The following is a 115,343-nucleotide window of genomic DNA, read 5'->3' as shown; positions in this document are numbered from 1 at the left end:
TAAGGGCGCAGAGTTTTCTATGTGAGTCGAGTGCTAAAAAGATAGATATGTTAAGAACCGTGACTAAAGTCGCTAAGAAGATTCAAAAAATTTATGATAACGGTATAATTTATTTAAGGCTACTTCATAGCTTTGCATGTTATTACCCAGTTTCTTTAAAAAGCTTTATATAAAGTCATGCGATATAAAGGTATAAGTATTTTACAAGGATATTACTCATGCCATTTAAGCCTATCCAAGCAGCAATTGCCATCTTAGTTGGTTTGATTATCTGGTTTGTGATTCCTGTACCAAATGGGGTAACACCAGAAGCATGGCATATGCTGGCCTTATTCATCGCCACCATTGTGGCCATCATCGGTAAAGTCTTGCCCATCGGGGCGATTGCCATTATCGCCGTTATGTTGGTGGCGCTGACTGGGGTGACTAATGACAGTCCAAAAGACGCCATCGCTGATGCCTTATCGAGCTATTCAAGCCCGCTGATTTGGCTCATCGGTATTGCGGTAATGATATCGCGAGGACTTATAAAAACGGGTTTGGGGCGGCGTATTGCTTATTACTTCATCTCGATATTTGGAAAAAAGACCATTGGCGTTGCTTATTCGTTAAGCGCAGCGGAGCTGATGATAGCGCCGATTACCCCTTCTAATACCGCTCGTGGTGGCGGTATTATTCACCCCATTATGCGGTCAATTGCGCAAAGCTTTCATTCAACGCCAGAAGAGGGCACGCAAAATAAAATTGGCCGTTATCTAGCGATGGTTAATTATCACGCTAATCCGATTACTTCTGGTATGTTTATTACCGCCACCGCGCCAAACCCACTGGTGGTAGATTTGGTCAATAAAGCCACAGGGAGTGAGATTCAGCTGTCATGGACGACGTGGGCAGTGGCCATGTTTATACCGGGGATGCTCTGTTTATTATTGATGCCGTTGGTTATTTATCTGATTTATCCGCCCGATGTCAAAGTCACCCCAGATGCCAAACAGTTTGCTAAAGACAATCTAAGCGAGATGGGGCAGGTGAGCACGCAGGAAAAAATCATGTTGGGCGTCTTCGCTTTAATGCTGATATTGTGGGCCAATATTCCAGCACTAATCTTTGGTGAACAATTAAGTGTCGATGCGACAACCACTGCTTTTATCGGTTTGACGGCGCTTATACTGACAGGCGTATTAACTTGGGATGACGTGCTTAAAGAAAAATCAGCATGGGATACCATTGTATGGTTTGGGGCACTGATTATGATGGCGTCTTACCTCAATAAATTAGGCTTGGTTGGCTGGTTCTCAAGCAACATCGAATCAATGATTGGCGTGATAGGCGTCGGCTGGATCGGCGCTGTGGTGATTTTGACGTTGGTTTATTTGTATATTCATTACTTTTTTGCCAGTACCACCGCCCATATTACCGCCTTGTTTGCTGCTTTTTATGCAGTAGGGTTAAGCCTAGGCGCGCCGCCGATGTTATATGCGCTTATTTTAGCAGCGGCAGGCAATATTATGATGACGCTGACCCATTATGCAACAGGTACGGCGCCGGTTATTTTTAACTCGGGCTATGTGACCCTAGGAGAGTGGTGGATTATCGGCGCCATCATGAGTGTGGTCAATCTTGTGGTATGGATAGGCGCAGGTTTGATTTGGTGGAAACTGCTTGGTTATTATTGATAAATAGACTGATAATATTATGAATCATCGATGATTTTGCTCAAATTGGTTAGAAGCGCTCATCTAAGGTATCTAACGTATAATTTAACGCCTCAAAGCAGATATCGGTATTGAAGCCACGATATTGCAAAAATCGTAGCTGGCGAGCCTTGTCTTTTTGCTCAGTTGGGATGTTATCGCCATATTTTTTGGTACGGGCGGTGACGGCAAGTTTTAGCCAATCGACGCCTTCGACCAAGTTATCGGTATCTTCCTCGATAAATTCACTAAACTCTTCAGATTCGACATTAGCCATGTCTATCAGCTCATCAATATTGCCGGGCATGGCTATCTTTTTATGATAGAACTCTTGCTTAATACGAGCGCGTCCGCGTCCTTTACGGATATTTTCTCGTATCAACATCAGCGTGGTACGATAATCGCTTTGATAGCCTTTTTCTGCAAACTCATCAAGTAGGGCATCAATTTTATCGGGGTCTTGTTCTTTGTCTAGCAGCTTTTGTTTGAGTTCAGCTTTACCGTATTCACGGCGCGATAGATAATAAAATGCCAACCAGCGCAAACGGCTTTCGGCTTTGATGGCGTCGATATCCGCTTGGCGTTGCTCAGGCGTACGCAAATAGGCTTTAAGCGCCGCAGGTAGGTTGTCTGTTTGATTATTAGCTTGATGGTTTAATTCACTATGACCTTTAGCAGTGTTACTGTCTGTATGGTCATTATCTTCGCTACTATGAACATCGTGTTTGACCTCGGCAAGTAGCTGTTTAATACTTTGCGCTTCTGGTGGCTGATAGGCAGGTACGTTATTAGGCTCAGGAATGAAATTTGCCGCTGGATGAAAGTTTTTTTTGCGCTTTTTGTTTTTAGAAGGTTTTTTATTATAAGAGGAAGATGAGACAAGCGAGTCTATATCCGCTATAGCATCGTCCTGTAAAGGTGTTGCTTCTTTTTTTGTATAAGTCGTATGTTTAGCCCTTTTCCTGGACTTTTCTTGATAGGGCTGCTGAGAATTTTTAGCAGACTCAGAGGATTTGGTAGACTTTTTGGATTTGGTAGACTTTTTGGATTTGGCAGGAGTAGCACTCGCTGAATCGGCTTCCGACTCAGCGAGTATTTCAGCTAAGGTTTTAATTTTCATAATCAATCATGATAGACAATCATATTCTACAAAAAATCTATTATTGCACAGGCTCAGGAGCAAAGTCTTGTTCAGGCTCTTCCTTGTCTGGAGCTTTATTAGGGTCGACTACGCCAAGTTTTTCAGCCCGAATTTTCGCTTCGATCTCTTCAGCAATTGCAGGGTTTTCTTTTAAAAACAGTACCGAATTGGCTTTACCTTGGCCGATTTTTTCATCGCCATAGCTATACCACGAGCCTGCTTTACCAACTGCGCCAATCTCAACGCCCAAATCAATCACTTCTGCTAGATGGTTGGTACCTTCACCGTAAGTGATTTCAAATTCAGCTTGACGGAATGGCGGCGCCATCTTATTTTTGATAACTTTGACGCGGGTTTGGTTACCGATGATATCATCGCCATTTTTTACCGCCCCGATACGGCGGATATCCATACGTACGGACGCATAGAATTTTAGTGCATTACCACCGGTTGTGGTTTCAGGGCTACCAAACATAACGCCGATTTTCATACGAATCTGGTTGATAAAGACCACCATACAGTTCGAGCGTTTGGCATTACCGGTGATTTTACGCAGCGCTTGGCTCATCAAACGTGCCTGCAGACCCATGTGCGAATCGCCCATTTCACCCTCGATTTCTGCTCGCGGGGTTAGCGCCGCGACGGAGTCGATGACAATCATATCAACTGCCCCTGAGCGCACTAACATATCGGTAATCTCAAGCGCTTGCTCGCCATTGTCTGGCTGTGACACGAGTAAATCGTCGGTATTTACCCCAAGTTTACGGGCGTAAACTGGGTCAAGAGCGTGCTCGGCATCGATAAAGGCACAAACGCCGCCTTGCTTTTGACATTCGGCAATCGCTTGCAAGGTCATGGTGGTTTTACCAGAGCTTTCAGGACCGTAAATCTCAACGATACGACCTTTTGGTAGACCGCCAATACCAAGCGCGATATCTAGACCCAATGAGCCGGTAGAGACCACATCGGCGTCAAGCGTGGCTGAGTCGTCACCAAGATGCATAATGGTGTTTTTACCAAATTGCTTTTCAATTTGACCTAATGCCGCTTTGAGGGCTTTGGCTTTATTTTCGTCCATGTAGGACTCCTTGTGAAAAATAATAAATATAAGATGGTCTGGTTATGTCAAACGTGGCATTTAAAACGATAGGTTTAAAGCGTTTGTTAAATAACGACTTGCTCAGTGAAATCACTCACGACTTTCATCATCAGTAAACGACACGTTTGGCAAGTTTGAGGTAGAGGGTTATAGTGGGTTTAAGACAGTGATATCGGCTATATCACCTTACTATACAGTAAAAACGAATCATGATAAAAGCAAAAAAAAGTTCATAGATGCGAATGCTCATTTGCCATAATAATGGCTGTAGGTTTATCTTTGCGATACTGGTCGCGCTATTCTGTGTTATATCGCTGTTGTTTAGATAAGGCTATTATAACAAAAGCCAAGCCCAATATTTAGCGTAGCAAGCGGCTAAACGACAGTGAATGTCGCCTATTATTCTACTGATATTATGACGAAGTAGTTATGCTTTGCCCTATATTTTGAACTTAATAACAGGGCGGTTTGTCAATAGTTTTGTAAGTTGTCCACAATAAAAAAAGTATTTTTATTTGTAGGTTGTGAAACATTGATAAGCTTTAAATTAATTTGAAAAAAATTAAAAATATATTATTTATCTTTTAAATATGTCGTAAGTAATTGATTTATAATGCTTTTAAAATTGTACAAAAAATGAACGATTTTACCTAACCCTTTAAGCTATCTAAGGAAATGCTTGTCAAGTAGCGACTTATACACAGGGTTATCCACAGCTTATGGGGAGAACTCAGCAAACCCTTATGTTACCGATGTTTGCGCAGACATAAAAACTTAGAGACAGGCGAAATATTGATGATTTCTATTTTTGCAACTTTAAATTTAATAAAGAAATTGTTCTGTTACGCCTATGTTTCACATAATGCCTGCGCCTACAGGGCGTTCAATAACAGCCTTGAATGGCTCAATATCTTAAAAACGACATGCAAAGCCTTATATGTCAAGGGCTATGCTAAAAGTAGCAAAATTCAGCTAAAAGCGGAAAAATGAATTGGCATAAAAAAACGGCTAAGTACGTTATTAGTATCTTAGCCGCTATCGTGCAGGAATGCTAGGGTTACGCTACCAAGCCTAATCCTTGATATAGATCAAATCCCAAACGCCGTGTCCGCGCTCTAAACCGCGGCGCTCAAACTTAGTCATTGGACGAAAGTCAGGACGGACGGTGAAATTACCTGCGCCTGCTTGATTGGTCAGTCCAGCAAAAGCATCTAAAACCTCAACCATCCAAAAGGCATAATGTTCCCAGTCGGTCGCCGTATGGAACCAGCCGCCTTGTTTTAAGCTGCGCGTAACAATTGTCATGCGCTCAGGACTGACAAAACGGCGTTTATAGTGGCGCTTTTTTTGCCACGGATCAGGGAAGTAAAGCTGAATGCGGTCGATATGATTTTCTGGTAGCTGCTTGAGCAATTGGATGGCATCACCGTTGATGATTTTAACGTTGGTTAACCCTTGCGTCCCTGCCATATAGGCGCATTTACCGATGCCTGGCTCATGGACTTCAACACCAACAAAATTGCGCGTCGGCTCTGCGGCGGCCATCTCGATAAACGAATCGCCTAGACCAAAACCAATCTCTAAAGTCAGCGGCGCATCACTGCCATTCGGGCTATCTGCAAATAACGCGCGTAAATCGTTAATGCCCTCAAGATTGCCATCACCGAAACTGTTATTGACCAAGTAATGCGCAAACTCTGGCGCAGTCAATGCCAGTTCGGCATTTTTATTCATGTGCGTCCGCCGTTTCATAAAGGTATTAACGATACGAATGTGCTTGTCCGTTGACTCTTCAGTCTGACTGCTGGCATCAGTATCCACATCCACGTTATCAGTATTAACGCTATCAGTGTTAATGTTAGAAGCGGTTTGCATTTCTGTGTTCATGGTATCAGCGGTATTGGGGTTTTGCGCATCAGTCGTATCGTTACCACTACTATTGATGTCATTGTGCTTAGGATGTTGACTCATAGGATTAACAAAGCTTAATTAAGTAGATAAAGTTGCCTCATTATAAGTGAAATCGTCACCACTGTGAACGCACAATACAGTTTTAGCGCACCCGCTATAACGCTTATAACTTTATAGGCTGTTTGTATATATAGGTTTCATATATATGGGTTTTCTACGCAGGGCTTTTGGCGTTATCATATAGCCAGCATGTTTTAAAAATAAGGGTTTAAAAATAACCACTTAATCAGAAACGTTGGATAAAAAAACGATATACAAATCCGCGCGTTAATATTTATGCTTAATAATCAGTAAGGCCTATCACCATGTTATTTATCGAGACGGATTCGCCGCCACCGTTTTATCAAGAACAGCTGAGCGCTGCTAAACGCGAACAACTGGATAAATGGTTTATCAGTCAGCGTAGCCAGTCGTATTATCTTAAACGCTTTAAGGAGTTTGATGAGCAAGGCTACCTGTCGCCTAAATGGCACTGGGCGGCGTTCTTTGTCACCTTTCCTTGGCTGTTGTATCGCAAGCGCTATATGGATGCGATTGTATATAGCGTCGCAGGTTGGTCATTTATTCAACTGAATGTGGCGCTGATATTGGTAGCGTTTGAGTTTGTGGCGATGCCTTTTATTGCCGATGCGTATCAGATGGGCATACGTATCGCTATCGCGGCGCTGATTTGGCTGTTTTGGTCGTTTATGGTGGCACGCTGGACAGATGCTTATTATTACCGTATGGCACGGCGCGAGATTGCAGATGCTATCAATGATTATCCGCGCGATGAAGCGGCGCAAAAAGCGCATTTAAAAAAGGAAGGCGGGGTCAGTTTATTTGGCTTAGGCTTAGGCTTTGGATTTTTTGCTTTTGCATTAATGGTAATCAAGCTACAGTTTTTGCCCATTGTCGCCAAGCCTAAAGAAAATGAAATATTATTTGATGCGTATGATACTGCTAAAACGGCACAAAATCGTGTGGCGCTTAGCTATCGGCAAACAGGACAGTGTCCGCTTAATCTGCCTTTAGATATGGGCACGCAGCAAGTCAATATCGCGGTTGATACCCAAGCTGCTGGCGTGACAAACACCGATTGCGCAGTTATCGCTACCATTCAAAACGTCAAATTTCCATTACGTTATTTAAATGAGCAGACGCTGGTTTTTTATCATCTGCCCGATAGTGATAATTGGCGCTGTACGACCTCGCTAAATAAAAGGCAAGCGCCTAAAGGCTGTAGCGAGGATTAATAAACGATAAAACTATAATAGCCGTTAGTTTTTAGAGTCAGCGGTCAGATCGTCTTTTTCATCGGCGGGTATGGATTGGTTTTTTAGCGCGTCATAAAAGTCCGTCAAATCCATTTTACGGGCTTTATCGATATCTTCATCAAATAAGCTCTCAAGCTCCGCTATGGCTGATTGTGCCGATTCAATCATACTGGCTTCGTCGTCATAGATCGCTTGCTGGCGTTCAATCAAATCATCATCATAATCGCGGAAAGTTTGGACGGTTTCGCGTGCTTTTTCTGCTGAGATACCAAGTAGTTGTAGCGACTCACGTGACATATCTAAAGACGATAAATAGGTCTCACGCCAAATATGACGGACGCCGACTTCACGCAAACGGTAATAATGCTGGCGGTCACGGGCGCGTGCTAAGACAATCATATCAGGATAGTTTTTACGCAAATATTGAGCGGTGGTAATAGAGCGCTCTACATCGTCGATGGCAAGGATAAAAACGCGTGCTTTTTTGATACCGGCAGCGCGTAGTATCTCGGGGTTTTTTGGATCGCCATAATAGACTTGGTTACCAAATTTACGCACGAAATCGACGCGATTTGCCGAGCGCTCAATCGCTGTAAATTCGATGTTGTGCATACGCAGCACCCGACCGATAATCTGCCCCACACGCCCAAAACCGGCAATAATCACCTGATGCTCATCGTCAGGAATGGTATCGTACTCGCGGCTGGGTTTTCTTTTGGCAAAGAGCGGCTCACCGATTTTTTCTAAGAGTAAAAATGCCAGTGGCGTCAGTGCCATAGAGATGGTGACGATAAGGTTTAAAGTGTTGGCAAGCTCAGGACGCAATACATTTTGCACGCTCGCCACACTGAATAATACAAAGGCAAATTCACCACCTTGAGCGAGGGTAACCCCCAAACGAATACTGGTCGGCCAGCGATTGCCCGATACTTTTGCAATCGCAGTAATCACCGCAAATTTAATCACCATCAACGCCATAGCGCAGCCGATGATAAAGATAGGCTTTGCTAAGATGAGTTTGACATCGGTGAGCATGCCGACCGACATAAAAAACAGCCCTAACAGCAAGCCTTTAAACGGCTCGATACTGGCTTCTAGCTCATGACGATATTCAGAATCCGCCAGCAATACGCCAGTCAAGAATGCACCTAATGCCATCGATAGGCCAATTTGTCCCATTAAAATAGACACGCCCATGACGATAAATAAAGCGACGGCGGTTAAAAGTTCTGAAGCACCGCTAGATGCCACAAATTTAAAGAAAGGTCGAATGATATAACGGCTGGCAAAGATAAGTCCGGCAAAAACGGCAAATACTTTACCAAAATAAATCAAATCGTAGCTTTGCTCGCGCACCCCTGATAAAAACGGAATGACGGCTAATAAAGGGATAACGGCGATATCTTGGAATAATAAAATGGTAAAGGCTTCACGGCCATGGGTACTAGAAAGCTGCTGTTTCTCTGTTAATATTTGCAGGACAAAAGCAGTGGATGACAGCGCCAAACCAAAGCCGACGATAAAAGCAGTATCGAGCGGCAAGGTAAAAAACTGGTGTAACAGCCACATCAATAGCGTGCCTGTCAGACCGACTTGTAATCCCCCGAGGACAAATATCGAACGCCGTAGCGCCCATAATCGTGAAGGCTGCAACTCAAGACCGATAATAAACAACAGCATGACCACGCCAAACTCGGAAAAGTGCAATAAGCTCTCGGCGTCGCCTGCAACGTCTAAACCACTGGGGCCCAATATTAAACCAGTAATCAGATATCCTAACACCGTCGCAATACCGAAACGCTTGCCAAGTGGTACAAACAGCAGCGCTGCCCCCAAGAAAATTGTAGCTTGTAACATCAAGTTTGGTGAGCCGGCGGCGGCAGCGAGCATCTGGAATCCTTAGCGGTAACGATAAAATAAGCAGTAAAACGGGGTAGATCAATAGTCAAAAATTTTGAACATCGTTTATTTTTTACGATAAATCTTCCATACGCCATTGTCTGCCAGCGGATTGCTATAAGCATCGTTACGGCGTTTCCGCGGGGTCTGACGACTGTCGACGATTTTAAAATCAGGTAGGGCATGAACGATAAGCCCCGTGCGGTAAAAGCGTACGCGCTCAGGCTCTAGCATCTCGCCCTTGGTATCGCGGCAAAATACATATGCGCGCAAATCAATAAATTCACGATGCGCCACCAAACGTGCCTCATCATCATTGTCAAATACGGCACTCATACGGGCGATTTCATCGGCACTATAATCGCCACATTTATCGGTCAGCGCTCCGACCGAGCCAAAACTTTTGGATTCTTTGGCGCGGGTCTTGGTCAGATGTAACCTTTGCACATGATAAATAAACTGCGGTATCTCAAGGCTGGCGGGCAAAGGCAAATAGTCGGGTGGCAGATTGGCCGCCGGATAAAATGCCATCGCGCGCTCAAGCAGACTGTGCCAACGCTGCTGATAAGCTTGGACTTCGGCTAAATTGCCTTCATAAATCGGCATATCACGAATTTGCCGCAAAATATCAGGCGGAAACTGCTCATCTCGAAAGCTGGCAATATCTTCTTGCAGCGTCGATAGCAATGCTTTGGCATGCTTTTTACCCTCGCTTGAGATAGGGTCATCAATGTAGCTTGGAGCAACGAAAGGAGCTGAGCGTCTTGACATGGCAGAAAATAATCCAGTAGTGGCAAATTGGGCGTTTCAGCTTTAAGTATACAGAATTTAGATAAAAAATATGGCGACGCGGCCAAATTTCCCATGATTTTTAACATCCTATTACAATGAAAAAAGTCACCTGATATAAGCTTGTTTAAAATTAACTCTCTTTCTTAGGCGCTTTTTTTTATGGATAATGGCTCTAAATACTTCCTAAATCATCATAATCGGCGGAGCTTCTTAAGAATTTTTAGTAGAGTGATTTTAAAAATTACCGGTGCAGGATTGGCGCTAGTATTTGGATTTTGGTTGCTACTGGCGTCAAATATGGGACCGGTTTATCTGCCACAGTTTATGGACGGCGCGCTAGATTTTTGGATTCGCATGACGCTGTTGGGGCTGGGGCTAAGTATTTGGCTCATAACAGCAGTTTGGTTCATTTGGTTTGTGCTGCGTTATAGCCATTACTTGATAAAGTACTATTTGACAAAACGTCGCTTATAAATGAAACATAAATAGACGACGTTTTAATGGATAGTTGGTTTTAATGGATGGTTAGTTTTAATTGATTGTTATAAGAAGGGCACTGTTTTTGATATGTCGTATCTGGCTTATTAATGGCTAATGTTTAAAGTTTAGTGTCTTAGAAATCTTACCTAAAATCATGCCTAATGGTTGTGACCAATATGACTATTGCTATTAGTCGCCTGCTGGGAGATATCGCAGACTAAGGCGTCGCTATGGGTTTTGGTTTGCGGATGCGCTAAGCTTTCAACCTGTATCGTTGCGTGATGAATATCAAGCTCAAGAAGGCTCTGCTCTAAACTGGCAATCAAGATACTCGATTCATAAATACTCATTTCACCATCGACGACCACGTGACAAGATAGGGCGTTGAGACCGCTGGTGATACTCCAAACATGTAGGTCATGGACTTTTTGGACTTGTGGATGGGTAAGTAGTTTATCTTCGACCTCTACCAGTGAGATGCCTTCTGGCGTGCCTTCCATCAAGATATGTACCGAATCACGTACCACGCGATAACCACTAAATAAAATCAATATGGCCACAATGACCGACGCTGCCGCATCTGCCCAAACCCAGCCAAAGCTCATCATCAAAAGCGCGGCAACGATAGCGGCAACCGAACCCATTAAGTCACTTAATACGTGCAAATAAGCACTTTGCATATTTAAATTAACTGGTGCTTTAGCTTCAGTTTGTCCATCTTGCTGTGCATGGTTGTCGCCATGGTTATGATTATGTGCATGCCCATGCGTATCAGTGCCGCGACTGCCGCGATGCATCAGCCAAGCGACCACAATATTGACCAGCATACCAATGGTCGCAACGATAAGCATCCCTTGGGTCGCAATCTCAGGCGGCGAGTTAAAACGTTTAATCGCCTCATAAAAAATCATGATGGCAATAATAACCAGCGTTGCACCATTGACCGTCGCCACCAAAATCTCAAAGCGTTTATAGCCAAAGGTTTTTTGATGGGTGGCCGCTTTTTCACCAATTTTAAAGGCCATTAACGTCGCGCCAAGCGCTACCGCGTCACTGAGCATATGACCAGCATCAGACAGCAGCGCCAAACTACCCGTGAGCCAGCCGCCAATGGCTTCGACAAACATATAGCCTGTAATGATGATAAAGCTAAACAGCAAAGTGCGCTGATAACCCTTGGTATCGCGCGGTGCAACCGTCTCTTCTAGATGCTCATCGTGGTCATGATGGTGTTGATTATCCTTGGTATACCTGTCTTGAATATTACTATTATCTGCATGATTTTGAGCATGTTTATGGGTATCAATCGCCGCATTCTGATGAGAATGGTCATGTTGTTTAGATTTCGGGCGCTCTTGATTCATAACAATACTCGGGATAATAAAAGGTGAAATAGAGGATTTATAAAGCTTTGATTGCTTATAAAGTTGGGCTTGCGATGCATAACCAGACAGTTATAGAGAATTTAGCACATTTACTAAAGGCTTGCTGTATCTAGGCAGTAAACGATATAAGGCGAATTTTGGCTAGCGTTCTTTATTGACGCTAATGTATAGAATGACGATTAAAACTGGCGCGGTGTATTCTAAGATTGAACGTTTACCAGCCGACAGGGTCGATATCTAAGGTCAGTTTTAGATATTTGGCGCTTGGCAAAGCAAGTACAGGTTGCCACCAGTGATTGAGTACCCTATGTAATTGCTGTCGGTCTTTGCCTAATAGCAGTAATTGCGCGTGGTAGCGGCTGTTCTTTTTACTCATCGGCGCATCGATAGGGCCGAGAACAGCAAGATTATGAGCGTTTGGAAGAATACCAACGGCATCTTTTAGCGCTTGCGTGGTGGCAGCTAACGTTTTACCTTCGCAGCGTATTAGGGCAGCATAACTATGCGGTGGCAAGCCCATCATTTTACGCTCTTGCAATAGCTCACGTGCGAATGATAAGTAACCGTCTTTTACCAATTTTAATAACAGCGCATTATCAGGTTGCAGCGTTTGAATAAGCACGCGCCCCGATTTGTCCCCGCGACCAGCACGGCCTGCCACTTGAATCATGAGCTGGGCGGTATGCTCCGGCGAGCGAAAGTCGGCGGACAAAAAACCGCGATCGGCATTAGGCAAGCAGACAAGCGTGACGTTGGGAAAATGATGACCTTTGGCGACCATTTGCGTACCGACTAAGATGGCAGGCTTGCCTTCATTGATACGCTGATAAATATTCTCCCAGCTGTCTTTACGTCTGGTGGTATCGCGATCGATTTGGATAATAGGATACAGCGCTTTACTGGTTTGCGGATTGGCAAAAATTGCATGCAAATTTTCACTTAGCCTCGTCGTTCCGATACCTTTGGCGTCCAAATTTTGACTACCACAATCAGGGCAAACCGTCGGAATATAGGCCTGCCAGTCGCAGTGATGACACTTTAAATAAGAGCTGTTTGAATAGGAATTGGATTGCGATTGGCTATTATAATGCACGGTTAAATGCGCATCACAGCGCGGGCAATCGGCTTGCCAACCGCACGCTTCGCAGAGCAAAACTGGCGCATAGCCGCGGCGATTTAAAAATATCAATACTTGGTCGCCCGCTTCTAGCGTTTGCCGTATCGCGCCGATAAGCGCGTCGGTCAATCCGGTATCATAACGTGCACCGTCGTCTGTCGTCTGTTGATGGGTGCTTTGCTGGCGCGCGTCAATCAGCTGCATGGTTGCAGGTTTGGCGTTACCAGGGCGAGTTTGCAGTTGGTATTCGATAAGCTTGCCATCATCGACCAGTTTTAGATGTTCAAGCGAAGGCGTCGCAGTACCAAGTACGACGGGAATATTGGCTTGGAGTCCGCGATACAGCGCGACGTCAGCGGCATGATAGCGCAGCGTGTCTTGCTGTTTATAAGAACCATCATGCGCTTCATCGACGACAATTAAGCCCAAATTCGCAAACGGATACAGCACCGCCGAGCGTGTACCGATGATAATTTGCGCGTGACCAGTACGGCAATCTTGCCAACCTTGCAGGCGGTGGGTATTGTTCATACCCGAATGTAATAAGACTATATGAGCGGCAAAGCGACTGGCAAAGCGCGCGCGCGTCTGCGGCGTCAATCCAATCTCTGGCACTAGTATCAAAACTTGTTTGCCCGCTTCCAAGACCGCTTGCATCGCTTGCAAGTAGACTTCAGTCTTACCACTACCGGTAATGCCATTTAATAAAAACCCCGTATATTGCTTATTTTCATGCGCAGCAATAATGCCATCGACGGCAAGCCGTTGCTCCTCATTTAGGTCAAGCGGCATTTTTGCTAAAGTAACGGGCGCGGGCGCAGATTTCGCTTCAATATAGCGCTCGATAAGCCCTTTTTCTTCTAGCATCTTTAAGAAGGGTCGCTGCATACCTTCTAATAATAGGACGTCTTCACTAGCGCCGTGCTCACCGTGTAGCTTAAGCATCTCAAACTGCTGCTTTTGTTTTTTGGCATTGCTATGAAAGTCAGCATCAGTGACGTGCGGTAAAATCCGCCAATGGGTAGTGAGTAAATCCAGCGGCTTACCTTGGCGTACGAGGGTTGGCAACATCACCGCTAACACGTCACCGAGCGGATAGTGGTAATAACGCGCCAGCCAATGCGCGAGCTTTAGCATATTGCTGTCTAAAATGGGCTCAGCATCTAAGCATTTATTAATAGGTTTGAGCTTATTCGTCGGTACGTCGCTAGCCGCTTCCTCAATATGAGCAATGACAATACCGATTAAGGTTTGACGACCAAAAGGTACCTCAACACGGCTACCAATCGCTGGTAGCGCCATGGCAGCGCCATTTGCTAATGTCGGCGTGTTTGCCGGCAAGCGGTAGTCAAATACCCGATAAAGGGGCACGGGCAGGGCAACTTGTAGCAACATAACTGGGCTTCGCAGTCTTTTATCGAATGAATAGAGGATAGAAACAACAACGCAAATCTAAACAGGCACAGACAAATAAGCTTAGCATGAAGCTAAGCTTATTATCATTTACTATAAACCAGTAATGCTCAGTAATGCTCAGTAATGCTCAGTAATGCTCAATAATCGTCTTATTCAATATACATGATAGATTCGATTTCAACCACACCGCCTTTAGGTAGCGCCGCCACTTGTACGGCAGCGCGGGCAGGATATGGCTCGCTTAAGTTGGCGATAAATACGTCGTTTAGCGCGGCAAAGTCATTTAAATCGGTTAAAGAGACGTTGAATTTAACCACATCATTTAAACTGCCACCGGCTGCCTCACAGATGGCTTTGATGTTTGCAAATACTTGCTTAGCTTGTGCTTCAAAGCCTTCTTTTAGCTCCATGGTATCAGGGTCAAAGCCCAGTTGACCGGAAATATAAACAGTATTGCCTACTTTTACCGCTTGTGAATAGGTGCCAACGGCGGCTGGCGCTTTATCGGTTTGAATGGTTTGACGGGTCATATGATTTCCTTATGATGTTTTTGATGTTTTTGATGTTTTTTGGTTAAAAAATTGGCCAAAAAATTTCAGGCGATATTAAATGCTCAATATTGAATGGATTTAAAAGGGATAGATTTTAACATGTATTTTAACGGCTTTTATAATTGATAAAGCCTAATAATATTAGGGAAGCCAAGTAGCGAACGCAACTCGCGAATGCCTTGCGCTAAATGATTGCGACTACGCACGACGATATGAATAATGGTGTCGCTGCTACGCACGTCGACCTTTTCGACCCCGATATTTAACTGGCGCAGATGATAAATCACTTCACTAATTTGCTCGTCGCTTAGAGCAATAGATAGTTTTAAGTAAGCAGGGAAGCGGATTTTGCTGTTATGTTCCCCGGATGAGTCGCCTTGCTTAATGGCTTTATCATTGCGCCAGCGCAGTTGGATAACTTGATAAGGATTGTCTTTACGGATATCGTCTAACGAAAAGCACTTATGGCGATGCACAACCAGACCATGACGTGATAAATGGCCAACGATAGGGTCGCCATAAATCGGATGACAACAATTGGCAAAATCAAGCTCAACGCCTGAAGCGTTGACAATCAATTGTTGCGGTTGGGTCATATCATCAACGCTTTCTTGCGATTGCATATCACTGACTTCATCGCTAAACAAACGGGTGACCACCAGTTGCGGCAGCAGCGTGCCCGAGCTGATTTGCTCAAACAGCGCATTTTTTTCTGTTAGACCCCGCCATTCGGTCAGGTTTTTCCAATCGCTTTCGGTCAAATCATCGAGGCTTTTCTGATAGGTTTTTAGCGCGCGGTCTAAAGCCTCTCTGCCATGATGCTGTTTATCTGCAGGCGATAAGTCTTTAAACCAACGTAAAATCTCCACGCGGGCTTTATTGGTCACCACAAAGCCGAGCCATTCCGCTTTTGGTTCAGAATGACTGCTGACTTCAATCTCGACCAACTGCCCGTTTTTCAGCACCGTCCCGAGTTTTGCATGCTTGTTATCGACATTGGCACCGACCGCGACATTGCCCACCATAGGGCCGACGGCGTAAGCAAAGTCTAGGGCTGTGGCGCCTTGTGGCAGCTCATAAGCGCGGCCTTGCGGGCTGTAGCAGATGATTTTACTCGAGTGTAGATAATCCATCAGCTCATTAATAGTAGAAACGGCCGCGGAAAAATCAGGACTGTCGGCATCTAACGTGTCTTCGTCAACCAAGTCTTTCATATTACGCAGTGATGCTTGAATAACCGACTGGCTGACATCGGAGGCGTGTTCGGCACCAATAACGCCAAGCCTTGCCGCGTTTTGCATTTGCTTGGTTAAGATGGTGACTTTAACAAAATCATTGTCACGCTCATAAATAAGGGTGAGCGACTGATTGCCACCGGGCAGCGGACGCCGAATGTTATCGGCGATATGACTGTCATCAATCTGATATTTTTTAATGAGATAATAAGCGAGCTTGTCACAAGCTTCGATGTTATCAAGCACAATCTCAAACGCATAATGGCGCAGTAGCGCATTGATTTCACCGCGATTACGGAAAAACTGCCGGAAGATAACCACGCGATTGTCTAAAACTTTGACCATGCCATTCAGATCAAGGTTGTTTAGCACAATGCTCAAGTAGCGATGAATGGCTTCTCTTTGAAAATTACGCCCAAGTCCATGTTGCAGCAGCTTATCAGACAGCTTGTTATACATATCAGAATCAAGATTACGATAACAAAGCACTTCGATATAATCGGCAATGTCATTGAGGCCCATCAAGCGCGCAAAAGGTACATAAAAATCTAACGTTTCTTGTGCAGTAGTTCGCTGTTTTTCGGGGCGTACCGCATCGAGCGTCGACATATTGTGCAAGCGGTCAGCCAGTTTAATAATCAAGACGCGCGGGTCAGCAAGGGTAGCGGTCAAGATTTTATGAAAGGTGGCGGCTTTGTTTTCTTGCTTGTTATGGGTTGATGATTTTAATTTGGTCACGCCATCGACCAGTCTGGATACTATTTTACCGTAACGCTGCTCAATATCTTCAGCGGTAACCTCGGTATCTTCTACCGTATCATGAAGGATTGCTGCAATAATGGTATCGCGATCCAAGCGAAAGCCTGCCAATATTTCGGCGACGGCAATCGGATGCGTGATATAAGGCTCCCCTGATTTACGCTTATCTTTGATATGCGCTATATCACCGAACTCACAGGCATCAATAATATCACTACGTTCAGCCGCAGTGAGATAACCTACTGAGCGCAGCAGGTTGTATTGAGCATCATCAACTAAAGGATGACTGAGTTTGGGCAAGGTTTGAGTCATAAGGTGGTAATCCTATTTTCCAATACCTATTTATCAGTTCAGGACGGTTCGTCGGCTACGGACTTTTAATGGGTTCAGGACTGTTGGGTAAATGATAGCTGGATGAATAAGCGGCGGTTATGCAAAAGAGTAAGCTATTAGGTCAAAGCATACTAACTTAAAACGCACAAAGCGAAAAGAGGGCAGACCACCCTCTAATTAATCGTAAATCGTTCTCAATGTCAACTCTTATGCGCGTAAGTCAGGCAGAAAATAAAAAATTCTACCTGAGTGATATGATTTTCGCTATAAATGGTCGCAAAAATTGGCAAGCGTTTGGTGTTATCAGTCGTTTCATAACCAAAAAACCACAGCCGATGCTGTGGTTCTTATCTTTTAGTAATGTCAGCACGGAATAAAGTGGTCGTGCTTATTGCTAAAAGTTAGGCTTTACTAAAAACAGCTCTGTATTAAAAGCTATGATCGCCCGACAAAGCCAAATCTAATGAGCTTGTCGCAAAGTTATGCTCTGGCTGATTTAAAATATCACGGGTGATTTTGCCGGCAGCAATTTCACGTAATGCCAAGACCGTAGGCTTGTCGTTATCGACGTCAACCATCGGCTCAGCGATACCTTTGGCCAATTGACGGGCGCGCTTACTGGCGACCAAAATCAGCTCAAAGCGATTATCAACATTATCCAAACAATCTTCAATCGTCACTCGTGCCATAAATAGCTACCTCGGTTGTTTTTATCAGTCACAGCATATGGCTGCCACTCAATAAAAATAATATCAAAAATATAAAAGGGGGATAGCTGGACATTATAGCATTTTTTGCTTAGACGCGTAGTTGCTTTTTATATCTGCTGTTAGTTATACGAAAATCGAGATTTTTCACTTTTAAGCTTTCTTTTCCCTAAGTGTTTTTTGCTTATTCGTCGACTTGGCTATTTAGCAAATTGGCAATAGTGCGATGATAGCGCTGCTGTTGGCGTTTAAGGGTTTGTCTATCGGCGACGATAATGGCTTTTAGCTCGGTTAACGCCACTTCAAAATTGTCATTAATCACCACAAAATCAAAATGTACATATTGCGCCATCTCAGTGACCGCGCCCGCTAAGCGCTGCTCGATGACTTCCATGCTGTCCTGCGCACGCGTCGATAAGCGCTGACGTAAAGTTGCTAAACTTGGCGGCAAAATAAAAATCATCGTTGCATCGGTAAATATTTTTTTGACTTGTAGCGCCCCTTGCCAATCAATCTCAAGGATAACATCGACGCCTGCCTCTAGCTGCGCGCGCACGCTTTGCTCTGATGTGCCATAATAATTGCCAAACACTTCGGCATGCTCTAAAAACTTGCCTTCGCCGATAGCCGTGACAAATTTATCAACGTCGGTAAAATGGTAATGCTGACCATCAATCTCACCGGGACGCGGTGCGCGCGTGGTGTGCGACACGCTAACGGTCAAGTCGTTGGTGGTGGCCAGTAGCTGTTTGACCAGTGAGGTTTTGCCCGTCCCTGAGGCGGCGGTAATAATAAATAATGAACCTGTCATACGGTTTTTCCTAATGGATAGTTTGCTAATGTAAGGTGCCACAATGGAATAGGTACTAGTAAAGTATGCGCTAATAAAAAGCTAAAAACGGCGCAAATAAGTGTTGAGCTGGTAAAAACAAAAAACGCCATCAAGTATGGCGCTATAAAGTTGTATTGATTTCTCATTGATACGTCATTATAAACTGCTTGGCGCGCTTTTATTTAATTCGCGCAAGCTTTTTAGCACTTAATCTTATTTATTGTCTGTTTTTGCATTAAAAGGCTCTGTGTCAATGAACGTTAATGCTCAGTTCATTTGAAACAGGGCTATTTTCAAAGGCAATAAAAGCAAATTATGCTAAAGTAGAGCATGGATGTTATCCCAAGTTTTGAGGTTAAGCAGTTTGACGTTAAGCTTTAACCATAAATTATCTAATGATAGGCCCTCTTATGCAAATTTATCTTGCCAATCCACGTGGATTTTGTGCTGGTGTGGATCGCGCGATTGCGATAGTGAACGAAGCATTGACACGTTTTGAGCCACCCATTTATGTGCGTCATGAAGTCGTGCATAACAAATTTGTGGTCTCAGATTTGGCCAATCGCGGCGCGGTTTTTGTCGAAGAGCTGCACGAAGTGCCGGATGGTTCAATCGTGATTTTCTCAGCGCATGGTGTCTCAAAGGCGGTCGAAGATGAAGCAGAGCGCCGTGATTTGACCGTATTTGACGCCACTTGTCCATTGGTTACCAAAGTACATATCGAGGTGGCACGATTTGCCCAAGACGGGATGGATGCGGTATTGATTGGTCACGCAGGACACCCTGAGGTTGAAGGCACTATGGGGCGTTTTAATCGTCGCCACGGCGGGCAAATTCATTTGGTCGAAAATGAAAGCGATGTTGAGGCTTTAAATGTGCAAAACGCTGAGCATTTGGCTTTTGTAACCCAAACGACTCTTTCGATGGATGATACCGCGCGCGTTATTGATGCGCTGCGTGAAAAATTCCCCAGTATTCAAGGCCCACGCAAAGACGATATTTGCTATGCCACCCAAAACCGCCAAGATGCGGTCAAAGATTTAGCCGGTCGTTGTGAAGTGGTGTTGGTGGTTGGTTCGCCAAACTCGTCAAACTCTAATCGCTTGCGTGAGTTGGCTGAGCGTATGGATTGCCGCGCCTATCTGATTGATAATGCCACTGAGATGGATAGAAACTGGTTTGATGGCATTCAAAGTGTTGGCGTTACTGCTGGCGCGTCTGCGCCTGAGATATTAATCCAAGAAGTGCTACAACAATTGCAAGATTGGGGCGGAGATTTACCAAGTGAGCTGTCAGGTATCGAAGAAAACGTGACCTTTAGCTTGCCAAAAGCGCTGCGAATTCCGGTCACGCAAGTAGGTAAATAGCATGAATAAGCAGAAAAAAGGCTTTGTGTTAGCAGAAGCGACGCTTGATGAGATTAATAAACAATTAAAAATTAATCTGTTTACCATCGTTGTGCTGATTGTCATGCTAGTGCTGAACACTGCGCAATTTATGAAAGATTATAGTGTCTTATATGGCGCGCTTATCGCTGTCATGGCGTTTTTTCTATTTATAATGGCCAAAAGTCGCACCATGCTTATGATGAGAAAACAACAGCTTACCAAGTAAATGCTAAAGGTAAATTAAATATAACCGTTATTATGAAAGACCAACCTATTAAAGTGGTCGAGAATACAGCATTAATAAAGAAGATTAGATTAAGGATGTTCATGCAAGCTTATTATCAGTTTATCAAACGCGAGCAGCTAGAAGGTGGCGTTAGCGTTGCCCATTATCAGCCAACCAAACATGCACAAGGCGCTTGGAATGAACACGAGCAGCATATGGCACCAGCGACTGGCCTGCTGACCGCTGAGCTTGAAAGTTATGCGCCGCAAGCAAATATGCGTATCGCTCGTATCAGTCTGGATATTTTAGGCTTGATACCGCTTGATGAGTTTACCGTTACCACGCGTTGTATCCGTCCGGGTAGAACGATTGAGCTAATTGAGGCGGTCATGAGCAGTCGTGGCCGTGATGCCATTATCGCCCGTGCTTGGCGACTGCTGACCCAAGATACTAGTGAGATTGCCGGACTTGAAGATCAAAAAGCGCTGTATCAGCCTGAGGATTTGCCTGTTTGGGATGGTATGAAAGGCTGGCCGGGCGGTTTTATCGAAAGCGTCCACTTGGTTGCCGAGCCCGACCGCCGTGCTGGTCGTGGTATGGTATGGATTACCAATGATGTTGAGATGGTAGAAGGCGAAACGACTGACGATTTGGTACATCTAATGGGGATGGTCGATACCGCCAATGGCGTCGTGCCACGCTTGGGACTCGGCTTATCAAAATTGCAATGGATGTTCCCCAATACGGATTTGCAAATCCATATGCATCGCGCGCCAAAAGGGCGCTGGCTTGGCATCGAAGCGGTGCAACAATACGGCGATGACGGTATTGGACTGACCAGTGCCGTGCTGCATGATGTGCACGGGCCGTTTGGTCGTAGTGAGCAAATCTTGACTATCCGCCCTATGCCGCGTTAATTTTAGTTATTGAACAACTATGCGTTAAATAAGTATGGGTTAAACATTAAACAACGAGCAACCAAACGTAACGTTATCAAAGTTGCAACTTGCCCTGTCAAATGGCATTTAGTTCATAACGTTAGGCTATAAAAATTTTGTTATCTAATTATATAAAATAAATCAAAAGTATGTGATTAATTTATTATACAAATAATTGAAAATCGGTTGTAATGGAATACCACAACGAGGCAAGGTGATTCAAAACTGCTATGATGGGTTTTGATAGTGAAGGTTACCTTTCACTTTATCCTTGCAACAACGATAACTAAAGGAATATGACCATGAACGATATGAACGATAAAAAATGCCCTTACGATATGACGCCGTTGACCATGAGTAATGGCGCGCCAGTGGTTGATAATGAAAATAGTAAAACCGCGGGCAAACGCGGTCCTCTACTCGCAGAGGACTTATGGCTTAACGAGAAGCTTGCTGATCTAAACCGAGAGGTTATTCCTGAACGCCGTATGCACGCCAAAGGTTCGGGCGCGTTTGGTACTTTCACTGTCACCAATGACATTACTCAATATACGCGTGCTGATATTTTTAGCGAAGTGGGTAAGCAAACGGAGATGTTTGCGCGCTTTAGTACGGTGGCAGGTGAGCGCGGCGCTGCTGATGCTGAGCGTGATATTCGCGGTTTTGCCCTAAAATTCTATACCGAGCAAGGCATTTGGGATTTGGTCGGTAATAATACGCCGGTATTTTTCGTTCGTGACCCGCGCAAATTTCCAGATTTAAACAAAGCGGTCAAGCGTGACCCACGTACCAATATGCGTTCGGCAACCAATAACTGGGACTTTTGGACGTTATTGCCAGAATCTTTGCACCAAGTCACCATTACCATGAGCGACCGAGGTATCCCAGCCTCTTATAGACATATGCATGGCTTTGGCTCGCATACGTATAGCTTTATCAATAGCGACAATGAGCGTTTTTGGGTCAAATTTCATTTCCGTACTCAGCAAGGTATCAAAAACTTAACCGATGCCGAAGCCGCTGAAATCATCGCCTCGAATCGTGAAAGCCATCAAGAAGATTTGCTCAGTGCCATCGACAATGGCGATTTTCCAAAGTGGAAAATGTACGTGCAAATCATGCCAGAAACCGATGCCGATAAAGTGCCTTATCATCCGTTTGATTTGACCAAGGTATGGCCAAAAGGGGATTGTCCGCTGATTGAAGTTGGCGAGATTGAGCTTAATAAAAACTCAGACAATTATTTCTTAGACGTCGAGCAAGCGGCTTTTGCGCCGAACAATCTCGTGACTGGCATCAGTGCCTCACCAGACCGTATGCTACAAGCGCGTCTCTTTAGCTACGCCGATGCTCAGCGTTATCGCGTTGGCGTCAATCACAAGCAGATCCCAGTCAATAAACCACGTTGTCCGGTGACCAGTAACCACCGCGACGGTCAAATGCGTGTCGATGATAACTACGGTGGTCGTCCACACTATACGCCAAACAGCTTTGAGCAGTGGCAAGATCAGCCGCAGTACGCTGAGCCAGCTTTAAAGATTGATGGCTACGCAGCGCATTACGATTTCCGTGAAGACGATAGTGATTATTTTAGCCAGCCGCGCGCACTGTTTAACCTAATGAACGATGAGCAAAAGCAAGTGTTGTTTGATAATACCGCCCGCGCGATGGGTGATGCGCTTGATTTTATTAAATATCGTCATATTCGCAACTGTAACTGGTGCGACCCTGCTTATGGCGTAGGCGTTGCCAAAGCCCTTGGCATGAGCGTTGAAGACGCTATGGCAGCACGTGAGAATGATCCTGCTCGTCATTTACCTAGCTGTTTATAATCTCTGTAGAAAATAAAAACGATAGAATTTAGCTGTTCTATATTTATCTAAAAACACCGCCTTAGGAAACTGGGGCGGTTTTTTTTATGCTTAATTATTTTTTTAGCTTAGTTTAGCCTATTTGATCTTGAAATTTTTACCCGTGCCCCTATCTGATTAGGCAGCCTAGCAGTATTTACAGCGCCTTCTTGCTAATCAAATTTAGTAATTAGATTGGGTAATCAAATTGGCTAAACTGCTAGTATTTGAAAATTTGTGATTTATGCGTGCTGGTAACAGCATTTTTGGTATCAATAATAGGAGTTTTTATGAGTGAACAGACCCAAGCGGATAATAAAAACGCTAATGACATCAATATTAATAAAGACAGCCCAGAATTAAAAAAACACAGTTTTGAAGCAGAAGTGGCGCAGCTGCTGCATTTGGTGACGCATTCGCTTTATTCTAATGCCGATATTTTTGTGCGTGAATTGGTTTCGAACGCATCGGACGCTTGCGACAAATTGCGCTTTGAAGCGACCAATGACGACAGTCTTTATGAAGATGACGGCGAGTTAAAGATTCGTATCGCTGTCGATGAAGATGCCAAAACCATTACCTTTATCGATAACGGCATCGGTATGAATGAAGCCGACGCCATCGAAAACTTAGGAACGATTGCCAAATCTGGTACTAAGGCTTTCCTCGACAAATTGTCTGAATCGCAAAAGCAAGATGGACAATTAATTGGTCAATTTGGGGTTGGTTTTTACTCTGGATTTATCGTGGCTGATACCATTAGCGTTGAGTCACGAAAAGCGGGCGAGCCTGCCGATAAAGGTGTACGCTGGGTTTCAGACGGCACCGGTAGCTTTACCGTTGAGCCAATTACCAAAGAGACGCGCGGTACCAGCATTACTTTGCATCTAAAAGAAGAGTACAGCGAAGGCGAAGATAATTATCTAGACCGCGGCAAAATCAAGCGTTTGGTCAATAAGTACTCAGACCATATTAGCTTGCCGATTCAGATGCGTAAAGAAGTCTGGCAAGAAGATGTGAAAGAAGAGGGCGACGACAGTGACGCGCCAGCAGGCGGTCAGATGGTCTTGACCGACGAGTGGGAAACCATTAACAAAGCCAGTGCGCTTTGGACCCGCTCAGCATCTGAGGTTGAAGATGATGAGTATGTCGATTTTTATAAAAACATCACTTATGACATGGATGCGCCGCTAACATGGACACACAACCGCGTTGAAGGTCGCGTTCAGTATACCCAGCTTTTATATATTCCGAAAAAAGCGCCGATGGATTTATACACGCGTGAGCAGCAGCACGGCTTAAAGCTTTATGTGAAGCGCGTCTTTATTATGGACGATGCTGAGCAATTGCTGCCGATGTATTTGCGTTTTGTGAAAGGGGTCATTGATTCAGCGGATCTGCCGCTTAACGTCAGCCGCGAAATCTTGCAAGAATCGCGCGATGTTAAATCTATCCGAGATGGTAACGCGCGCCGTATTTTGACCTTGCTAGCGAGCCTTGCTAACAGCGAAGATAGCGATAAACAAGAAAAATTTGCCCAATTCTATAGCGAATTTGGCGATGTGATTAAAGAAGGCCTTGGCGAGGATATGGGCAATCAAGAGCGTATTGCCAAATTGCTGCGTTATGCCACTAGCACCAACGACAAGGTTGAGATCAGCTTTGAAGATTATAAAGGTCGTATGATTGACGGACAAAAAGCCATCTATTATCTGACGGCGGATAATTTAGCAGCTGCTAAAAACAGTCCGCAGCTTGAGCTGTTTAAGAAAAAAGGCATCGAAGTTATCTTGATGACCAGCCGTGTTGATGAATGGGCGATGAACTTCTTGACCCAATTTGATGGCACGCCGCTGCAAAATATCGCTAAGGGTGCGGTTGATTTAGGCGACTTGCAGGACGAAGCCGAAAAAGCTGAAGCTGAAAAAGCGCAAGAGACCATGAAGCCTGTCGTTGATAAGCTAAAAACAGCACTTGGCGCGCGCGCAAAAGACGTTAAAGTCTCAACGCGTTTGGTTGATAGTCCAGCGTGTCTAGTCATTGGTGAAGGTGAGCTGTCACCGCAAATGATTCAGATGCTGAAGCAAATGGGTCAAGATGTACCAGAAAGCAAACCAACGCTTGAGGTCAATCCTGACCATCCACTGATTAAAAAGTTAGAGAGTAGCGAGCAGTCTGACGACAATTTTGACAAGCTGGCGCAGGTCATTTTTGACCAAGCGTTACTTGCCGATGGCGGTCAACTAGAAGATCCAGCCGCTTATCTAAAACGCGTCAATGAGCTATTGATGCGATAATAATTGCTGCTTAATAAAAGGAGGTCTTGATTTTAAGGCCTCCTTTTTTAATGGATTGTCAATCAACGTTTAGAGTAATTTTTCGGCAGTTTTTACAAATCAGCCTTATCCTCTTGAGCGACAATCCGTTACAATCGCGATAGATTAGCGAGCTAAAATATTAAGTTAGATTTCTCGCTTTTCAATCCTATTTTATCGTCAAATAATAATAAATTGGCGTTATTTCTCTCGACTGGCTAGAGGTCTAAGTCTTTGTCACTTGCGTCATTAAAAACCGTATCGCTTCAGCGCTTCTCGCTCAATTTCGCGGCCAATATTATTGCCACCTTGTGGATGCTGGTCGGGTCGACGCGGGCGTTCTCTTGGGTAAAACCCACCTTTATCCAGTTTGCGGTATTCGCCATATTGGCACTGGGTAGTAATGTCCTATTCTCGTGGTTAGCCGCCGCAAATGGTAGCGTCTTTAATGAGCAAGGATTGGTCAGCTATTTAATTTGGCCAATGATTATTTTGCTCGGCGGTATTATTTTAGCTCGCCGCGCTGGTAACCAAGCGCTGGTTTTTGTGCCTGTCATTTTATGGCTGGTTGCTGATACGCTATCAGCGTTACTGCAAAGCCTGGTACAGTTTTTTGGCAGCTATGGGTGGTTGCCAAGTTGGAGTTATTCTTTTTTACCTATTTTATTTTTAGTGCTGTTTTTATGGCAGACACTCGCTTTATTATGGATATTTTTCCGTCGCCTGCGCATTTCTTGGTGGGAGAGAATCATCGTCTTAGTAGGGGCAGTGGCATTATTGACCATTTGGCAGCGCAACGTCGCCGACCAGCCGATATTTAAGCAAATTCCTGTTGAGCCAGTACTAGAAGAAGCGGCTTTGTACGAGCAGCCGCGATTATTGCAGCAAGCTTTAGACCGTATCGACCCGAGTATACCCGGTAAAAGCGACTGGTATTTTATGGGCGTGGCAGGATTCTCAGAACAAAACGTCTTTCGTTCTGAGATTAATAAAGTGCGTGAATTGTTTGACGTGCGCTTTGGTACCAGTGGCCATTCGCTGGCATTGATTAATAATAACTATACGTGGCTAGATGAGCCAATTGCGACAAAAACCAGTATTTTGCGCGGGTTAAAAACCATCGGTCAGCAAATGAATGCTGATGAAGATGTATTATTTCTTACCCTATCGTCACATGGTGATGAGAATGTTATTCAACTGGCAAATCCACCATTAGCGATGGATAATTTAGATGCCACGTGGCTGCGTGAAGCGTTAGATGCGTCCGGTATCCGCTGGCGAGTGATTGTGGTGTCGGCGTGCTATTCAGGCTCATTTATCGATGAATTGGCATCACCAACAACGGTAATTATTACCGCCTCCGCCGCTGATAAAATGTCATTTGGCTGCACCAATAGTGCTGAGATGACTTACTTTGGACAGGCTTTCTTTGCGGAGAGTTTGCGCGAAAACACCAGTTTTTCTGATGCGTTTAAAGATGCCGCTTACCGCGTGCAAGAACGTGAGCTCTATATGGGTTTTGAGCCATCAGAGCCGCAGATGGTCATTGGTAGCTTAATGGAAACCGCGCTGCCAGCATTTGAGCAAGTACTGTTTGCTAAAACCCGCCCAGCACTCGCCAATATGACTAATCAGCCGAATTCTGTTAAGGTTACTCAAGCTCCTGATACGGCAAACATAATCGATAATCTGCCTGAAAATGACTAAGGCCTGCTGATAAATTAGATTTATGTCGCTACTAAGGCGCGCTTTTTGAACTTTTAAAATACTACTCGAGTGACCGACTGTCTTTAATTGACTTTACTGAATTACTTGTCTTTAACAGTTTGCTTGCTAATAGTAAGGATGGGCAGTTGTCACTCAGCGCTTATTTCGTCTTGGATAAAAAGGATGTCACTTATGAATAATTCTTATAAACACAGTTTGTCTACCAACTCAAAGATTGAGCAAATCAGCGTCAATCGCTGCTTCGATGGCGAGCAGCATTATTATCGTCATGAGTCCACCGCGACCAAAACGCCGATGACCTTTAGTATTTATCTGCCAGATGAAGCGCTGGCTGGGCGCCGTTGTCCGGCTGTTTTATATCTCTCGGGTTTGACCTGCAATGCCGATAACGTCACCCATAAAGCGCATTTTCAACAAAAATGCAGCGAGCTTGGCATGATATTTATTGCGCCGGATACTTCTCCTAGAAGTCATGACGCACACGAGGTCGCAAACGATGAGCGTTATTTTGTCGGGCAGGGCGCAAGCTATTATGTCGATGCGACGCAAGCACCGTGGGCAGAACATTTTAATATGCAAAGCTATATCGTTGATGAATTATACGATTTACTGCGCTCAGAGTTTCCGATTGATAGTATCGGCATCACAGGCCACTCGATGGGCGGTCATGGGGCGTTACTATTGGGCTTTAAGTTCCCAAGTAAGTTTGTCAGTGTCTCCGCCTTATCGCCTGTTTGTGCTGCCAGTGAGTCGGCATGGGGGCAGGCCGCTTATGCAGAGTACTTCGGCGATGATAAGTCGCTATGGGCGCAAGCGGACGCCTCACAGATGATTGTAGAAGTCGGCCAGCAGTATGCCAGTATTTTGGTCGACCAAGGCGCGGCTGATAATTTTTTAGCAGAAGGTCAGCTGCAAACGCCTAAGCTACAAGCAGCGTGTGACAAGGCCAAGCAGCCATTGACGTTACGCTATCAAGCCGGTCATGACCACAGCTATTACTTTATCCAAACAGTGATTAATGACCACATCGAACACCACTGGCGTATGGCGCAAATGGGCTAAGCCTGTCCAATAATATCTGTCTACAAATAATAGCCGTCTAATAGCTGAGCGTATCGTCTGTCATATAACTTGACAGAGCGTTACGCTGATTATTTAATCAAGCGCCTTTACTGTTATAAAATAGATCGGTACAAAACAGATTGGTGCAAAATAGAGCGAGCTTGCCAATAGGCAAAACTTTTTTAAAGGTAAGTTTTATGATGAATAATCTGATAGCGCCATCGAAGACAAATCTGACTAATCGACAGCAGGCGGCTCAATTATCGCTGGCCGCGATGCAAGCGGATATGGCTGATATGAGGGCGGCTTTAAAAAATAAGCAGCAAGCTAATATGGTTCAAAAAGATAATGTCAAATCAGAAACTCGCAAAGTAAAGTCAGCTAATGCAGCTAATATTAACGCGCTTGATGCCGTGCAATTATCGCGGGTGATAGAGATGGCGTGGGAAGACCGAACACCGTTTGAAGCGATAGCGCACAGCTACGCACTAAACGAGACCGCAGTCATTAAGCTGATGCGCCAAGAGTTAAAGCCGTCGTCTTTTCGCCTATGGCGACGGCGTGTCACCAGCCGTGTGACCAAGCATCAAGCAAAGCGTCCGTTTGATGTCGGTCGCGCGTATTGTAAGAGCCAATATAAACCGCGCTAACGTTTTTTTAAAACGGCTCATTTAAAACCAATCGTTTAATAAGTGTAGTATCTAAATACCAATTCCAGTGATTAAAAGCTTTTTTATTAAATGTTTATACCAACCCAAATAGGTAGCTCAACTATGACTAGCCCAGCCAAACCTTATCTTATCGCGCCTTCTATTTTATCAGCTGACTTTGCCAGACTTGGTGAGGAGGTCGAAAAGGTATTGGAGGCGGGCGCTGATGTCATCCATTTTGATGTGATGGACAATCACTATGTGCCTAACCTAACCTTTGGTAGCATGATATGTCAGGCGCTGCGTGACTATGGTATCGAGGCGCCGATTGATGTCCATCTTATGGTATCGCCAGTCGATAGCATGATCGAGCAGTTTTTAGAGGCGGGTGCGAGTATTATCACCTTCCACCCAGAAGCCAGCGCCCATATTGACCGCTCTTTGCAGCTGATTAAAGATAGCGGTGCTGAATGTGGCTTGGTCTTAAATCCAGCAACACCGCTGCATTATTTAGATTATGTGATGGACAAGGTTGACCAAATCTTACTGATGAGCGTCAATCCAGGCTATGGTGGGCAGTCATTTATTGATGGTACCTTAGATAAAGTGCGCCAAGTCCGTCAGCGTATCATTACCAGTGGTCGCGATATTAGACTAGAAGTAGATGGCGGCATTAAAGCGAGTAACATCCGCGCGATTGCCGAAGCGGGGGCTGATATGTTCGTCGCTGGTTCCGCTATTTTTAATCAAGAAGATTATAAATCTGCCATCGACGCTATGCGCGCCGAATTAGCCTTGGCAAATGGTTATTAATCCCCATTTATAACTATTAGTATGAGTGTTAAGGTTATAACGATGGACTCGATAAGCCATATAAAGGTGAAATATGAACACGCAAAAGCCCATTAACTCGTCAGTATCGCCTGAGCCTATAAAAGAAAAACAGTCGCAAGCCCCAAGCTTAGTACCTAAGGGTATCACTATTGGCATGGCAGCTTTTGCCTTGGTGCTTAGTCTCTCTGGTTATGGTTTTCGCCTGCTGATTGGCGATGATGTCGGAGAAGTGCTGCGTCATGCAGCAGTGATAGTGCCAGCCTTTATGATTGGTATTCCGCTATTTTTTTGGCTCGGTTCGCGCATTTTAAATAAGCTCAAAGGTTTGCATATCGCAAGCTGGAACGCTATTAGCTTGGGCTATTTAACCTCTTGTATAGCCATGCTTTGGTTAATGGGCACTTATAGCTAATAATTGGCTGATGTTAGCGCTTTAACATGGTTATCTTTTAAAACTTTGTCTTTATGGCATTCATCGATTTCTACTTTTTAATAAGTCGCGCTTTATGATGCGACTGGACACTTGCTAGTATGGCTACTTCCTCTAAGAAAATCACCGATATTATTTTCCCAAAAGACCTTCCAAACAGTTTGTTTATTTTGCTGATAATCGCCTGTTTGCTCTTAGGCTTATCCTACCTGCGCCATGGTACCGGACTGCAAGGCTGGCTACACGTCTTTGAAAATTGGCTACTCATGTTGCTTATTATTCCAACTGCCACCGCTACCGTAGCTTTACCGTTTAAATATCGCGACCCGTCGCTTGAGCTCAAGCAAATGTATTATCTGGGGATGTTTGTTGCTTTCTTATTTACCTTAGCGAAATTACGCTATTGGCGTTAATAGCGATTTAGCTCGTTCATAAGGTTGATAAGTAGTATTAAATAGCATTTAGGCAAAACACTTACGCGTCAGGCCTTGAATTGTCGGTGCAAAGCGTCCATTGTATAAGTAAGATAGTTTTGCCCGAATATCTGTAAAACTAAGATTTTATAAACGAAGTCAGCGCCTTTTTACAGACATAAAGCGGGATAATAAGGAAAAAATAGATGCCATACGATATTGATAATGAAATAGAAGTAGATAACGATAGTCGCGATCAGTTCGCTGGATTTGCTAAAGAAACCACGCTTGAGTTGGTTGAAGCAGCGGATGGCAAATTGCTGTTACGTGATGCCGAGGAAGAAGAAGCACCGCTGATGACCATCGATTTTTCTGATAAGCTGAAAGAAATACTAGGCAGCGATACCCAAGCGATTGGTCAGCACATGATTCATGCCGCGATTCAGGTCATTATGCAAAAACAGATGAGCCAGTGGCATGCCCATGTCTATGACAAAGAACCCACTCACTATAGCTAAGGCTAAACAGGCTGATGTCTTCTAAATTTATAGCTTCTAAATCTGTAAGAACGAAATATAGTAGCTGGTTAAAATAGTGTATGGTTGAAATGGTTGGTGGGTCAAAAACTGGCAATAAAAAAAGGGTTTATCTATTGATAAACCCTTTTTTTGTTCAAATAATTTAGTGATAAATTATTTGATTTTTGCTTCTTTAAAGATGACGTGCTGGCGTACTTTTGGATCAAACTTTTTGATTTCCATTTTACCAGGCATAGTGCGCTTGTTTTTGGTAGTGGTGTAGTAATACCCAGTACCAGCAGTTGATACTAATTTAATTTTATCTCTCATGATAGCTTTCCTGTAAATGAGGGGTCTTCAAACGATAGGTACGAGTGCAAAAAGGTCAGTTGCTACGAAGAACGTAGCCAAAAAGCAGCTTGGAAGGTGAAAATTATCGACCACTCAAGCTGCTTATCTTAACTTATACTTTTTGACCTTGTGCGCGTAGATCCGCTAACACTTTGTCGATACCAAGTTTGTCAATGATGCGCATACCTTTGGTAGACACACGTAGACGTACAAAACGATTTTCAGACTCTACCCAAAAACGATGGTTATGAAGGTTTGGTAGAAAGCGACGACGGGTTTTGTTGTTTGCGTGCGAAACATTATTACCCACCATAGGGCGCTTTCCAGTCACTTGGCAAACTCTAGACATGGCGAACTCCTAATCTATGAGGTATGAGGGATTCTCATACCAGTCTGGGCAAGTTGCACGTTTTTGCGGCATGGACACAGCAAGCGGCAGCTTTGCACCAAACAAAACTATTATGAAGGTTGAGCTGATATTACTGTCATCTAAAGGCAAATAACAGGCAAACCAATTCAGAAAATTTTAAAGCCGACATTTATACCATAAAACTAATGAATATTCAAATATTTTTATAATAATCGCCGCTTTAAACGATAGCTATTATACCCTGAATTGCGTGTGCTATGTGATTGATTATTTAATACTAAAGTTCGATTTTTTAGTTGTAAGTTATAACAAAAGTCAGTAAAGTTGCGGTTATATATTTAATACAATCTGTTAATACAAATGCTTTTAATGTAAGTCTACGTATCATTAGTATTCTATTATAAAGCCATGTAATGATTGTGTAAATTTCCTCAGATAAATTGCGTCTGCCGCGGAATTCAAAAATGTCATATAGCTCACTACCACCGACTTCTAAGTTATTTCAACTCACTTCTTTGACTTGTGCTTTAGCATTGGCAGGCTGTGGTGGTGGAGACGGTACCGATGTCGTTGCGCCTACACCTGATTTAGGAGTGAAGCCTGGCACTGGCGGCGGTAATAATAATGGCAGTGGTAATGGCGGTGTACAAACCCCTGTAGAGGATTTTAGTTTACAGAAACTCTATACTGATCCAGCTAATATTGAGCTGAGTGATGAGCCTGTTACATTTAATGTTACTGTTAAAGCAGTGGCAGCATCAGGCGGAGCGGCAATTAATAGGTCTGTGAGCTTGAGTGTTGATGACTCTATTAATACTGGTGTGACCATTCAAGGTGCGAGTGTTCAGAGTACCAATGAGAAAGGTGAAGCCACTTATGAGCTTCGGCTTAACCCACTAGTACTTAATGACGAACAGAAAGTAAACTTACTCGCTCATGGGTTTGGACTAAAAGCAACGGCTAAACAGCCGTCAAATGGCGCAACCATCACTCAAGTGTTGACCGTCCGCATCAGTAAAGAAGGCAGCGGTGATGGCACTCAAACAGTAGTCAGTACTCTTGATATCGACAATCGACTTCAAACAAGTTCAGTATCTAATAATAAGCTAAATCCTTACGGTGATACGGCTCAATTTAGCGTTATTCTCAAAAATGCGGATGGCGCACGCGCTGCAGACGTACAGGTTGGTATGGGAATTGATGATATCAAAGGGGTTGCTATTGCCGGAAGTAACAAAACCACTGATAGCAATGGCATGGCTACCTTTGACATTATTGTTGATAAAGGGGTGGTGTATCAGAAAGTATGCTGAGGAAATAAAAGGAGGAGTGACAGCCAGAGCAAGATGATATATTTGAGGTTATGAAGACACAAATAGATATCAGTTGCCCCGACTGTCACAGTAATAGTCTAAAGAAAAATGGCAAAAAAAGCTATGGCAAGCAGAATTATCAATGTAAGGACTGCAAACGTCAGTTTATTGGCGACCATGCCTTAACTTATCATGGCTGTCACTCTAAAGTGGAAGAGCTTATACGGCTCATGACAGTTAGAGGCTGCGGCGTTAGAGACATAGCTGTTATAGCCTCAGTCAGTATCGGTAAAGTATTGAGCACCATAGGCTCATCCATTTACAAGATTGTACCTAAGAAGCGCTACTATGAACGCTTAGAGGTTGATGAATTCTGGACTTACGTGTATTGCAAAAAGCGTAAAGTTTGGCTTATTTATGCTTATGATCGCGTTACTAATGAGATTGTTGCTTATGTTTGGGGCAAACGTGACCTGAAAACAGCTAAGAAGCTAAGAGCTCGTCTCAAGCAGCTGAAAGTCAGCTATGGCTCTATCAGTATGGATAACTGGGACAGTTTTATAACCGCCTTTAAATTTGACCACAAACGAGTTGGCAAATCTCATACGGTAGGCATTGAAGGTAATAACTGCCGTCTTAGACACCGATTGCGACGAGCCGTTCGAAAGACCTGTTGTTTCTCTAAGAAGCTCGATAATCACTTCAAAGTGTTTGATATGGTGTTCTTTTACATCAATTATGATTACGTCTGATGCCGGCATACTTTTTAGAACACCACCAATAAAGTAATTAAAGTCGAGTAGTAAGTTACTTGCTTTGGAGATAATTTCTTAAAAACCCCCAACCTCGCGTTGGGGGTTTTTGTATTCATAATCTCAATAACCAAATACAAGCAACTCAATCAGCAAAGTTTTGTAAAAGCGATTAGAATAGTCGGTTTCCTATGTTGCTAACATATTCAAAGTAAGCAGCATGTTTCATTTTTGATTGGGCGCACTATGTCAGACAATACCACGACTGCTACAGCAAGCATAAAGTCGAGCAAAAATCCTAAAAATTCACCAGTTGCGGCTGCTATTGATACCGCGACGTTATTGATCAAATGCCGCGATCAAGCGGGTATCGTACAGGCTGTATCTGAGTTTATACACCGTTATGGCGGCAATATTATCACTCTCGATCAGTATTCAACCGCTCATGAAGGCGGGCAGTACTTTATGCGTTTGGAGTTTGCGTTAGCAGGCTTGAGCGAAATTATGGATAACTTTGAAGCCAGCTTTGGGCATACGGTGGCTAAGCGCCATAATATGGCGTGGCGCTTGCATAATAATGCGATTAAAACCAAGGTTGGCATCTTAGTGTCAAAGTTTGACCATGCCTTGTTAGATTTACTGTGGCGGCATCAGCGCGGGTTACTCGATTGCGAGATTACCTGTGTCGTTAGTAATCACGAAGACTTGCGCCAAGCGGTAGAAAACTTTGGCATCACTTTTCATTATGTGCCAGTCACCAAGGATAACAAAGCCGAGGCAGAAGAGCAGATTCATACCTTGATGGCAGGCAATGATTTGCTGGTATTGGCGCGTTATATGCAGATTTTATCATCTGATTTTGTTAAGCGTTGGCCGATGCAAGTCATTAATATTCACCATTCATTTTTGCCCGCCTTTGTCGGTGCTGATCCTTATCGTCAGGCTTATGAAAAAGGCGTCAAGCTTATCGGAGCAACCGCGCACTATGTGACAGCTGAACTTGATCAAGGGCCTATCATTGAGCAAGATGTGCATCGGGTCACTCACCGTCAAGGAGTGGCAGAATTACGCGCTATTGGCCGTGATATCGAGCGTAATGTCTTAGCGCGCGCAGTAAATTGGCATGTACAAAATCGCGTGATTGTGGCAGGTAATAAAACCGTGGTTTTTAATTAGCTTTTTTTAAGACGGTGTTAAACCAAAATAAGAGCGTAAAAAAGGCCGCCAGTATTGGTATTTAATACTGGCGGCTTTTTTTAATCACACTACCACTATTACAGCACTGGATTTACAACAGCATCTCTAGCACAAACTTACTACCGACAAAGCCGATTGCTAATAAGATAAACGCATAAATGGTCATATTGGCAGCACGTTTACCACGCCATCCTGCGCGCCAATTACCCAATAATAATGCGCCAAACAACAGCCATGAGAGCACGCTAAAGACCGTTTTATGAGCAAGGTGCTGTGCCAACAAATCTTCTACATAAACAAAACCAATGCCTAGCGCGATACTCAATAAGACAAAGCCGACCAATAGCATATCGAACAATAAACTTTCCATGCTCTGCAAGGACGGCAGTTTATTGACCCAAAAGCGATGAATCGACTGGTGTTTCAGCTCGCGTATTTGTAAGCGCAAAAATAGCGCTTGCAGCGCTGCCATCAGCAGCACACAATAGGCGGCAAGTGATAGTAAGATATGCGCCTCTAACCCGACGCTGATGTCTGTAATCGGACGATAGGGCGCGCGGCCGATATAACCGACAATCATCCCGATTAATGCCGTCGGTGCTGCTAAAATACCGAGGCTGACGATAGGGCGGTATAAGCTAAAAATAACGTAGAAAAATAAGAAAAATAAACTGATCAGGCTAATGGTATTAAACAAGTTGAAATTTAGCCCATAAAGCGTGACCACATGCGGATAGAGTAGTGCGGCATGTGCGAGCATGCCGACGACCAATAAACCTAAGCTTACGCCCTTGTGGATAGGTTTATCGTGAATCAGCGCCCAACCAATGTAGATGCTGACCAAAATATAAACCATGCCAGCCATTAAAAATGCAAGTTGCAAGATAAAAAACCTCATCTCATGATGAGCGCAAAAACGCCGCTCAATTGAATGCTAAAATGGTATTATCAGAATGATTAGAATAATCATCCAATTTATCATAAAATGGCAAGCAATTGAGCGCCATCTTACGGATTGATTATAGCGCTTGTAGCACAGCAGCGCTTATTAGAAAAATGCCATTTGCAAAACGACTATAAGCTTTGTGGTCTCTTAATGCTATAGTGTTGATAATATGCTACTTTTTATCATTAATTTTATAAAATACTGCTTGATCGTTTGTAGCATCGCCAAACCATATAAATCAGCAAGCAACGCTGAACCAAATTTGACGACGTATTGTTGTCATAGTGTTTTTATCAAGAACCGCTTTTACCAAGAATTGCTTTTATCAAAGATTGTTTTCACTAAGAATTATTTTAATTGAGAGTTATTTATGTTTGATACCTTAACCGAACGCTTATCATCGAGCCTGCGTAATATCGCCGGTACTGGGCAGTTGACCGAAGATAATATCAAAGACACGCTGCGCGAAGTGCGCATGGCGCTGTTAGAAGCCGACGTCGCGCTGCCAGTGACGCGTGATTTTGTCAAACGTGTCAAAGAGCAAGCGCTTGGCGCAGAAGTGCTCAAAGAGTTGGCGCCAGGACAAGCCTTTGTCAAAATCGTCCATGACGAGCTGACCGAAATGATGGGCAGTGCCAATCAGCAGCTTGAGATGACGGGTAAACCGCCGGTTGTTTATCTGCTAGCAGGCTTGCAAGGGGCGGGTAAAACCACCACCGCTGGTAAATTGGCGAAATTCTTACAAGAGCGTCATAAGAAAAAGGTGATGCTGGTTTCTGCCGACGTCTACCGTCCAGCGGCAATTGCTCAGCTTGAGCAAGTAGCAGGACAAGTCAATGCCAAGTTTGTCAATTCAACAGTTGATGAAAATCCGATTGATATCGCCCGCCGCGCTATCGAAGAAGCTAAAATCCAATATCAAGATATTTTGATTATCGATACGGCTGGTCGTCTGGCTATCGATGAGACCATGATGGCTGAAATCAAGGCGTTAACCGCGGCGGTCAACCCGTCTGAAACCTTGTTTGTCGTCGATGCCATGACCGGGCAAGATGCGGCCAATACCGCCAAAGCCTTTAACGATGCGCTGCCATTGACTGGCGTTATCTTAACCAAGACCGACGGTGATGCGCGCGGCGGTGCAGCATTGTCTGTACGCGCCATTACGGGTAAACCGATTAAGTTTTTAGGTCGCGGTGAGAAACTTGACGCGCTCGAGCTATTCCACCCTGAGCGTATCGCTCAGCGTATTCTTGGCATGGGTGACGTCTTAAGCTTAGTTGAAGAAGTCGAGCAAAAAATCGACCGTGATAAAGCCGAAAAAATGGCGAAAAAGATGCAAAAGGGCGGCGACTTCGACCTTGAGGATTTATTGACCCAGTTTCAGCAAATGAAAAGCATGGGCGGCATGGCAGGTTTCTTAGATAAAATGCCTGGTATGGGCGGCTCTGACATGCAAAAAGCCGTGCAAGACGCTAAGCCTGAAGAAAAAGTACGTGAAATGGAAGCCTTGATTAATTCAATGACGCCGTTTGAGCGTAAGAATCCAGATAAGATTAATCCAAGCCGCAAGCGCCGTATTGCCGCAGGTTCGGGTCGTGAAATTCAAGACGTCAATCGTTTGCTCAAGCAGCACAAGCAAATGGCAAAAATGATGAAAATGATTTCTAAACCTGAAGGTATCAGTAAAATGATGAAATCGATGCAAGGCTTGATGGGCGGCGGCGGTGCTGGCGGCGGCGGTCCGTTATTTGGCGGCGGTCAGCAAGGCGGTGCCAAAGATGTGAATCCCGCGCAGATGGCAAAGCAGATGGGACTGGATCCAAACAATATGCCGAGCACTGAAGAGATGCAAAAACAGATGCAAGAGCTACAAAACCAAGCGCCAAAGAAGTTTAAAACGCGCTTTTAAGCAATAACCGTTTGGATTAGCACAGTTGTTACGTCTTAATATCTTTACGTTTTCATGAAAACCCCAAGCTAACATCGCTGTGGGGTTTTTTATGTCTGGCGTATTTGCATAAATATTGATGGATGCACTAGGAAAATTTAGAAATTAATAAAATTTTTTTATCCTAAATGCTATGATAGGCGCTGATTGATGAGCGCATGTTTTGTGGTATTAAGAAAATAAGCCGAGGTAATGATGTTTTTAGCAATGGATACCGTATTTGAGCAGTGTTCGATCGCGATTTTAGATGCCAATGGTCAGGTGCTATCGAGTCATACCGAACAAGGTAAACGTGAGCAAACTCAGCACATTTTGCCAATGATTGATGCGGCCTTATCTGAGGCTAATCTGCGTCTTACTGATATAAAAGCATTGATATTCAACCGTGGTCCTGGTGCTTTTAGCGGTATCAGAATCAATACAGCGGTGGTGCAAGCCTTATCTGTCGCCCACGATATTCCTTGTGTCGGTGTTTCTAGCTTACAAGCCATTGCCCAGTGTGCGTATCAAAGGTATGGTTTGACCCAAGTTTATAGCGCGCTTGATGCGCGTATGCAGCAAGTATATTTTGGGCAATATGCGCTAATAGACCATATTATGCAACCCGTTGTGCAAGAAAATGGCGAAGATACCGAGCGCTTACTTGATTATGACAGCCAAACCGCTGCTAATCTTCCTATCGCCGGTAATGGTGCGCCGCTACTAAAAATGCATGACGAACAAATTCTCCATGAAGAGGTTTGGCCAGATGCGGTAGTGATTGGACAATTGGGTATCGCTCAATTCATACAGACAGGCGGTAGCGATGCCGCTAATGCCTTACCAAAGTACTTGCGCAATCAAGCATGGAAAACGCTAAAAGAGCAAGGTAAGGCATAGTGCTTACATGATGATTCGTAAGCAATGCACTTTGTACTTCTACGTATAAACGATTATAAAAGCAACAACAATATAAAACAGCGGCTAGCGCTGTTTTTTTAGGGAAGCAACTGTGGATATACTGTTATTAATCCAAGCGCTCATTATGGGTATCGTTGAAGGTATCACGGAGTTTTTACCCATTTCTAGTACGGGGTATTTGATTTTATCAGCCGATTTGATGAGCTTTTGGACTAAGGAAAAAGTTGATTTGTTTGTGGTGGTAGTCCAGCTTGGTGCTATCTTAGCGGTCATTTATGATTACTGGGGCAGGCTGTGGCAAGCGCTGATGGGGCTACTGACCGGTAAAGCAGAAGGTATGAGTAATCCAAGGCAGCTTGGTTTAAGCTTAATTGTGGCGACCATTCCGGTAATGATTGTAGGTTTTACCTTTGCAGACGAGATTAAGGCGTATTTGTTTAACCCTATCGTGGTAGCGATTATGCTGATTGTCGGCGGTCTGCTGATATTTTATGTCGAAAATCGACCTAAAACGATTATTGCCCAAGAAGCAGAAGACGTCAGTCTAAAAACAGCGTTAATGATTGGTTTGATGCAGTGTCTGGCTTTGATACCCGGAACCTCACGCTCAGGTGCGACGATCATTGGCGCCCTCTGGCTTGGCGTGTCGCGCAAAGCTTCGGCGGAATTTTCTTTCTTTTTAGGCATACCTGTCATTGTTGGCGCGGCATTGTTGGATTTACTAAAGCACCATGATGTATTGACCAGTAGCGAAGACTGGCTGGTATTGGGTATAGGCACCGTGGTGTCATTTGTCGTGGCGTTACTTTGTATTCGCCTATTGGTCGCTTGGGTTAGCCGTCGCGATTTCAAAATTTTTGCATGGCTACGCATTATTACCGGCATCATCGTATTGGTCGCCGCTTGGGGTTTTGGCTATCAGATGGCAGGCTAAGTTTTAACGATGTGGCGTTATCATTTTCAACTGGGTTAACGGTAACGTTTTAAACCGTAAAGTATTAAAAGGGAGGGCAATCATGAGCAGTTTGCAACAAACATCAAGCGATTTTATGCATTGCCAGCTTTTTTATGTTAATGAAGCCCAACAAGCGCAAATCGCCAGCCTAAAAGCGCTGGTAGTGAAACATCAATTGCCTATTGTTCTAAACATTGAGTTGTTTAGCGAAAAGCTCAATCAAAAACGTCGCCAGCAATTAAGCCAGCATTCTATCCAGCCTATCTTAGTATTAGATGAAAAAGATAAGCTATCATGGCTGAGCGATGGGCTGAGCGTGGCGCCCGAATGGGATAAGCTACAACGCCGAGTGGTGAGTGCCGGGCGTAAGTCTGAGTTACTGCTACAAGCTGCTAAAATTACAGCGGATAGCACGGTCATTGATGCGACCGCAGGCTTTGGGCATGACAGCCTCATATTAGCCAGTACTGGCGCTCAAGTCATTATGCTTGAGGAGCAGCCCTTGATGGCGCTGTTTTTGCTAGCTGAACAGCAGCGGATGAGTACGCTACCAAATTGGCAAAAGCTGATGAGCCGACTACAGATTATTAATGTCGATGCGCTTAGTTATTTTGAAAGTATTGATTTTGCAGATTCTAGTAATGGTTCGACCGCTGATAGCTATCAAACTATTGATGTGGTATATCTCGATCCTATGTTTCCAGAGGATAGCTATCAAGATAGCAAAACGGGTAAAGGCGCGAAAGTGGGTAAGCATATGCAAGCCTTGCACCAATTGGCACGTCCGCCAACGCTAGAAGAAGAGTCGCAATTGCTCCAAAGTGCACAAGCGGTTGTCAGTCAAGGTGCAGGACAAGGCCGCGTCGTCGTCAAGCGTCCGCAGCTTGCACCATTACTGGCGCATCAACAACCGAGTGAAAGCTGGCATAATGAAGCGGTACGCTTTGATGGTTATTTCGTTTAAAAGACCTTTCGTTATCATGCATGGACTCAGTTAATCAGTTTGAGTGTTTAGAATACAAATATTTAGAAGTGGTGGATTTAATAGTAATGGATTCAGGAGAAAAGGATGTCAACGATTATAATTTGGGTCATTGGTGCAGGCTTATTACTGATGAATATTGCGTTGCGAACAGAAGTTTTACAGCTCAAAGCCCACCTAAAAGCGCTTAGGAATCCAAAAGAACAAATGGACTACTTATGGCAGCAAGCAAAGCTTAGCCAAAATAATAAGATGGCATCCATTAAGGCATTACGCAAGCAATATCCTGAGTTGTCACTCATTGAAGCCAACAACTTATGGCAACAAATCCAATAGCTCGCCAATCCTTTCGCTTCTATTCGCTTAACCTAGCAGCCTGCAAAAAAGTATATAAAATTTCTATAGATGATAATAAAACGCCATGACATTTAACGACAAATTACAAGCCTACCTGCAATTAACGCGCTTTGATAAACCTGTAGGTATCGAGCTGTTGCTCTGGCCAACGCTCTGGGGGGTAATGCTGGCGGCGATGGGACAGGCGCAGCAGCAAGGGGCAACGGCAGGTTTGCCGAGTCTAAAGATATTTGTATTATTTGCACTGGGCGCGATTTTTATGCGCGCGGCAGGCTGTGCAATCAATGATTTTGCTGATCGCAAGGTCGACGGTCATGTCAGCCGCACCAAAGGCCGTCCATTAGCGGACGGGCGTTTATCCGCTAAAGAAGCCATTGCTGCTTTTTCAGTATTGGTATTGCTGAGTGCCAGTTTGTTATTCTTTTTGCCTATTGCGGTATTCTACTGGTCGCTTGGCGCCGTTATATTGGCGTTTATTTATCCCTTTATGAAGCGTTTTACCCATTTGCCGCAAGTCTTTTTAGCGGCAGCGTTTGGTTGGGCGATACCGATGGCCTATGTCGCGATACAAGGCGCGCCTGATATCTGGTGTTGGTTACTGTTTATCGCTTATATGTGCTGGACCGTGGCTTATGATACCCAGTACGCGATGGCAGATCGTGAGGATGATTTAAAAATAGGAGTCAAATCAACGGCGATATTATTTGGTCGCTACGATGTGATTATCATCTCGCTGCTACAAACCGCATTTTTACTTATTATGGGTGCGGTCATGTGGCATTACTTTGCGCCAACCAGTGTAGGCGTGATACCAGTATTTGGCTTGGCGCTCGTGGCAATGATGTTTGCCAAGCAGAACAGCGCTTGTGCCAGTCGTCAAGCACTGGCCTGTTTTCAGGCATTTTTGGCCAATATATGGGTAGGGCGTTACGTCTTTGCTCTTATCGCAATCGCGTGTTTATGGACGACTTTTAATGGATAACTTTAAGAAGCTCTCAAAGTCAAAAGCTAGAAAGGTATCTGATGTTAATGCACCAGTTATCGATTATCATGCAAAACTAGCTGAACATGGCTTAACACGTGCACAAGTCATCGAAACTGAGCGTAAACTGGCGAAATTTGCCAATACCATGGATTCGCTCGTACGTATTCCTTTTACCAAACAAGGCATGGGGGCGGATGCGGCACTGTCGACCATTCCGCTGGCGGGAGATTTGGCAGGTCTTGCTTTGACCAGCTATGCTTTTATATTAGGTCGGCAGTTGGGCGTACCGGCGCATAAAATGACCCCAGCGGTTAGGTTGGCGCTGATTGATATGGTGGTTGGTATCGTACCGGGGATTGGCACAGTGCTCGATATCTTTATTCGGCCAAGTCGTAAGACATTGACTATCGTCCACGAGCATCTACACGATGAATATGGCATCACCGAAACCATGCATATGGATCGGCCGTTTTTGCATCAATCATTAGAAGATAGACAGCAGCAAAGTCGCTTTGCGTTCTTTTGGCGTAATCCTATCGTTGCTTGGCTATACCTGCATATTCCTGATCTATTGGGATTAATCGTTATTGTGGTTATTGGTTGGGGCTTATGGGCGCTGATAAGCTGGCTGGTCGGTCTGTTTAGCAAGACCACTGGTTTTGGTTAAAGGTAAAGTAGAGTAAAAAAGGCGGCAAATATGATAAGTATTTGCCGCCTTTTTTAGGGTTTAATTTATTATTTTCGACAGGTTTTAAGCCAAACTCTTATTGATAACATTATTCGGTAATGACTTCTGCTTCTACACTCATGGCCTCAAAGCTCGTTGTTTTATTGTTTTGAATAAGATCAATGCTGCTACCACCGCCATGACTGACCAGCTGAATACTGCCATCGTTTGAGCGATAAGTAGGGTTATTGCCTTGGCCTTCTGGCGCACTCAAGGTCATTTTTGGTTTATTTGGCAAGGTGACGATAGCGTTAAGTACGCCTTTTTCTGAGGTTTCAAAGATGACAAATAACGTCTCACCGCTGGCACTGCGATAATTGACATCAGTGATTTGCGCGCCTTTGATGGCTTGTTCTGGATTGGGCATTATCGCAGCACTATTTGTTGAGGTATCCGCTGCGCTAAGCTCGTTTTCTGTTTCATTTAAGCTTGTATCTTGCTCTAAAGTGGCTGCCGAATCAGTAGCGCTTGGCTTTGTTTCAGCAACTTTCGGTGCATTAATATTAGAGCTTACTGGCGTCGTTTGGGTGGTTGCTTCAGCAGTTTCATTAACGGTTTCAGGTTCTGGCGTCTTTTGGCAAGCATTTAGCAGTGATAGGCTTAAGAACGCAATAGAAATTGCTTTAAAGGAGGGTTTTGATTTCACTAAGGTAAAAATATCGGTTTTCATAATAGATAGCTATCCATTTATCATCGTTATTTAAGTGTTTTAAACTTTAAGGCTAGTCTAGCATTATTCTTTAAGCCTGCTTCTATACTGTTATAAATACATGCCTTGGCTTTGAGAGCATTTTTATAAAACAGCATCCGTATAAATATTGATAAAGGTTAGGGCGTGTCCTCAATTCAATCGATGGACATCTAAAAGGTCTAAAAATGGCTAAATTTTGCCAAACTTCGTCAAATAGCTGGGTAATATCCCGATATTAACTGCACTATTTTCCTTGTTTGGCTACAATTTATCTCATTTTTCTCACCATTTTTAAAATGAGGACACGCCCTAGCGTAACGTTAAATTATTACCTTTTACGCTTTATGCAATCGCGCCCGATTAGGTGATAGCCGCCCTAACATAATAGCCGATAAAGGGGTAAAGCAGCCGAGCATCATATCTGCTAATGCTTCAGCGCATATCGGTGCTAAAGCATAACCCTTTGCACCCATCGCGGAGAGCGCCCAAATGCGGCGGCTTTGCGCAAGTTGTCCGACCAAGGGATGGTAGTCAATCGTTTGCGTGCGCACACCGGCGCGTGCTTGCCATGCGCTGGTATCGTCTGGCAATATATCGCTTAATTCAGGAATATCCTCAAGCAATTTTTCGTAATTTTGCTGATTTTCTTCTTCACGGATATCAATGCTGGCGTCAGCATCTACAAAGCTGGCACCCAATAAAAACTGCGGCTCATTGTCGCGAATGTTATTTATCTTAGCATCGCCGCTTTGTCCGATAAAGGGCGCGCAATAACCACTATATTTGAGCGGTAATTTAGGCAGACCAGCTACCTGCTCGTCAGTGGGCGTAAACCAAGATAATTGCCCGCGAATAGTACGGCACTCAACGATACGTTTGTCTAATTGATGACTCTCATAGGCGGCGCAAATAACGACATTATCAGCGCAGATAGTGACAGAGCTTTGACTATTATCACTGCTGCTTTCTTTATCACCAATCACCGTCACTTTATCTGCAGTTTCTTTGATATCGGTAACGCTAAGCTGCTGATAATTGATATTTGAGTGCTTAAGGATGAGCGTTTTTAGCGCTTGTGGATTGACCAATCCAGATTTTGGTAAATATAAATTGTCCGTTAAGTCTTTAGTTTTTAAGCCGCTTAATTGCCGCGCCTCTTCAATCGTAACCGTGGTTGCCATTTCATTGGGATAATCGGCAATTTGCACAGGGCCGATATTGGTTTTGATTAGCAAGTCTAACGCGCCTGTTTGCTCAAGTATGAGCGGCGTTTGCTGCAGTTCTGCTTGCTGATTAAAATAACGGTACAGCCTGCCGCTATAGAGATAGCCGATAGAGTGCAAGTGCTCATAAACATGATGAATGGGCGTCATATTTGGTGCGAGGAGGGCGCGCGGATTGCCAGAGGCGCCAGCAAGCGGCGCGACTTTATCTACTATCGACACAGTCATACCGCGATTGGCTAGCGTCCAAGCCGTAAGTAGTCCCGCAACGCCTGCGCCAATAACCACTGTATGATTAGGAGTATGGTCATGAGGGTGTGACAAAACGCAAACATTGTTATCGTTATTTAGTGCTAAAGAATCAGGTAAGGACTCATCATTGTCCGCCATCGCTGCCGTTAACATTTCACGCTTGCGTCCAAAGCCTTTTACCTTTTTAATGCTAAAGCCATGCGCTTGCAAGCCGCGTTTGACGATACCAGCACAGCTATAAGTAGCGGCAGTGGTGCCAGTGCGAGATAAGCGCTGCATCTGGGTAAATATCGACTCTGCCCACAAGCTTTCATTACAAGAAGGCGCGAAACCATCTAAAAACCAAGCATCAATATAAGGGCGCTTGATAGCGGTCTCAGTATTTAAAGTAGCTAGGCTATTAAAAGTAGCCAGACTTGCCAAACCATCGCCCGCATCGCCCAACCAAATATCAAGCGTGATATTATCGTCAATAAAATTTAGTCGATGACAGCCAGCAATCAGCGGTGGGTAGTTTGCTAAAAGCTCTTTAATCAATTCGGCAAGTTCGGGCGCGCGCTGTGCCCATAAAGCGAGTATCTGCGTTAAGTCGTTAAGCGGTATGGGGTATTTTTCGGTAGTGATAAAGTGTAAGCGCGCGCTTGTTAACTGCGGCTGCTGCGTACGAAGCTGTCGCCAAAGCTGCCATGTCGCTAAAAAATTCAAGCCCGTCCCAAAGCCCAATTCAGCAATCGTAAAGCATTGCTTATCAGCAAGGTTTGCTAGGCGCTCGGGTAATTGATTATGGGCTAAAAATACATGGCGAGATTCTGCTAAGCCATCAGCGTGCGAGAAATACACATCGCCAAACTCCCCTGATACTGGCACTTGATTGCCAGCATCATCGGTTTGCCATGTAATATTAGCAGGGGTAATCACATCTGGCGGCGCAGGTTTTTTAGGGGGCTTGGTGGCTTTTTTATAAGTGGCAGGAGAGGTAGGCTTAGATATAGCTGATTTAGACTGAGGTTTAGACACAAATTTGGACATAAAGCATCACATTTATAGAGGATTTACTACCAGCGCTCGCGGCGCACAAACACCAACCACGAAATAAATATCCCAACCAATAAGCTCATTAACACCGTAAATGCGCCGTATAAAAACAACTGACCTTTGCTTTCATAAACCAAAACGTTTACTTGTGTTTGTAAGTCATTGACTTGACGCTGAAGCTGGGCATTACGGCTAAGCAATTCTTGATTGGCTTCAGAGAGCGCTTTAGTTGATGGTTGTAGCTGCGCCGCTAAAGTGTCGCTAATATTGGTAGCAGGCTGAGCATTGGTAGCTGGGTTCGGCGCTGTAGTAGACACCGTATTTGAGGCAGTATTTGGAAACGCTAGTTGATTAACAGTATTGGGCGCTAATACAGCGTTAGGCGCTAGCGGAGCAGTTCCTGCCACAGGATCAGCATTGGTCACAGTTGGTGCTGCTTGTGCTGATAGACTGGCAAGTAATAATAAGCTTGCAACGCTAACATTAGTAACGAAACCAAAAGCGGGCTTAGTAACATGATTAAAAACATGATGAGAAACAGAACCATTTAATAATAACTGCTGAATCACGATGCTGTTACCTTATTTGCTGGCTTGTCTGATGATGTAACTGCGGCACTGTCAGTAGGCGCAGGCAAGGTCTGCACGAACGGCTTGATATCTACATGGCTATAGACGCCATCACGCAAATAAGGCTCAGCGCTTGCCCATGCTTGCGCGGCATCAAGGGAGTCAAAGTCAGCAATAATCAAGCTGCCTGACATCTCGCTTTTACCGTGTTCGATGGGCGTTGGACCTGCGATAATAAGTCGCTGCTCGCTTTGTAATACTTGCAGGCGGGCAACGTGTTCGGCGCGCGTCACCTGACGTTGGGCGCTGCTGCCAGCAACATCGTGGCCGATAATAGCAAATAAGGACATGGGACTTCCTCAAGTAAATAATATGAATAAAGCGCTAATAACGACAATAAAAAACAATGATGATATGTCTCATTATATTTTTAAGTCTTATATTATGATTGAACTAGCTTCTATTTAGTGGTTTTATCGGTTAACGCTGGATTGAGATGGTTCTTTAATACGGCAAATTGCGCAATTACGAATACCAACATAATCGGAATCCAGCCGTAAGTTTTAAAGTTAATCCAAGCCTCATCAGACATCGTAAATGCCGTGATATAATGCAAAATACCCATAAAGGCAAAAAACAGTGCCCAAGCGACGGTCAGTTTTTTCCAGCCACTCAAGGTCAGTGAAAACACTTCTTTCATCGCCAATTGCATCAATGGCTTATTGATGATGGCACTGACCAATAGTGTTACCGCGAAGATACCGTTGATGATAGGCGACTTCCAGCGTAAGTAGATGTCGTCACGCAATAGCAGCGTCCCACCGCAAAAGACGATGGTTAATAATAAAACGACCCATTGCTGCTTATCAAATTTGCCTTTTTGACGCACAAAATGGATGGCATAAATGATGATAGTGGCCACGAGCAAGGCGCCTGCCGCCGCTAAAATGCCACTGTAACGCGCAGCAATAAAAAACGCGATCAACGGAATGAAGTCTAATAAGGCTTTCATAGCAAATAGGATGTCCAACAAAAAACGTATGGGGTAGTTTACACGTCTACTGCTGCAAAAAAAAGCAAGTAACAGGATAATCATCCGTTATGATCTGCCTTCATGCGTTATCTTCGCCGCATTTCGTCTTTTTTACTGATAATATAGTCAGTAATGACAGCATATCTATATGCACAACACTTTCAACACCCTCAATATCTTAAGGCCAGCTTTATGAAAATCGACTTACATTGCCACAGTACATGCTCTGATGGTACCTATGCGCCGACCGAGGTAGTACAGCGCGCGCACAACGCTGGCATTCATGTACTGGCGCTGACCGATCATGATACCTTGATGGGTATTGACGAGGCACGCGCGGCGGCGGCGGCCTATGATATACAATTAATCAATGGGGTTGAGATTAGCTGCGAGCATACACTTAGCGGCGGCTATGGCAAAAATAAATCCACCAATAAAATTATCCATGTGTTGGGACTTGATTTCACCGACTTTGATAAAATGCATGCGACGTTGCAGCAATTGCAAGACAGCCGTGCCACGCGCGGTCAGCGTATCACTGAAAAGCTTAGCGAGCTGCTAGATATTGATTATACCGAGCTATGGCAAGCGGTGCTCGATAAAGCAGGCGGCAATCCACAAGCGGTAGGGCGTGCGCATATTGGGCAAGTGTTGTTTGAGCGCGGTGCGGTAAAAACCGTGCAAAAAGCCTTTGATAAATATCTGGCCGATAATAAGCCCGCTTACGTGGCGATTGAAGCATTAACCATGCAGCGCGGCATCGAGCTGATCCACGCTTGCGGCGGCAAGGCGGTACTCGCGCACCCAACGCGCTATCAGCTATCTGCCACCCGCGTACGTAAACTGATCGAAGAATTTGCCGAGCTTGGCGGTGATGCTTGTGAGTTACCTTCAAATAGCGAACCGATTAGTACCCGAAGAATGGTCGATCGCAGTATCGCTGAACATCAGCTTGCGGCCTCTATTGGCAGTGACTTTCATGGAAGTAATATGCCGTGGCGACGTTTGGGCGACGTACCAAACCTTAATCCTGAACAGCAAGGTGTTTGGCAGTCATTTGCGGCATTGGCTTAGTCCAAAACAGGTTATTCTTAAGCTTAATAGATACGCTAAAATAAAACTTTAGATATTGACGGGTAAATCGATTAAAACCGATTGATAATTAAAGGAAAAATTGCCACACTAAATGCGTCAGTTTAGGTCTAATATAAGTCATGCTGTTTATTTTCATGTTTGGTTTGGCTCAATAACTTTCACTATCTGCGGTAGCCCATTATGGCTGTATCGATATCTCATCTAGGCTATAGAAAGCTCTCGCGAGTGATTTTCGAGTGGCAAGCGGCTGATAGGGCCTCACTGCTGGCGCTGTTTGTGTTAATAGAAGTCACCTCACATTGGTTATGGTGCGCGTTTGTTTGGTGGCGCCAAGATCTTTATGGCTCCTATGTAGATATGGGTCTGCTCTATCCTTTATGGACTGGGGTGACGCTGATGCTAGTGTTCTTTTTTTGGATGGTCAGCCGCACATCGCCGATTAGGACAGACACAAGCTCGTTATATAAATGGCAAGCGGTTATGATCACGCTTTATAGCCTTTATATTGCAGTGGTAATTTTAGTCATGGGTCATAGCAGTTTGGTCGCTGGGGTTTCGCTGGTTGGTGGGGCGATGCTTGGGATGATGCTGATACGGCGGCGCTATGTATGGAAAGCCTTTTTGGCTCACATTGCTTTGATCTTTTTGGTCACCTTAATTCCTTATTTTGGTTTTACCATTCCCAATCTGCGTCAAATGACCATCACTTCTTTTCCCTTAGATACTTATAGCTATCTTACCTTTAGTGAAACGGCGGCAATCGAAAACGCCATTTCTGCTGCAATTTTTCAAAATGGCACGCTCAGCTGGGATACATTTAATCAACTGCGCTCTTCTTCGGCATTTTTTTGGCGTACCACTCATATTTATATGGCGCTGCCAAAGGCGATTTTTATCATCTATATGTTTCGCACCCTGCTGTTGATATTGGATAATAGTAAAGCTGAAATCATGCAGTATGCCAATCAAGACGAATTGACCCAACTAAAAAGTCGGCGCTACGGTTTGACGCAAATGCAGCAAGCACTGCTAGCGATGGACGATAAACAAGATTTTAGCGTGGTTTTATTGGACTTAGATTGGTTTAAAAATATCAATGATAACTATGGACACGATGTCGGCGACCAAGTTTTGTCTGAGGTTGCCCAAACGCTATTAAAATCGTTATCAGAAGAGATGATTGTCAGTCGTTATGGCGGCGAAGAGTTTTTAATCGTGCTGCCAGATACCACGCACGAGGGCGCGATGACTATTGCTAAACAGCTACGCAAAGATATCGCCCAACAAGTCATCAAGAGCGATGATAATGTCGATTTTTATATCACCGCCAGTTTAGGGGTTTATACTCTGACGCATGAAGAGCGTGCGCGTATTCAAAATGAGTATAAAGCTTTAGCGCTAGAAGAAAATACGCAAGCGCTGACAGAAGCGCGCAAAAACCGTAGGCAAGGAGAGCGTAGACAAGAGCGTGGCTCGCACAGCTCAAACCAAGCAGGCGCACAACAGACCCATGCACAAAAAAGGATTTCGCAGAGAAGAAAGCGCGCTGCTAAAGAAATAGTGCAAGCCCAACTGCCCAGCGATATTTGTCAGCGCTTAATTTGTATCGCCGATAAAGCCTTGTATGAGGCAAAAGACCGCGGGCGTAATCAGGTGGTCAGTGCCAACCATATGCTCGCGGCAGAAACAGACAAGATCGCTGTCCTTTATGCGACTAGCTAATCGTTAACTAACGCCAGATGAAGTGCTTAAATTCTGTACTAAGCTTGAAAGTACACTGGTTGCAAAGCTGCCGGTCGTTAAAGTAAAACTGAGTACCAAGCTCAGCCCATGATCTGCGTCCTGCCATTTCCAGCTTAATTCTTCAATCGGTAATCTTAGCGCGCGTCGTTGTGCTTTGATATCGCGCTGCTCTAAGCCTGCTGCCAACTGACTTAACAATGGACTTTTCTGTACGATAATATTTTCGATAGTAGCTGCTGCGCCACTGACTTTATCATTACCCACGCCCCATAATACTGCCGTTGGATGAATATCACCGCTGGCAAGTCGCGCTTGCAAAGTGTCGTCCATTACTTCGCTGGCAAATATTGAACCTGAGCCATCCAAATTAAACACTTCACCGGTAAGCCCCGTATTCCAGCTACCATCACGCACCCGCGCTGCTAATATCTCATTAAATATCAAGCTGCGCGCCGCTGATAATTCCATACTGTTTTGTTCACGCGGCGCCTGTTTACGTTTGCCTTTTTTGGGTTGCGGACGACTTTCTGGCGCTGGACGCGCAAATAACGCCAATGCTTCTCTAACATTATTACCGTGACGGCCAAAGCGCTGCGGACCAAAATAATTGGGCACGCCCGTTATGCTGATATGGGCCAAATGCTGCTCGACGGTATCCTTGTTGCTTTTGTTAGACGGCGTCGTCTCTGTGCCCGCAAACTGGATGTCACGCAAGGTAATGATAAATTGATTGGCTCTATGCGTACCACGATTGAGTTTTTTATTATGCCACTCCTGCGCAAGGATGGTGAGCGATTCATTGGCGCCAATATCTACTGGAGCAAATTCAGACTCAGGTAATTGCTTTTTTGGTAGGCGCAGGCTAAACCACTGTGTCGTCAGCGCATGACGGTCTTTTAGTCCCGAGTAACCGACATCACGCAGTGGAATTTCTGCCCACTCGGACAGCAGTTTAGCTAGATAGGCGGTATTCATACCGAGCTTTTCGATATGCAGCCATAAGTGTTCACCTTCGCCTGTAAAGTCGAGCGGCAATATCTCATTGACCACAAAATCTGTGGCATGGGCTTTATAGGTCGCTTGTTTTAAAGGCGACTGCGTCGGCTGTGGTAATTTGGATGTATCAGTGGCGGCGGTAATATCGATATTTGAGATATCAAAGGTTTTATCAGTCAAAGGTTTGTTATTAGGAGAATCGTTATTAAATGAGTCGTTAGCAAAATCGTCTTGAGAAGTCATAAAAGGTATCTTTTGTATTGATAAAAAGTGGTAAGAGCAAAACGTTAAAGAGGGAATAAAGGTAAGTTTACGTTTTGCAACGCAGTCAGTATATAAAAAAATGGCGTCTGGCAATGGGTCTTGCTAGTATCAAAGTATCTGGCAAGACATCTGGTTTTTTAATCACGTATTTTGGGCGTTAATATTTTATTTAAAATGCCGATAAAAAATACGTTTGCAGCAGGAAATAATAAATTTTAATAATAACCGTTAAGGATAACTATGACCAGCTCAACTATCAAAACCGTCACGATCGATAAAGCCGATATCCCTAATGGCGGCATGAAATCGTTCAAGCAAGACGATGACAGCATCATTTTAGTCACCCGCGATGATAATATGTTCTACGCTTTCGATGGAAAGTGCCCTCACGCTGGGGCTGATTTGGGCGCTGGTGTGCGCTGTGGCAATCGAGTGATTTGTCCTTGGCATCATGGAACGTTTGATAGCACGGACGGCTCATTATTAGAGCCGGTTGCCGCTGACGGCTTAACCCAGTATCAGCTTACTGACAATGGCGACAGCTTGAGTGTCAATACCAGCAAAACTATAGATCACAGTACCATCAATGACAAACTTGACGACACTCATACCGTGATCGTAGGTAGTGGCGCGGCTGGATTTATGACCGCGCTCCGCCTTCGTAAGCTCGGCTATGGCGGCAAAATCACCATCATTAGCGAAGATGACAAAGCCCCTTATGATAGAACATTATTGTCCAAAGCCTTTTTGTCAGGTGATGCAGATGAGAAAAAACTCATGCTCGGCGGCAGTGACTGGGCAGAAAATCACAATATAAACTTGCAGTTAAAAACCACTGTCAGCGAGGTGAGGCCCAATGAAAACGTCCTGACCGTCAAAAAAGATACGGGCGATAATGAGACCATCCGCCCTGACTTTTTAGTCGTGGCGACGGGCGCCGAGCCGGTCATTCCACCGATTGAGGGGGCTCAGCAAAACGGCGTCTATACCCTTCGCAGTTTAGACGATGCTAAAGCGATGAAAGCAGCAAGTGTGGATAAGCGTGTGATCATCGTTGGCACCGGATTTATCGGAATGGAGGTCGCCTCAGCGCTTGCAAAAGCAGGTCGTGTTGCTAGCGTTACCGTGATAGGTCGAGAGTCTCGTGTCATGAGTCATATCATTTCAGAGTCAGTCAGCGCTGCGCTCATTAACCGTCACCAAGACCGAGGTGTGACCTTTGTCCTTAATGCTTCAGTCGGCAAAATCAATGGCGATGATAAAGGGGTGAACGGTGTGACCCTTGCAAGTGGCGATCGCATAGACGCTGATATGGTCATTCTTGGTACGGGCGTGTCACCGCGAACGGATGTACTCAGCGACGTCAACGATCCTGATGGCGTGCAAGTTGATAATCATCTACAACTGCGCGACGGTGTTTATGCACTCGGCGATATTGCCAAAGCGCCTAATCAAATGGGACGACTGCGCATTGAGCATTGGCGCGTGGCGCTACAGCATGGCCTTGTAACCGCGGCAGCGATAGTGGGAGCAGACGATGTCAATGACAACGCCGAGCGTGTGCCATTTTTTTGGACGATGCAATGTGACAAAAGTATGCGCTATAGCGGTCATGCAGCCACGACTGATCATAGTATTTTGCGAGGCGATCTACAGCAGTTCAATTATATCGAGTTTTATTTTGATGATGAAGGCGAGAACACGCGAGCCAGTGCTGCTAGTGGGGTTGGTCATGATAAAGAAATGGCTGCCTTTGGCGAGCTACTACGCCGAGGTCACGCGCCAACGCGCGCGCAAATCAATGCTGGGTTTGATATTATCGAGCAAGCCCATGCGTTATCGCGCTAGTAGTAAAAACGGATACGTATTATTATAAAGGCTGGCTTGGTTATCCGAGCCAGCTTTTTATATGACTTATAAGCTATGAACGGAAAAGGAAAACCGATGCTATGAATAAAGACCACATTACTAAAGAAGCCTTAAACAAAACAACCGTATTTTTACGTCAAGCTGAAGTAAGTGATATCGACGCGCTCGAGCAATTGCTCAATCGCTGTTATCGGCAAGCGGCAGGCTGGACCAATGAAGCAGATTTGGTCGGCGGTATTCGCACCACCAAGGACGAGCTATTGGCTGTCATTAATGACCCCAAGCATTACGTTTTTATTTATCCAAAAACCACGACAGGTGAGCGTGACGGAAAAGAAACAGGTGAGCTATTAGGCTGTATCGCGGTCGATATAAAAGACGAAGTTACTACAAATCAGCGTGCTGGTAATCAAAAAGCGTATATCGGTATGTTTGCCGTCTTGCCTGAGCTACAAGGGCATGGCGTCGGTCATCAGATACTGCAGGCAGCTGAGACATTTGCGCAGCGGCATTTACAAGCAAATATCCAAGCGTCTGTACAAAATCCCGCGCGTTTAACGATGTCTATTTTAAGTCATCGACCAGAGCTCTTGGCATATTATCAGCGCCGCGGTTATCAGTTAAATGGCAATAGCATGCCGTTTCCCATCGATGGCAATAATGGCGAACCTAAACGCCAAGATTTAGAGTTGTTAGAATTAGAAAAACTTGTAAGCTAATTATCAATCAATCAGTTTTCTTAAACTAATGGCCATTAACCCCAAAAACTGCCAAAGGTCATAAACAATCCGACACTTAATAGGAGAAATGCCACGATAATTAAACGCTTAAACCAGTTAAAACCGAGCAGGCGCGTGGCATTATCATTGGACATCAAATAAGCAAACAGGCCGATTAGGCTGGCGACCAAGGTCATGATGCCAAGACCAATCGGTAATATAGAAAAATACATCTGCCACACAAGCATCTCGCAACGGTGATTATTAAACGCATCATAGCAGTATCATGATTGTGCTGTCTGCATTATCTGCCTCTTACGTTTGAAAAACGTTATCAGCATAACAGGAGGTCAAAGTGGGAAAGTTTAAAAAATTGACGTTACTCCTCCTATATATACTATTTTTTGTCACCTACTCTAAAGCACCTCCCGACAGTACGGTTGCGCGCTTGATTGCAGCACAATATAAAGAAGGTATCAAGATAATGCAGGCTGCCAAGGCGAACGCTGGCAATGACAAAATGGCACAAGATATAAGCAGTCTAATGGAGCGCATGATGCCAACGTTTGAACGCGTCGAGAATATAGACTGTAACCGCGTCAAGGGTAACCGTACTTTTAGCTGTACCGCTGATATCACCCAAAAGATTGCGGGAAATAGCAGAACTAATAAAACCATATTTAACGTTTATCAAGTCAATGGAGAATGGACGCTGGATAAGTAACCGCTTTGATAAATGAAGATATTTATATGAAAAACGCAAAATGCCTTAATGGCTAGTAATAAAAAAGGCTACCTTATTAAAGGTAGCCTTTTACTTATATTATCTGGTCCATAAAAACTAGCGCATGGTCACAAATTCTTCTGAGCCCGTTGGATGAATAGCGACCGTATTATCAAAGTCAGCTTTCGTCGCGCCCATTTTTATCGCTACCGCAAAGCCCTGAATCATCTCATCGACGCCGTAGCCAATGCCGTGTAAGCCAATGACCTTTTCTTCTTCACCTAAACACACCAGTTTCATCACGCACTTTTGACGGTGCTGCGTGACCGCACTATACATAGAGGTAAAGGTCGATTTATAGCATTTGATATTTTCTTTGCCATGCTGCTCAACGGCATCAATCTCAGACAAGCCGATGGTGCCGATAGCGGGGTGGGTAAAAATCACTGTCGGTATCAAGTCATAACTGAGATGCTCATTGGTTTTATCATTAAATAAGCGCTCTGAAAGCCTGCGACCGGCAGCGATAGCCACTGGCGTCAAATCAATGCTGTTTTCGATGATATCGCCGACCGCATAAATACCTTTGACATTGGTGTTTTGAAATTTATCAACTTTGATTTTGCCAAATTCAGTGGTCTCAACGCCGGTCACTTGCAAGTTGATATTGTCGGTTGAGGGCGCACGTCCAATCGCCCAAATCAAACAATCTACCGTATCAAGGCTACCATCTGCGGTACATAAGGTCAGGCTACCATCTTCATTTTTATGAATCTCAGTGAGTGTGGTATTAGTATGCAACTGAATACCGTCTTGCTCCATCTCTATCAGCAAGGTTTCAACGATAGTATGGTCAAATGAGCGTAGCGGCGAATGTTGACGCACATACTGGTGCACCTCAGCACCGAGGCTATTGAGCACGCCAGCGATTTCGACAGCGATATAGCCAGCGCCAACGATAGCAACCCGTTTTGGCATTTCATTTAACGCAAAAAATCCATCAGAATCGATGCCGTATTCTGCGCCTTTGATGTCGGGGAGAATCGGATGACCGCCTGTCGCGATTAAGATATGGTCGGCGGTAATCAGCTCGCCATTGACTTCGACGGTATTGGTATCGACAAATGTAGCAAAGCCTTTTATCACTTCAACACCATTTTTCGCCAGATTATTATCATAAGAGCGGTGAATGTTTTCGATATATTGTTGGCGGCTATGGACCAGTTTTTGAAAGTCAAAACCTTTGACCTCGACGTCAAAACCATAATCGGGTGCATATTTTTCGATGGCTTCGGCCACTTGCGCGCCGTACCACATGACCTTTTTGGGTACGCAGCCCAAGTTGACGCAGGTGCCGCCTAATTGGTTGGCTTCGATAATGGCGCATTTTTTGCCATAGCTTGCAGCGCGGTTAATTGATGCAATGCCGCCGCTACCGCCGCCAATGGAAATATAATCATAATGTTTGGTCATTGTTATGTCTCTTGATTTGGTTTTTATTAGCAAGGTTGTGAAATTGGTATTTATAGGGAGTAGGGTAAATATTAGCCTTTTTAACCCTACAAAAAGTATGCTTGATGATACCATGAAGTGTGACTGGTTTTAATAAGGAAAACTCATGCATATCGTTATCTTAACCCTGACTTTCGCGCTACCTGGCTGTAGCTCACTCAAAGAAAAACGCCAACGGATGGGCGGCTTGCACGCACGCTTTGGCAATAACCCAAGCGTTGCGGTCTGTGAGAGCGGCGAGCGTGATCGGCATGATGCCAGCGAATGGACGTTTGTGATCGTTGGACTTTCTAAACGTGAGGTGGAGTCGCAATGCAGCCAAATCGAAGAGAAAATAGAGCGGACGGTAGATGCGCGGGTGATGAATGTTGAGAGGGAGTTTATTTAGGTTTGGGGTAATTTGACAGCTAACCAGTTGGCTTCAAGTATGAAGACTAATACTTGTCCAACCTACAGGCTAGATACAAAACAGTATTTACTTGAGGCGTTCTATAACACTTTTTGAAATAGAAATCCAATTTAAATAGTCTTCTTCACAGATTGATAGTTCACTTTCATGCGCAGCTAAATTTCTTAATTTCCTAAGTTCAAGTATCAAATTAGCTAGATATTTTGGAATCTTATTATTATCTAACAAGTATTTAATCGTGTTGTGAGTGTTATGAAACCCATGTCTATCATCGAGGTTTTTAATTAAAGCCTCAATTTCTTTCCATGTTTCAATTATCACGTAGGTTTTAGGTAAATCATGATCTGGATTAAACTGTTTTTCTAAGGTTTCAAGAGGATAGGCTATAGTAACTCCATAGTTAATAGCATCTTTTGTTATATCTTCAATTTTGCTCTCAAGTTCAATTTTAAAATCTTTTATTTCGGCTGACTTTAAGCGACTAATTAATGACTTAATTTCTTTTCTGAAAATAAAAAATATTGAAAATACTACTATAGTCAATTCCACCTAAAAGTGTTATAAACTAATTATCAAACCCAATTGTTATTATAAAGACCATGACTTACTCACTAGATTTTCGCAAACAGGTACTAAAAAGTATAGATGACGGTATGACCTTTGCCGAGGCAGCTGAGTTTTACAATCTGAGCCCAACCACCATACAAAACTGGAAGCGGCGTGTTCATAGTAAAACAACCAGGCAAACCAAACCTTATAAAATACCAGATGATGTGCTACTTAATGATGTCAAAGAGTATCCCGATGATTACCAGTATGAGCGAGCTCGTCGCTTAAACTGTAGTAAAACAGGCATTTATCATGCCCTAAAGCGCCTAGGCATCAGTCAAAAAAAAGACCTTAGAGCATCCAAAAGCCTGTCCGATCAAAAGAGCGATATACCACAGTAAGCTTAATAGCTTTAGGCAGCAAGGCTATCCCATCGTTTATATGGACGAAAGCGGTTTTGAGCACGAGACCATTCGCTCTCATGGTTATGCACCGATTGGTAAGCCTTGTATCGATAGCTACAACTGGCAAGGTAAAAAGCGAACCAACGTTATCGGTGCTCTCTATGAAAAGATGCTGTTTGCACTAGATTACTTTAAGCACAACATTAACAGCAGCATATTCTACGAATGGTGCAAACAAACCCTAATCCCAAGTCTTAAAACCAAATGCGTGATTGTGATGGATAATGCCAGATTTCATAAGAGTAAGCGTATTCAAAAGCTACTGAATAGGCATGGTCACCGTATTCTATGGCTGCCACCGTACAGCCCTGATTTGAACCCTATTGAAAAGAAATGGGCACAAGTAAAGTTTCTACGCCAAGGCTGGATGGAGAATAATTTATCCAAGTTGTTTTATGATGTTTGTCCTAACCATAACAATTTTATTTTGAACTGACTATATAGGCCAGATAGTACTACCTATTGTTTCAACTAATAGCTTTAAATAATCAATAATTTAATTCTTCTTATTATATATTGTAGGTAGTTTTAATTAAATATAGCTATGTTACGATACATATTTAAACTAAATTCTAGTTGAAGAGTTGTTCATAGCGAGATAATGCTTATATGAGCTAAGAACGTTGTAGTGACGATACTTGGAAATGATTTTAAAGATAGTAATAATGGCTTGTGCTAAGTTATTATCTTCTAGACTGAAAGATAATAACAAACATTAAAATACGATACAAACTACATATCTTACCCAACAAAAAAAGCCACCCCCTAAAGAGTAGCCTTTTATAAATAATTATCTAAATACTATCAACTCACTTCTTTCATTTTTTGTTTAAGCATCGGCTTTAAGAACTCGCCAGTATATGAGCCTTTCACTTCCGCTACTTCCTCAGGCGTGCCTTCCGCAATGATCATACCGCCACCTTTGCCGCCTTCAGGGCCAAGATCAATCACCCAATCAGCCGTTTTGATAACGTCAAGATTGTGCTCGATGACCACGATGGTATTACCTTTATCGCGTAGGGTGTGGAGGATATGCAGCAGCTTATCGATATCATGGAAATGCAAGCCAGTGGTTGGCTCATCCAAGATATATAGCGTCTGTCCGGTATCACGTTTGGCAAGCTCACGCGCCAGTTTGACCCGTTGCGCTTCACCGCCTGATAGCGTTGGCGCAGACTGTCCAAGACGAATATAGCTCAGACCTACGTCCATCAGCGCTTGCAGGCGACGATGAATCGCTGGAATCGCTGAGAAGAATTCAGTCGCATCCTCAACCGTCATATCAAGCACATCAGCGATATTTTTGCCTTTATAGTGAATCTCTAACGTCTCGCGGTTATAGCGTTTACCATGACAGGTATCACACGGCACATACATATCAGGTAAGAAATGCATCTCAACTTTGATAAGGCCATCGCCTTGACACATCTCACAGCGACCGCCTTTGACGTTAAAGCTAAAGCGTCCGGCTTTATAACCACGCGCGCGCGCTTCTTGGGTTTGGGCAAACATCTCACGCACTGGCGTAAATACACCGGTATAGGTTGCAGGGTTTGAGCGCGGCGTACGGCCAATCGGGCTTTGATCGATATCAACCATTTTATCCAAATGCTCAAGACCGCTGATACTGTCATGCTTATCAGCGATAAGCGTTGAAGCATTGTTTAACTGGGTGGCAGCGATAGGCATTAAGGTGCGGTTAATCAAGGTCGATTTACCAGAACCAGAAACCCCTGTGATACAAGTCATAATGCCAATCGGCAAGCTCAAATCGACATTTTTTAAGTTGTTGCCTGTTGCGCCTTTTAGCTCAATCGACATCGGTACTTGTTTGGGCTTGGCTTTACCTTTTGCTTCAACTTCGATGGTTTTGGCTTTATGACGAATACTTGGAATCTCGATTCGTTTCTCACCAGACATATACTGCCCTGTGAGCGAGCCTTTGGTTGCCATAATGTCATCGACCGACCCTTGGGCAATGATATGACCGCCATGAACGCCCGCGCCGACACCGATATCAATCACGTGATCGGCTTGGCGAATGGCATCTTCATCGTGCTCGACGACCAGTACCGTATTGCCCAAATCGCGTAAACGCGTGAGGGTTTTAAGCAAGCGATCATTATCGCGTTGATGCAGGCCGATTGATGGCTCATCGAGGACATACATGACGCCCATCAGCCCCGCACCGATTTGGCTGGCAAGACGAATACGCTGCGCTTCACCGCCTGATAGCGTTTCAGCAGAGCGGGCAAGGGTCAAATAATCAAGCCCGACACTGACAAGGAAGTTAAGACGTTCATTAATTTCTTTAAAGATTTTTTCGGCAACTTCACCTTTATGACCGCCAATCTTGAGCGTTTTATAATAGTCAGCAGCATCACCGATAGACAGCTTAACGATTTGGGCAATGGTTTGATCGTCTACGCGCACATTGCGTGATATTTCATTGAGACGCGCGCCATCACAGACGTTACAGGTGGTGTCGGCTAAATATTTCGCCAACTCGTCACGTACTAGGTTGCTTTGGGTTTTGGCATAACGACGCTCTAAATACGGTAGCACGCCTTCAAACGGCACAGTTTTATTGGTTTTACGTCCGCGCTCATCAGTAAAATTAAAGGTCAGTTTCTCTTTACCCGAGCCATGCATGATGATATCTTGCTGCGCTTTTGGCAGGTCTTGCCATGGCGTATCCATGTCGATTTTAAAATGATGACAAACGGTCGATAGCAAACCAAAGTAATAGGCGTGCCGCTTATCCCAGCCATTAATCGCCCCTTGATTGAGCGATTTTTCATGATGAGTAATCAGCTTTTCTGCAGAGAAATACTGACGTTTACCGAGACCGTCACAACTTGGGCAAGCACCATAAGGGTTATTAAAACTAAACATCCGCGGCTCAAGCTCAGAAACTGCGCGATCACAAACAGGGCAAGAATGCTTGGCTGACATGACTTGATTTTCGTCACCGCCTTCTTTTGGATTGCCATCCATAAAGTGCAGCGTGACTAGACCTTGACCTAAGCGTAGGGCGGTCTCTAAACTTTCAGCAACACGGTTACCCAAGTCATCACGGACTTTAAAGCGGTCAACCACCACTTCAATCGTATGCTTTTTCTTTTTATCGAGCGTCGGTAGCTCATCGGTATCATAAACATCACCGTCGACGCGAACGCGGACAAAGCCTTGCCCAATTAACTGCTCAAGTAGCACTGTATGCTCGCCTTTACGCTCACGAATCACCGGCGCCAGTATCATAAGCTTGGTATCTTCTGGCAATGCCATGACTTGATCGACCATTTCAGTCACCGACTGTGCAACCATTGGCTCGCCATGCTCAGGGCAATAAGGCGTCCCGATACGCGCATAAAGCAGACGCAAGTAATCATAAATCTCGGTAATCGTCCCAACGGTCGAGCGCGGGTTATGGTTGGTCGATTTTTGCTCGATAGCAATCGCTGGCGACAAGCCTTCGATACTATCAACTTCTGGCTTTTCCATCTGTGAGAGGAACTGACGCGCATACGCCGATAAGCTTTCGACATAACGGCGCTGGCCTTCGGCATAAAGCGTATCAAACGCCAAGGATGACTTACCAGAACCTGATAAACCGGTAATTACCACGAATTTATCGCGTGGAATGTCTAAATCGATGTTTTTTAGATTGTGCGTACGTGCGCCGCGTATTGCAATATGGTCATGTGCCATCGTTGATAGGTTTCCTATTTGCTAATGGTATATAAAATCTAAACGTTAAATATAGTTAATGAAAGGGCTGTTAAAAGCATATTTGGTTGTTAAGTTGCTATGGCTTTATAAAAGTCTGCCGTTATCACGGAGTTTTCTTAATAAAACAACAGTTATAAAATGGTTCTTTACAAACTAATAGTTTTTATAAAGCGCCAGTGATAAAGGTTTATATAAGCGTAACGTTCAAAGCTAACTTAAGTCTTAACCTTAAAATCAATAAAATAATCTAAATGAAATGTTTGTTAACTAACATAAGTGCTTTGTTATAGATCGAATCCAGCTTTGTTTTTTAGTTTTGTTTTTCCGCATAGTTTGCGAAAAAATGTCTGTTTTGAATATTGTTAGTTGTAAGTACTGCTTGTTTAAGTATTGGTTGTTTATGTCATGCTACTTTAGATTTTATTATTTTAAATATCGTATTTCTTAAAAGCTTGGCTGCTTTAAAAGTTACTATACTTGCTATATATATCTATCATTAAAATCAGTCTAAGAACAGCCCTACGGTCAAGGCAAGTATCTTGTCAACGTCTTACTTTATTGTCATGGCAGCGGCATTATTCAAGGTGTAATGAGCCATTAGATGCACTTGGTAACAAAATTATCGCCTCCATAAAAAGCGCAAGTAAAGGCTCACCGTGCGGCTGCGGCAGTAAGATAAAAGTTTCGGCAAGCAAACGGCGAATGACTTATACTAGTGGGCTTAATTTGTAGGCTAACGCCTTGATAAAGGCGTGATAATACCAGCAAGCCGCAGTGATAAACCAGCAATGATGAACCAGTGAGGCAAGTATGAATAGCGTAGAAAAACGGGCAATTATTGGGGTCGGTGGTATCTTCGCCTTACGGATGATTGGCCTGTTTATGATTGTGCCCGTGTTTTCGGTGTATGGTGATAATTATGCGCACGCAACGCCATTTCTGATTGGTTTGGCGGTCGGTATTTATGGGCTCGGGCAAGCGATTTTTCAGATACCAATGAGCCTTGCCGCGGATAAGTTTCCGCGTAAGCCAATTATCTTTTTGGGTCTGATATTATTTGCTATTGGCGGTATCATCGCTGCCAATGCCACTGATATCTACGAGGTTATTATTGGGCGAGCGCTGGCAGGCAGTGGCGCGGTATCGGCGGTATTGATGGCACTACTTGCTGATGTGACGCGTGAAGAGATGCGCACCAAAGCGATGGCGACCATGGGTTTGACCATTGCTACCTCTATTATGCTGGCCTTTGCCTTTGGGCCTTTATTGGTCGGCTCGCTTGGTATCTCAGGGCTGTTTTGGCTCACCGCTGGTTTTGCTGTTTTAGCGATGTTGCTATTATTGTTAGTACCGACGCCGCTACGGGTGCTTAAGCACAATCTCGATAACAAGTCGATTGGTCAGCAATTGGCTGATGTGCTAAAAATTGGCGATTTAAATCGTTTGCATATCGGTATTTTTGCCCTGCATTTAACCATGACGGCTATCTTTGTTATCTTGCCGCATCAACTCAGTGAAGTACTGGGTTTATCGGTACGTCAGCAGGGTTTGGTTTATTTACCGTTATTATTTATTGGTTTTGCCGTAGCGATACCCTTTATTATTATTGCTGAAAAGAAACGCAAAATGCGCCAAGTATTTTTGGCAGCGATTGCCTTAATGACCGCGGCTCTGGCATTATTAGCACTTGGTAGTCAGGTCGGGGTTGGTATTATTCTAGGCTTATTGCTGTACTTTATGGGCTTTAATTTACTCGAAGCGACCATTCCCTCATGGATATCGAAGCGTGCGCCCGTTGCCAATAAAGCAACGGCGATGGGGCTAAACTCATCAAGTCAGTTCTTTGGTGCTTTTGTTGGCGGGGCGATGGGCGGTTTATTATTGACCCAGTCAAATCTGTTGGCATGGGGTATATTGGCCGTTATTATGGGCGCGGCATTGCTGCTGATTATTCCGATTACTGATCCACCGTATTTATCAAGCACCACGGTGACCATTCCCAAAGATATTAATATCCAAGACTGGTCACGGCAAATGCTGGCGGTAGACGGCGTTGATGAGCTGGTCGTGATGGCAAAAGAGCAGGTCGCTTATTTAAAATTGGATAAAACGCAATTGACAGATTCTGCACGACAAGAGCTGTCGCATTTAGCCCAAAGCCCCCTAGATATTTAACAGAAAAATGGTTAAAGTGAAGTCATATTACTGCTAGTATTCATACTCTATATTAGATACTCGATTAAAGCTGGCAAACAAATTATTTATAAGTAAAAGGACGATATTATGCGCGGAGTTAATAAAGTTATCATCATTGGTAACCTTGGAGCAGACCCCGAGGCTCGCCAATTTAGTAATGGCGGTAGCGTGACCAACATTTCGGTTGCCACCTCAGAGCAGTGGACTGACAAGCAAAGCGGTGAAAAAAGAGAAGCGACGGAATGGCATCGCATTTCATTGTTTAACCGTCTAGGCGAAATCGCAGCACAATATTTGCGCAAAGGCAGTAAGGTTTATATCGAAGGTAGCTTGCGTACGCGTAAATACCAAGATCCTAACGGCCAAGACCGTTATATTACCGAGATTCGTGCTGAGCAAATGCAAATGCTCGATGGTGCGACTGGCGGTAGTAATGATGGCGGCGGCTTTGGTGGTGCTCAAGGCTCGAATCAATATCAGAATCAGGGCAGCGGTTTTGCTGGTCAGAACCAAAACCAAAGTGGCCAAAATAACTTTAACCAACAGGGAAATAACCAACAAGGTGGTTATAACCAAGGCGGCGCTCAGGGTAGCAACCAAAACAGCTTTAATAATCAAAATGTGCCTGCACAGCAGAACCAATTTAATAAACCTGCTCAAACAAAACCGACGGCAATGCCTGACGGTCCGGTAGATGACGATATTCCTTTTTAGGATACGTAATCTAATAATGTTGAATGAATCAGAGAAAAGAGCTTACTTTTAGAGGCTCTTTTTTTTATATGATAAATTCTATTTAATATAAAAGTTTATTTTCTCAAAAATAATTATTTGCTTGCTGATATTTATTATTAAATACCCCACTCTCAACTTATTTTTCTAAGGTATTGGTTTACTTAGTTTTTAAAATTTCAGTTAAAACAATTAGAATTTTAAATTCTATAAAAATCAAAAGCCTACGATAAGTTGAGATTGGCGTTATTAAATATCAATCAATACTTGTAGCGGTTTATATTTTTGTTTATATTACTGCTACTTACGATTTTTATTACGCATAAGTTTTTAGTAAAAATCCAACTCGGTTATAACCTTAATATAAAAGTGGAGTTTACGATGAACAAAAATAACGTCATAGATTTAAATAGTTTAAACGTTGATGAGCTACGTGCGATTACTGAAAATGCGCAGCAATTGATTGAAGAAAAACAGCATCAGCGTTTATATGACGCCTATATGCAGTTTGAAAAAATCGCTGAAGAAAGCGATGCCAGCATCGAAGAAATTCTACAAGCGGGCGAGAAGCTGGAGAAAAAACGCAGCATTAAATATCGCAATACCGATAATAATGAAGAAACTTGGACTGGACGCGGACGCAAACCGACTTGGTTGGTAGATGCACTAGCGTCAGGTCGCAAGCTTGAGGATTTTGCCATTTAGCCATTTAAAAACTCTTGGTTAAAGGCTTATTCTATTCTGCTTTCATGTATTATTAATTATGATGGTTTTATAAAATAAGTTGCTAGATAAAAGCCAGTCTCTTTATCGCCACTATTTTGGTGCAAAGATACTGGCTTTTTTTTCTGTCATCTGTACGCCATTGTTTGCTATGATAATGACGTTTTTGTCTTCTATAAGAGTTAGCTAACCGTGCCTCACGTTTCCACGTCGTCTCACAAGCGTCCCCGCAAGCTCTGGTGGCTACTTGGCTTTATATTATTTGCGCTATTTGCCGTGTTGCAAATGCCTGCCGCGTGGCTGCTTGAAAAATATGCCCCTGATACGCCGTATGTACAACATGTGTCTGGCAACTTATGGCAGGGCTCAGCGATTTGGCAGCTACCTGTGTCAGCAACACCGCTTACCGGTGCTGCTGAGTGGTCGTGGCAGCCATGGCATCTACTATTAGGCAAATTAGGCGCAGAGGTCGATATCAGCTCAGAGCAGACCCGCTTAAATGGTCAGGTGAAAGTAGGCACCAGCTCATGGCAAATTCAAAACATGAGCGGTAAGATTGCCCCTGAAACTTTATCAAATGTGGTCGATTGGCAGCTGCCTAATACCCCCATTCAGGTCAATAACGTTTCATTAAAACGTCAATCTGCTAAAAATTCTGAAGCAGGCAATTCAGATAGAAACGCCGCCGGTTTTAGTGAGGCCAGTGGTCAGTTAACGTGGGTTGGTGGCGAAGTCGGTTATCCTAGCGGTGGTAAGGTTTTTTATCTCACCATGCCTGCGCTGCGAGCTGAGCTCAGTGCCGAGCAAAAAAATAATAAAAATCTGCTGCATGTCAATCTTATCAACAATCAAGATAAGCGCTTGGGCGATTTGTATATCGATGGCGATAATATGCTAGATGTGAGCTTAACCCAGCGTTTACTAGAAAATATGCCAGAATATAAAGGGCAAGCTCCGCAAGACACGCCTGTGGTCAGTGTGCGCCAGCCATTGCTTAGTGGCTTAGGGGCGCGCTAGATGATGAATGTTGCCGATGTATCTAGCCGTTTAAAACCTGTTATTAATACCCTCAATCGCTTTGCAGCAGCACTATTGCTATTAGCGATTATTTGGCTATGCTGGAGTGCTGCGCGTTTACTCTGGTTGCTGCTAGCTGCGCCATTAGCGCCTACCTTACCGCTTGCTCCTTTACAGAGTACAGCGAACACCAGTACAGATCATAGTGGTTTATTTGCCATTTTTGCGGACCCTGATCCTACCGCTGCGCCCGTACAACCGCCGCCCAATGTTTTGTTAAAAGGTGTACTTATCGCCATACCAGAGAGTCTGTCTTCGGCGATGCTGGACGTCAATGGCGAAGTAAAAAATTACCGTATCGGTGACACTTTAAAAGACAGTGACTATACGCTGGTCGCCGTCGATTGGAATGAAGTCATTATCGCCGATGCTTACGATAAAGAAGTCGTCATCAGAATGCCAGAAGCCATGCCGCTTGATCAAAGTGCCATGCTGGCGGGTGCGGTGGGCAATCAGCGTTTGCCCGATAATAGTATGTTGCCAAACCTGTCTAATGCGCCAATGTCCGAGCAAGGCAACCCTGAAACTGAGCAAAATGGCCAAGAAAATGGTCAGGCAACCGATCAAAGCGCGCCGCAGTCGCCAATTGATGAAGCCGTTACCGAATTACAGTCAAACCCAGCCAGTTATTTAAGTCGGATGGGAGTGATGGCATCTGGAGAAAGCTATCAGGTCACCGCCGCCATGCCAGCCAAACTGCGTAACCGTTTAGGGCTAGAGCCGGGCGATAAGGTACTAACTGTTAATGGTCAAAGCGTTGGCAGCAATCCCGGCCAAGATGCCAGTATACTGCAGCAAGTCAAACAATCTGGCGAAGCGCAAATAGAAGTACAGCGCGGCGATCAAGTTATCACCATTCGCCAGCAGTTTTAGTTAAAAAGTTCATCGGTTAATACATTTGGTTCATATTATATTTAGCAAAAGTTTTATTCAGCAAGCACGAAAATCAGTATATCCGCGTCATCACTGTAGGTAATTATCAATATGGTCAGTTCTCAAAATTTTTCGGTCACGCCTTTGTACCATATCTTGCAGCGTTTGATGCGTTTGTGTCGGCCGCTATGTTTAGCCGTTCCGCTATGGGCAGCGAGTACAGGGCTTGTTAGTGCAGAAAGCTGGAAAGTTAATCTGCAAGATGCCGATATCAAAGCATTTATTAATGAAGTGGCGACCATTACCAATCAAAACTTTGTCCTTGATCCGCGTATCAACGGTAACGTCACCGTCATCTCTAATAAAGCGCTATCGCGTGACGAGATTTTTCAGCTGTTTTTAAGTGTCATGCAGGTCAATGGTATTGCCGCTATCGATTCGGGTACGACCATTAAGCTGGTACCAGATAACGTCGCCAAACAATCTGGCGTGGCGGTGGACTTACGCGGGGACAGTTTCGGTGAAGCCTTAGCGACACGGGTGATTTATTTGACCAATACCCAAGCGGCAGAAGTGCTTGGTGTCATTCGGCCCTTGATGCCGCAGTCCGCCCATGCAGCAGCGGTACCGGGCGTTAATGCGCTAGTATTGTCTGACCGTGCTGATAGTCTTAATCAGCTCACGTCACTTATCCGCGATTTAGACAGCAACGTCAATGACAGTTTGCAAGTCATACCGCTGCGTCATGTCGACGCTGAGCGTATGATGGAGTTGATTAGCGCCTTGGTGGCAAGCGCAGGTAGCGGGCAAGCACAAGGTGGCAGTAATCAGCTAAAAGTCATCGCTGACACCTCTAGTGATAGGCTGCTCGTCAAAGGCAGTCCGGAGATGATTGCCAAAGTTCAAGAAATGGTCAATCAATTAGACACTACGCCTTCGAGACGTTTAAGTGGTCTGCGCGTCTTTCGCTTAAAATATGCTAGTGCCGGTCACATTGCAGAGATGCTGCGCGGCTTGCTTGCCAGTCAGTCTATTAATAGCGCTGGTGCGGCTTCAACTTTAGAGTCAGCTTCGCTAAACGGCGCCAGTAGTACAGGCTCGGCCCTTAACAATAATACTAATGCGCTTACCAACAGTGCTACGAATACTAATACTGGCGCTACGGGAGCAGCGTTATCTACTGCAAGTACAGGTGGCACAGGTAATGGTATCGGCGGGCGACCTTTTAGCATTATCGCGGATGAAACGCAAAATGCTGTTATCGTCAATGCCGCGCCCGAGCTGATGTTTGAGATTGAGGATGCCGTCGCTCAGCTCGATAGCCGCCGTGCCCAGGTTTTGATTCAAGCGGCGATTGTTGAGGTTTCAGGCGATGACGCTACCCAACTTGGCGTACAATGGGCGCTGGGTAATGCCAATAGTGGCTATGGCGTGGTCAACTTTAATAACGTCGGCGCGAGTGCCGTCTCGCTTGCCGCCGCCGCGTTATCAGGTGGCGCAAATATTAGTGCAGCAGCAGGTTCTATTGCTGGGGCGTTAATTGGCATCGGTGATAGTAAAAAAGACAGCCAAGGTAATACTCAGTTTTATGGTGCAATCTTACAAGCGCTTGATTCGTCGACCAGCGCCAATCTGCTGTCGATGCCATCAATTCTAACCTTGGATAATGAAAAGGCCAGTATTTTGGTCGGTCAAAACGTGCCTTTTGTCACCGGCTCTTATACCACAGGCAGTGACTCATCAACCAATCCATTCCAGACCATTGATCGCCAAGATATTGGTATTAATCTAAATGTTATACCTCATATCGGCGACAATGGCACCGTACGTCTAGAGGTTTCGCAAGAGGTTTCGTCGGTAGTACCTGGCAGTGCCGCCAATGCCAGTGGCCTGATTACCAATAAAAGCTTGATTAATACCACCATCCTAGCCGACGATCAGCAAACCATTGCCTTGGGTGGTTTAATGCGCGATAACACCACTACCCGCCAACAAAAAGTTCCCGGTTTGGGCAGTGTACCCGTCATCGGACGGCTGTTCCGTTCTGATAATGACAGCACGCAAAAGAGTAACTTAATCATATTTTTGCAGCCGACCATCTTACGTGACGGCGGCGCTGTCGCTAGTGTGACTGAGCGCAAATACAATCAGATGCGCGTCCTACAGTTGGTTATCGACAAAAACGGCACTATTAAACAGCTGCCACTTAGCGGTACAGAAGGCTGGAATGGCAATGTCAGCGCAGACTATGAATTGATGCCACTCAATCCACTGGTACCTAAGCGTGACCAAACGCCAAAAACCACTTCACAAGGGTTTACCAAAGTAGATACGCCAAGTAGTAGTGGCATCACCACGTATCCTTTAAAACGCTAAATTCTAATATAGAGCGCTTGCGAATGGATAACGCAGGCGCTAACTTCTTGATTAGAATACAGCCCATCTCATCAGTAAATGTACGGCATGATAGCGCTGCCGTACATTAGCTTGCGTATTCATAACACAGATAAACACAGTACATTTTAGAGGAGCGTATAATTAGAGTGAATCTAATAACATATTGCTTTTATAAGCAATTTTTTAAGATAATTATTTAAATAACTGTCCTTTAAGTAGACTGGGTTAAGTTAGTGATTTTTAAGTTAATAGTAAAAGTAGCTAGAACCTATAGGCGCCACTAATGAGCAATCTTGATAATGAAAAGAAAAAGAAATGGTTAGCCTTAAGTGCGGTTACCATGGCTGTATTACTGATTCCGCGGCGTAGTAGTAAAAAGGCCGATAGCCAATTATCAAATCATAATAACGATGATAAAGTGCCTGACGAAAAAGCAGCTAATAAAGTCTCTAATTTAAAATAAACGTCTATATTTAAGAAAAATAATGAAAACCATTAAATTTGGAGGCTATTGATGACTGCGATTTACGCCTCATTTAACGCTAATGAGAAATTGCCTACAATTTTTCCTCTCATTGATACCCATACCCATTTTGACGCTCCCGTGTTTGATGTCGACAGAGAGGAGCAAATACAAAAAGCGTATCAGCGAGGCGTGCGCCATTTGGTATTGGTAGGGTATTTACAACGGCATTTTGACCGTTTATACGCAACTAAAGAATTTATTAATAAACAGGTGCACGCTATTGCAGGACAGACATTTGAGCAAAAAGAAATCTCTCTGCATGCGCATATTGCCCTAGGCTTGCATCCTTTTTATATCGATAATCATACGGATGAGCATTTAGAAAACATGGCGCAGATGTTAAATGACAAACGTCCTTTGGCCATCGGTGAAATCGGCTTTGATACCTTTACGGATGAGATGAAACAGCCTGATATGGTCGCCAAGCAAGCGCGTTTTTTTAAAGCCCAATTGGATATGGCGGTGAGCCAGCAGTTACCTGTGATGCTACATATCCGTAAAGCGCATGCTGAAGCATTGGCGTTGTTAAAGGCGCATGACTATGATGCTCATGAGCTTGGCGGCGTTGCCCATAGTTTTAGTGGCGGTGAACAAGAAGCAAAAGCCTTTGTAAAACTGGGCTTTAAACTTGGGGTGACCGGTCAGGTGACCAATCCAAATGCCAAAAAGCTGCGCCGTGCGATTCAAGCAGCGGTCGATACTTATGGTATTGAATGTTTGGTCATCGAGACAGATTGCCCAGATATGACGCCGATAATGTGTCAAGTTTCGAGCGGTAGTCAGTCAGCACTTGGCCAAAGCCCAGATGATGAATGGGGCGATGCACCCGCTCATGATAGAAATGTCCCAGCCAACTTACCTTATGTATTAGGCAGTTTAAGTGAATTACTTGCTGTGCCAACCGAGACGCTTGCCGAGCAATTTTGGCACAACAGTTGCAATGCTTTACGTACCGATTGGCGTTATCCAGTTCAAGAGTAGTCCAAGATACTTATTAATAATAAACAACCTTTTAATCGAGCTTTAATTTGTTATGACCGAAGAGACACAATTGCAGCAAACTATAAAGCAAACAGATACTTTAGTTAATAAAGAGGTCACTGCGCGCAGCGAGCAACAACTTGCTGCTGACAGCGTCGATGTGATTGATGAATCGTCCGAGCAGTATGAACGCCGTTTTAAAGGCACGCAAACATTGTATGGTGCCTCTGCTGTCGATACCTTTGCCGCAGCGCATGTTTACGTCATTGGCGTTGGCGGGGTGGGTTCTTGGGCGGCAGAAGCGCTGGCTCGCACCGCCGTTGGTACGATTACATTGATTGATTTGGACATATTGGTGGCGTCAAATGTCAATCGTCAGCTACCCGCGTTAGACAGTACCTTTGGTCAAAGTAAGATTGCGGCAATGGCAACACGTATCCGTGAGATTAATCCGAAAGTTGAAATAAATCTGATAGATGATTTTTTAACACCTGAAAATGTCGCAGCATTATTGCCCACGCGCGAGCAAGCAAAAATGGCTATGCAAAAAAATCCAATTGTTATTTTAGATTGTGTTGATGATATGAATGCTAAGCTTGCTATTGCCCTGCATTGCCGTTTTAACAAACTAAAATTGGTGTGTGCAGGCGGAGCAGGTGGTAAAATAGACCCGAGTCAAATTCGTGTAAGCGATTTACGCGATAGTTATCAAGATCCGTTGTTGGCAAAGCTACGCAATAAACTGCGCCATGAAAAAGGGATTAATAGTACGCTTAAAGAGAGATTTGGCATCAAATGTGTCTATTCGACAGAGCCACCGCGTGTTGATAAAAGCTGTCAAACAGGCGGTTTACACTGCGGTGGCTATGGTTCGGCGGTCGTCGTCACCTCAGTGGTCGCGATGCTGATGGTTAGTGAAGCATTACAATTATTGCTCAAACAGGCGGCGGTCAAGCCAAGCGTCTGACCTGAATTAACGGAGTCCATTTTGTCTACATCTAACTCGTCAGAAATCGGTTATCGTTATCCTGTCGCTGCGGAAGACGCTGAGCGTATTAGTAAACTCAAAAAATATCAGGTACTCAACAATAATGAAGAACCTGCTTTTGCGCGTTTAACCGAGCTTGCGAAATTGTTTTTTAATATGCCAGTCGTAGCCATTACCTTTATGGATGAGGAAACCCAGTATTTAAAATCGCTGCATGGGCTCGATGGTATTTGTACAACGTCACGCAAAGTCGCTATTTGTAATTATACTGTCCTGTCGGATGAGGTTTTGGTACTGCCAGATTTGACAGAGGACAGTCGCTTTAGTCAAAACCCGTTGGTGACAGAAGCGCCATATTTGCGTTTTTATGCTGGCGCGCCGATTATTATGCAAGAAGATGGCAAGACCTATCGTTTGGGTTCTTTATGTTTGATGGATATGCAAGCGCACTACGATTTTACCGATAATGACGCAGATATATTGGCGCAGTTTGCTGCGATGGCTGCCGATGCTTTGAAACTTCAAGACCAGCAGCGCCATGCCAAGCATGCTAATGAGATGAAGTCAGAGTTTCTGGCCAACATGAGCCACGAAATACGTACGCCGATGAATGGCATCATTGGTATGGTTGAGATGCTCGCTGAGACTAAGCTGAGCGCTGAACAACAAGAGTACGTCGATAATATTAAAGTCTCAAACGAGCACTTATTGGCGATTATTAACGGTATTTTAGATTTATCAAAGGTTGAGTCGGGCAAAATGACCATCGATTCAATACCGATGAATATATCGAGCCTTTGTAACGAAGTGGTGAGTTTATTTGCGGTCAAAGCCCGTCAGCGAGGTTTGACGTTAGATTATCATTATACCGAGGCATTATCGCCTTATATCAAGGGTGATCCGGTACGCATCAAACAAATCATGGTAAATTTGGTCAATAACGCCATTAAATTTACCCGTGAAGGCGGACGGGTGACCATTGACGTTAAACACATGGAAAACAACCCTTGTGAGGATAAATACGGTAATCATAAGTCTATATGCAGTCATGAGCTACAAGTAGAGCAAGCTTCTCATTATAATACTGATGATAGTGGTTCGGTTAATCATCAAGACATGACGCTTTGTATTGAGGTTACAGATACCGGTGTCGGTATCAAGCCAGAATCTTTAGAGGCGATATTTGATGCTTATGATCAAGCCAATAAATCGACTCATCGCCTTTATGGTGGAACAGGTCTAGGTCTGTCAGTTTGTAAATCTTTGGTAGAGCTGATGGGCGGCTATATCGAAGTAGATAGTGCCGTCGGTATTGGTACGACTTTCACCGTATTATTGCCGCTACCTCCTATCGATGAAGCGCATTACGAGAGCTGGCAAGACTCAAACGACTTTGGTATGACAGAACCAAGTCATGAGCTTATTGGTCATATATTGCTGGTCGAAGATGATAGCGTCAATGCCATGATTGCTAAAAAAGCACTGAACAATAGCGGTCATACGGTCACTCACGTCACGGATGGACAACAAGCCATAGAGGTTTTTTCGTTAAATCCTGAGCAGTATGATGTCATTTTGATGGATCATCACATGCCGATTATGGATGGTGTACAAGCGACGATTAAACTGCATGAGCTTTATGACCCGCAAGCATTGCCGCCTATCATCGCCTTGACCGCCAATGCGATGGATGGTGAGCGTAAAAAATATCTTGATGTCGGTATGCAGGATTATTGCACCAAACCCTTTAAACAAGAGCAGCTTAATGCTTTGGTGCAATACTGGCTGATGTATAAGCAATCGATGGAAGAATAATTTCCTCATCTAAAAAGCATTTGACATTAAAAAAGCTTAACCCCTAATAGCGGTTAAGCTTTTTTTAAACGAGATAAAGACGCTTAGTTAACGCGCGTTTGGTAATCGCCGGTACGGGTGTCAACACGAACCACTTCACCTTGCTGGACAAATAACGGCACACGTACCACAGCACCTGTCTCTAGGGTTGCAGGTTTGCCGCCACCACCTGACGTATCTCCGCGCACACCTGGATCGGTTTCAGTAATTTGCAGTTCAACAAAGTTAGGCGGCGTGACCGATAATGGCACACCATTGAATAGGGTGATGGTGCAAAGCGCGTTACTGTTTTCTTTTAGCCATTTTAGTGCATCACCAATCGCGGTTTTGTCGGCTTGTAATTGCTCAAAACTCTCAGGGTGCATAAAGTGCCAAAATTCACCATCGTTATAAAGATAGTTCATTTCTGTATCGATGACATCCGCCGCTTCCAAGCTATCGCCTGATTTAAACGTCTGCTCGAGCACGCGACCACTGCGTAAGTTGCGCATTTTGACACGGTTAAAGGCTTGCCCCTTACCCGGTTTGACAAACTCATTTTCAAGAATGGCATACGGATTGCCATCGAGCATGACTTTGAGACCAGCTTTAAATTCGTTAGTAGAAAAACTTGCCACGGAAGACTCCTAAGGGTTGTAAGTATTGTCATCAATAATTGGATGTGGGGTTTGCGCCTTGCTGTGCTAAAGCTGCCTATGATGCACAAGGTTGTAGAATAATTCGTACGCTTTGATAGCGGACGTACTAAGAGCGTATAATAGCGGCTTTTGGGCACAGGTATAAGGTTGTCATGATAAACCATTTAATCACACAAAAAAACTGGCAAACGCAATTATCGGAAGCGATAACCTCTATTGATGAGTTGCTTGAGCTACTAAAGCTCCAATCATTGCGCTCAGAGGTTTATATACCTGAACATTTTGTGCTGCGTGTACCGCGCGGTTTTGTGGCAAAAATGACGGTCGGTGACGTTGATGACCCTCTGCTTAAACAAGTATTGCCCAATAAAAAAGAACAAATCGCTGTGACCGGTTATGTGGCAGACCCTTTAAGCGAAAATACGCACAATCCAGTAAAGGGTTTATTGCATAAATACCAATCAAGAGTCTTATTAACCATTACGGGTGCTTGTGCCATCCATTGTCGTTACTGCTTTCGCCAGCATTTTGACTATAGCGCCAATATGCCAACCGCCGATGCCAAAGAGCATATTATCAATTATATTAGCGCCCATCCTGAGATTAACGAGGTGATTTTAAGCGGCGGTGACCCGCTAAATGTCACCAACAGACGCTTATTTTCTTGGCTCGATACCTTAGAAGCGATTCCGCAACTGACCACCATCAGGCTGCATACTCGTTTGCCATTGGTCATTCCAGCGCGTTTAGATGAGGCGCTATTGGATAGACTGTCGCAAAGTCGCTGCCAAATAGTGATGGTGATTCATTGTAATCATGCCAATGAGATTGATGCGCTGACCGCTGAGTATTTGCAGCGTACGCGCGCGGCGGGCGTCACTTTATTAAACCAAGCGGTACTGTTAAAGGGTATCAATGATAGCATGACGGTGCAAACCGCATTGAGTCAGCGCTTGTTTGCCGCTGGCGTTCTGCCTTATTATCTGCATGTCTTGGACAAAGTAGACGGTGCTGCCCATTTTGATAGTGACGAGCAAGCTGTTATTGCGCTTTATTGGTCGTTACTGGCAGCATTACCTGGTTATTTAGTGCCAAAATTGGTGCGCGAACTACCGAATAAACCCTTTAAAGTACCGATTGATATTTACAATGAAACTTAAAATAGGCAATATGGTACATCAGAATTTTAGTAGACAAATAACGATTAAATTATTATTAATAGTAATTTTTAGTGATAAGTTTAAAAATTCTCATAAATAGGCACTGTTAAAGTACTCTGAGTCAAACTCATAAAGTGGTCAGTGAGCAGTCAATTTGAGATCTATGCCTAAATAGTTTGTGCCCGAGTGGTTTGTACTTAAGTGTCGTCGTCTATAAAGGTAAATTCTAGAGATAGACTTCTATTGATAGCCTACGCAATTACTAAGGATAGTAATGGTAAATTTATCGACATTTCAGCAGTATTTAACAACGAATGCGCCCTTATCGCAACCATTGCCTAGATCGTTTAATAGCGATGAGCAGCATTTGCGCAAATGGGCTGCGCTGTTGCCCCTGCAAACAGAGACGCAGCAAATAGAGCAATTAGAACAAGTGCTTACAGAATTGCGCACGGCAAATATAGATGATCGACAACGTCTGACGCTATTTAATATTGTGCTGGATGCGGCCAATCAGCTGATTGCGCTGCTGCGCCAGCATTATATCTATGAGACGCAGGCTTTCAACGCTTATCAGTTGGATTATGTGGCACAAGTGAAGTCGCTGTACTATTTAATGATTATGGGTTACGACGGCGTTATAAAACGAGAGATTATTCTTTTAGCAGATAATGAGTCGCAATCAGCCATCAATCTGTGGCAGCGCTATTTTATCAATGACAAATCCTCGCCGATTACTTTGGCCATTGCAACCTATCAGACGCTGCTGATGTATCAAAAGTTACTGTTTGAAGAAGCGCTTTGCTATCAAAAGCCTACAGCGTCCTTATGGTCTAATATTAATCAGCTCTACTATATGGCTTGCCAACAGCGGACAGTGGATATTGATGTCAGTACTTATATCACCACCTACTGTGCGGATACTATCCATCAGTTATATGCTCAGTTATGTTTGCATAGCTTGTTAAACGTGCGTGCCATGCGCCGAGCCAATATCTTGATGGTACAGCGTTTGCTATTAGAGTGGAGTGAACACCTTATTATAACAGTAGAGCCGCAGACGGAGACAAAGGTGTTCGTCAATTTAAATAGTGACAGCGCACCGACGTATTTGACCGCCCATTGTGCGATCAATCCTTATGATGCCCATCATGATTGTGTATTTATCGAGTTAGCGGCGCTGGTCGCTCATTTGAAATCGCGTAGGGATAAACTTATCGAGGAAGGTCGAGAAGGCGCTGAATATTGCTTGCTTAACACGGTTGCCATGACATTAAGCTATCGCTATATCAAGCCTCGCTTGACACTACCCATCAAGCAAAGTGCCAAACAAGAGGCTTACGTCATCACGCGATTCAATGACATTCATTACCGCGTCAGTAACCAGCAAAGCTTATCAAGTTTGATTGTCGCTAAAGTGCTGCCAGATTATCAGCAACCCCGCTACGATACCTTGCCAAAAAAACATGCCAACGATAAAGGGTTAGCGGTAGAGACATTTGACGGTAGATTTAATGATGGCGCTGTCAATAATGACGATTTTTCTATTTTTCGTACCTTGCGATTATTGCCCAAACCAAAAGAACCAGTGGCAACGGCTGAGCATATGGCGTGCAAAAACGTTCATTCATTTTTTGGCCCTGAGGCATCAATAAAAAGCAGAGAGACAAATGATACCCTCGAAAAAGACTATAGTCCTAAAGGTATAAAAGATATAGCAAGTATTGCTAATAATGACGTGCTAGATTCTATTAAACCGCCATCACTGCGTATTATGAGTCTGTTCTTATTATGTCGTCCTCATCAATCAGCGTCACCTGACTGGTCAATAGGGGTGGTACGCTGGCGCGAGATGGATAACGAAAAGCCTGAAATTGATTGGCAAGTACTTGGTCATCAGCTCATCGCCTGTGGTATTCGTCTGCACAATAGAGACAATCGCAGTCGGCATTTTGTACCAGCGCTTGTCGTTGGGGGCGATGAGCAATTACAGACTGTACGTAAAGATAGCTTAACAGGTATTGATAATCGCCTCGGTTTTGAATTGCAGCTGACTAAAGTGTATGAGCAAGCAAAACAAGGCGCTTTGACGGCAGGATTATTTTATATTCAACTCGATAATGTGGGTAAGATTAGAAGCAGCTTGGGTTTACAAGGCATTGATACCACCGTACAACAAGTCGCGTATGCCTTAGATGAGCTAATGACAAATGAGATAGAGGGAAACAGCCATGTGAGTCGCTTTAGCGATACCGCTTTTACTATCTTGGTAGAAAATCAAAATACCGCTGCGCTTGAGAAATTGGCTAAGAAAATTGGCTCGACCATTAGTGACATGCTAATCGAGGTAGATAAACGGACGACAAGTACCACGGCAAGTATTGCGATCGTAAAAATAGAAAAAAATACGCCTGAGCCAAGAGTGTTGCTCGAGCGGGCACTGGATGCTATCAATCAAATTATGATTGAAACCTCCAATCATGGCGATACATACCATCTGTATGACGCCAGTGAACATGCCAATAGTGATGATCATGCTTTGGCTGAGTCTTTAGTCGATGCCATTGCTAATAATCGCTTTGAGCTGTCTTTCCAGCCCATATATGATATCAATCATGATCGTAGTGATTTCTTTGAGGTATATCTGCGTTTGCCACTAGCGGATGCAAATAATACAGTATTGACCCCCGACCAGTTTATGGCGGTGGCCAAAGCGCACAAGCTCCTTGAAAAAATTGACCGCTGGATATTGATCAATGCCTGTAAAAAAATCAATGACGTGCGTAAATCCCATCCAGATGCAAGGTTATTGGTACAACTGACCAATGCGTCGTTGATAGATAAAAAACTGCCGAGCGTCGCTAGTCAACTCATCAATGCTGTTGGTGGTAAAGCGGGCGCGTTAACCTTACAGTTTAACGAAAAAGACATTGCCGATCATTTGACTGTCGCAAAATCGCAATTTAAAGCGCTTAACCAAGTCAACTGCCTGCTGGGCATTAATAATTTTGGCTCATCAGCTAAGTCGGTTGAGCTGGCCAATTTTGTGCAGCCTGATATGGTGCGCTTAGCCCGCAATTATGTCGAAGGGATTGATAACCCCGAGAATTTAGAAACGGTTAAGTCGCTCATCATGCGTACCAATGAAATTAGCGTTGATGTCTTGATGCCATATATTGAAGATGCGGCGACCATGTCAGTCGCGTGGAGCGTGGGCGCACGCTACTTACAGGGTTATTATTTAGAAGCACCTAGGGCGTGTCATCAATTAAGCCAAACGACACAAGAAACTAAGTGAATGGCACTAAGGAAATGACTGGCTAACTTATCATAGCGAGTGGCAATCGCACGATACTGCTTAATCTTGGCAAAGAAGTTCTCTATTAGGTGCCTCGCTTTATAAAGCTCTTTATCGAAGTCTCTTGGCTGCAGCCGATGACACTTAGATGGTATAACTGCATTACCTTGCACTGCTTTAATCGGTTCAATAACGCGGGCATCAGCATCGTAAGCTTTATCGGCAAGCCACGTTTGGCTAATACTGACATCAAGCAATTCATCTGAGCCACACAGGTCATGAGCTGCCCCACCTGTTAGATAAAAGCCAGTAGGATTGCCTAATGCATCTGTACGAGTATGTATTTTAGTCGTCAGTCCACCTTTGCTGCGTCCAATGGCTTGATCCCTTTTTTTCCAGCACTGTGCTGGTGGGCTTTAACAATCGTGGCATCTAGCATGGCATATTCGTCATCGGATTGTTCAGAGAGTTGATTAAAAACCTGCTCCCATACGCCTTTTTTTGACCAGCGACTAAAACGAGTATGAATCACTCTGAAGTCGCCAAAGCGTTCAGGTAGGTCACGCCAAGGTATGCCGGTCTTGTAACGGTACAGAACCGCTTCTACGAACAAGCGGTTATCCTTTGTAGTAACACCAACGTCACTTGGTTTACCAGGTAGAATGTCTTTAATTCTCTCCCATTGGTCATCACGTAGGGCATGTCGTCTTGTCATAGTCATTGAGCTCAAATTCCTAAATACGATCTAAGTATAGCTTATTCTGAAATATCTATGCTAATTGATGACACGCCCTAGTAATACCATAAAAGTGGCAAGCGAGAGCTAAATTTGGGTAAATAAACTTCATGTTACATTAGCCCTGTTTAACGGTTAGCAACGATATATACTTCTACGCAGCGTTATGTTTGTTTATCCTTTTTACCTTGTATTATGGTGAAGGTAGGCGCATACATAGCCTCTGCTCCTCAATTTAAGATTATTCCACCATGTCTATTATCAAAAAATACTCATTAGGCGCTGTATGTGCCGCTATGCTATTGCTCACCGCTTGTGAAAAAACACCGCCTGATTATCGAGATCCGGTCACGCTGCCGCTTTATACTGAGGGCGATGCCGATAACGGTGCGCTGATATACCAAGATGCTTGTGGTCAGTGTCATCAGCTCAACCCTGGACTCAATAAAAAAGGGCCGCAGCTGATGAATATTTATGGCGCAAAAGCCGCCGAGCTAGAGGATTATACCTATAGCGAAGGGCTTGCGGCATCAGGTTGGGTATGGGATGCTAAGACGCTTGATACTTATATCGCTGATGCTGAAAAAGCCATGCCCGATTCAAAAATGCTGTCAGATCCGATGCCAGATAGTAAGGAGCGTGCCGATGTGATTGCCTATTTATCAACGCTGCGGGCACCGGTACCAACAGTTGATGAAACAAAATAGCAGCAACGCTCGATTGAGAAATACCTAACAGAGAGGTGTTCTTTTTTAAACCTATTTCATTAAAAAATGAGCCAAGAATCAATAATGAAGCAAGCCACCAATGACTATCGCCATAATCAGCAAAAAATTGCTCAGCTAATGGCGCAATTAAATCAAATAGTGCTAGATAAACCCGAGGTGGTTAAACTGGCGCTCAGTGGTATTTTGGCAGGCGGGCACTTGTTGTTGCAAGATCTGCCAGGTATGGGTAAAACGACGTTGGCGCAAGGCTTGGCGCAATTGCTCGGGTTGAGTTTTAGCCGTGTGCAATTTACCAATGATATGCTGCCAGCAGATATCTTGGGTATGAGTATTTTTGATCAAAGTCAGCAGCAATTCGAGTTTCGTCCCGGTCCTATCTTTACGCAGCTGTTACTCGCCGATGAGATCAATCGCTCTAGCCCTAAAACCCAAAGTGCGTTATTAGAAGCGATGGAAGAGCGGCAAGTGACGCAAGATGGGCACACCTATCCATTGCCGCAGCCGCTTTTTGTCATTGCTACCCAAAACCCTTTGCAGCAAGCGGGCGTTTATCCGCTGCCTGAATCGCAGCTGGACAGGTTTTTATTGTGTTTGTCACTTGGTTATCCATCGCCTGCCGCTGAGCGCGAGCTGTTAAAGGGACAAAATCGCCGTGAGCTATTAAAACAGCTTGGCGCCGTACTAGATACCGAGGCGGTCCTATTAGCGCAGCAAGGCGTCAAGCAGGTTTATGTCGCTGATGTAGTATTGGATTATCTGCAAAGACTGGTTGCAAAAACGCGTGCAAGCTTTGATTATCATGGTTTATCACCGCGTGGCGTACTATCACTACAGCGTGCGGCGCAAGCCTATGCTTATGTATCGGGACATATGGAAGTGACGCCTGAAGATATTCAAGCGGTGTTTGCGGCGGTCACTGACCATCGACTTGGCCAGCGTTTCGTGCCTGCACACGTGACTGGCGGACAAGTCACACAAACCATCGCCCAACGTATATTGGCAGACGTGGCTGTCGTTATTTAATCGTGCAAATTTTTTATGGTAAGGATAGGGTAGTCATGAGCATATTGCCAAAAGCCTTAACCGTACCAGCTAGATCATTATTAAGCCGTTGGTTTGCCGCGCGTGCGCCCAAAAGCGATAATGCGACGCTGAATTTGCGTAACGTCTATATCTTTTTTAGCCGTGAAGGGTTGCTGTTTGCCGTTTTATTAATCATCACCTTTATCGCTGGTATCAACTATAGTAATAACTTGGTATTGGGGCTGTGCTTTTATCTCATTAGCGTCTGGCTCATTAGCTTTCATGTAACCTTCGCCCATATCTCGGGTCTGCAAGTCCGTCTGCTTGATGTCACCATGGCAGAAGCCGGCGCGCCTGTTTGGGTCACGTTGCAGCTGCGTAATGACAGCCGCCGACCAAGACGACAGTTATTATTTACCTTTGAGCAAGTTGCCTCTGAGCAGACTGAGCAAAAGCCTTATAAAAAAGCCGATAAAAACAACGATAACCAACATGAGATTAATGCTGATAGTCAGCTCTCAGTATTGGTCACGCGCCTACAAGACGAGCAAATCATTCGTTTGCCGGTGCAGACTTATCGTCGTGGGCAGTTGCAACTACCAAGATTAAAAATAAAAACCGTTTACCCCTTAGGGATTATGCGCGCATGGTCATATGTCTATTTCGCCCGTAGCGCGTGGGTTTACCCAAAACCTGAAGTATTTGACTGGCAAGCACAATATGCCATTGCCAGTCCGGAGGATTTGCCGATAGGCGGGCAATATCGCCAAGGTCAAGACGACTTCGAGCGGCTTGATAACTATATCGAAGGCGAGTCGTTAGCACGCGTTTCTTGGGGTCACGTGGCGCGCGGCCAAGGGATGTTTACCAAGCATTTCGCTGATCCTGTTGGCCATGAGCAAACCTTAGACTATACTGATATGCCAGCGGCGCAGCATGAACAAAAACTGGCGCAAATGGCGTACGGGGTGCTGACATTGGGTGAACTTGGCGTCCCATTTAACATGCGCTTACCCAATGAGATAACGGTTAATAAGCATGCTACTGCAACGATGGGCGAAGGTGAGGCGTTTGCACAAGCCTGTTTGTTAAGATTGGCAAAATCACCATGAACAACTTCAAACACCATGCTGCAAGTGAGACACAGATAAACCCTGCGAACTTTGCGCAATTGGCATTGGGGCAAAATATCAGTGCCCCTAATGGCGTGAGCAGCCATCATAAATGGACTCGCAAGCTACTTGCCTTGCCAGCCTATTATTGGGTATTGATTGCGCAAGTTATCGTCATTTTACCGCATGCAGCGCACCTGCCGTTATGGCTCATGGGTTTTGCGCTGGTCAGTATCATTGCCCAACTACCGCGTATTAAAGCTAAGTTTAAAAAACTGACGCATCTAAAACGTGTCTATCAAAGCATGCAAATGCTTGGCTTCTTACTTGGGCTTGTGGGCTTATGGCTGACTTATAACACGGCGTTTGGTCTGGATATGGGTGTGGCATTTTTAGTACTGTGCCTTATCAGTAAGCTGTGGGAATTGTACAAGCGCCGTGATGCTTATGTGGTGCTCAATTTATCTTTGTTTGTCCTTGCTTCACTGTTTTTGATGGATCAAGGTATCGTGACGACAGTAGAGGTAATCATCGGCGCGGTTATTGTATTGTTAGCATTTATTGCGCTTAACGATGATGGCAATACTCGCGGTGATGGTCGCCTGCGTACTTTGGGCGTGCTGGGTATTGGCGCATTGCCGCTGTTGGTCGTGCTGTTTTTATTCTTTCCACGCTTGCCGCCACTATGGTCAGTACAGCTCTCAGGTCAGCAAGCGACTACAGGTGTCTCTGACAGTATGTCGCCCGGCGACTTTGCCAATTTGGGTCAGTCAACTGAGCTAGCTTTTCGGGTAGAGTTTGCAGATAAGCGCCCGCCACAACAGCAGCTCTATTGGCGCGGCTTGGTTTTTAGTGAGTTTGATGGGGTCACATGGCGTCCCAGTCCGCAGCAACGAGAATGGCAACCCGCGCCGCAAATGCCAAATTGGATAGCGAATGCCTTAGCGACTGTTCCTGATGAGGTAAAAATTGCCCCGAATCGTTATCAAATTATCTTAGAGCCAACGCAGCAAAACTGGCTGTTTGGACTTGATTATCCTTTTGCTCAGCAGCAAGATATCAGTATTACCTCAAATTTTACCTTAAAAAAAGATCAGCCGGTTACCCAGCAGCTGCGCTACGATGTCTTGCAGTTTGCGCCGATGCGTATCGACCCTATGCTGTCTGAGGCGTCGCGCCGTCTCAATCTTGCACTACCAAGTAGCGGTAATCCGCAAGCACGCCTATTGGCGCAGCAGTTATTTGCCCAGTCTGGCTCGGATCCCGTGCGCTATATACAGGCAATCGAGCGCTGGATAAACCAAACCGAATTTCGCTATACGCTATCACCGCCACGTTTAAATACCAACCGTATTGACGAGTTTTTATTTAACACCAAAGCGGGATTTTGTGAGCATTATTCTTCTAGCTTTACCTTTATGCTGCGCGCCGCTGGTATTCCTGCGCGAGTAGTGGCAGGCTATCAAGGCGGAGAGCCTAGTCGTAACGGTAACGTTTGGGAAGTGCGGCAAATGGATGCGCATGCTTGGACGGAAGTCTGGCTTGAGAGTCAAGGCTGGGTACGTGTCGATCCCACGGCTTTTGTCGCCCCTGAGCGCGTCGAGCAAGGCATGGATGCGCTGACACAGGCGCGAGGAGCGACAATGTTCGGCGATGGTGCTGGGGCACAAATCAGCTATCAGCAGTATCAAATGCTGCAAACCTTACGCCGTCTATCAGACCAAGCGAGCTATTATTGGCAAAAGGACGTCGTTGGTTACGATCAAGATAAGCAAGCTGACTCATTGCTTAAATGGTTTAATATTCGCTCAATCATGCAGCAAATCACTTGGTTGGCAGTAAGTGCCATTAGCGTTATGGCGATTCTTGTGTTTGTTATCTGGCAGCGTCGCCGCAAACGTTGGCATCCAGCAGACCTGCCACTTGCCCAACTCTCAAAACGCATCGCTAAAGCGGATAAGTCGCTTGCTCGTGATGATAGCGAAGGCCAATTGGCTTGGCTTGCGCGTTTGGCAAGCGTAATTGATGATGACAGTGGTCAAAATAGTAGTAAGCATAATAATGCCAGTAAGCTAACTGCTAGTGGTGACTCAAAAACTGTCCAAGTAAAAATTGAGCAGATTCAACAACACTATCGCAAGCTACGCTATGGCCGTTTAAGCACACTTGCAACCAGCGATAGCGAATATCAAACGGTGCTTAAACAGCTCAAGAAAGAGACAAGTGAATTGTTTTAATGGCTGTTTTGTGAAAGTGCTGTTTAGGGCGTGATAAATTTTTAGTAAAAATAAAGGAGTGGATTCATATGGCAATTTACGTAGATTTTATGCAAATAGAATTTAAAGGCTATAAATGGTGCCATATGCTAGCTGATACCTTGCAAGAGTTGCACGATTTTGCCGCATTGATTGAAGTAGATAAGCGCTTATTTCATCAAAACGCCAGTTATCCGCACTATGACGTCACGGTGCAAATGCGTGAAACCGCGCTTGAGTATGGCGCTATAGCGGCCGATCGTAAAAAAATTATTGAATGTGCAAAAAAGCTAAAAGTAGAGTTAAATGCTCAAATAGCTCGTGCTAAGTCGTCAAAATAAGATTTTTACTTAACTTACAACAATAAGTAGCCTTAATCCTAAATCGCCACTTTCAAGCTTTATTAAGATAAGCGCTCTGCTAAATAGTCCACCAGCAATCTGATTTTTGGCGATAAATGACGATTGTGCGGATAAATCGCCCAAATCCCTTCCTCAGGCTCTCTATAGTCATCTAATACGCTGACCAGCGCACCGGATTCTAGATATTTTTGCACATAATAATCAGGCAACTGTACGATACCCAAGCCTTTTAGCGCAGCATCGACTAGGCTGTGACCGCTGTTATATTGTACGCTGCCAGAGACGCGTAGGTTTGTTTCTTTATCAGCATTATTTGCATTACCGCTATCTTCTATAAAGTGCCAATAATCCCGCGTACCAAGTAAGCAATTATGTTGTCTTAAATCGGCTAGAGAATATGGCACGCCGTACTTTTCTAGATAAGTGGGCGCGGCACAGACAAAATTGGTACGATGACTGAGTTTTTTTGCCATCATCGTTGAATCGCTTAATTTGCCAATACGAATCGCCAAATCATAACCACCCTCGATCAAGTCAATTTTTTGATTGCTCAAAAAAGCCGTCACTTCGATATCGCGGTATTGCACCATAAAATCATTGATAAGGGGCAATAACTGCTGTTCGCCATAGGTGACAGGCGCGGTCAGTTTAATTCTGCCTTGCGGTTTGGTTTGTAAGTTGCTTACGGCTTGTTCGGCCGCATCTAAGCCGTCAATCACACCGCGGCAATGCTGATAAAATACCCGACCTTCTTCAGTCAGCGATACCTTGCGCGTCGTACGATACAGCAATTTAATGTTAAGGCGTTTTTCTAAGGCGCTTATCTGCCGACTGACCTGCGCGGTTGAAATCCCCAATTCTTTTGCTGCTCGCGTAAAGCTTTCGTATTCTGCCACATAAACGAACTCGCTAATGCCATCCCAGCGCATGATTATTACCACCGTGTAAAAGATAATTGCAAATATAGCATATTGTTATCACAGCAGAAACAACTATAATGGACAGTATAAAATGAATCCTTTACAAGCAGCTCAAATATAAACTGCTATAACTAGCGCTTGCCTCTATCAAGTAAGCGCTATAAGCTAAATTGGTCTGCAGCTAATAAACGATAAAATGAATTAAAAAGAGAGAATACTATGTCAGATAACTTTATCAAATCCAAAGCCGCCATTGCGTGGGGGCCAAATGAGCCATTGTCTATCGAAGAAGTGGATGTGATGCTGCCCAAAAAAGGCGAAGTACTGGTGAAAATTGTCGCCAGTGGTGTTTGTCATACCGATGCGTTCACCTTATCTGGTGAAGACCCAGAAGGTGTGTTTCCTGCAATTTTAGGCCACGAAGGCGGCGGTATCGTTGAGCAAATCGGCGAAGGCGTCACCAGCGTGCAAGTCGGCGACCATGTCATTCCTTTATACACCGCAGAGTGCGGCGTCTGTAAAATGTGCCGCTCAGGTAAAACCAACCTATGCTCGGCGGTACGCGAAACCCAAGGTAAAGGCTTGATGCCAGACGGTACGACGCGCTTTTACAAAGACGGTGAGCCAATTTACCATTATATGGGTTGCTCAACCTTTTCTGAATATACGGTGTTGCCAGAGATTTCATTAGCCAAGGTTAATAAAGAGGCACCGTTAGAAGAAGTCTGCTTGCTCGGTTGCGGCGTGACCACAGGTATGGGCGCCGTCATGAATACCGCAAAAGTCGAAGAAGGTGCAACGGTTGCTATCTTTGGTTTGGGCGGTATTGGACTATCGGCGGTTATCGGTGCACAAATGGCCAAGGCCAGCCGTATTATTGCCATTGATATCAATGAGAGTAAGTTTGAGCTGGCCAAAAAATTGGGCGCGACGGATTGCATCAATCCAAAAGATTACGACAAGCCGATTCAAGATGTCATCGTTGAATTGACCGATGGCGGCGTTGATTATTCGTTTGAGTGTATCGGTAACGTCGATGTCATGCGCTCAGCGTTAGAGTGCTGTCATAAAGGCTGGGGCGAATCGATCATCATCGGTGTTGCGGGTGCTGGTCAAGAAATCTCAACCCGACCATTCCAGTTAGTCACAGGTCGCGTTTGGAAAGGCTCAGCATTTGGTGGTGTCAAAGGTCGCTCAGAGTTGCCAGGCTACGTCGAGCGCTACCTAGCAGGAGAGATTCCGTTACAAGACTTTATTACTCATACTATGCCATTAGAAGATATTAACGAAGCTTTTGACTTGATGCATAAAGGTGAGAGTATTCGCTCTGTGGTGCATTTCTAGAATTATGGTTAGATAGCTAAGCTTTTTTAACGCTATTAAATAAAAATGCCGCTCCTATAATGGAGCGGGGTTTTTTTGTATGCCTTTTAATCTTTTTTAAAGCTGTGCATATCTTCTAAAACGCCTGTAAATCTATCGTATAACCAAGGTTCAATATCGTCGACTACTTGATTGTAAAGAAGTGGTCCCAAGGTTTCGATGATAAAGTCTAATAAAAACTTAGCAGGCAGGTTGCCAATATCAACATCAAATTCCTCGCTCATATACTCTCTAAGCTTATCCAAGACAATTTCTTCTGCTTCGTCTGACAGCGTCAGTAATTTTTCTTTACTCATTAATCATAACCCCAGTTCGGGATAAGCCACATTGTAACTCATTGATACTATTTACAATGTGGCTACCTGTCCCTGCTGAGGCATGTTTTTGATGGTGGGTTTATAGGGAAACCAGCAATAAGCAATCAAACCTGACAGCAAGTTTGTGATAAACCCCGTGACACTACGATGGCGTGAGTGTTCGATTTGGCACAAGTTTTTAAGCTCTCCAAACACCGTTTCAATCAAAGAGCGATGATTGAGTAGTGCCTCATCCATAGGCTCAAGTAATTGGGGTTTCATATTACGCCGAAGTTTGGTTATCAACATGGTATCACTGTGTTTTGTGAGCCACTCGTTTAGTGCTTTACTGATATAGCCTCTATCCCCAAACACCTTGCCAAACACAGACGTTGCCATATCCTTAACAGGCACTCTGTCATCCGTATTACCCGCAGTGACTTTAACAGATACAAGCTCGCCCTTATGATTGATAATGGCGTGCAGCTTAAAGCCATAGAACCAGCCCATGCTGCTTTTGCCTCGGGTTGCCATTCTTTCAAAGACTTTATGACGGTAGATACGCTTGTTATGACAAACTGCTATCTTGGTTGAATCAATATAGCTGATACCTGTACAGTCGCCCATCATGCTTTGCAAGTAGGCACATAATGGCATGATACTGCGTGGTATCAGCTCTATAAACCGTGAATAACTGGGCAAGTTTGGAAACTCCCGCTTCATCATGCCAAGCATGTGATGGTAGTAAAAAGACTTAAACTGTCGATACCGCAGTTGATGAAACAGTACCAAGATGGTCATCATCTCTGATACACTTATCTTGCATGCTCTTAGCCGTTGACGGCCCGTTGCGATTAAGTGAGCCTCAAACTCAGGTTTGAATTGCTGATAAAAGTCGTCAATATGGCAGTATAGTTCGGTTAGGTTGTCCATGTAAGAAGTCCTTTTTGCTTAAGTGGTCTTGGTAAACTTACTTTAGCAACTTTGGACTTCTTTTTTTATCTTTGTTTGAGCCCTTATCCCGAACTGGGGTTAATCATAGTCATATTAGCAAAGCTTTATTTACTCTTGCATAGCAGCCAATTGTTGTAAAATATTTACATAATTGTCCACGCCTTGCGCGCCGCTGACCAAGTGCCGCTCATTAAAAATCATTGCTGGCACGCTTTGAATACCTTGCTGCTGCCAGTAGCGCTCTTCTGCGCGTACCTCTTTGGCAAAACGCTGATCCTCCAGCACAGCCAGCGCCTCTTCACGATTAAGTCCAACTTCCGCTGCGATATCAGCCAGCACGTTATTATCAGAAATATTGCTACCATCGGTAAAATGGGCGCCAAATAACGCCTGCTTTAACTCATGCATTGGCTTTTGTCCTTGTTGACCTGCCCAATACAACAGCTGATGCAGATTAAAAGTATTGTGCATCCGCGTGTCATCGTTGAAATTAAATTCAAAGCCAACTTCATTGCCCGCTTGCGTCATTCTAAGGCGGCTCGCGTCTGATTCTTCCTTGCTCGAACCGTATTTTTCCATAATATGTTCGCGCAAATTTTGTCCTGCGCTTGGCATATTGCTATTTAGCTCAAATGGATGCCAGTGTATTTCGTGCTCTGTATTGGTTTGCTTGAGCGCCTCAGCCAATTGACGATAACCGATAATACACCACGGGCAAACCACGTCTGAGACGATATCGATGCGCAGAGGTTTTTTGGATAGCGGTTGATTTGAGTTTTCCATATTTTTATACCTATTTTATTGATTATATTAGATTTATTTATAGAAGGTTTTATAAAGGTGAATCCATATTAAGAGAATGAAATCGTGACTACAATGGTTGCTAAGTTACAAGTTCTATTAACGAGGTTAAGCAGCCAACCGCAGTTGTAAAGGAGAGTTATCGTAGGTTTAAAAGTTGACAAAAAAGTTTTGTCCTCACTATTTGCTTAAAAAAACTACACTACAATGACTACAAAGTAAAAACAAAGCGCTGTTTTCGATACGCCATAATGAAACGATTGACGCTGTTTAAGAGCGTGCACACTTATCCTTTTATGAATAACTGCCAGCGAGAAGCCAGCATGTCTACCTTGACGTTAACAATTAATCAGCAAGATTATCAGCTTGATAATCTTGATCCGCGCACGACATTGCTTGATGTCTGCCGCCAGCATCTACAAATTACCGGACCCAAAAAGGGCTGCGACCACGGTCAATGCGGCGCTTGTACCATGCTCATTAATGGGCGACGGGTTAATTCTTGTTTGACCCTTGCGGTCATGCATGACGGTGATGAGATTACGACGATTGAAGGCATTGGAATGCCTGAATCGCTCTCAGATCTACAGCAAGCGTTTAAAGATCACGATGCGTTTCAGTGTGGTTACTGTACGCCGGGGCAAATTTGTTCAGCGACTGCTTTGATTGAAGAGATTAAGCAAAACTGGCCAAGCTATGTGACCACTGATTTGCAAAATCCTGATGGCTTGCTGGTACAAGAAATCGCTGAGCGCATGAGCGGTAATATTTGCCGCTGTTCGGCTTATCCGAACATTATTAATGCCATCTCGCAGGTTTTAGAGAGTGAGATAAAAAATAAAGCCGCTACTGAAAATAATATTAAAAATGGCTCAGATGCTGCAAGTGTTATCGGTATTTGGTCGCCGCCGCCTAGTGAAACGCAGCTTAGTAAACCCTCGCAAAATGAGGCGTCACAAAATAAAAATCATAACGCCCAAGCAGGAGCTCACTCATGAAACGCTTTGACTATGTCCGTGCCGAGGCGCCTAAACAAGCGGCGACTGCTGCCGGCCCAAAAGATGCATCATTTATCGGCGGTGGCACCAATCTCTTAGATTTAATGAAGTTTGAGATTGAAACACCAACCAAATTGGTCGATATCACCCGTCTTGAGCTTGAGCAAATCGAAACCACCGCTGATGGCGGATTACGTATCGGTACGCTGGTCACCAATAGTGATTTGGCAGCGCATCCGGAGGTCATTGCCAATTATCCCGTATTATCGCGCGCCATATTAGCGGGCGCGACGGGTCAATTGCGTAACAAAGCCACGACTGGCGGTAATTTTTTACAGCGCACGCGTTGTTATTATTTTTATCAGACCGACAGTCCGTGCAATAAACGCGAGCCCGGTAGTGGCTGTCCAGCGATTAATGGCGAGAACCGTACCCTTGCTGTTTTAGGTACAAGTGATGCTTGTATTGCCCAACATCCCTCTGATATGGCGGTGGCAATGCGGTTGCTTGATGCTGTTATTGAAACGGTGAAAGCAGATGGTTCTACCCGTTGTATTCCAATCAAAGAGTTTTATTGTTTGCCAAAAGACACGCCGCATATCGAGAATGTCTTGGAGAGTGGCGAGCTTATCACTCATGTCGTTTTACCACCGCCTATCAAAGGCATGCATACCTATGACAAAGTCCGTGACCGTGCTTCTTACGCCTTTGCCTTAGTGTCTTGTGCGTCTGTCATAGAGGTTGATGACGACGGTAACTTGGCGACCGTACGTTTGGCTTTTGGTGGTATTGGGGTGATGCCGTGGCGTAATGAAGACGTTGAAGCATTATTAACGGGCACGGCGGGTGATGACGCTACGATCGCACAAGCCGCAGACTTATTATTAAAAGAGGCCAAAGGTCACGGTCAAAACGATTTTAAAATTCCACTGACGCGTCGCCTACTTAAACAAGTTATTCAGCGCGCCTTAGCGGGCGAGGGAGCATAATCATGTCATTATTGGACTCAGTATTGCCATCAGAACCTACCAAAAAAATGATGATGAATGAGCCTGTCGATTCGCTTTTTGACAAAACGGCAAGCAAGTTGGTCGGCAAACCGATCAACCGTGTTGATGGCTCGTTAAAGGTCAGCGGACAAGCGCTTTACTCAGCAGAATTTTATCGAGAAAATCAAGTTTACGGCGTTCTAGTTGGCGCGAAAATAGCCAAAGGACAAGTGGAAAATATCGATAGCAGTGCTTTAGATGGTATTCCTGGCATCATCAAAGTCGTAACCGATCCTAAGCATTTTTTGCGAAACTCACAGCAAGGCGGTGAGACCGAAGCACCAACCCAAGGCGCCAGCGAGATTTATTATCACGGGCAGCCGATAGCGGTAGTGGTTGCTGAGACTTTTGAAGCAGCGACAGAAGGCGCTAATGCCCTGAAAGTCACATATAAAAATGAGACCGAACAAGCGGCATTAAACTTTACCCAGGAGCTGCCAAGTGCTCATGACGTCAATGAGCAAAAGGGCTCAGATAAAAATTCTGTTACAGGCGACCCTGATAAAGGCTTAGCGGATGCAGAGGTGACTCTCGATCGCTTTTACCATACGCCAAGTCAAAGCAACTCGCCGATGGAGCCGCATGCGACGCTGGCTTATTGGGAAGACGATAAGCTCATCATGTATACCTCAAACCAAATGATTGCCTCTTGCAAGCAGCAAGTGATGGATGCTTTAGATCTAAAAAAGGATCAGGTGCAATTAATCTCTTATTTTGTTGGCGGCGGTTTCGGTAGTAAATTGGGTATCGCGCCTGAGTCGATTGCAGCAGCGATTGCGGCAAAAGAGCTTGGTCGTCCTGTGCTGATCAGTATGACGCGTCCACAAGTGATGGAAGCAACCGTTAGACGCTCAAACACTCGCCAACGTATCGCCATTGGCTGCGATAAAGACGGCATTATCAACACCTTTATTCACGATACCGTTGGCAGTAATTTACCGGGTGAGGCATTTTTTGAGCCGACGGCGCTGTCGACCAAATATTTATACCGCGGTGAAAATCGCCGCGTGAATTATAAACAAGTAGACATGAATTACGTGCTTTCTGGCTCTATGCGCGCACCCGGTGAAGCGGTCGGTATGATTGCGGTTGAATGTGCTATGGATGAATTGGCCACGCAATTGAATATCGATCCGCTTGAGCTGCGCCGCCGTAACGAGCCTGAGCAAGACCCAAGCCAAGACATTCCGTTTTCGACGCGGCAGCTACTTGCTTGTATGGAGCAAGGGGCGGCGCAGTTCGGTTGGGAGCAGCGCAATCCCAAGCCTGCCAGTCAGTTAGAGGGTGATTGGTGGATTGGTACGGGAATGGCGGCATCCGCTCGTGGTAATCAGTTAAAACTGTCAGAGGCGCGGGCGACACTGCAAGTTGACGATTCAAAAGCCCTTGGCGTTAAAGCCATTATCGAAACCGATATGACCGATATCGGCACAGGCTCTTATACGGTGTTTTCCCAGGTTGCCGCTGATTTACTAGGCTTGCCGATAGACCATATCGAGATGAAGCTCGGTGATAGTGAGCTGCCATCAGCCTCAGGCTCGGGTGGTAGTTGGGGTGCGGCAAGTGCAGGTAGTGGTATCTATCTTGCCTGTGAGCAGCTGCGCGATATGTTGGCAGAAAAAGTCGGGCTTTATCCAGATACCATTCAGCTTGATAAAGGTCAGATCAAACAAGCAGGCGAGCATAACCCTAGCGTTACAGAAGCAGCGGTCGAAACGCTTAAAGACAAAGCGCTAGACTTAAAAGATACAGTCGCTGAGAAAACAGGTCTAGCATTATCAGAGTCTGCTACCGAAAAATACGATTTTAGCAATTCTCAGTCTTATGCATTGGCAGATATTATTGCTGAATGCGATGAGCAAAAAATGAGCGCTAAAGGTCAAATCAAACCGGGTAAAAATGCCAAAAGCCATCGCCAAGCGTCGTTTGGTGTCAATTTCGCAGAAGTCGCCGTCCATAGAGTGACTGGCGAGATACGTCTCAAGCGCATGGTAGGTGCTTTTGCTGCTGGTCGGATTTTAAATCATAAAACCGCTACTTCACAGTGCTACGGCGGTATGGTGTTTGGGATTGGCTCGGCGCTCATGGAGGAAGTCATCCATGATAAGCGCGATGGTCGCCTATGCAATCATGACCTTGCTGAATACCATGTACCTGTCAATGCCGATGTGCCGCAACTAGAAGTGATATTGGTAGAAGAAGACGACCCTTATACCAATCCTATGCATATCAAAGGGATCGGCGAAACCGCGATTTCTGGAGCAGCGGCGGCTATTGCTAATGCTATTTATAATGCGGTCGGTGTGCGCGTTTACGATTTCCCAATCACCCTTGATAAGCTGCTTCATGAGTTGCCAGAATAGCTATTGTTAATAATCGATATGAAAGAATGGCTAACTGATGATTGATATAAGACACCCGCTAGCGGCCATCACTAGCGGGTTTTTATAAGGCGCAATGCAATTTTAATCATTAAAACTGCAACTAAAATAAAAATAAATAGAGATAAGAGGCAATATGAATCAGGTCGCTGATATTCTAAAGCTCGCAGGCGAGGCGCAGCAGCAAAACATCGATGCGGTGTTAGCAACGGTAGTACATACCGAAGGCTCGGCATATCGGCGTGCTGGGGCGATGATGCTTATCTGCGCTGATGGACGCTCGGTTGGGATGATTAGCGGTGGTTGCCTAGAACCACATATCATCAAACGTGCTTTTTGGTTGACGCGTTATGGCGCAAACGTGCAGGTTTATCAAACGGGTAGTGATGAGAGTGACGAGGCAGATAATGATATTGAAAATAACAGCACTGAAAACAGCGATTTAGAAAATGAGCTAAATTTTGGTTTAGGCTGTAATGGCAAGGTTCATGTACTGTTTGAGCGTTTGACAGCCGCAAGGCCGTTTTTAGAAGTTATTAATCATGTTCGTCGTAGCCAAAATCCTACAACGATAGCGACGTTAATTCACGCAAATGATCAATACTATTTACCCATTGGGCTTCGGCTAGATCTAAAAGACTATATTGCCAACGGAAAAATAACTTTTGTCAGCGGTGCTCGTATGGGTAATCAAGCGTTCATTGAGCAAGCGAATATTTTTACTCATGAGATTGAAGGGTTAGTTAAAACTCTGTCAACGCATGTAGTTTCTAACAAAAATACCGAATACGTTGTCTTAAAAAACGGTGATATCACCACAGAATGGCTTATCCAGCGTCTACAACCACAGCACCGTTTGCTTGTTTGCGGGGCAGGGAATGATGTGATGCCGCTTGTGACCATGGCAAAATTACAAGATTGGCACGTCAGCGTTATCGATAGCCGTGCCCAGTATGCCACGCGGATGCGTTTTCCCGAAGCGGATATGGTGATGCCAGTCGCATTGGACGATAATGAGAAACTGCTCAAGCTCAGTCGTCATGCGGCGGTCGCGTTGATGTCGCACAGTTTGACCCAAGACCGTGCCCGTCTTTCGTTATTGCTTGCGCATCCTACTCATTATAAGTATCTTGGACAGTTAGGCCCAAGTTATCGAACCGAGCGCTTGGTAAATGAGATTCGTGCTGTCAAAGACAATCCGGCAAGTTTAAGTGAGGGCGTAAAAAAACTCCACTATCCGATTGGTTATAAATTAGGCGGTGATGGCCCTGAAGCTTTAGCACTTGGCATCATGGCACAAATAAGCGCTGTCATGCATGAGCAAAATCCTGCTGATGGTTTTTCAGATAATAATAGAACCACATCTGAAATATTGAGCGGTGTATGAAGAAAATTGACTCAACGTCAAATAGCGCGGCATTACCAAATCAAAATTCTAGCCAGCAATCAAGCCATACCATTATTCTTCTAGCCAGCGGCCTCAGTCGTCGTCTTGGAGAGACTAAGCAGCTGCTTTATAAAAATGGTGTTCCGTTAATTAGCCATATGATAAGACTGGCAGCAAGCACAAATCCGCAAGTTATTATCGTCGTTATTCCTAAAAATGAGGCATCGATAGCTAGTGAGGTAGCAAAACTAAGCGACACCCATTTACATATCAAGACTGTCATTAACCAAACGCCCGAAACTGGTATGGGACATAGTCTTTATACTGCTATTGAAGCCTTAACTCAGTTTGTTAATGATAAAGATTTTAATCATGAAGTGGTTGAGCGAGTGTTGATTATAGGCGTTGACCAAGTTTTATTGAACCTTGAACATATTAATGGATTGCTAGCCGGTAAGCATCTAGTGGTTGCCAGTGGTTATGAGCATTGGCAGATTTTCGATATGTTATCAAAAGATGACTATATTGAGCGTAGAGCAGATGCCAAGAATGAAACGAAAAATCCCATCGTTGGTCTACCGTTAGTTATCGATTATCAGCTACTTAAACAATGGCAGCTTCATATAAGTGGAGACAAAGGCCTACGTCATTTAATCAGAGCGCTCTCGCCCAGTGAAATCAGGACAGTCTTCAATAAACAGCTGAGCTATGATATCGATACGCCCGAGCAACTTGCCTATGCCCGACAGCAGGGCTGGGTTGATAAATAATTTGATGCCAAGAATCGTTTGGATGATAGGCATATTACGCCTAAACCGTTAGTAGGGTTATAAGCATGATACAACGCCTGGGCACTGATGGTAACAGGATTACCTGAATACATTACTACCGTCATACAAGCCTGCCAATAATCTGCGATATCATTTGCGCATTATAAATATAAAGTAAGGGTATCTTATGAGTCGTATATTGTGGCTAGTCGTTGGTATCATCAGTATTCTTGGCGGTATCTTTGCTTTTTTCAGTCCGCTTAGCGCTAGTTTCGCTGCTGAACAACTGGCTGGGTTTGTATTTCTTCTTGTCGGTATCTTACAGTTTACAGTTTATTGCCCTGTTCCGTGCTTATACCACGACGGGTAAAGTGCTAGCGGCCATTGGCGGTGTGCTTGGCATATTTATCGGTATTGAGCTGCTACAAAACCCGCTACAAGGTATTTTAACCTTGACCATGGTAATTGCTATTTTATTTATGGCAACGGGTATCGTCAGAGTGATGGTTGCTTTCGGTCTACGCCGAACCGTGGCTTTTGTGCCAATATTAATCTCAGGGCTTATCTCGATTACGTTGGCTATCATGATATTTACCAGCTATCCGCAGTCAGCGACCTATATTCTTGGTGTATTATTAGCGGTTGAGCTGATATCTAATGGCATCTCATTAATCATGTATTCACGTGTGCAACCACCGTTAACTCGAAATCTATAAAAAAACACCTGTAATTATCCCTAAAATAAAGCAGCTTAGCCACAAAAAAGACGCCGTAAAATAGCGTCTTTTTTTATTCTATAAGTTTTGATTGTTTTAAATATTAACGCGAAAACGTCAAAATATGCCCTTTAAAAGGTAGCTCAAGATAAGTGGTGTCCTCAGGTTTCACGTGCTGACTGCTAAAGCCAAATTCAACCATCTTATTGGTCAGCTTGTTTTTACGCCCGCGTCCAGGGTCAACGACGATAACCTCACAAGTTGGCAGTGCATGACGTTCGATAAACTCCGCCAAGATATCAATATGCTGGTCTTCATAAAGTAAATCGCTACCGATGATAATATCAAACTTACCAAGATGGCTATTGTCTTCAGCCCAGTCTAAGCGTTCAAAGTTAATTTCTTTATTATTATTCAGCGTGGTATTTCTATCCAAAAAGTACTCAACCGTCGGATGATAATCGGTCGCTGTAATATCGGCATGGCGATGGTTCAGTAGTAGACTTGATAATGCCATACCGCAGCCAACTTCCAAGATGCGCTTGCCTGCAATATCATAATCAAGCATGTGATTGGCCAGCACCAAGCTTGACGGCCAAATCACGCCAAACATCGGCCACGACGCCGAGCAAATACCGAGGTCCAGCGCCTCATTGTCAGGGTCACTAAATTGTTGATTATCGCGTAGGGTGCAGATATGAATGTCAGTATTGCCAATTTCAATCGTTTGATAACGTAAGCGCACAGTGGTTAGCGAAGCCATAAACTGTCCTAAAAATAAGCAAGAATGCAAGGTTTGGCAAAAGTTGCCACGTTCGAGGGATGTAGTTATTAATAGAGATGATTTAAAACTTGGAAATGTGGAAATGTGGAAAATATAGCAATGGAAATTTTTTATTGAAATTATAAATTTAACGAAAAAAGTAAACAGTTGCTTATAATAAGTATAATCTAACGTTTAAACCTTTATTGTTAATTCTAAGGGTATTATTATTACGCGATAAAATTATAAATGGTAATTTTTATTAGTAGATTCAGTAGTTTAAGTTACAGACATAAAAAATGCACCGCTTATGGTTAAAGGGTGCATTTATACTAAGCAGTTGGTTTGATTAATTGTGGCTTGCTAAATATTCGGCCTAATTAGTAAATCTAAGCCCAGAGGTTTTAAGCGCCCATACCAACTCAACAAAGGCACGGTTGTTGGTTAAAGGTTCGCCATCGATGATAAGTACGTAGCCTGAGCCATCAATCCATAAAAATACAAAACTGGTTTCAGGAATCAGCAAATCAACTTGCTGAAAGAAAGAAATCGCTTGGCTCTCTACTGCCCAGCCGCGTTGTTTTTGGCGCAGCATAAAGCCTGAAAAGTCCGCCGCCGCCACACTGAGCATATCCGCTTCTTCTTGGCTATAGCCAATCCGTGCCAGACAAAATCCTTCATCAGAACCAATCGCCGCGCGGCGTTTACCCGATAAGCTTGAAACGACATACGGTAAAAATTGATCAAGCGGCAAATTTGGCGCGGGCAAAAATAACGACAGCTTCTCAATCCAGCCATGTTCTAAAAAGCTGTCTAACCATTCATCAGAATAGCGCTCGAGCCAGTCAGCGGCCAGCAGCGTCTCGTTATGCGACAATAAATCTTGCAAGGATAACTGCTCAGGCGTTGGTTCACTTTGCGAAAATGCTTCAAAAATGCCAGCTGGGGTCTAGGTCAGATAGGTTTTATCAGCGTTTAAATAAGAAGACATAGCGGCTACTCGTTAGATGAATGTTGATGATGCTATGAAAATAAGCACGTTAAGCGTCTTGTGTGTCTTTGGTTTGGTCAAGTTTTTGCTGACAGTCATTCCAGCGCGCATCGAATTGCCAATCGCTTTTACCCAAGCGAAACCACACCAAGGAGAACGCCAAACGGTCGTGACGCGCGATACAATGGGCAAAAAACTCGTTTTCGATTTGCTCTATGGTATCCCAGTCTTGATTGTCACGCGCGAGCATCAAATCGTTGGTGATGTCTTTAGCGATTTCTTTGGCGTCATCGCTACTGATACGCAGGCGCTGCGTCTGTTCATTTAAAGATGGTGAAACCAGTACGCTCCAGCGCGTTGCCAGCATACTGTTTTTTTGGATATAGCTTTTTTTATCGATACAATCTCGAAAGCCTTGCTCGATATGCGGCAGCATGCGCCCTTGCAAGCGGGTAAACATATTGGTGACATCATAGGGAATGTCATACCAGCAGCCATAAAAAAAATCGGCTACCGCACCTTGTAGTGGTTCTTTTTCGTTTAACAGTAGGGCAGCATTGATACGTTGTTCGTGAAAATGGCGGTTGTTGGGTGCGATAAATATCTTACGTGAGTAAAGACGATAGACGCGCCGTGCTGCCATTTCACTTTCTTTGATGAGATCTAAATCAGACATAAGCGTGTCCTGTTAGTCATAGCACTATGCAAAAAGCGGTTAAAAAGTTATTCAAAAAGTATTAATAAAAATGCTATTAGGGCACCACTTTGCTCAATCGCTATGACGTGATAGACCATAGCGATTGTTGCTTAGCATTATTGTAGCCTAATAGGCTATGACGTCAGTAAGATGCCAATGAACCTGCTAGTCAAGTAACGTTTGCATCAAATCAATCATAAATTCTGCGTCTTCTTCGTTCATGGCTTCAAAACCTTGCGGCATGCCAAGTTCAGTCAACGCTTCTTTACCATCGTTATCGTTATACAGATTCAAAATGGCATCCATCAAAATGTCAGTATCCGGAAAGCCGTCTTTAATCAGCAAGACGTGGCTGATATCGGCCAAATCGCTTTCGATTAATACTGATAGCTGCGCTTTGGTTAGGCGTGAAAAGCTATGGAAAATCTCCGCCAAAAAGAACGCCGCTTGCGCCTCACCCTTAATCACTTGGCGCGCCGCTGCCTGATAGGTTTCAGTCACTGACCAGTTAAGGTCGGCTTCTTCGATATCGACCGCTTCAAGCAGGCGTAAACCAATCAATTTTACATCGCGGTTATCAACCATGGCGATAGTAGCGCCAGCTTTGATGTCGTCTAAGCTATTGATATCGCTATTTGCCGCCGCGGCGATGACCATCTCATCAGATTTACCGATAGGGCGCGCAACCGCATGGTAACCGTGCTCACGAATAAGGGTAGCCGCATCAAAAGGGTTGGCATAAATGACTTGAATATCGCCTTCACTGATAACGGTTTCTTGCTCAGCATGCGAGGTAGGGATATTTAGGTGCATGTTGAGATTGGCACGTTTTTGAATCAAAGTATTAAACATGTGCCAGCCTGCAAAACGCTCCGGCGAAAAATCAGGCGCGATTAACATATTATGTGTCGTCATGATTTAGCCTTCCTCATTTTGTTTCATTTCGGCATATTGAGCGATTGCCGCCTCAATTTTGCTGCGCGATGGTTTACGGCGCACCGAAGTATAGCCAACCGTTTCGCCGCGACGGACGTTTGGTACGACAGTCGCGTAAACCCAATAGTGACTGCCATCTTTGCATAAGTTTTTCACATAACCATGCCATTTTTGCCCAGCGTCGGCGGTCGACCATAGGTCTTTATAAGCCGCTTTTGGCATATCAGGATGGCGTAAAATATAATGCTGCTTACCGATTAATTCATCGACATCATAGCCGCTAATCTCGACAAAAGCATCATTCACGTGCGTCAAAACGCCGTTTAAGTCGGTACGTGAGACGATTAACTTACCGTCAGGATAAGGGCGTTCGATACCAGTATCATAAACAGTGCGCGAAGTGCCGTCGTGGTAAGTCAGGGTGACTTCTTCGGCTGGCATGTCAGGCTTCATGGCGTCGGGGAGTGGAGAACCCATTGTAATCTCCTTCATTTATCATGGTTGTGATAATTATTAAAAAGCGTAAACCTTATTGAAAAAATATTTGGTTTAAGCGTATGACTTAAGTTTATATGGCAAACTGACAATTAAACTTAAGTTTTAAACCGCACTCTTAGATTTATTCAATATAAACGGTATGCAATACCTTAAATAATTTTTATAAGACAAGACATAATTTTTCATTTAAAGTGTTGTTTATCAAGTAGTTTATAGCGCTGATAGCCCATAAAATCTTAATGACAGAGCTTTAAAAATAAATATTAGATAAGTTTTGCCAAAGCTTCTGAGGCGCGCTTAATGTCTAAGAATATCAAGCCAAGTTTGGCGTTTGGTTTTGCCATAATGGTTAATACCGCTTCATCACCTGATGAGGTCATAATCACATAGCCTTTTTCGCCTTGGATCATAATACGGTCGATGCTACCACGAGCCAATTCACGACCTGCGCGGTCACCTAGTGATAACAAAGCAGCAGACATCGCGCCAACGCGGTCTTCATCAACGCCTGTAGGCAGCGCCGATGCAATCATAAGACCATCGTTCGAGATAAGGGCAGATGCTTCAACATCGGCAGATGAGCTGTTTAGGTCTTCCAAGATTTGCTGGAATGAGTCTGTACGCATAACGATTTCTCTGTGACGAATAAATAAGGGGATAATTGGGATTTTCTGATTTTAGTCTTCGACTAGTGAACAATGTTATAAACCCTTACTGTTACTATTGATATGGCAGAGCGCTATTTAACGCCTTAATATCGCGCATTTTTTACTACTTAATCTTATTTCACCACCGTTTATCGCAATTTTATTATAATTAATAAATAAAAGTTGGCATATTTTAAGTTATTTAACCCCACTCTCAACTTATTTTTCTAAGGTATTGGTTTACTTAGTTTTTAAAATTTCAGTTAAAACAATTAGAATTTTAAATTCTATAAAAATCAAAAGCCTACGATAAGTTGAGATTGGCGTTTATTTAGTATTTTTATTTTCCATTAATGTGTTTTTTTCCTATAGTCTAAGTAGCAAGTAAAGCAATCAAAGGATTATTTAAGACGACAATGTTGCACAAAATTACCGTAAATCACTCAAACAATAGCGGTCATTTTTTTGACTAACGAGTTTTCACGGCAGGTTTATTGATAGATTATAATGAAATAAATATCCTTTATAAATTTTGATGATGGTGATATTTACTAGACTTATACGGCAAAAAAATGCTATATAGTTATGAGATAAAAATTGTTTGTGCTTCTGGGTTTACGATTTAGAGACACATTCAGTTGGCTTCTAATCTCCCAGTTTCTATATTTACTAGCGTATAGAAACGATTTCAATCTCACATTGGTGTTTTAAATCCCATCGTTTGTATTTAAGCGATAAAACACCCACGTGAATCAGCACGATGACCATTTTTACCCTAAGGAACCTATATGAGTATCAGTCAGGCAATCGAAAAAGTCGAAGCACGTTACGCCCATCAACCTGAATTTATTCAGGCGGTAAAAGAAGTTGCAATCACCATTGCTCCGCTATACGACGCCCATCCGGAATATGATACGTTCAAAATATTTGAGCGTCTTGTCGAGCCTGACCGTGTTATCGCTTTTCGTATCAACTGGGAAAACGATAAGGGTGAAGTGCAGGTCAACCGCGGCTGGCGTGTACAATTCAGCAATGCCTTAGGTCCTTATAAAGGCGGCATCCGCTTTCATCCTACCGTCAACCAATCGGTCCTTAAGTTCTTAGGTTTTGAGCAAATTTTCAAAAACGCCTTAACTGGCTTGCCGATGGGCGGCGGTAAAGGTGGCGCTGATTTTGATCCTAAAGGTAAGTCTGACAGTGAAATCCGCCGTTTTTGCTATGCCTTTATGCGTGAGCTGCATCCATATGTCAGTAAAGACATCGATGTACCGGCAGGCGATATCGGCGTCGGTGGACGTGAAGTCAGCTATATGTTTGCGATGTATAAGAATCTAACCCGTGAGCACGGCGGCGTCTTGACTGGTAAGGGCGTGGGTTTTGGTGGTAGCTTGATGCGTACTGAAGCGACCGGCTATGGCGCAGTTTACTTCTTAGAAAACATGCTTGCCGCTCAAAACGATAACATCAAAGGCAAAAAAGTGTTGGTATCAGGTGCCGGTAACGTCTCACTCCACGCCGCTGAAAAAGCCCACATGCTGGGTGCAACAGTACTGACGGTATCTGACTCACAAGGTACGCTGCACGATGCAAACGGTATGGACCAAGAAAAAATCAACTGGCTAAAAGAGCAAAAAGCCCAAAGTAAGCCGTTGTGTGATTATGTCGATGTATTCGGCGGTGAATGGTTGGCTAAGCAAAAACCTTGGCATATCAAAGGTGATATTGCCATTCCATCAGCGACCCAAAACGAAGTTGATGAAGAAGATGCCAAATTAATGGTTGAAAACGGCATTAAATATATTGCCGAAGGCGCTAACATGCCACTGACCGCTGATGCGATTGACTATGTGCGTTTGCACCGCGTCCACTATGCACCAGGTAAAGCGGCCAACGCAGGCGGGGTCGCGGTATCGGGTCTTGAGATGTCACAAAACTCTGTACGTCAATATAAAACCTTTGAAGAAGTCGATGAGCGCTTAAAGTGTATTATGAAAAATATCCACGACTGCGCCGCTGACGCTTCAGAAAAATATAACCAGACCGATAACGGTTATATCGACTATATGGCAGGGGCAAATATCGTTGGTTTCAAACGCGTTGCTGATGCCTTATGTGCTTATGGTATCTTGAACTAAACTTGTCTTAATACGAAAGCAGTTTTTCATAAACCGCGCTTATCTAAGAGGATAGGCGCGGTTTTTTTGACTGCAAACAATGATGATACATTAGGATACTTTTTTGCTGCACAGGTCTATCTCATCAGCGTTATGATAAGAAAAGCGGTAGAGTTGAATAAAAAATACGGTAAACAAAATCGATAGTAATAAATAAAAATATGAATCAGGAGACGATATGATGAATAAAATTCTCAAAGGTTTTAAGCTAACAACATTGGGTGCTTGTCTGACATTAGCCTTGACGACGGGCGTCATAACTACAGCCGCCAGTGCCGCTAGTAATGTAGACGAAGTACGCGCTGCGCAAGCTGCGAAAATTAGCTTAAAGCAAGCCATTACTATCGCCAGTAAATCAGCTTCTGGTATTTTAATCAGTGCCGATTTTGATGAGGATGATAGCGATGCCATTGGCAAAGGTGGCGTCTATGAATTAGAATTCAGTACCGATAGCGTCAATTATGAAATCAAAGTAGATGCCAATACAGGTAAAATTGTAAAAAAGGAAACGGATCGTCTTGATGGCGATGATATCAACGTTTACCAAGTTCAGAAAAAAGCGAAAATCGATATTATGAAGGCTATTAATATCGCTGAAAAACAAACGGGTGGTAAGATATTAGAAATTGAATTTGAGAATGATCGCGATTATGCCAATCATACGGCGTATTATAAAGCTGACCTATTAAAAGGTAACAAGATTGTTAGTATTAATGTCGACGCTAACAGCGGTAAAACATTTGCCAATAAGTTCAAAAAGTAGCAGTTATTTTGATAAAAATAGTATAAAAGACATCAGTCATAAGGTTGATGTCTTTTTTATTGAAAACGGCTTATTTACTATGCGAGCACTCAATATAATAGACGCTTAATATGAATATAACCAAAGTAAGCTCGTCTTACCCTTATGATGAATAAGTAGCTTCATCAAGGAGTTTCATCTAAAAAGCCGCTATATAAAACTTTATAAATGAGTAAAGCTTAAGAATCTTACGCATACTCACTGTTTTTGTACGTTTATTCTTACCCAACTGCGCTAGTATATGAGCAAGTCATGGTTGCATAAGTAGGCTTGCCGTCAAAAATATTATGAATATTAACCGTCACTTAGCCTATTTAATGCAACATAATAGAAAAATAGTATTGAAAAATAGCCGCAGTATCCTCAAATCGGGAAGCCAAAGCCAAGCATGACAGTTAATAGACGCAATTTTTAGTCAAGACTGCTTGTAATGCTTTCACCCTATTTATTGGTTTGCTACTTTTTGCCTTATTCACCTACTTTATAAGGACGTCTTATGAAACGTCGTACGCTTTTAGCCTTTGCCGCCAGTACGGTATTACTTGCCGCTTGTAATCAGTCGCCTACTACTGATGCTGATACCAATGCAGCCGATAGTGCGGCGACTGGTGGTTCTGATTTGCTCCAACGTATCAATAATGGCGGCACTATTAATGTCGGTACTGAAGGTACGTATCCGCCGTTCACCTATCATGATGAGAGCGGTAAGCTGACCGGTTATGATGTCGAAGTAACGCGGGCAGTTGCTGATAAACTAGGGGTGGATGTTGAATTTAAAGAAACCCAGTGGGATGCCATGCTAGCAGGTTTGGATTCAAAACGTTTTGACATGGTTGCCAATCAGGTAGGTTTGACCACGCCTGAGCGCTTAGCAAAGTACGATAAAGCGACTGAATATAGCTGGTCAGGCGCTGTGGTATTGGCACCGACTGATGACAATCGTTATAGCTCGTGGGAAGCGCTAAAAGGACTGCGTTCTGCACAGTCGCTTAGCAGTAATTATGGTGAGCTGGCAGAGCGTTATGAAGCTGAAATCGTTCCCGTCGATGGTATGGCGCAAGCGATTCAGTTGGTCAAACAAGGCCGCGCTGACTTTACGATGAATGACAACCTTGCCGTATTGGACTATCTAAAAAAATTCCCAGACGCCAATCTTGAGATTAAATTGGTTGCACCTGCCAGTGAGCAGACGGGTTCGGGCTTGGTGCTGCTGAAAGGTGATGACGCAGTTGTCGAAAAACTCAATGGCGCCATGGCTGAGCTAAAAGCTGACGGCACGCTAACCAAACTTAGCGAAGAATTCTTCGGTGCTGATATAAGTCAACAAAAATAATGCTAGCGTCTATAACCTCAGTATTAAGCGATTTATTGGCACTATTGCCCTTTATGGATGCTGCACGCGCCCAAATCGTTATCAACTCATTTTGGCCAATGCTCAAAGGCGGTATTTATTATTCGATACCGCTGGCATTGATATCATTTGCGATTGGAATGGTGATTGCGCTGACGGTAGCTTTGATTCGCATCGTGCCGCGTGCAGGATGGTTCCATGAGATACTTTATCGGCTTGCTCGTATCTATGTGTCTGCCATTCGCGGTACGCCGATGTTGGTGCAGCTATTTATTATCTTTTATGGCTTGCCAAGTGTTGGCGTGAAGCTCGACCCGTTTCCGTCAGCGATTATCGCCTTTTCGTTGAACATTGGCGCTTATGCGTCGGAAACCGTACGTGCGTCGATTCTGTCTATTCCAAAAGGGCAATGGGAAGCGGGCTCCACAGTTGGTTTGACCTATCTACAGACCTTTCGCCATGTGATTTTGCCGCAAGCGCTGCGAGTGTCGGTGCCACCATTGTCCAATACCTTTATCAGTTTGGTAAAAGACACGTCTTTGGCGTCATTGGTGCTGGTCACTGAGCTGTTCAAACAGGCGCAAATCATTACGGCGCGGAATTATGAGTTTATGCTGGTTTATACCGAAGCGGCGTTTATTTATTGGGCAATTTGTCTGTTTTTAACCTTTATTCAGGGTAAACTTGAAACCAGACTTGATCGTTATGTGGCGAAATAATTTTTGCTAAAAAATACAGCCATCTTGTTGTTTTTTACCATCAGCGTTTTTTTATTTGTAAGCGGAAACCTCTATGATTCAAGTCACTAATATCCACAAAGCCTTTGGTAGCAATCAAGTGCTCAAAGGCATCGACTTGTCCATTGAAAAAGGCAAAGTGGTGGTCATCTTGGGCCCATCAGGGTCGGGTAAAACCACGTTTTTGCGTTGTTTGAATGCGTTAGAGATTCCTGATCAAGGGGTGATTGCGTTTGATGATGGCAGCTTGACCGTCGACTTTGCCGCCAAGCCAAAAAAGAAAACCTTGCTCGCCCTGCAACGTAAGTCAGGCATGGTATTTCAGTCTTATAATTTGTTTCCGCATAAGTCAGCCATTGAGAATTTGATGCTTGGGCCGACGGTGGTACAAGGACAAAGTAAAGCGCAAGCGCGCGAGCAAGCGTTGGCGTTACTTGATAAAGTCGGCTTATCGGATAAAGCAGATTTGTATCCGTTTCAGTTGTCTGGTGGTCAGCAGCAGCGTATTGGTATTGCTCGTGCGCTGGCGATTGAGCCGTCATTGTTGCTGTTTGATGAGCCAACTTCGGCGCTTGACCCAGAGTTGGTACAAGATGTGCTTGGAACGATGAAGCAGTTGGCTTCTGAAGGTTGGACGATGGTGGTGGTGACCCATGAGATTAACTTTGCGCGTGATGTAGCTGATCATGTGGTGTTAATCGAGGATGGGCATATCGTTGAAGAGGGCAGCGCCAAGCAGCTATTTGAGGATTCAACGCATCCACGCACGCAAGCGTTTTTACAGCGTATCGAGCAGTAGTTCATTTTAAAAAAAGACTGGCTTCTAAATAGCCAGTCTTTTTTATTGTATAGTAAGTGAAAAGCAATACCGTAGCGTTTTTAGGACATTTTGACTATACCTTTATGCTTTTTAACATTAGCCTTTTAAAACCCTGCATTACACCTGCAATAAAAAATTCGTTAATAAACGCTTCGCCCCCTCAGTCGCAAACGACTCTGGGTGAAATTGCACACCTTGTATCGGGTAGTCAGTGTGCGCAAGTCCCATAATCTCATCACCTGCGACCGCTGCATCTGTCAGTCTTAAGTCATGATGGGCGTCATTACTCACGACGGCGGTAACAGTTAAGCAGTCTGGTAGCGTATCTGCCTTTACCATTAGCGAATGATAGCGCATGATTTCTATCTCTTGTGGCAAGCCTTGATAGACACCTGCATTATCATGGCGAATGGCTGAAACCTTGCCATGCATCGGTATGCTGGCTCGTACCACTTCGCCGCCAAAGACATGCGCAATGCCCTGCATGCCCAAGCAAACGCCCAATAGCGGCGTCGTCTTGCCCATAACCTCAATTACTTCGGCGCAAATACCAAAATAGGCCGGGTCGTCAGGCGCACCAGGGCCGGGTGAGATGATAATGCGGTCAAGATTCATCGCCTGCACGTCAGCCAAGGTAATTTCGTTATTACGTTTGACGATGACATTTGCCGCTTGTTTAGCGCCGTCTTTATCACCATCCATGGTCTGTAAAATCTCGCCAATATATTGATAAAGGTTAAAGGTAAACGAGTCGTAGTTGTCGATAATTAAAACATTCATAAGGCATAAGCTCTTTAGCAAAAATATAATGGATTTACGCTGTCATAAAGCTGTCTAACACCACTTTCATCGCTGACAGCTTACGCTGGATTTCTAAGTATTCATCAGCAGGATTGGAGTCGTAAACATTGCCGCCGCAAGTTTGCGCATAAGCCGACTCACCATTGATAAATAGACTGCGAATAGGAATGGCAAAAATACAATCACCATTAAAATTAAAGGAGCCTAGCGCGCCGCCATAAGCACCGCGGCCATCAGGCTCAAGCTCATTAATCACTTTAATGGCTTCCACTTTTGGCGCCCCTGATAAAGTACCGGCGGGGAAGTTGCTGGCAAGGGCGCTAAACATGTCTTCATCGGGATGCAAGATCCCGACGATTTCAGAAGAAATATGCTGCACGTGTGAGAAGCGTTTGATATCCATGAGATTACGCACCTTTACCGTACCAAATTGTGCCACACGGCCGATATCGTTACGATGCAAGTCAACGAGCATATTGTGCTCGGCAATCTCTTTGGCATCATTCAGTAGCGCGCGGGCAAGCTTACGGTCTTCTGCGATATCGACGCCGCGCTTGGCAGTGCCCGCTAATGGGTAGGTTTCCATCTCACCTTGACGCAGGCGAAACAGCAACTCAGGCGAGGCGCCAATGATGCATTGCTGAGAAAATTTCATAAAATACATATGCGGTGACGGATTAACCGCGCGTAGCTTTTCATAAATCGGCATCTTATCGCCGGCAATGCGATATTTGGATTTAAAACCAACTTCGCACTGAAAGATGCGCCCAGAGATGATGTCTTCTTTGACTTGCAGCACCGCTTTGGCGTGCTCCTCTTGACTCATGCCATCACCCAAAAACTCTACCGAGGGTGGTTCATAATTGGGGATGGGCGCGTCAAGTAAGGCTTTGATTTGCTCTATACGGTTGTCTTGTTGTTCAGTTGGATAGTAAAAATAGAATATTTCGCCGGTCATCTTATCAAGCGTTAAGCCATCTAAATACACACCAAATTTGAAGGGTTCGAAATCATCACTGGCTTTGGCGTTGAGACTTGGCTCAAAAAAATTGACACTGTCATAACCCAAGTAGCCAACCAGTCCGCCGCTTTGGTCGCGCGCAATAACGTGCTGCGGGGTGATGCTGCGTAATAGCTGATAAGGATTGTCAGTTTGATAATGTGTGGTTTCGGCGGTTTTATTATCAGTAATTGCTAAGGTGGTACGGTCGATAGCGGCAATAGTCATCACTGGGTCAAAACCAATGGCATGGTGGCGCGCCATATGTCCATCCTCGCCCAATGATTCAAGCAAATAACAAGTTTCAAAAGCGTGCTCAATACGCTTAAATAACGCAAAAAAATCTATATCCTGCGTGAGTTTGATACGCTGTGGTTTGCTAGGAATTTCGATAGCAGCAGGTTGGTCAGGCTTGGAAGTAGAAGCGGTCATAACGATGTCCAAAATAGTTCAATGATTTATCAAAAAAATAAGGCAGAATGAAATTATGTTTTTGCCCAATTAAGCGTCTTTTTTATGCGTATTTTCTCTATGAGTTTTAAGTAGGGCGCTCACATCGTGACTTTGCATGGCTTTCGCACCGCGCGAGACAGTGGCGATACCGACGCCGAGCTGCTCAGATATCTCACGCTGGGTGATACCGCGCTCTAACAAATCAAAAATACGGATGCGATTGGCGATTTCTTGTTGTTCTTTATCGGTCAATAGCGCAGTAAATAGCTCGTCGATAGCGCTACTATCGTGACAGCTGGCCAAATGAGTTAATAGACTGTGATAAGGATTGGCGCTCATAATATATAATCTTAGTAAGAGAAAGGATAATAAGCAAAATATTGTTTCGTTTCAGTATTCTAGTACAGTAGTACAAGAAAAACAAGTAACGTGTTTGGACGTTTAGCGTTATTTGTTTAACGCTTGATGTTGAAGGTTAAATTGAAAATAAAAATAATAGCCAGCGCATGGTGATATGCTGGCTTTTAGGTCATTTATAATTTTAGATAAATTAACGCTGTGGACGTATAAACGGCATGTGTCTATTTACGTCTTTATAGAGTAAATACCTAAATGGACCAGGGCCCCCGGCGTAACAAGATTGCGGGCAAAATGCGCGTAGCCACATAAAATCACCTGCTTCAACTTCGACCCATTCACCGTTTAAGTGATAGACGGCTTTACCTTCTAGCACATATAAACCATGTTCCATGACATGGGTTTCATCAAACGGAATCACGCCGCCTGGTTGAAAAGTAACGATATTGACGTGCATATCGTGACGCATATCAGACTGTTCGGTAAATCTCGTGGTTTTCCAAACACCATTGGTTTCTGGCATCTCAATTGCTTCAACATCATGATCGCTGGTGACAAAGGCTTCTGGCGCATCAAGTCCTTCTACAAACTGATAGGCTTTGCGAATCCAGTGAAATTTAACAGGCTCATTACTATTATTTTTTAGCGTCCATTGACAGGCAGGTGGTAAGAAAGCATAACCACCGGCTTCAAGATGATGGGCTACGCCTTCGATAGTAATATCCATCTCACCTTCAACGACAAACAGCACGGCTTCGGCATTAGTGTCGAGCTCAGGCTTGTCGGAGCCGCCGTTTGGAGCGACTTCAACGATGTACTGTGAAAAAGTTTCTGCAAAACCGCTTAAAGGACGCGCAATCACCCACATGCGCATACCTTCCCAAAACGGCAGGTAGCTAATCACAATATCGGTGAGCACCCGTTTGGGGATAATCGCATACGCTTCGGTAAAAATAGCGCGGTCAGATAACAGTTGCGTTTGCGGCGGTAAGCCGCCAGTTGGGGCGTAATAGGTACTTTTAATTGGCATTATTAATAATCCTTAGGGGGTTTTGCTGTGTTAAATTAGTGTCTATCTTCAAGAGATAAAGGGTGAGTACGGCTGTTTAAGTCTTATTTTCATTTAAGCAAGGCATTAAAAATAGCTTAAATAGTTCAGCTTAGTCTGCGATTTGTGTATTTGGTTCGGCTTGTTCATTTGCTACTTCAATATTCACTTGCCAATCATCAATGGCCAGCTCGTAGCAGTTATTACCCTCACCATTGATACGGTCAATGACCAAAAAATCTGAGTCGCGACCAAGTGCCAGCAGCGGATGATGCCAGACATTGGCATCGTATTGCACGCCTTGATGCGATTTGGCATAAAACACTGATAAATCAGCGGCCGAACGTGGTGGTTCACCAGCTTGTGCGACGACGACAATATAATCTTGACCATTCATCGAAAAAAACGCTTGCGACCCAAAGGGATGATACTCCATCACCGATAAGGCGATAGGCAGTTCGCGCTTTTTGGCACGAAAGATACTGAAGCCAACATCGCCGCCGTCAAGCGTAGCCTGCGTAATCGCATGATGTCGACACGCATAACCTTTATTAATAAAGAAGCAGTTTTCAGAGGTCTGCTCTTCTTTGTCATAGGGTTCAATCACCGTACCATAAGGTGCAAATTCGGCCTTGGTTAAAGGCCTCGCGATAATTGTGGTAGTCATGATGTCACCTTTTGTTTAATGAGCAGTTTTATGTATTTAGTTTAGCTAGCGCCAGATGATTACATCCAGTTGGCGATGTTATCATCAGTAGCTGGATGGTTTTCATACCAGTGTTTGGCAATGTCATCGCGGCGGCATATCCAGACATCGGGTTTGCTAGTAATGTATTGCAAGAATTTTTTGAGAGCAGTGATACGGCCCGCACGGCCAATGATGCGGCAGTGCAAACCGATGGTCAGCATTTTGGGTTCGTTTTTACCATTTTTATCCCCTTCTTCATACAAGGTATCAAAGCTGTCCTTTAAGTATTGATAAAAAGGCTCAGCATTGGTAAAACCAGGGCTTGAAGCAAAGCGCATATCATTGGTCTCTAAACTATAAGGAATGACCAAATGCGGCTTGCGGGCGATTTTTTGCCCATCTTCTACTTTGACATTGAGCCAGTAGGGCAGCTCGTCGGCATAAGAGTCTGAATCATAGATATAACCGCCTTGTTCGGCAACCAGCTCACGCGTGTTGGGACTATCGCGGCCGGTATACCAACCAAGCGGCTGACGACCAAGCATACGCTCGAAGATTTCGGTAGCGCGGCGCACGTGTTCGCGTTCCGTTTCGCGATACATATATTGATAAGTAATCCAGCGTAGCCCGTGACTGGCGATTTCGTGACCATCTTCTAGCACGCGCTCGATAATATGCGGCGTTTTTTCAGCTGCTGCGGCGCAGGTAAAAGTGGTGATGGGTAAACCATACTCTTTAAAGGTATCTAACACGCGCCAAACGCCGACTCGGCTACCATATTCAAAGGCGGATTCGATAGATTGGTGGCGGTTGTTAAATTCGGGCGTACCTAGTACATCCGATAAAAAGCGCTCCGATTGACCATCGCCATGAATAACGCTATTTTCTGCGCCTTCTTCAATGTTTAGTACAAATTGTACCGCAATTTTTGCTCCGCCCGGCCAATTGGCATTTGGCGGATTGCCTGCATAGCCTTTTAAGTCACGTAGGTAAGTGTCGTGATTAAAATCACTGGTTATTTTTTGACTCATTTTTAAACTATCCTAAATACAATAAAGCAAATTAAAGGTGAGTATTTCTACTGTCGGCTCATTAACTAATTATCTGACTAAATAACTGTCTCATTAAATAACTATAGCCCTGAAGCGTAAGCGACGAGTTGTTGGCGTTCTGCATCGGTCAATTGAGTGAGATTGCCCAGTGGCATATAGCCAGTTTGTACCGCTGTGACAATTTTGTCTTGATGGATTTTCATATCTGCTGGCGTCTGCAAAATGATGCCCGATGGCGGTGCGGCAAATCCTTGCTGGGTTGGCTGCGCCGCGTGGCAAGTGGTACAACGGGTGTGGACGATATCCATAATGGCATCATCTGCTGAGGCAGTCACAGGTACGACTTCGGTAGCCGCTTCATTGGCAGCGCCAGTTTCGGTAGCAGCACTCATTTCCGAGTTATCGGCTGAACCAGCAGTAACTGGTGGCGTAGTGTCCGATGTAGTGTCTGGTGTAGCGTTTGCTGTAGAAACAGAGGCACTAGCAGCGGGTAATGGCTCAACAGGGGCAGGACGCATCCAAATAATCAATAATACTGTTGCTAATGCCGGAATCCAGAGGAATTTTGGCTTGTGATGCCCCAAGTGTTTTTGATTAAAATAATGACGTACCGTTGCTGTGATGATACCGACAAATACTAACACCAACCAACCGTGCGCATGTGAATACATCATCGGATAGTGGTTGCTAATCATGGTAAAGATAAGCGGCAGGGTAAAGTAGTTATTCATCAGCGAGCGGTTTTTTGCTTGTAGCGCCAAATCCGCCACTTCTTTGCCGGGCTTCACACCGCGGCGCACACAATCTACCAACGCGCGCTGAGCAGGCATAATACCAAAGAAGACGTTCCCCGCCATTACCGTCCCTAAAATGGCACCAATATGAATAAATGAAGCGCGATCACTAAATAGCTGATAAGAGCCCCAGCAAGCGATCACTAGTAATATAAAGATAATACTGCTAAAAATCAGCGAGTTTTTACCAAGACGACTACGAACAATCACTTCATACAGAAAGTAGCTACCAAATAAAAACAATAAGCTGGTCGAAATCGCGCCGATACTGCTGCCAAAAGCGACTTTACTGGGATCAATCAGATAGGCAGTCGCATTGAAATAATAAACGATAGCCAGCATCGCCATGCCAGTAAGCCAAGTGGTATAAGCTTCCCATTTAAACCAATGCAGGGTTTTTGGCATCTCTTCTGGTTCAAGCTTATATTTGGCAATTTCATAAAATCCGCCGCCATGTACCGCCCATAAGTCGCCGGATATACCCTTGTCCGCCTTCCACTGTGGCGGCTTACGTAAACTCATGTCTAGCCAAACAAAGTAAAAGGAGGCGCCAATCCACGCCACGCCAGCGATGACGTGAAACCAGCGGAAAAATAAAGCGACCCAGTCGAGAAGATATGCACCCATGCGCGAATTGTCCTTTTCTTTGCAATACTTTTTTATTCAATGTTTGGTTCAGCGTTCTGTCGTTAATTGAAAACGGTAAAACAGACAGCTATAAATCCATTAAGCCATTCATTTATGAACCGCGATAGGTACTATAGCCGTGTGCGCTGAGCAGTAGCGGTACATGGTAATGACCGCCATCACTGATCATAAAATCGATGACTACTTGCGGGTAAAATGCCGTGAGATTTTGCGCGTCAAAATAGGCTTGGGTCGCAAACGTCAAGGTATAACGGCCAACATCTAAATGATATTTAGCGATATCGATACTAGTATCAAATTTCCAGCTGTCAGCGGCAACTCGACCATCGGCGTTGGTGACACCTGTTGCCAATAGATAGGTCTCACCGTTTGCAGGCACGCGGTGGAGGGTGACTGCGATATCAGCGGCAGGTTTGCCAAGATGGGTATCTAAAATGTGGGAAGAGAGAGTGCCTGACATGATCATTCCTTTTATATATTAAAAATAAGCACATTTGCTTTAAGCAGTGCCGAGTAGTTTTTGTAAGCGCAAACGGGTAATTTTATTTTGCTCAGTAGCCGCATTTAGTAGCTCAGTGGCGCGGTCGTTTGGCAGGCGTGTGAGTAATAAATCCAGCATTTCTTGCGCGCTTTTGCCCGTCGCAAAGACGATAAAGATAAAGCCAAATTTAGCAAGATACTCTTGATTGCCTTTTGCCAATGCTTCAATGACATCCATGTCAGCATTATTGGCACCAGATTGCTCATGCGCCGCGCTGTCTTGCGTATTGCGGTATTTTTCTTTTAATGAGTCAACGTTGCCGATTTGTGGATGACCATCAAAGGCCTCAAGCAAATTGGCTTCTTGGGTTTGCGCTTGCTGCCAAGCCTTGTCGCTACTGGCAAGTAGGTCGTCTATATCTGCAAAAGGGCGAGCGCCTGCTACGTCATGCGCCCATTTGCTGCTAGTGCAGCAGGTCAATAGTTTTGAGAGTGCTTCGTCTGGCGAGAGGGCATTAAATTGCGCTAGTGTTAAGCTCACGGTGACATCCTTTTCATTTAAATTTAAAACTCTTTACCCCACTCTCAACTCATTTTTCTAATGTTAT

At 44.3% G+C, this 115,343-nt stretch carries 108 protein-coding genes and 1 pseudogene; 64 read left to right on the top strand and 45 right to left on the bottom strand.

Annotation, left to right across the window (positions count from 1 at the left end; genetic code table 11):
- Positions 1-218 precede the first annotated feature (218 nt).
- Positions 219-1,676 carry an anion permease gene (locus AB8P72_RS10765; protein ID WP_068403812.1) on the top strand — a complete coding sequence of 486 codons (1,458 nt, stop codon included), beginning with the start codon at positions 219-221 and terminating at the stop codon, positions 1,674-1,676.
- A gap of 49 nt (positions 1,677-1,725) precedes the next feature.
- On the opposite strand, the gene AB8P72_RS10760 is transcribed toward AB8P72_RS10765, so the two are convergent.
- The 3 genes from AB8P72_RS10760 to trmB form a co-directional block, all read right to left on the bottom strand.
- Positions 1,726-2,814: a regulatory protein RecX gene (locus AB8P72_RS10760; protein WP_068403814.1), complete on the bottom strand. Its 1,089-nt coding sequence runs from the start codon at positions 2,812-2,814 to the stop codon at positions 1,726-1,728.
- Positions 2,815-2,854: 40 nt separating this feature from the next.
- On the bottom strand, positions 2,855-3,913 hold the full coding sequence (recA, locus tag AB8P72_RS10755; RefSeq protein WP_068403815.1) for a recombinase RecA: 1,059 nt from the start codon (positions 3,911-3,913) through the stop codon (positions 2,855-2,857).
- 1,092 nt (positions 3,914-5,005) lie between these two features.
- Positions 5,006-5,821, bottom strand: coding sequence for a tRNA (guanosine(46)-N7)-methyltransferase TrmB (gene trmB / locus AB8P72_RS10750; RefSeq protein WP_068403853.1), 816 nt, complete (start codon positions 5,819-5,821; stop codon positions 5,006-5,008).
- 389 nt (positions 5,822-6,210) lie between these two features.
- On the opposite strand from trmB, the gene AB8P72_RS10745 reads away from it, so the two are divergent.
- The gene (locus AB8P72_RS10745) at positions 6,211-7,140 is read left to right on the top strand and encodes a DUF2628 domain-containing protein (protein WP_068403817.1); all 930 of its coding nucleotides are present in this window, start codon (positions 6,211-6,213) and stop codon (positions 7,138-7,140) included.
- A 24-nt stretch (positions 7,141-7,164) separates the two neighbouring features.
- Here AB8P72_RS10745 and AB8P72_RS10740 read toward each other — a convergent pair whose 3' ends face one another.
- Together AB8P72_RS10740 and AB8P72_RS10735 are read right to left on the bottom strand one after the other, a co-directional pair.
- Positions 7,165-9,051: a monovalent cation:proton antiporter-2 (CPA2) family protein gene (locus AB8P72_RS10740; protein ID WP_068403818.1), complete on the bottom strand. Its 1,887-nt coding sequence runs from the start codon at positions 9,049-9,051 to the stop codon at positions 7,165-7,167.
- A 75-nt stretch (positions 9,052-9,126) separates the two neighbouring features.
- The gene (locus AB8P72_RS10735) at positions 9,127-9,831 is read right to left on the bottom strand and encodes a hypothetical protein (RefSeq protein WP_068403819.1); all 705 of its coding nucleotides are present in this window, start codon (positions 9,829-9,831) and stop codon (positions 9,127-9,129) included.
- Between the two features lie 180 nt (positions 9,832-10,011).
- Between AB8P72_RS10735 and AB8P72_RS10730 the strand changes: the two genes are divergently transcribed.
- Complete coding sequence (locus tag AB8P72_RS10730) at positions 10,012-10,326, top strand: hypothetical protein (protein WP_068403821.1); 315 nt, start codon at positions 10,012-10,014, stop codon at positions 10,324-10,326.
- Positions 10,327-10,490: 164 nt separating this feature from the next.
- Here the strand turns inward: AB8P72_RS10730 and AB8P72_RS10725 are convergent, their stop codons facing one another.
- From AB8P72_RS10725 to AB8P72_RS10710, 4 genes are all read right to left on the bottom strand, one after another.
- On the bottom strand, positions 10,491-11,696 hold the full coding sequence (locus AB8P72_RS10725; protein WP_068403822.1) for a cation diffusion facilitator family transporter: 1,206 nt from the start codon (positions 11,694-11,696) through the stop codon (positions 10,491-10,493).
- 235 nt (positions 11,697-11,931) lie between these two features.
- Positions 11,932-14,229 (bottom strand): primosomal protein N', encoded by a 2,298-nt coding sequence (locus tag AB8P72_RS10720; RefSeq protein ID WP_068403823.1) that lies wholly within the window; start codon positions 14,227-14,229, stop codon positions 11,932-11,934.
- A gap of 170 nt (positions 14,230-14,399) precedes the next feature.
- Complete coding sequence (locus tag AB8P72_RS10715; RefSeq protein ID WP_068403824.1) at positions 14,400-14,780, bottom strand: RidA family protein; 381 nt, start codon at positions 14,778-14,780, stop codon at positions 14,400-14,402.
- Positions 14,781-14,917: 137 nt separating this feature from the next.
- Entirely contained in the window at positions 14,918-17,107 is a 2,190-nt protein-coding gene (locus tag AB8P72_RS10710; RefSeq protein WP_068403825.1) for a bifunctional (p)ppGpp synthetase/guanosine-3',5'-bis(diphosphate) 3'-pyrophosphohydrolase, read from the bottom strand.
- 230 nt (positions 17,108-17,337) lie between these two features.
- On the opposite strand from AB8P72_RS10710, the gene AB8P72_RS10705 reads away from it, so the two are divergent.
- Complete coding sequence (locus tag AB8P72_RS10705) at positions 17,338-17,505, top strand: hypothetical protein (protein ID WP_369957743.1); 168 nt, start codon at positions 17,338-17,340, stop codon at positions 17,503-17,505.
- A 51-nt stretch (positions 17,506-17,556) separates the two neighbouring features.
- Here AB8P72_RS10705 and rpoZ read toward each other — a convergent pair whose 3' ends face one another.
- Together rpoZ and gmk are read right to left on the bottom strand one after the other, a co-directional pair.
- Complete coding sequence (gene rpoZ / locus AB8P72_RS10700; RefSeq protein ID WP_068403827.1) at positions 17,557-17,817, bottom strand: DNA-directed RNA polymerase subunit omega; 261 nt, start codon at positions 17,815-17,817, stop codon at positions 17,557-17,559.
- A 202-nt stretch (positions 17,818-18,019) separates the two neighbouring features.
- Positions 18,020-18,646 (bottom strand): guanylate kinase, encoded by a 627-nt coding sequence (gene gmk / locus AB8P72_RS10695; protein WP_144296645.1) that lies wholly within the window; start codon positions 18,644-18,646, stop codon positions 18,020-18,022.
- Between the two features lie 431 nt (positions 18,647-19,077).
- On the opposite strand from gmk, the gene ispH reads away from it, so the two are divergent.
- The 12 genes from ispH (at position 19,078) to AB8P72_RS10635 (ending at position 31,019) form a co-directional block, all read left to right on the top strand.
- Positions 19,078-20,034 (top strand): 4-hydroxy-3-methylbut-2-enyl diphosphate reductase, encoded by a 957-nt coding sequence (gene ispH / locus AB8P72_RS10690; protein ID WP_068403830.1) that lies wholly within the window; start codon positions 19,078-19,080, stop codon positions 20,032-20,034.
- A 1-nt stretch (position 20,035) separates the two neighbouring features.
- On the top strand, positions 20,036-20,281 hold the full coding sequence (locus tag AB8P72_RS10685; protein WP_198329126.1) for a hypothetical protein: 246 nt from the start codon (positions 20,036-20,038) through the stop codon (positions 20,279-20,281).
- 101 nt (positions 20,282-20,382) lie between these two features.
- Positions 20,383-21,198: a thioesterase family protein gene (locus tag AB8P72_RS10680; RefSeq protein WP_198329127.1), complete on the top strand. Its 816-nt coding sequence runs from the start codon at positions 20,383-20,385 to the stop codon at positions 21,196-21,198.
- A gap of 332 nt (positions 21,199-21,530) precedes the next feature.
- Complete coding sequence (locus AB8P72_RS10675; RefSeq protein WP_369958292.1) at positions 21,531-23,051, top strand: catalase; 1,521 nt, start codon at positions 21,531-21,533, stop codon at positions 23,049-23,051.
- A gap of 308 nt (positions 23,052-23,359) precedes the next feature.
- Positions 23,360-25,366 (top strand): molecular chaperone HtpG, encoded by a 2,007-nt coding sequence (htpG, locus tag AB8P72_RS10670; RefSeq protein ID WP_227514911.1) that lies wholly within the window; start codon positions 23,360-23,362, stop codon positions 25,364-25,366.
- Between the two features lie 252 nt (positions 25,367-25,618).
- Entirely contained in the window at positions 25,619-27,091 is a 1,473-nt protein-coding gene (locus tag AB8P72_RS10665; protein ID WP_068403834.1) for a C13 family peptidase, read from the top strand.
- A 192-nt stretch (positions 27,092-27,283) separates the two neighbouring features.
- A complete protein-coding gene (gene fghA / locus AB8P72_RS10660) occupies positions 27,284-28,174 on the top strand; it encodes an S-formylglutathione hydrolase (RefSeq protein WP_068403835.1) in 891 nt (296 codons plus the stop codon).
- 437 nt (positions 28,175-28,611) lie between these two features.
- The gene (locus tag AB8P72_RS10655) at positions 28,612-28,824 is read left to right on the top strand and encodes a TIGR03643 family protein (protein ID WP_306495949.1); all 213 of its coding nucleotides are present in this window, start codon (positions 28,612-28,614) and stop codon (positions 28,822-28,824) included.
- 123 nt (positions 28,825-28,947) lie between these two features.
- Positions 28,948-29,637 carry a ribulose-phosphate 3-epimerase gene (gene rpe / locus AB8P72_RS10650; protein ID WP_068403837.1) on the top strand — a complete coding sequence of 230 codons (690 nt, stop codon included), beginning with the start codon at positions 28,948-28,950 and terminating at the stop codon, positions 29,635-29,637.
- Positions 29,638-29,710: 73 nt separating this feature from the next.
- Positions 29,711-30,070 (top strand): hypothetical protein, encoded by a 360-nt coding sequence (locus tag AB8P72_RS10645; RefSeq protein ID WP_068403839.1) that lies wholly within the window; start codon positions 29,711-29,713, stop codon positions 30,068-30,070.
- A gap of 119 nt (positions 30,071-30,189) precedes the next feature.
- Positions 30,190-30,501, top strand: coding sequence for a hypothetical protein (locus AB8P72_RS10640; RefSeq protein ID WP_068403841.1), 312 nt, complete (start codon positions 30,190-30,192; stop codon positions 30,499-30,501).
- 206 nt (positions 30,502-30,707) lie between these two features.
- Positions 30,708-31,019, top strand: coding sequence for a hypothetical protein (locus tag AB8P72_RS10635; RefSeq protein ID WP_068403843.1), 312 nt, complete (start codon positions 30,708-30,710; stop codon positions 31,017-31,019).
- A gap of 174 nt (positions 31,020-31,193) precedes the next feature.
- Here the strand turns inward: AB8P72_RS10635 and rpmG are convergent, their stop codons facing one another.
- Both rpmG and rpmB read right to left on the bottom strand, forming a co-directional pair.
- The gene (gene rpmG / locus AB8P72_RS10630; protein ID WP_010201403.1) at positions 31,194-31,349 is read right to left on the bottom strand and encodes a 50S ribosomal protein L33; all 156 of its coding nucleotides are present in this window, start codon (positions 31,347-31,349) and stop codon (positions 31,194-31,196) included.
- Positions 31,350-31,482: 133 nt separating this feature from the next.
- A complete protein-coding gene (rpmB, locus tag AB8P72_RS10625; RefSeq protein ID WP_057761372.1) occupies positions 31,483-31,719 on the bottom strand; it encodes a 50S ribosomal protein L28 in 237 nt (78 codons plus the stop codon).
- A gap of 485 nt (positions 31,720-32,204) precedes the next feature.
- On the opposite strand from rpmB, the gene AB8P72_RS10620 reads away from it, so the two are divergent.
- The 3 genes from AB8P72_RS10620 (at position 32,205) to purU (ending at position 34,981) form a co-directional block, all read left to right on the top strand.
- Entirely contained in the window at positions 32,205-33,053 is an 849-nt protein-coding gene (locus tag AB8P72_RS10620) for a hypothetical protein (RefSeq protein WP_068403845.1), read from the top strand.
- A 50-nt stretch (positions 33,054-33,103) separates the two neighbouring features.
- Complete coding sequence (locus AB8P72_RS10615; protein ID WP_369957742.1) at positions 33,104-33,805, top strand: IS1 family transposase; 702 nt, start codon at positions 33,104-33,106, stop codon at positions 33,803-33,805.
- A gap of 246 nt (positions 33,806-34,051) precedes the next feature.
- Positions 34,052-34,981: a formyltetrahydrofolate deformylase gene (purU, locus tag AB8P72_RS10610; RefSeq protein ID WP_226928880.1), complete on the top strand. Its 930-nt coding sequence runs from the start codon at positions 34,052-34,054 to the stop codon at positions 34,979-34,981.
- Between the two features lie 112 nt (positions 34,982-35,093).
- Here the strand turns inward: purU and AB8P72_RS10605 are convergent, their stop codons facing one another.
- Positions 35,094-35,900: an inner membrane protein YpjD gene (locus AB8P72_RS10605; RefSeq protein WP_068403947.1), complete on the bottom strand. Its 807-nt coding sequence runs from the start codon at positions 35,898-35,900 to the stop codon at positions 35,094-35,096.
- A gap of 418 nt (positions 35,901-36,318) precedes the next feature.
- Between AB8P72_RS10605 and ffh the strand changes: the two genes are divergently transcribed.
- The 7 genes from ffh (at position 36,319) to AB8P72_RS10570 (ending at position 42,745) form a co-directional block, all read left to right on the top strand.
- Positions 36,319-37,860, top strand: a complete 1,542-nt coding sequence (gene ffh / locus AB8P72_RS10600) for a signal recognition particle protein (protein WP_068403945.1) — start codon at positions 36,319-36,321, stop codon at positions 37,858-37,860.
- Between the two features lie 234 nt (positions 37,861-38,094).
- Positions 38,095-38,778: a tRNA (adenosine(37)-N6)-threonylcarbamoyltransferase complex dimerization subunit type 1 TsaB gene (tsaB, locus tag AB8P72_RS10595; protein ID WP_068403954.1), complete on the top strand. Its 684-nt coding sequence runs from the start codon at positions 38,095-38,097 to the stop codon at positions 38,776-38,778.
- Positions 38,779-38,890: 112 nt separating this feature from the next.
- The gene (locus AB8P72_RS10590) at positions 38,891-39,733 is read left to right on the top strand and encodes an undecaprenyl-diphosphate phosphatase (RefSeq protein WP_068403943.1); all 843 of its coding nucleotides are present in this window, start codon (positions 38,891-38,893) and stop codon (positions 39,731-39,733) included.
- Positions 39,734-39,815: 82 nt separating this feature from the next.
- Positions 39,816-40,718 (top strand): class I SAM-dependent methyltransferase, encoded by a 903-nt coding sequence (locus AB8P72_RS10585; protein ID WP_068403942.1) that lies wholly within the window; start codon positions 39,816-39,818, stop codon positions 40,716-40,718.
- 105 nt (positions 40,719-40,823) lie between these two features.
- A complete protein-coding gene (locus tag AB8P72_RS10580; RefSeq protein ID WP_369957741.1) occupies positions 40,824-41,072 on the top strand; it encodes a hypothetical protein in 249 nt (82 codons plus the stop codon).
- A gap of 85 nt (positions 41,073-41,157) precedes the next feature.
- Positions 41,158-42,075 (top strand): 4-hydroxybenzoate octaprenyltransferase, encoded by a 918-nt coding sequence (gene ubiA / locus AB8P72_RS10575; protein WP_068403937.1) that lies wholly within the window; start codon positions 41,158-41,160, stop codon positions 42,073-42,075.
- A complete protein-coding gene (locus tag AB8P72_RS10570) occupies positions 42,068-42,745 on the top strand; it encodes a DUF4112 domain-containing protein (protein ID WP_068403935.1) in 678 nt (225 codons plus the stop codon). The genes ubiA and AB8P72_RS10570 overlap by 8 nt, the downstream gene beginning before the upstream one ends.
- Positions 42,746-42,854: 109 nt before the next feature.
- Here AB8P72_RS10570 and AB8P72_RS10565 read toward each other — a convergent pair whose 3' ends face one another.
- The 5 genes from AB8P72_RS10565 to ispZ all read right to left on the bottom strand — a co-directional run bounded on the left by AB8P72_RS10565 (position 42,855) and on the right by ispZ (position 47,587).
- Entirely contained in the window at positions 42,855-43,475 is a 621-nt protein-coding gene (locus AB8P72_RS10565) for a hypothetical protein (protein ID WP_068403931.1), read from the bottom strand.
- Positions 43,476-43,831: 356 nt separating this feature from the next.
- The gene (gene mnmD, locus AB8P72_RS10560) at positions 43,832-46,000 is read right to left on the bottom strand and encodes a tRNA (5-methylaminomethyl-2-thiouridine)(34)-methyltransferase MnmD (RefSeq protein ID WP_102076881.1); all 2,169 of its coding nucleotides are present in this window, start codon (positions 45,998-46,000) and stop codon (positions 43,832-43,834) included.
- A gap of 26 nt (positions 46,001-46,026) precedes the next feature.
- Positions 46,027-46,575, bottom strand: coding sequence for a hypothetical protein (locus AB8P72_RS10555; protein WP_068403929.1), 549 nt, complete (start codon positions 46,573-46,575; stop codon positions 46,027-46,029).
- Positions 46,572-46,925, bottom strand: a complete 354-nt coding sequence (locus tag AB8P72_RS10550; RefSeq protein WP_068403927.1) for a YciI family protein — start codon at positions 46,923-46,925, stop codon at positions 46,572-46,574. Before AB8P72_RS10550 ends, AB8P72_RS10555 begins: the two co-directional genes overlap by 4 nt.
- A 110-nt stretch (positions 46,926-47,035) precedes the next feature.
- Positions 47,036-47,587, bottom strand: coding sequence for a septation protein IspZ (gene ispZ / locus AB8P72_RS10545; RefSeq protein ID WP_068403925.1), 552 nt, complete (start codon positions 47,585-47,587; stop codon positions 47,036-47,038).
- A 213-nt stretch (positions 47,588-47,800) separates the two neighbouring features.
- Here ispZ and AB8P72_RS10540 point away from each other — a divergent pair, with 213 nt between their 5' ends.
- Together AB8P72_RS10540 and AB8P72_RS10535 are read left to right on the top strand one after the other, a co-directional pair.
- On the top strand, positions 47,801-48,682 hold the full coding sequence (locus AB8P72_RS10540) for a PHP domain-containing protein (RefSeq protein ID WP_068403923.1): 882 nt from the start codon (positions 47,801-47,803) through the stop codon (positions 48,680-48,682).
- Positions 48,683-48,883: 201 nt separating this feature from the next.
- The gene (locus AB8P72_RS10535; protein ID WP_369957740.1) at positions 48,884-50,425 is read left to right on the top strand and encodes a diguanylate cyclase; all 1,542 of its coding nucleotides are present in this window, start codon (positions 48,884-48,886) and stop codon (positions 50,423-50,425) included.
- Positions 50,426-50,428: 3 nt separating this feature from the next.
- Here AB8P72_RS10535 and truD read toward each other — a convergent pair whose 3' ends face one another.
- Positions 50,429-51,685, bottom strand: a complete 1,257-nt coding sequence (gene truD, locus AB8P72_RS10530; RefSeq protein WP_193031552.1) for a tRNA pseudouridine(13) synthase TruD — start codon at positions 51,683-51,685, stop codon at positions 50,429-50,431.
- Between the two features lie 261 nt (positions 51,686-51,946).
- On the opposite strand from truD, the gene AB8P72_RS10525 reads away from it, so the two are divergent.
- Complete coding sequence (locus AB8P72_RS10525; protein WP_369957739.1) at positions 51,947-53,554, top strand: FAD-dependent oxidoreductase; 1,608 nt, start codon at positions 51,947-51,949, stop codon at positions 53,552-53,554.
- A 101-nt stretch (positions 53,555-53,655) separates the two neighbouring features.
- On the top strand, positions 53,656-54,294 hold the full coding sequence (locus tag AB8P72_RS10520) for a GNAT family N-acetyltransferase (RefSeq protein WP_068403917.1): 639 nt from the start codon (positions 53,656-53,658) through the stop codon (positions 54,292-54,294).
- 35 nt (positions 54,295-54,329) lie between these two features.
- On the opposite strand, the gene AB8P72_RS10515 is transcribed toward AB8P72_RS10520, so the two are convergent.
- Complete coding sequence (locus AB8P72_RS10515; RefSeq protein ID WP_068403915.1) at positions 54,330-54,542, bottom strand: hypothetical protein; 213 nt, start codon at positions 54,540-54,542, stop codon at positions 54,330-54,332.
- A 107-nt stretch (positions 54,543-54,649) separates the two neighbouring features.
- Here AB8P72_RS10515 and AB8P72_RS10510 point away from each other — a divergent pair, with 107 nt between their 5' ends.
- A complete protein-coding gene (locus AB8P72_RS10510; protein WP_227514913.1) occupies positions 54,650-55,018 on the top strand; it encodes a hypothetical protein in 369 nt (122 codons plus the stop codon).
- Positions 55,019-55,135: 117 nt separating this feature from the next.
- Here the strand turns inward: AB8P72_RS10510 and gorA are convergent, their stop codons facing one another.
- Entirely contained in the window at positions 55,136-56,491 is a 1,356-nt protein-coding gene (gene gorA, locus AB8P72_RS10505) for a glutathione-disulfide reductase (protein WP_068403913.1), read from the bottom strand.
- Positions 56,492-56,636: 145 nt separating this feature from the next.
- Here gorA and AB8P72_RS10500 point away from each other — a divergent pair, with 145 nt between their 5' ends.
- Positions 56,637-56,918 carry a DUF503 domain-containing protein gene (locus AB8P72_RS10500; RefSeq protein ID WP_305935823.1) on the top strand — a complete coding sequence of 94 codons (282 nt, stop codon included), beginning with the start codon at positions 56,637-56,639 and terminating at the stop codon, positions 56,916-56,918.
- Between the two features lie 87 nt (positions 56,919-57,005).
- Here AB8P72_RS10500 and AB8P72_RS10495 read toward each other — a convergent pair whose 3' ends face one another.
- Complete coding sequence (locus AB8P72_RS10495; protein WP_369957738.1) at positions 57,006-57,482, bottom strand: DUF4145 domain-containing protein; 477 nt, start codon at positions 57,480-57,482, stop codon at positions 57,006-57,008.
- Positions 57,483-57,538: 56 nt separating this feature from the next.
- Here AB8P72_RS10495 and AB8P72_RS10490 point away from each other — a divergent pair, with 56 nt between their 5' ends.
- Together AB8P72_RS10490 and AB8P72_RS10485 are read left to right on the top strand one after the other, a co-directional pair.
- Positions 57,539-57,889: an IS630 transposase-related protein gene (locus AB8P72_RS10490; RefSeq protein WP_068406597.1), complete on the top strand. Its 351-nt coding sequence runs from the start codon at positions 57,539-57,541 to the stop codon at positions 57,887-57,889.
- The gene (locus tag AB8P72_RS10485; RefSeq protein ID WP_369958291.1) at positions 57,864-58,388 is read left to right on the top strand and encodes an IS630 family transposase; all 525 of its coding nucleotides are present in this window, start codon (positions 57,864-57,866) and stop codon (positions 58,386-58,388) included. The genes AB8P72_RS10490 and AB8P72_RS10485 overlap by 26 nt, the downstream gene beginning before the upstream one ends.
- A 368-nt stretch (positions 58,389-58,756) precedes the next feature.
- Here the strand turns inward: AB8P72_RS10485 and uvrA are convergent, their stop codons facing one another.
- The gene (gene uvrA / locus AB8P72_RS10480) at positions 58,757-61,663 is read right to left on the bottom strand and encodes an excinuclease ABC subunit UvrA (RefSeq protein WP_305935560.1); all 2,907 of its coding nucleotides are present in this window, start codon (positions 61,661-61,663) and stop codon (positions 58,757-58,759) included.
- Positions 61,664-62,494: 831 nt separating this feature from the next.
- Between uvrA and AB8P72_RS10475 the strand changes: the two genes are divergently transcribed.
- The 10 genes from AB8P72_RS10475 (at position 62,495) to AB8P72_RS10430 (ending at position 73,992) form a co-directional block, all read left to right on the top strand.
- Positions 62,495-63,859, top strand: a complete 1,365-nt coding sequence (locus AB8P72_RS10475) for an MFS transporter (RefSeq protein WP_193031262.1) — start codon at positions 62,495-62,497, stop codon at positions 63,857-63,859.
- A 108-nt stretch (positions 63,860-63,967) separates the two neighbouring features.
- A complete protein-coding gene (gene ssb, locus AB8P72_RS10470) occupies positions 63,968-64,594 on the top strand; it encodes a single-stranded DNA-binding protein (RefSeq protein WP_193031264.1) in 627 nt (208 codons plus the stop codon).
- A 399-nt stretch (positions 64,595-64,993) separates the two neighbouring features.
- Positions 64,994-65,317, top strand: coding sequence for an H-NS family nucleoid-associated regulatory protein (locus AB8P72_RS10465; protein WP_068403902.1), 324 nt, complete (start codon positions 64,994-64,996; stop codon positions 65,315-65,317).
- 210 nt (positions 65,318-65,527) lie between these two features.
- Positions 65,528-66,352 carry a type II secretion system protein N gene (gspN, locus tag AB8P72_RS10460; protein ID WP_068403900.1) on the top strand — a complete coding sequence of 275 codons (825 nt, stop codon included), beginning with the start codon at positions 65,528-65,530 and terminating at the stop codon, positions 66,350-66,352.
- The gene (locus AB8P72_RS10455; RefSeq protein WP_068403897.1) at positions 66,353-67,285 is read left to right on the top strand and encodes a type II secretion system protein N; all 933 of its coding nucleotides are present in this window, start codon (positions 66,353-66,355) and stop codon (positions 67,283-67,285) included. It begins immediately after the preceding gene.
- Positions 67,286-67,396: 111 nt separating this feature from the next.
- The gene (gene gspD / locus AB8P72_RS10450) at positions 67,397-69,661 is read left to right on the top strand and encodes a type II secretion system secretin GspD (RefSeq protein ID WP_193032232.1); all 2,265 of its coding nucleotides are present in this window, start codon (positions 67,397-67,399) and stop codon (positions 69,659-69,661) included.
- A gap of 304 nt (positions 69,662-69,965) precedes the next feature.
- Positions 69,966-70,145 (top strand): hypothetical protein, encoded by a 180-nt coding sequence (locus tag AB8P72_RS10445; protein ID WP_369957737.1) that lies wholly within the window; start codon positions 69,966-69,968, stop codon positions 70,143-70,145.
- A gap of 51 nt (positions 70,146-70,196) precedes the next feature.
- The gene (locus tag AB8P72_RS10440; protein WP_191690413.1) at positions 70,197-71,189 is read left to right on the top strand and encodes a TatD family hydrolase; all 993 of its coding nucleotides are present in this window, start codon (positions 70,197-70,199) and stop codon (positions 71,187-71,189) included.
- Between the two features lie 160 nt (positions 71,190-71,349).
- Complete coding sequence (locus AB8P72_RS10435; RefSeq protein ID WP_369811268.1) at positions 71,350-72,156, top strand: ThiF family adenylyltransferase; 807 nt, start codon at positions 71,350-71,352, stop codon at positions 72,154-72,156.
- A 21-nt stretch (positions 72,157-72,177) separates the two neighbouring features.
- The gene (locus AB8P72_RS10430) at positions 72,178-73,992 is read left to right on the top strand and encodes an ATP-binding protein (protein WP_369957736.1); all 1,815 of its coding nucleotides are present in this window, start codon (positions 72,178-72,180) and stop codon (positions 73,990-73,992) included.
- Between the two features lie 83 nt (positions 73,993-74,075).
- Here the strand turns inward: AB8P72_RS10430 and efp are convergent, their stop codons facing one another.
- On the bottom strand, positions 74,076-74,648 hold the full coding sequence (gene efp, locus AB8P72_RS10425; RefSeq protein WP_068403887.1) for an elongation factor P: 573 nt from the start codon (positions 74,646-74,648) through the stop codon (positions 74,076-74,078).
- Between the two features lie 173 nt (positions 74,649-74,821).
- Between efp and epmB the strand changes: the two genes are divergently transcribed.
- Together epmB and AB8P72_RS10415 are read left to right on the top strand one after the other, a co-directional pair.
- The gene (epmB, locus tag AB8P72_RS10420; protein WP_369957735.1) at positions 74,822-75,829 is read left to right on the top strand and encodes an EF-P beta-lysylation protein EpmB; all 1,008 of its coding nucleotides are present in this window, start codon (positions 74,822-74,824) and stop codon (positions 75,827-75,829) included.
- 274 nt (positions 75,830-76,103) lie between these two features.
- Positions 76,104-79,127: an EAL domain-containing protein gene (locus AB8P72_RS10415; RefSeq protein WP_369957734.1), complete on the top strand. Its 3,024-nt coding sequence runs from the start codon at positions 76,104-76,106 to the stop codon at positions 79,125-79,127.
- Here AB8P72_RS10415 and AB8P72_RS10410 read toward each other — a convergent pair.
- Positions 79,094-79,842: pseudogene (locus AB8P72_RS10410) on the bottom strand (IS5 family transposase). The gene AB8P72_RS10415 and the pseudogene AB8P72_RS10410 overlap by 34 nt on opposite strands.
- A gap of 272 nt (positions 79,843-80,114) precedes the next feature.
- Here AB8P72_RS10410 and AB8P72_RS10405 point away from each other — a divergent pair.
- The 5 genes from AB8P72_RS10405 (at position 80,115) to AB8P72_RS10385 (ending at position 85,322) form a co-directional block, all read left to right on the top strand.
- A complete protein-coding gene (locus AB8P72_RS10405; RefSeq protein WP_144296603.1) occupies positions 80,115-80,570 on the top strand; it encodes a cytochrome c family protein in 456 nt (151 codons plus the stop codon).
- A gap of 84 nt (positions 80,571-80,654) precedes the next feature.
- A complete protein-coding gene (locus tag AB8P72_RS10400; protein WP_369957733.1) occupies positions 80,655-81,614 on the top strand; it encodes an AAA family ATPase in 960 nt (319 codons plus the stop codon).
- A gap of 35 nt (positions 81,615-81,649) precedes the next feature.
- The gene (locus AB8P72_RS10395) at positions 81,650-82,726 is read left to right on the top strand and encodes a hypothetical protein (protein ID WP_369957732.1); all 1,077 of its coding nucleotides are present in this window, start codon (positions 81,650-81,652) and stop codon (positions 82,724-82,726) included.
- Complete coding sequence (locus tag AB8P72_RS10390) at positions 82,723-84,963, top strand: transglutaminaseTgpA domain-containing protein (RefSeq protein ID WP_369957731.1); 2,241 nt, start codon at positions 82,723-82,725, stop codon at positions 84,961-84,963. Before AB8P72_RS10395 ends, AB8P72_RS10390 begins: the two co-directional genes overlap by 4 nt.
- A 68-nt stretch (positions 84,964-85,031) precedes the next feature.
- Positions 85,032-85,322: a DUF4031 domain-containing protein gene (locus AB8P72_RS10385; RefSeq protein ID WP_313205806.1), complete on the top strand. Its 291-nt coding sequence runs from the start codon at positions 85,032-85,034 to the stop codon at positions 85,320-85,322.
- Positions 85,323-85,384: 62 nt separating this feature from the next.
- On the opposite strand, the gene AB8P72_RS10380 is transcribed toward AB8P72_RS10385, so the two are convergent.
- The gene (locus tag AB8P72_RS10380) at positions 85,385-86,272 is read right to left on the bottom strand and encodes a LysR family transcriptional regulator (protein WP_369957730.1); all 888 of its coding nucleotides are present in this window, start codon (positions 86,270-86,272) and stop codon (positions 85,385-85,387) included.
- A 210-nt stretch (positions 86,273-86,482) separates the two neighbouring features.
- On the opposite strand from AB8P72_RS10380, the gene AB8P72_RS10375 reads away from it, so the two are divergent.
- Positions 86,483-87,607, top strand: a complete 1,125-nt coding sequence (locus AB8P72_RS10375; RefSeq protein ID WP_369957729.1) for an S-(hydroxymethyl)glutathione dehydrogenase/class III alcohol dehydrogenase — start codon at positions 86,483-86,485, stop codon at positions 87,605-87,607.
- A gap of 86 nt (positions 87,608-87,693) precedes the next feature.
- Here AB8P72_RS10375 and AB8P72_RS10370 read toward each other — a convergent pair whose 3' ends face one another.
- From AB8P72_RS10370 to AB8P72_RS10360, 3 genes are all read right to left on the bottom strand, one after another.
- Positions 87,694-87,942: a DUF2164 domain-containing protein gene (locus tag AB8P72_RS10370; RefSeq protein ID WP_068403868.1), complete on the bottom strand. Its 249-nt coding sequence runs from the start codon at positions 87,940-87,942 to the stop codon at positions 87,694-87,696.
- 51 nt (positions 87,943-87,993) lie between these two features.
- Positions 87,994-88,875 carry an IS982 family transposase gene (locus AB8P72_RS10365; protein ID WP_369957728.1) on the bottom strand — a complete coding sequence of 294 codons (882 nt, stop codon included), beginning with the start codon at positions 88,873-88,875 and terminating at the stop codon, positions 87,994-87,996.
- A gap of 129 nt (positions 88,876-89,004) precedes the next feature.
- Positions 89,005-89,679 carry a DsbA family oxidoreductase gene (locus AB8P72_RS10360; RefSeq protein WP_369957727.1) on the bottom strand — a complete coding sequence of 225 codons (675 nt, stop codon included), beginning with the start codon at positions 89,677-89,679 and terminating at the stop codon, positions 89,005-89,007.
- 341 nt (positions 89,680-90,020) lie between these two features.
- Here AB8P72_RS10360 and AB8P72_RS10355 point away from each other — a divergent pair, with 341 nt between their 5' ends.
- The 7 genes from AB8P72_RS10355 (at position 90,021) to AB8P72_RS10325 (ending at position 96,998) form a co-directional block, all read left to right on the top strand.
- Positions 90,021-90,695 carry a 2Fe-2S iron-sulfur cluster-binding protein gene (locus AB8P72_RS10355; protein ID WP_289051239.1) on the top strand — a complete coding sequence of 225 codons (675 nt, stop codon included), beginning with the start codon at positions 90,021-90,023 and terminating at the stop codon, positions 90,693-90,695.
- Positions 90,692-91,684: a xanthine dehydrogenase family protein subunit M gene (locus AB8P72_RS10350; protein ID WP_289051237.1), complete on the top strand. Its 993-nt coding sequence runs from the start codon at positions 90,692-90,694 to the stop codon at positions 91,682-91,684. Before AB8P72_RS10355 ends, AB8P72_RS10350 begins: the two co-directional genes overlap by 4 nt.
- 2 nt (positions 91,685-91,686) lie before the next feature.
- The gene (locus AB8P72_RS10345) at positions 91,687-94,107 is read left to right on the top strand and encodes a molybdopterin cofactor-binding domain-containing protein (RefSeq protein WP_369957726.1); all 2,421 of its coding nucleotides are present in this window, start codon (positions 91,687-91,689) and stop codon (positions 94,105-94,107) included.
- Between the two features lie 154 nt (positions 94,108-94,261).
- Positions 94,262-95,512 (top strand): XdhC family protein, encoded by a 1,251-nt coding sequence (locus tag AB8P72_RS10340; RefSeq protein WP_369957725.1) that lies wholly within the window; start codon positions 94,262-94,264, stop codon positions 95,510-95,512.
- Positions 95,509-96,282 carry an NTP transferase domain-containing protein gene (locus AB8P72_RS10335; protein WP_289051231.1) on the top strand — a complete coding sequence of 258 codons (774 nt, stop codon included), beginning with the start codon at positions 95,509-95,511 and terminating at the stop codon, positions 96,280-96,282. Before AB8P72_RS10340 ends, AB8P72_RS10335 begins: the two co-directional genes overlap by 4 nt.
- 187 nt (positions 96,283-96,469) lie before the next feature.
- A complete protein-coding gene (locus AB8P72_RS10330) occupies positions 96,470-96,652 on the top strand; it encodes a DUF308 domain-containing protein (RefSeq protein WP_289051230.1) in 183 nt (60 codons plus the stop codon).
- 88 nt (positions 96,653-96,740) lie between these two features.
- A complete protein-coding gene (locus AB8P72_RS10325; RefSeq protein ID WP_369958290.1) occupies positions 96,741-96,998 on the top strand; it encodes a hypothetical protein in 258 nt (85 codons plus the stop codon).
- A 103-nt stretch (positions 96,999-97,101) separates the two neighbouring features.
- On the opposite strand, the gene AB8P72_RS10320 is transcribed toward AB8P72_RS10325, so the two are convergent.
- The 6 genes from AB8P72_RS10320 to AB8P72_RS10295 all read right to left on the bottom strand — a co-directional run bounded on the left by AB8P72_RS10320 (position 97,102) and on the right by AB8P72_RS10295 (position 101,509).
- Complete coding sequence (locus tag AB8P72_RS10320) at positions 97,102-97,761, bottom strand: methyltransferase (protein ID WP_289051227.1); 660 nt, start codon at positions 97,759-97,761, stop codon at positions 97,102-97,104.
- Positions 97,762-98,137: 376 nt separating this feature from the next.
- On the bottom strand, positions 98,138-98,650 hold the full coding sequence (locus tag AB8P72_RS10315; protein ID WP_369957724.1) for a hypothetical protein: 513 nt from the start codon (positions 98,648-98,650) through the stop codon (positions 98,138-98,140).
- Between the two features lie 151 nt (positions 98,651-98,801).
- Complete coding sequence (locus AB8P72_RS10310; protein WP_296192668.1) at positions 98,802-99,428, bottom strand: hypothetical protein; 627 nt, start codon at positions 99,426-99,428, stop codon at positions 98,802-98,804.
- Between the two features lie 186 nt (positions 99,429-99,614).
- Positions 99,615-100,364: a PhnD/SsuA/transferrin family substrate-binding protein gene (locus AB8P72_RS10305; protein WP_369957723.1), complete on the bottom strand. Its 750-nt coding sequence runs from the start codon at positions 100,362-100,364 to the stop codon at positions 99,615-99,617.
- 3 nt (positions 100,365-100,367) lie between these two features.
- Complete coding sequence (locus AB8P72_RS10300; RefSeq protein WP_201589255.1) at positions 100,368-100,862, bottom strand: PAS domain-containing protein; 495 nt, start codon at positions 100,860-100,862, stop codon at positions 100,368-100,370.
- A gap of 284 nt (positions 100,863-101,146) precedes the next feature.
- Complete coding sequence (locus AB8P72_RS10295) at positions 101,147-101,509, bottom strand: roadblock/LC7 domain-containing protein (protein ID WP_010201036.1); 363 nt, start codon at positions 101,507-101,509, stop codon at positions 101,147-101,149.
- An 809-nt stretch (positions 101,510-102,318) separates the two neighbouring features.
- Here AB8P72_RS10295 and gdhA point away from each other — a divergent pair.
- The 5 genes from gdhA to AB8P72_RS10270 all read left to right on the top strand — a co-directional run bounded on the left by gdhA (position 102,319) and on the right by AB8P72_RS10270 (position 107,393).
- Positions 102,319-103,665 (top strand): NADP-specific glutamate dehydrogenase, encoded by a 1,347-nt coding sequence (gene gdhA / locus AB8P72_RS10290; protein WP_068407251.1) that lies wholly within the window; start codon positions 102,319-102,321, stop codon positions 103,663-103,665.
- 217 nt (positions 103,666-103,882) lie between these two features.
- A complete protein-coding gene (locus AB8P72_RS10285) occupies positions 103,883-104,467 on the top strand; it encodes a PepSY domain-containing protein (protein ID WP_068407247.1) in 585 nt (194 codons plus the stop codon).
- Between the two features lie 535 nt (positions 104,468-105,002).
- Complete coding sequence (locus AB8P72_RS10280; RefSeq protein WP_201589249.1) at positions 105,003-105,839, top strand: amino acid ABC transporter substrate-binding protein; 837 nt, start codon at positions 105,003-105,005, stop codon at positions 105,837-105,839.
- A 53-nt stretch (positions 105,840-105,892) separates the two neighbouring features.
- Positions 105,893-106,576, top strand: a complete 684-nt coding sequence (locus AB8P72_RS10275) for an amino acid ABC transporter permease (protein WP_180952590.1) — start codon at positions 105,893-105,895, stop codon at positions 106,574-106,576.
- Positions 106,577-106,649: 73 nt separating this feature from the next.
- Positions 106,650-107,393, top strand: a complete 744-nt coding sequence (locus AB8P72_RS10270) for an amino acid ABC transporter ATP-binding protein (RefSeq protein ID WP_068407240.1) — start codon at positions 106,650-106,652, stop codon at positions 107,391-107,393.
- Between the two features lie 138 nt (positions 107,394-107,531).
- Here AB8P72_RS10270 and AB8P72_RS10265 read toward each other — a convergent pair whose 3' ends face one another.
- From AB8P72_RS10265 to uraD, 9 genes are all read right to left on the bottom strand, one after another.
- Complete coding sequence (locus AB8P72_RS10265; RefSeq protein ID WP_068407237.1) at positions 107,532-108,194, bottom strand: aminodeoxychorismate/anthranilate synthase component II; 663 nt, start codon at positions 108,192-108,194, stop codon at positions 107,532-107,534.
- Positions 108,195-108,228: 34 nt separating this feature from the next.
- Positions 108,229-109,647 (bottom strand): anthranilate synthase component I family protein, encoded by a 1,419-nt coding sequence (locus AB8P72_RS10260; protein ID WP_238059940.1) that lies wholly within the window; start codon positions 109,645-109,647, stop codon positions 108,229-108,231.
- Between the two features lie 69 nt (positions 109,648-109,716).
- Positions 109,717-110,007 (bottom strand): Trp family transcriptional regulator, encoded by a 291-nt coding sequence (locus AB8P72_RS10255; RefSeq protein WP_068407232.1) that lies wholly within the window; start codon positions 110,005-110,007, stop codon positions 109,717-109,719.
- A 211-nt stretch (positions 110,008-110,218) separates the two neighbouring features.
- The gene (locus AB8P72_RS10250; RefSeq protein WP_068407228.1) at positions 110,219-111,055 is read right to left on the bottom strand and encodes a bifunctional allantoicase/(S)-ureidoglycine aminohydrolase; all 837 of its coding nucleotides are present in this window, start codon (positions 111,053-111,055) and stop codon (positions 110,219-110,221) included.
- 130 nt (positions 111,056-111,185) lie between these two features.
- Positions 111,186-111,740, bottom strand: coding sequence for an ureidoglycolate lyase (locus AB8P72_RS10245; protein ID WP_068407225.1), 555 nt, complete (start codon positions 111,738-111,740; stop codon positions 111,186-111,188).
- Positions 111,741-111,799: 59 nt separating this feature from the next.
- The gene (gene puuE / locus AB8P72_RS10240) at positions 111,800-112,792 is read right to left on the bottom strand and encodes an allantoinase PuuE (protein WP_068407222.1); all 993 of its coding nucleotides are present in this window, start codon (positions 112,790-112,792) and stop codon (positions 111,800-111,802) included.
- A 101-nt stretch (positions 112,793-112,893) separates the two neighbouring features.
- Positions 112,894-114,234, bottom strand: coding sequence for a urate hydroxylase PuuD (locus AB8P72_RS10235; RefSeq protein WP_068407219.1), 1,341 nt, complete (start codon positions 114,232-114,234; stop codon positions 112,894-112,896).
- A 112-nt stretch (positions 114,235-114,346) separates the two neighbouring features.
- The gene (gene uraH / locus AB8P72_RS10230) at positions 114,347-114,715 is read right to left on the bottom strand and encodes a hydroxyisourate hydrolase (RefSeq protein WP_068407216.1); all 369 of its coding nucleotides are present in this window, start codon (positions 114,713-114,715) and stop codon (positions 114,347-114,349) included.
- Positions 114,716-114,754: 39 nt separating this feature from the next.
- Positions 114,755-115,276 carry a 2-oxo-4-hydroxy-4-carboxy-5-ureidoimidazoline decarboxylase gene (uraD, locus tag AB8P72_RS10225; protein WP_068407214.1) on the bottom strand — a complete coding sequence of 174 codons (522 nt, stop codon included), beginning with the start codon at positions 115,274-115,276 and terminating at the stop codon, positions 114,755-114,757.
- Positions 115,277-115,343 lie beyond the last annotated feature (67 nt).

Origin of the sequence: Psychrobacter sp. CLB018 (assembly GCF_041222815.1) — a bacterium.
Lineage (GTDB): Bacteria > Pseudomonadota > Gammaproteobacteria > Pseudomonadales > Moraxellaceae > Psychrobacter > Psychrobacter faecalis.
The sequence above is the reverse complement of the archived record's forward strand: the minus strand, read 5'-3'. Positions and strand labels throughout refer to the sequence as shown.

Coding starts and splice junctions, on each gene's coding strand:
- AB8P72_RS10765 (WP_068403812.1), top strand. CDS start 219: ATGCCATTTAAGCCTATCCAAGCAGCAATTGCCATCTTAGTTGGTTTG.
- AB8P72_RS10760 (WP_068403814.1), bottom strand. CDS start 2,814: ATGAAAATTAAAACCTTAGCTGAAATACTCGCTGAGTCGGAAGCCGAT.
- recA (WP_068403815.1), bottom strand. CDS start 3,913: ATGGACGAAAATAAAGCCAAAGCCCTCAAAGCGGCATTAGGTCAAATT.
- trmB (WP_068403853.1), bottom strand. CDS start 5,821: ATGAACACAGAAATGCAAACCGCTTCTAACATTAACACTGATAGCGTT.
- AB8P72_RS10745 (WP_068403817.1), top strand. CDS start 6,211: ATGTTATTTATCGAGACGGATTCGCCGCCACCGTTTTATCAAGAACAG.
- AB8P72_RS10740 (WP_068403818.1), bottom strand. CDS start 9,051: ATGCTCGCTGCCGCCGCCGGCTCACCAAACTTGATGTTACAAGCTACA.
- AB8P72_RS10735 (WP_068403819.1), bottom strand. CDS start 9,831: ATGTCAAGACGCTCAGCTCCTTTCGTTGCTCCAAGCTACATTGATGAC.
- AB8P72_RS10730 (WP_068403821.1), top strand. CDS start 10,012: ATGGATAATGGCTCTAAATACTTCCTAAATCATCATAATCGGCGGAGC.
- AB8P72_RS10725 (WP_068403822.1), bottom strand. CDS start 11,696: ATGAATCAAGAGCGCCCGAAATCTAAACAACATGACCATTCTCATCAG.
- AB8P72_RS10720 (WP_068403823.1), bottom strand. CDS start 14,229: ATGTTGCTACAAGTTGCCCTGCCCGTGCCCCTTTATCGGGTATTTGAC.
- AB8P72_RS10715 (WP_068403824.1), bottom strand. CDS start 14,780: ATGACCCGTCAAACCATTCAAACCGATAAAGCGCCAGCCGCCGTTGGC.
- AB8P72_RS10710 (WP_068403825.1), bottom strand. CDS start 17,107: ATGACTCAAACCTTGCCCAAACTCAGTCATCCTTTAGTTGATGATGCT.
- AB8P72_RS10705 (WP_369957743.1), top strand. CDS start 17,338: ATGCGCGTAAGTCAGGCAGAAAATAAAAAATTCTACCTGAGTGATATG.
- rpoZ (WP_068403827.1), bottom strand. CDS start 17,817: ATGGCACGAGTGACGATTGAAGATTGTTTGGATAATGTTGATAATCGC.
- gmk (WP_144296645.1), bottom strand. CDS start 18,646: ATGACAGGTTCATTATTTATTATTACCGCCGCCTCAGGGACGGGCAAA.
- ispH (WP_068403830.1), top strand. CDS start 19,078: ATGCAAATTTATCTTGCCAATCCACGTGGATTTTGTGCTGGTGTGGAT.
- AB8P72_RS10685 (WP_198329126.1), top strand. CDS start 20,036: ATGAATAAGCAGAAAAAAGGCTTTGTGTTAGCAGAAGCGACGCTTGAT.
- AB8P72_RS10680 (WP_198329127.1), top strand. CDS start 20,383: ATGCAAGCTTATTATCAGTTTATCAAACGCGAGCAGCTAGAAGGTGGC.
- AB8P72_RS10675 (WP_369958292.1), top strand. CDS start 21,531: ATGAACGATAAAAAATGCCCTTACGATATGACGCCGTTGACCATGAGT.
- htpG (WP_227514911.1), top strand. CDS start 23,360: ATGAGTGAACAGACCCAAGCGGATAATAAAAACGCTAATGACATCAAT.
- fghA (WP_068403835.1), top strand. CDS start 27,284: ATGAATAATTCTTATAAACACAGTTTGTCTACCAACTCAAAGATTGAG.
- AB8P72_RS10655 (WP_306495949.1), top strand. CDS start 28,612: ATGGCGTGGGAAGACCGAACACCGTTTGAAGCGATAGCGCACAGCTAC.
- rpe (WP_068403837.1), top strand. CDS start 28,948: ATGACTAGCCCAGCCAAACCTTATCTTATCGCGCCTTCTATTTTATCA.
- AB8P72_RS10645 (WP_068403839.1), top strand. CDS start 29,711: ATGAACACGCAAAAGCCCATTAACTCGTCAGTATCGCCTGAGCCTATA.
- AB8P72_RS10640 (WP_068403841.1), top strand. CDS start 30,190: ATGGCTACTTCCTCTAAGAAAATCACCGATATTATTTTCCCAAAAGAC.
- AB8P72_RS10635 (WP_068403843.1), top strand. CDS start 30,708: ATGCCATACGATATTGATAATGAAATAGAAGTAGATAACGATAGTCGC.
- rpmG (WP_010201403.1), bottom strand. CDS start 31,349: ATGAGAGATAAAATTAAATTAGTATCAACTGCTGGTACTGGGTATTAC.
- rpmB (WP_057761372.1), bottom strand. CDS start 31,719: ATGTCTAGAGTTTGCCAAGTGACTGGAAAGCGCCCTATGGTGGGTAAT.
- AB8P72_RS10620 (WP_068403845.1), top strand. CDS start 32,205: ATGTCATATAGCTCACTACCACCGACTTCTAAGTTATTTCAACTCACT.
- AB8P72_RS10615 (WP_369957742.1), top strand. CDS start 33,104: ATGAAGACACAAATAGATATCAGTTGCCCCGACTGTCACAGTAATAGT.
- purU (WP_226928880.1), top strand. CDS start 34,052: ATGTCAGACAATACCACGACTGCTACAGCAAGCATAAAGTCGAGCAAA.
- AB8P72_RS10605 (WP_068403947.1), bottom strand. CDS start 35,900: ATGAGGTTTTTTATCTTGCAACTTGCATTTTTAATGGCTGGCATGGTT.
- ffh (WP_068403945.1), top strand. CDS start 36,319: ATGTTTGATACCTTAACCGAACGCTTATCATCGAGCCTGCGTAATATC.
- tsaB (WP_068403954.1), top strand. CDS start 38,095: ATGTTTTTAGCAATGGATACCGTATTTGAGCAGTGTTCGATCGCGATT.
- AB8P72_RS10585 (WP_068403942.1), top strand. CDS start 39,816: ATGAGCAGTTTGCAACAAACATCAAGCGATTTTATGCATTGCCAGCTT.
- AB8P72_RS10580 (WP_369957741.1), top strand. CDS start 40,824: ATGTCAACGATTATAATTTGGGTCATTGGTGCAGGCTTATTACTGATG.
- ubiA (WP_068403937.1), top strand. CDS start 41,158: ATGACATTTAACGACAAATTACAAGCCTACCTGCAATTAACGCGCTTT.
- AB8P72_RS10570 (WP_068403935.1), top strand. CDS start 42,068: ATGGATAACTTTAAGAAGCTCTCAAAGTCAAAAGCTAGAAAGGTATCT.
- AB8P72_RS10565 (WP_068403931.1), bottom strand. CDS start 43,475: ATGAAAACCGATATTTTTACCTTAGTGAAATCAAAACCCTCCTTTAAA.
- mnmD (WP_102076881.1), bottom strand. CDS start 46,000: ATGTCCAAATTTGTGTCTAAACCTCAGTCTAAATCAGCTATATCTAAG.
- AB8P72_RS10550 (WP_068403927.1), bottom strand. CDS start 46,925: ATGTCCTTATTTGCTATTATCGGCCACGATGTTGCTGGCAGCAGCGCC.
- ispZ (WP_068403925.1), bottom strand. CDS start 47,587: ATGAAAGCCTTATTAGACTTCATTCCGTTGATCGCGTTTTTTATTGCT.
- AB8P72_RS10540 (WP_068403923.1), top strand. CDS start 47,801: ATGAAAATCGACTTACATTGCCACAGTACATGCTCTGATGGTACCTAT.
- AB8P72_RS10535 (WP_369957740.1), top strand. CDS start 48,884: ATGGCTGTATCGATATCTCATCTAGGCTATAGAAAGCTCTCGCGAGTG.
- truD (WP_193031552.1), bottom strand. CDS start 51,685: ATGACTTCTCAAGACGATTTTGCTAACGACTCATTTAATAACGATTCT.
- AB8P72_RS10525 (WP_369957739.1), top strand. CDS start 51,947: ATGACCAGCTCAACTATCAAAACCGTCACGATCGATAAAGCCGATATC.
- AB8P72_RS10520 (WP_068403917.1), top strand. CDS start 53,656: ATGAATAAAGACCACATTACTAAAGAAGCCTTAAACAAAACAACCGTA.
- AB8P72_RS10515 (WP_068403915.1), bottom strand. CDS start 54,542: ATGCTTGTGTGGCAGATGTATTTTTCTATATTACCGATTGGTCTTGGC.
- gorA (WP_068403913.1), bottom strand. CDS start 56,491: ATGACCAAACATTATGATTATATTTCCATTGGCGGCGGTAGCGGCGGC.
- AB8P72_RS10500 (WP_305935823.1), top strand. CDS start 56,637: ATGCATATCGTTATCTTAACCCTGACTTTCGCGCTACCTGGCTGTAGC.
- AB8P72_RS10490 (WP_068406597.1), top strand. CDS start 57,539: ATGACTTACTCACTAGATTTTCGCAAACAGGTACTAAAAAGTATAGAT.
- uvrA (WP_305935560.1), bottom strand. CDS start 61,663: ATGGCACATGACCATATTGCAATACGCGGCGCACGTACGCACAATCTA.
- AB8P72_RS10475 (WP_193031262.1), top strand. CDS start 62,495: ATGAATAGCGTAGAAAAACGGGCAATTATTGGGGTCGGTGGTATCTTC.
- ssb (WP_193031264.1), top strand. CDS start 63,968: ATGCGCGGAGTTAATAAAGTTATCATCATTGGTAACCTTGGAGCAGAC.
- AB8P72_RS10465 (WP_068403902.1), top strand. CDS start 64,994: ATGAACAAAAATAACGTCATAGATTTAAATAGTTTAAACGTTGATGAG.
- AB8P72_RS10455 (WP_068403897.1), top strand. CDS start 66,353: ATGATGAATGTTGCCGATGTATCTAGCCGTTTAAAACCTGTTATTAAT.
- gspD (WP_193032232.1), top strand. CDS start 67,397: ATGGTCAGTTCTCAAAATTTTTCGGTCACGCCTTTGTACCATATCTTG.
- AB8P72_RS10445 (WP_369957737.1), top strand. CDS start 69,966: ATGAGCAATCTTGATAATGAAAAGAAAAAGAAATGGTTAGCCTTAAGT.
- AB8P72_RS10440 (WP_191690413.1), top strand. CDS start 70,197: ATGACTGCGATTTACGCCTCATTTAACGCTAATGAGAAATTGCCTACA.
- epmB (WP_369957735.1), top strand. CDS start 74,822: ATGATAAACCATTTAATCACACAAAAAAACTGGCAAACGCAATTATCG.
- AB8P72_RS10415 (WP_369957734.1), top strand. CDS start 76,104: ATGGTAAATTTATCGACATTTCAGCAGTATTTAACAACGAATGCGCCC.
- AB8P72_RS10405 (WP_144296603.1), top strand. CDS start 80,115: ATGTCTATTATCAAAAAATACTCATTAGGCGCTGTATGTGCCGCTATG.
- AB8P72_RS10400 (WP_369957733.1), top strand. CDS start 80,655: ATGAAGCAAGCCACCAATGACTATCGCCATAATCAGCAAAAAATTGCT.
- AB8P72_RS10395 (WP_369957732.1), top strand. CDS start 81,650: ATGAGCATATTGCCAAAAGCCTTAACCGTACCAGCTAGATCATTATTA.
- AB8P72_RS10390 (WP_369957731.1), top strand. CDS start 82,723: ATGAACAACTTCAAACACCATGCTGCAAGTGAGACACAGATAAACCCT.
- AB8P72_RS10385 (WP_313205806.1), top strand. CDS start 85,032: ATGGCAATTTACGTAGATTTTATGCAAATAGAATTTAAAGGCTATAAA.
- AB8P72_RS10380 (WP_369957730.1), bottom strand. CDS start 86,272: ATGCGCTGGGATGGCATTAGCGAGTTCGTTTATGTGGCAGAATACGAA.
- AB8P72_RS10375 (WP_369957729.1), top strand. CDS start 86,483: ATGTCAGATAACTTTATCAAATCCAAAGCCGCCATTGCGTGGGGGCCA.
- AB8P72_RS10370 (WP_068403868.1), bottom strand. CDS start 87,942: ATGAGTAAAGAAAAATTACTGACGCTGTCAGACGAAGCAGAAGAAATT.
- AB8P72_RS10365 (WP_369957728.1), bottom strand. CDS start 88,875: ATGGACAACCTAACCGAACTATACTGCCATATTGACGACTTTTATCAG.
- AB8P72_RS10360 (WP_369957727.1), bottom strand. CDS start 89,679: ATGGAAAACTCAAATCAACCGCTATCCAAAAAACCTCTGCGCATCGAT.
- AB8P72_RS10355 (WP_289051239.1), top strand. CDS start 90,021: ATGTCTACCTTGACGTTAACAATTAATCAGCAAGATTATCAGCTTGAT.
- AB8P72_RS10350 (WP_289051237.1), top strand. CDS start 90,692: ATGAAACGCTTTGACTATGTCCGTGCCGAGGCGCCTAAACAAGCGGCG.
- AB8P72_RS10345 (WP_369957726.1), top strand. CDS start 91,687: ATGTCATTATTGGACTCAGTATTGCCATCAGAACCTACCAAAAAAATG.
- AB8P72_RS10340 (WP_369957725.1), top strand. CDS start 94,262: ATGAATCAGGTCGCTGATATTCTAAAGCTCGCAGGCGAGGCGCAGCAG.
- AB8P72_RS10335 (WP_289051231.1), top strand. CDS start 95,509: ATGAAGAAAATTGACTCAACGTCAAATAGCGCGGCATTACCAAATCAA.
- AB8P72_RS10330 (WP_289051230.1), top strand. CDS start 96,470: ATGAGTCGTATATTGTGGCTAGTCGTTGGTATCATCAGTATTCTTGGC.
- AB8P72_RS10325 (WP_369958290.1), top strand. CDS start 96,741: ATGGTAATTGCTATTTTATTTATGGCAACGGGTATCGTCAGAGTGATG.
- AB8P72_RS10320 (WP_289051227.1), bottom strand. CDS start 97,761: ATGGCTTCGCTAACCACTGTGCGCTTACGTTATCAAACGATTGAAATT.
- AB8P72_RS10310 (WP_296192668.1), bottom strand. CDS start 99,428: ATGTCTGATTTAGATCTCATCAAAGAAAGTGAAATGGCAGCACGGCGC.
- AB8P72_RS10305 (WP_369957723.1), bottom strand. CDS start 100,364: ATGACGACACATAATATGTTAATCGCGCCTGATTTTTCGCCGGAGCGT.
- AB8P72_RS10300 (WP_201589255.1), bottom strand. CDS start 100,862: ATGGGTTCTCCACTCCCCGACGCCATGAAGCCTGACATGCCAGCCGAA.
- AB8P72_RS10295 (WP_010201036.1), bottom strand. CDS start 101,509: ATGCGTACAGACTCATTCCAGCAAATCTTGGAAGACCTAAACAGCTCA.
- gdhA (WP_068407251.1), top strand. CDS start 102,319: ATGAGTATCAGTCAGGCAATCGAAAAAGTCGAAGCACGTTACGCCCAT.
- AB8P72_RS10285 (WP_068407247.1), top strand. CDS start 103,883: ATGATGAATAAAATTCTCAAAGGTTTTAAGCTAACAACATTGGGTGCT.
- AB8P72_RS10280 (WP_201589249.1), top strand. CDS start 105,003: ATGAAACGTCGTACGCTTTTAGCCTTTGCCGCCAGTACGGTATTACTT.
- AB8P72_RS10275 (WP_180952590.1), top strand. CDS start 105,893: ATGGATGCTGCACGCGCCCAAATCGTTATCAACTCATTTTGGCCAATG.
- AB8P72_RS10270 (WP_068407240.1), top strand. CDS start 106,650: ATGATTCAAGTCACTAATATCCACAAAGCCTTTGGTAGCAATCAAGTG.
- AB8P72_RS10265 (WP_068407237.1), bottom strand. CDS start 108,194: ATGAATGTTTTAATTATCGACAACTACGACTCGTTTACCTTTAACCTT.
- AB8P72_RS10260 (WP_238059940.1), bottom strand. CDS start 109,647: ATGACCGCTTCTACTTCCAAGCCTGACCAACCTGCTGCTATCGAAATT.
- AB8P72_RS10255 (WP_068407232.1), bottom strand. CDS start 110,007: ATGAGCGCCAATCCTTATCACAGTCTATTAACTCATTTGGCCAGCTGT.
- AB8P72_RS10250 (WP_068407228.1), bottom strand. CDS start 111,055: ATGCCAATTAAAAGTACCTATTACGCCCCAACTGGCGGCTTACCGCCG.
- AB8P72_RS10245 (WP_068407225.1), bottom strand. CDS start 111,740: ATGACTACCACAATTATCGCGAGGCCTTTAACCAAGGCCGAATTTGCA.
- puuE (WP_068407222.1), bottom strand. CDS start 112,792: ATGAGTCAAAAAATAACCAGTGATTTTAATCACGACACTTACCTACGT.
- AB8P72_RS10235 (WP_068407219.1), bottom strand. CDS start 114,234: ATGGGTGCATATCTTCTCGACTGGGTCGCTTTATTTTTCCGCTGGTTT.
- uraH (WP_068407216.1), bottom strand. CDS start 114,715: ATGTCAGGCACTCTCTCTTCCCACATTTTAGATACCCATCTTGGCAAA.